107 protein-coding genes, 2 tRNA genes and 1 pseudogene (2 of these 110 only partly in view) are annotated in these 114,064 nt (G+C 57.1%); 61 read left to right on the forward strand and 49 right to left on the reverse strand.

Annotation, left to right across the window (positions count from 1 at the left end; translation table 11 throughout):
* Positions 1-392, forward strand: the 3' end of a protein-coding gene (locus NUW46_RS10175) for a substrate-binding periplasmic protein (RefSeq protein WP_418140011.1). It extends 448 nt beyond the left edge of the window; the window shows 392 of its 840 coding nt (coding positions 449-840); the start codon falls outside the window, past its left edge; its stop codon occupies positions 390-392.
* On the opposite strand, the gene NUW46_RS10180 is transcribed toward NUW46_RS10175, so the two are convergent.
* The 3 genes from NUW46_RS10180 to NUW46_RS10190 are packed head-to-tail and all read right to left on the reverse strand — an operon-like array spanning position 389 to position 2,153.
* Positions 389-1,015, reverse strand: a complete 627-nt coding sequence (locus tag NUW46_RS10180; RefSeq protein ID WP_418140012.1) for an ATP-dependent zinc protease — start codon at positions 1,013-1,015, stop codon at positions 389-391. The genes NUW46_RS10175 and NUW46_RS10180 overlap by 4 nt on opposite strands.
* Complete coding sequence (locus tag NUW46_RS10185; RefSeq protein WP_418140013.1) at positions 1,012-1,587, reverse strand: ACP phosphodiesterase; 576 nt, start codon at positions 1,585-1,587, stop codon at positions 1,012-1,014. The genes NUW46_RS10180 and NUW46_RS10185 overlap by 4 nt, the downstream gene beginning before the upstream one ends.
* A gap of 23 nt (positions 1,588-1,610) precedes the next feature.
* Complete coding sequence (locus NUW46_RS10190) at positions 1,611-2,153, reverse strand: porin family protein (protein ID WP_418140014.1); 543 nt, start codon at positions 2,151-2,153, stop codon at positions 1,611-1,613.
* Between the two features lie 251 nt (positions 2,154-2,404).
* On the opposite strand from NUW46_RS10190, the gene NUW46_RS10195 reads away from it, so the two are divergent.
* Positions 2,405-3,817: a TrkH family potassium uptake protein gene (locus tag NUW46_RS10195; RefSeq protein ID WP_222466088.1), complete on the forward strand. Its 1,413-nt coding sequence runs from the start codon at positions 2,405-2,407 to the stop codon at positions 3,815-3,817.
* Between the two features lie 3 nt (positions 3,818-3,820).
* Here the strand turns inward: NUW46_RS10195 and glgP (NUW46_RS10200) are convergent, their stop codons facing one another.
* The 5 genes from glgP (NUW46_RS10200) to glgC all read right to left on the reverse strand — a co-directional run bounded on the left by glgP (NUW46_RS10200) (position 3,821) and on the right by glgC (position 11,357).
* Positions 3,821-6,355, reverse strand: coding sequence for an alpha-glucan family phosphorylase (gene glgP / locus NUW46_RS10200; RefSeq protein ID WP_418140015.1), 2,535 nt, complete (start codon positions 6,353-6,355; stop codon positions 3,821-3,823).
* Between the two features lie 66 nt (positions 6,356-6,421).
* On the reverse strand, positions 6,422-6,784 hold the full coding sequence (locus NUW46_RS10205) for a PilZ domain-containing protein (RefSeq protein ID WP_136629485.1): 363 nt from the start codon (positions 6,782-6,784) through the stop codon (positions 6,422-6,424).
* Positions 6,785-6,884: 100 nt separating this feature from the next.
* The gene (malQ, locus tag NUW46_RS10210) at positions 6,885-8,378 is read right to left on the reverse strand and encodes a 4-alpha-glucanotransferase (protein ID WP_418140016.1); all 1,494 of its coding nucleotides are present in this window, start codon (positions 8,376-8,378) and stop codon (positions 6,885-6,887) included.
* Positions 8,375-10,102 carry a glycoside hydrolase gene (locus NUW46_RS10215; RefSeq protein WP_418140017.1) on the reverse strand — a complete coding sequence of 576 codons (1,728 nt, stop codon included), beginning with the start codon at positions 10,100-10,102 and terminating at the stop codon, positions 8,375-8,377. Before NUW46_RS10215 ends, malQ begins: the two co-directional genes overlap by 4 nt.
* Positions 10,092-11,357: a glucose-1-phosphate adenylyltransferase gene (gene glgC, locus NUW46_RS10220; RefSeq protein WP_418140018.1), complete on the reverse strand. Its 1,266-nt coding sequence runs from the start codon at positions 11,355-11,357 to the stop codon at positions 10,092-10,094. The genes NUW46_RS10215 and glgC overlap by 11 nt, the downstream gene beginning before the upstream one ends.
* Positions 11,358-11,560: 203 nt before the next feature.
* Here glgC and glgB point away from each other — a divergent pair, with 203 nt between their 5' ends.
* The 3 genes from glgB to glgP (NUW46_RS10235) are packed head-to-tail and all read left to right on the forward strand — an operon-like array spanning position 11,561 to position 17,495.
* Entirely contained in the window at positions 11,561-13,447 is a 1,887-nt protein-coding gene (gene glgB / locus NUW46_RS10225; RefSeq protein WP_418140019.1) for a 1,4-alpha-glucan branching protein GlgB, read from the forward strand.
* Entirely contained in the window at positions 13,444-14,907 is a 1,464-nt protein-coding gene (gene glgA / locus NUW46_RS10230) for a glycogen synthase GlgA (protein ID WP_418140020.1), read from the forward strand. The genes glgB and glgA overlap by 4 nt, the downstream gene beginning before the upstream one ends.
* A gap of 32 nt (positions 14,908-14,939) precedes the next feature.
* Positions 14,940-17,495, forward strand: a complete 2,556-nt coding sequence (gene glgP, locus NUW46_RS10235) for an alpha-glucan family phosphorylase (protein WP_418140021.1) — start codon at positions 14,940-14,942, stop codon at positions 17,493-17,495.
* Between the two features lie 19 nt (positions 17,496-17,514).
* On the opposite strand, the gene NUW46_RS10240 is transcribed toward glgP (NUW46_RS10235), so the two are convergent.
* Positions 17,515-18,174, reverse strand: a complete 660-nt coding sequence (locus NUW46_RS10240) for an alpha/beta hydrolase (RefSeq protein WP_418140022.1) — start codon at positions 18,172-18,174, stop codon at positions 17,515-17,517.
* Between the two features lie 33 nt (positions 18,175-18,207).
* Complete coding sequence (locus NUW46_RS10245; protein WP_069183632.1) at positions 18,208-19,404, reverse strand: 1-acyl-sn-glycerol-3-phosphate acyltransferase; 1,197 nt, start codon at positions 19,402-19,404, stop codon at positions 18,208-18,210.
* A 217-nt stretch (positions 19,405-19,621) separates the two neighbouring features.
* On the opposite strand from NUW46_RS10245, the gene recQ reads away from it, so the two are divergent.
* Positions 19,622-21,490: a DNA helicase RecQ gene (gene recQ, locus NUW46_RS10250; RefSeq protein WP_418140023.1), complete on the forward strand. Its 1,869-nt coding sequence runs from the start codon at positions 19,622-19,624 to the stop codon at positions 21,488-21,490.
* A 3-nt stretch (positions 21,491-21,493) separates the two neighbouring features.
* Here the strand turns inward: recQ and NUW46_RS10255 are convergent, their stop codons facing one another.
* Positions 21,494-22,048, reverse strand: a complete 555-nt coding sequence (locus NUW46_RS10255) for a PaaI family thioesterase (protein WP_418140024.1) — start codon at positions 22,046-22,048, stop codon at positions 21,494-21,496.
* A gap of 226 nt (positions 22,049-22,274) precedes the next feature.
* Between NUW46_RS10255 and NUW46_RS10260 the strand changes: the two genes are divergently transcribed.
* The gene (locus NUW46_RS10260) at positions 22,275-23,189 is read left to right on the forward strand and encodes a hypothetical protein (RefSeq protein WP_418140025.1); all 915 of its coding nucleotides are present in this window, start codon (positions 22,275-22,277) and stop codon (positions 23,187-23,189) included.
* A 9-nt stretch (positions 23,190-23,198) separates the two neighbouring features.
* On the opposite strand, the gene NUW46_RS10265 is transcribed toward NUW46_RS10260, so the two are convergent.
* Positions 23,199-25,085: a methyl-accepting chemotaxis protein gene (locus tag NUW46_RS10265; RefSeq protein WP_418140026.1), complete on the reverse strand. Its 1,887-nt coding sequence runs from the start codon at positions 25,083-25,085 to the stop codon at positions 23,199-23,201.
* Positions 25,086-25,233: 148 nt separating this feature from the next.
* Between NUW46_RS10265 and NUW46_RS10270 the strand changes: the two genes are divergently transcribed.
* The 4 genes from NUW46_RS10270 (at position 25,234) to selD (ending at position 30,311) form a co-directional block, all read left to right on the forward strand.
* The gene (locus NUW46_RS10270) at positions 25,234-26,754 is read left to right on the forward strand and encodes a bifunctional GNAT family N-acetyltransferase/carbon-nitrogen hydrolase family protein (RefSeq protein ID WP_069183627.1); all 1,521 of its coding nucleotides are present in this window, start codon (positions 25,234-25,236) and stop codon (positions 26,752-26,754) included.
* Positions 26,755-26,926: 172 nt separating this feature from the next.
* Complete coding sequence (locus NUW46_RS10275; protein ID WP_069183626.1) at positions 26,927-27,325, forward strand: hypothetical protein; 399 nt, start codon at positions 26,927-26,929, stop codon at positions 27,323-27,325.
* A 41-nt stretch (positions 27,326-27,366) separates the two neighbouring features.
* Entirely contained in the window at positions 27,367-28,035 is a 669-nt protein-coding gene (locus tag NUW46_RS10280; protein ID WP_305966854.1) for a helix-hairpin-helix domain-containing protein, read from the forward strand.
* The gene (gene selD, locus NUW46_RS10285; RefSeq protein WP_418140027.1) at positions 28,035-30,311 is read left to right on the forward strand and encodes a selenide, water dikinase SelD; all 2,277 of its coding nucleotides are present in this window, start codon (positions 28,035-28,037) and stop codon (positions 30,309-30,311) included. Before NUW46_RS10280 ends, selD begins: the two co-directional genes overlap by 1 nt.
* Here the strand turns inward: selD and senB are convergent.
* Positions 30,308-31,294, reverse strand: coding sequence for a selenoneine biosynthesis selenosugar synthase SenB (gene senB / locus NUW46_RS10290; RefSeq protein WP_418140028.1), 987 nt, complete (start codon positions 31,292-31,294; stop codon positions 30,308-30,310). The genes selD and senB overlap by 4 nt on opposite strands.
* Before the next feature lie 153 nt (positions 31,295-31,447).
* On the opposite strand from senB, the gene NUW46_RS10295 reads away from it, so the two are divergent.
* The 4 genes from NUW46_RS10295 to NUW46_RS10310 all read left to right on the forward strand — a co-directional run bounded on the left by NUW46_RS10295 (position 31,448) and on the right by NUW46_RS10310 (position 35,194).
* A complete protein-coding gene (locus NUW46_RS10295; RefSeq protein WP_418140029.1) occupies positions 31,448-32,314 on the forward strand; it encodes a putative selenate ABC transporter substrate-binding protein in 867 nt (288 codons plus the stop codon).
* On the forward strand, positions 32,314-32,964 hold the full coding sequence (locus NUW46_RS10300) for a phosphonate ABC transporter ATP-binding protein (protein ID WP_418140030.1): 651 nt from the start codon (positions 32,314-32,316) through the stop codon (positions 32,962-32,964). The genes NUW46_RS10295 and NUW46_RS10300 overlap by 1 nt, the downstream gene beginning before the upstream one ends.
* A gap of 13 nt (positions 32,965-32,977) precedes the next feature.
* A complete protein-coding gene (locus NUW46_RS10305) occupies positions 32,978-34,444 on the forward strand; it encodes a PhnE/PtxC family ABC transporter permease (protein WP_305966859.1) in 1,467 nt (488 codons plus the stop codon).
* Between the two features lie 222 nt (positions 34,445-34,666).
* Positions 34,667-35,194, forward strand: a complete 528-nt coding sequence (locus tag NUW46_RS10310; protein WP_418140031.1) for a hypothetical protein — start codon at positions 34,667-34,669, stop codon at positions 35,192-35,194.
* On the opposite strand, the gene NUW46_RS10315 is transcribed toward NUW46_RS10310, so the two are convergent.
* Both NUW46_RS10315 and NUW46_RS10320 read right to left on the reverse strand, forming a co-directional pair.
* Positions 35,187-35,498 (reverse strand): hypothetical protein, encoded by a 312-nt coding sequence (locus NUW46_RS10315; protein ID WP_153633463.1) that lies wholly within the window; start codon positions 35,496-35,498, stop codon positions 35,187-35,189. The two genes, NUW46_RS10310 and NUW46_RS10315, sit on opposite strands and share 8 nt — an antisense overlap.
* Before the next feature lie 84 nt (positions 35,499-35,582).
* Complete coding sequence (locus tag NUW46_RS10320) at positions 35,583-36,068, reverse strand: hypothetical protein (RefSeq protein WP_418140032.1); 486 nt, start codon at positions 36,066-36,068, stop codon at positions 35,583-35,585.
* 132 nt (positions 36,069-36,200) lie between these two features.
* On the opposite strand from NUW46_RS10320, the gene NUW46_RS10325 reads away from it, so the two are divergent.
* The 3 genes from NUW46_RS10325 to NUW46_RS10335 are packed head-to-tail and all read left to right on the forward strand — an operon-like array spanning position 36,201 to position 38,423.
* Positions 36,201-37,121: an ABC transporter ATP-binding protein gene (locus tag NUW46_RS10325; RefSeq protein WP_069183617.1), complete on the forward strand. Its 921-nt coding sequence runs from the start codon at positions 36,201-36,203 to the stop codon at positions 37,119-37,121.
* Positions 37,122-37,146: 25 nt separating this feature from the next.
* A complete protein-coding gene (locus NUW46_RS10330) occupies positions 37,147-37,908 on the forward strand; it encodes an ABC transporter permease (protein ID WP_136632317.1) in 762 nt (253 codons plus the stop codon).
* Positions 37,905-38,423, forward strand: a complete 519-nt coding sequence (locus tag NUW46_RS10335; protein WP_418140033.1) for a DUF192 domain-containing protein — start codon at positions 37,905-37,907, stop codon at positions 38,421-38,423. Before NUW46_RS10330 ends, NUW46_RS10335 begins: the two co-directional genes overlap by 4 nt.
* A gap of 25 nt (positions 38,424-38,448) precedes the next feature.
* On the opposite strand, the gene NUW46_RS10340 is transcribed toward NUW46_RS10335, so the two are convergent.
* Entirely contained in the window at positions 38,449-39,240 is a 792-nt protein-coding gene (locus NUW46_RS10340; RefSeq protein WP_418140034.1) for an enoyl-CoA hydratase, read from the reverse strand.
* A 187-nt stretch (positions 39,241-39,427) separates the two neighbouring features.
* Between NUW46_RS10340 and NUW46_RS10345 the strand changes: the two genes are divergently transcribed.
* The 3 genes from NUW46_RS10345 to NUW46_RS10355 are packed head-to-tail and all read left to right on the forward strand — an operon-like array spanning position 39,428 to position 41,345.
* A complete protein-coding gene (locus NUW46_RS10345) occupies positions 39,428-39,571 on the forward strand; it encodes a hypothetical protein (RefSeq protein ID WP_167352695.1) in 144 nt (47 codons plus the stop codon).
* Positions 39,572-39,609: 38 nt separating this feature from the next.
* Positions 39,610-40,488, forward strand: coding sequence for a DMT family transporter (locus NUW46_RS10350; RefSeq protein WP_418140035.1), 879 nt, complete (start codon positions 39,610-39,612; stop codon positions 40,486-40,488).
* 53 nt (positions 40,489-40,541) lie between these two features.
* Entirely contained in the window at positions 40,542-41,345 is an 804-nt protein-coding gene (locus tag NUW46_RS10355) for an enoyl-CoA hydratase-related protein (protein WP_418140036.1), read from the forward strand.
* Here the strand turns inward: NUW46_RS10355 and NUW46_RS10360 are convergent.
* Both NUW46_RS10360 and NUW46_RS10365 read right to left on the reverse strand, forming a co-directional pair.
* A tRNA-Leu gene (locus tag NUW46_RS10360) sits at positions 41,346-41,432 on the reverse strand.
* 76 nt (positions 41,433-41,508) lie between these two features.
* The gene (locus tag NUW46_RS10365) at positions 41,509-42,150 is read right to left on the reverse strand and encodes a class I SAM-dependent methyltransferase (protein WP_418140037.1); all 642 of its coding nucleotides are present in this window, start codon (positions 42,148-42,150) and stop codon (positions 41,509-41,511) included.
* Positions 42,151-42,333: 183 nt separating this feature from the next.
* On the opposite strand from NUW46_RS10365, the gene NUW46_RS10370 reads away from it, so the two are divergent.
* The 4 genes from NUW46_RS10370 to cydC are packed head-to-tail and all read left to right on the forward strand — an operon-like array spanning position 42,334 to position 48,102.
* On the forward strand, positions 42,334-43,776 hold the full coding sequence (locus tag NUW46_RS10370; RefSeq protein WP_418140038.1) for a cytochrome ubiquinol oxidase subunit I: 1,443 nt from the start codon (positions 42,334-42,336) through the stop codon (positions 43,774-43,776).
* A 2-nt stretch (positions 43,777-43,778) separates the two neighbouring features.
* The gene (gene cydB / locus NUW46_RS10375; protein WP_069183608.1) at positions 43,779-44,780 is read left to right on the forward strand and encodes a cytochrome d ubiquinol oxidase subunit II; all 1,002 of its coding nucleotides are present in this window, start codon (positions 43,779-43,781) and stop codon (positions 44,778-44,780) included.
* Positions 44,781-46,493: a thiol reductant ABC exporter subunit CydD gene (cydD, locus tag NUW46_RS10380; RefSeq protein WP_418140039.1), complete on the forward strand. Its 1,713-nt coding sequence runs from the start codon at positions 44,781-44,783 to the stop codon at positions 46,491-46,493.
* Positions 46,486-48,102: a thiol reductant ABC exporter subunit CydC gene (cydC, locus tag NUW46_RS10385; protein WP_418140040.1), complete on the forward strand. Its 1,617-nt coding sequence runs from the start codon at positions 46,486-46,488 to the stop codon at positions 48,100-48,102. The genes cydD and cydC overlap by 8 nt, the downstream gene beginning before the upstream one ends.
* On the opposite strand, the gene NUW46_RS10390 is transcribed toward cydC, so the two are convergent.
* Both NUW46_RS10390 and NUW46_RS10395 read right to left on the reverse strand, forming a co-directional pair.
* On the reverse strand, positions 48,099-49,340 hold the full coding sequence (locus tag NUW46_RS10390) for a saccharopine dehydrogenase family protein (RefSeq protein WP_418140041.1): 1,242 nt from the start codon (positions 49,338-49,340) through the stop codon (positions 48,099-48,101). The genes cydC and NUW46_RS10390 overlap by 4 nt on opposite strands.
* A gap of 65 nt (positions 49,341-49,405) precedes the next feature.
* Complete coding sequence (locus tag NUW46_RS10395) at positions 49,406-49,822, reverse strand: hypothetical protein (RefSeq protein WP_418140042.1); 417 nt, start codon at positions 49,820-49,822, stop codon at positions 49,406-49,408.
* A 207-nt stretch (positions 49,823-50,029) separates the two neighbouring features.
* On the opposite strand from NUW46_RS10395, the gene NUW46_RS10400 reads away from it, so the two are divergent.
* Together NUW46_RS10400 and NUW46_RS10405 are read left to right on the forward strand one after the other, a co-directional pair.
* A complete protein-coding gene (locus NUW46_RS10400; protein ID WP_141697202.1) occupies positions 50,030-50,359 on the forward strand; it encodes a hypothetical protein in 330 nt (109 codons plus the stop codon).
* Positions 50,360-50,396: 37 nt separating this feature from the next.
* Positions 50,397-50,870: a hypothetical protein gene (locus NUW46_RS10405; protein ID WP_209397301.1), complete on the forward strand. Its 474-nt coding sequence runs from the start codon at positions 50,397-50,399 to the stop codon at positions 50,868-50,870.
* 10 nt (positions 50,871-50,880) lie between these two features.
* Here the strand turns inward: NUW46_RS10405 and NUW46_RS10410 are convergent, their stop codons facing one another.
* The 3 genes from NUW46_RS10410 to NUW46_RS10420 form a co-directional block, all read right to left on the reverse strand.
* Positions 50,881-51,720 (reverse strand): putative RNA methyltransferase, encoded by an 840-nt coding sequence (locus tag NUW46_RS10410; RefSeq protein WP_222464521.1) that lies wholly within the window; start codon positions 51,718-51,720, stop codon positions 50,881-50,883.
* Between the two features lie 109 nt (positions 51,721-51,829).
* Positions 51,830-52,771, reverse strand: coding sequence for an electron transfer flavoprotein subunit alpha/FixB family protein (locus tag NUW46_RS10415; RefSeq protein ID WP_069183602.1), 942 nt, complete (start codon positions 52,769-52,771; stop codon positions 51,830-51,832).
* The gene (locus NUW46_RS10420; RefSeq protein ID WP_069183601.1) at positions 52,772-53,521 is read right to left on the reverse strand and encodes an electron transfer flavoprotein subunit beta/FixA family protein; all 750 of its coding nucleotides are present in this window, start codon (positions 53,519-53,521) and stop codon (positions 52,772-52,774) included.
* Between the two features lie 418 nt (positions 53,522-53,939).
* On the opposite strand from NUW46_RS10420, the gene NUW46_RS10425 reads away from it, so the two are divergent.
* Positions 53,940-55,592: an electron transfer flavoprotein-ubiquinone oxidoreductase gene (locus tag NUW46_RS10425; RefSeq protein WP_069183712.1), complete on the forward strand. Its 1,653-nt coding sequence runs from the start codon at positions 53,940-53,942 to the stop codon at positions 55,590-55,592.
* Between the two features lie 106 nt (positions 55,593-55,698).
* On the opposite strand, the gene NUW46_RS10430 is transcribed toward NUW46_RS10425, so the two are convergent.
* From NUW46_RS10430 to NUW46_RS10460, 7 genes are all read right to left on the reverse strand, one after another.
* Entirely contained in the window at positions 55,699-56,160 is a 462-nt protein-coding gene (locus NUW46_RS10430; protein WP_008171631.1) for an FKBP-type peptidyl-prolyl cis-trans isomerase, read from the reverse strand.
* A 199-nt stretch (positions 56,161-56,359) separates the two neighbouring features.
* Complete coding sequence (locus NUW46_RS10435) at positions 56,360-56,926, reverse strand: DUF1285 domain-containing protein (protein WP_418140043.1); 567 nt, start codon at positions 56,924-56,926, stop codon at positions 56,360-56,362.
* Positions 56,927-56,950: 24 nt separating this feature from the next.
* Positions 56,951-57,847: a radical SAM protein gene (locus NUW46_RS10440; protein ID WP_418140044.1), complete on the reverse strand. Its 897-nt coding sequence runs from the start codon at positions 57,845-57,847 to the stop codon at positions 56,951-56,953.
* Between the two features lie 45 nt (positions 57,848-57,892).
* A complete protein-coding gene (locus NUW46_RS10445; protein ID WP_069183597.1) occupies positions 57,893-58,342 on the reverse strand; it encodes a SixA phosphatase family protein in 450 nt (149 codons plus the stop codon).
* A 43-nt stretch (positions 58,343-58,385) separates the two neighbouring features.
* Positions 58,386-59,453 carry an NAD(P)H-dependent glycerol-3-phosphate dehydrogenase gene (locus tag NUW46_RS10450; protein WP_209397289.1) on the reverse strand — a complete coding sequence of 356 codons (1,068 nt, stop codon included), beginning with the start codon at positions 59,451-59,453 and terminating at the stop codon, positions 58,386-58,388.
* A 64-nt stretch (positions 59,454-59,517) separates the two neighbouring features.
* Positions 59,518-60,009, reverse strand: a complete 492-nt coding sequence (locus tag NUW46_RS10455) for an STAS domain-containing protein (RefSeq protein ID WP_064230439.1) — start codon at positions 60,007-60,009, stop codon at positions 59,518-59,520.
* A gap of 14 nt (positions 60,010-60,023) precedes the next feature.
* Entirely contained in the window at positions 60,024-61,232 is a 1,209-nt protein-coding gene (locus NUW46_RS10460; protein WP_069183595.1) for a PP2C family protein-serine/threonine phosphatase, read from the reverse strand.
* A gap of 114 nt (positions 61,233-61,346) precedes the next feature.
* Between NUW46_RS10460 and NUW46_RS10465 the strand changes: the two genes are divergently transcribed.
* Positions 61,347-62,831, forward strand: coding sequence for an HD domain-containing protein (locus tag NUW46_RS10465; protein ID WP_418140045.1), 1,485 nt, complete (start codon positions 61,347-61,349; stop codon positions 62,829-62,831).
* Here the strand turns inward: NUW46_RS10465 and NUW46_RS10470 are convergent.
* Positions 62,821-63,849 (reverse strand): NAD(P)/FAD-dependent oxidoreductase, encoded by a 1,029-nt coding sequence (locus NUW46_RS10470; protein ID WP_412535777.1) that lies wholly within the window; start codon positions 63,847-63,849, stop codon positions 62,821-62,823. The genes NUW46_RS10465 and NUW46_RS10470 overlap by 11 nt on opposite strands.
* Positions 63,850-63,965: 116 nt before the next feature.
* Between NUW46_RS10470 and NUW46_RS10475 the strand changes: the two genes are divergently transcribed.
* The 10 genes from NUW46_RS10475 to NUW46_RS10520 all read left to right on the forward strand — a co-directional run bounded on the left by NUW46_RS10475 (position 63,966) and on the right by NUW46_RS10520 (position 72,391).
* Entirely contained in the window at positions 63,966-64,922 is a 957-nt protein-coding gene (locus NUW46_RS10475) for an acyl-CoA desaturase (RefSeq protein WP_069183592.1), read from the forward strand.
* Entirely contained in the window at positions 64,919-65,386 is a 468-nt protein-coding gene (locus NUW46_RS10480) for a nuclear transport factor 2 family protein (protein WP_069183591.1), read from the forward strand. Before NUW46_RS10475 ends, NUW46_RS10480 begins: the two co-directional genes overlap by 4 nt.
* Positions 65,383-66,183 carry an SDR family NAD(P)-dependent oxidoreductase gene (locus tag NUW46_RS10485; protein WP_291908949.1) on the forward strand — a complete coding sequence of 267 codons (801 nt, stop codon included), beginning with the start codon at positions 65,383-65,385 and terminating at the stop codon, positions 66,181-66,183. The genes NUW46_RS10480 and NUW46_RS10485 overlap by 4 nt, the downstream gene beginning before the upstream one ends.
* Positions 66,180-67,445, forward strand: a complete 1,266-nt coding sequence (locus NUW46_RS10490) for an NAD(P)/FAD-dependent oxidoreductase (RefSeq protein ID WP_418140046.1) — start codon at positions 66,180-66,182, stop codon at positions 67,443-67,445. The genes NUW46_RS10485 and NUW46_RS10490 overlap by 4 nt, the downstream gene beginning before the upstream one ends.
* A gap of 2 nt (positions 67,446-67,447) precedes the next feature.
* Positions 67,448-68,332 carry a DUF1365 domain-containing protein gene (locus tag NUW46_RS10495; protein ID WP_418140047.1) on the forward strand — a complete coding sequence of 295 codons (885 nt, stop codon included), beginning with the start codon at positions 67,448-67,450 and terminating at the stop codon, positions 68,330-68,332.
* Positions 68,320-69,594 carry a class I SAM-dependent methyltransferase gene (locus NUW46_RS10500; protein WP_418140048.1) on the forward strand — a complete coding sequence of 425 codons (1,275 nt, stop codon included), beginning with the start codon at positions 68,320-68,322 and terminating at the stop codon, positions 69,592-69,594. Before NUW46_RS10495 ends, NUW46_RS10500 begins: the two co-directional genes overlap by 13 nt.
* On the forward strand, positions 69,591-70,112 hold the full coding sequence (locus NUW46_RS10505) for a DUF2878 domain-containing protein (protein WP_136632205.1): 522 nt from the start codon (positions 69,591-69,593) through the stop codon (positions 70,110-70,112). The genes NUW46_RS10500 and NUW46_RS10505 overlap by 4 nt, the downstream gene beginning before the upstream one ends.
* Positions 70,109-70,849: a hypothetical protein gene (locus tag NUW46_RS10510; protein ID WP_418140049.1), complete on the forward strand. Its 741-nt coding sequence runs from the start codon at positions 70,109-70,111 to the stop codon at positions 70,847-70,849. Before NUW46_RS10505 ends, NUW46_RS10510 begins: the two co-directional genes overlap by 4 nt.
* A gap of 81 nt (positions 70,850-70,930) precedes the next feature.
* Positions 70,931-71,743, forward strand: coding sequence for an exodeoxyribonuclease III (gene xthA, locus NUW46_RS10515; protein ID WP_418140050.1), 813 nt, complete (start codon positions 70,931-70,933; stop codon positions 71,741-71,743).
* An 18-nt stretch (positions 71,744-71,761) separates the two neighbouring features.
* On the forward strand, positions 71,762-72,391 hold the full coding sequence (locus NUW46_RS10520) for a TetR/AcrR family transcriptional regulator (RefSeq protein WP_136632202.1): 630 nt from the start codon (positions 71,762-71,764) through the stop codon (positions 72,389-72,391).
* A gap of 9 nt (positions 72,392-72,400) precedes the next feature.
* On the opposite strand, the gene NUW46_RS10525 is transcribed toward NUW46_RS10520, so the two are convergent.
* A complete protein-coding gene (locus NUW46_RS10525) occupies positions 72,401-72,817 on the reverse strand; it encodes a phasin family protein (protein WP_069183582.1) in 417 nt (138 codons plus the stop codon).
* A 347-nt stretch (positions 72,818-73,164) separates the two neighbouring features.
* Between NUW46_RS10525 and NUW46_RS10530 the strand changes: the two genes are divergently transcribed.
* The 4 genes from NUW46_RS10530 (at position 73,165) to hemH (ending at position 75,707) form a co-directional block, all read left to right on the forward strand.
* A complete protein-coding gene (locus NUW46_RS10530) occupies positions 73,165-73,602 on the forward strand; it encodes a YeeE/YedE family protein (RefSeq protein WP_069183581.1) in 438 nt (145 codons plus the stop codon).
* 4 nt (positions 73,603-73,606) lie between these two features.
* Positions 73,607-74,032 (forward strand): YeeE/YedE family protein, encoded by a 426-nt coding sequence (locus NUW46_RS10535; protein WP_153633487.1) that lies wholly within the window; start codon positions 73,607-73,609, stop codon positions 74,030-74,032.
* Positions 74,033-74,128: 96 nt separating this feature from the next.
* A complete protein-coding gene (locus NUW46_RS10540; protein WP_069183580.1) occupies positions 74,129-74,560 on the forward strand; it encodes a TIGR01244 family sulfur transferase in 432 nt (143 codons plus the stop codon).
* 37 nt (positions 74,561-74,597) lie between these two features.
* Positions 74,598-75,707 (forward strand): ferrochelatase, encoded by a 1,110-nt coding sequence (gene hemH, locus NUW46_RS10545; protein WP_069183579.1) that lies wholly within the window; start codon positions 74,598-74,600, stop codon positions 75,705-75,707.
* A 381-nt stretch (positions 75,708-76,088) separates the two neighbouring features.
* Here the strand turns inward: hemH and NUW46_RS10550 are convergent.
* Positions 76,089-76,179 (reverse strand) — tRNA-Ser (locus NUW46_RS10550).
* Positions 76,180-76,390: 211 nt separating this feature from the next.
* Between NUW46_RS10550 and NUW46_RS10555 the strand changes: the two genes are divergently transcribed.
* The 5 genes from NUW46_RS10555 to NUW46_RS10575 all read left to right on the forward strand — a co-directional run bounded on the left by NUW46_RS10555 (position 76,391) and on the right by NUW46_RS10575 (position 78,576).
* The gene (locus tag NUW46_RS10555) at positions 76,391-77,089 is read left to right on the forward strand and encodes a Bax inhibitor-1/YccA family protein (protein WP_069183578.1); all 699 of its coding nucleotides are present in this window, start codon (positions 76,391-76,393) and stop codon (positions 77,087-77,089) included.
* Between the two features lie 102 nt (positions 77,090-77,191).
* Positions 77,192-77,608, forward strand: coding sequence for a sulfurtransferase complex subunit TusD (gene tusD / locus NUW46_RS10560; protein WP_153633488.1), 417 nt, complete (start codon positions 77,192-77,194; stop codon positions 77,606-77,608).
* 2 nt (positions 77,609-77,610) lie between these two features.
* Positions 77,611-77,961 (forward strand): DsrE family protein, encoded by a 351-nt coding sequence (locus NUW46_RS10565; protein WP_418140051.1) that lies wholly within the window; start codon positions 77,611-77,613, stop codon positions 77,959-77,961.
* A gap of 3 nt (positions 77,962-77,964) precedes the next feature.
* Positions 77,965-78,246: a sulfurtransferase complex subunit TusB gene (gene tusB, locus NUW46_RS10570; RefSeq protein ID WP_418140052.1), complete on the forward strand. Its 282-nt coding sequence runs from the start codon at positions 77,965-77,967 to the stop codon at positions 78,244-78,246.
* Positions 78,247-78,249: 3 nt separating this feature from the next.
* Positions 78,250-78,576, forward strand: a complete 327-nt coding sequence (locus tag NUW46_RS10575) for a TusE/DsrC/DsvC family sulfur relay protein (protein WP_069183574.1) — start codon at positions 78,250-78,252, stop codon at positions 78,574-78,576.
* Positions 78,577-78,590: 14 nt separating this feature from the next.
* Here the strand turns inward: NUW46_RS10575 and NUW46_RS10580 are convergent, their stop codons facing one another.
* Both NUW46_RS10580 and nfuA read right to left on the reverse strand, forming a co-directional pair.
* On the reverse strand, positions 78,591-79,784 hold the full coding sequence (locus tag NUW46_RS10580; protein WP_418140053.1) for a DUF445 domain-containing protein: 1,194 nt from the start codon (positions 79,782-79,784) through the stop codon (positions 78,591-78,593).
* Positions 79,785-80,010: 226 nt separating this feature from the next.
* Entirely contained in the window at positions 80,011-80,598 is a 588-nt protein-coding gene (gene nfuA, locus NUW46_RS10585; protein WP_069183573.1) for a Fe-S biogenesis protein NfuA, read from the reverse strand.
* Between the two features lie 232 nt (positions 80,599-80,830).
* Here nfuA and metH point away from each other — a divergent pair, with 232 nt between their 5' ends.
* From metH to NUW46_RS10605, 4 genes are all read left to right on the forward strand, one after another.
* Positions 80,831-84,529 (forward strand): methionine synthase, encoded by a 3,699-nt coding sequence (gene metH, locus NUW46_RS10590; RefSeq protein ID WP_418140054.1) that lies wholly within the window; start codon positions 80,831-80,833, stop codon positions 84,527-84,529.
* Positions 84,530-84,562: 33 nt separating this feature from the next.
* Positions 84,563-84,799: a DUF2970 domain-containing protein gene (locus NUW46_RS10595; protein ID WP_069183571.1), complete on the forward strand. Its 237-nt coding sequence runs from the start codon at positions 84,563-84,565 to the stop codon at positions 84,797-84,799.
* Positions 84,800-85,160: 361 nt separating this feature from the next.
* Entirely contained in the window at positions 85,161-86,813 is a 1,653-nt protein-coding gene (locus NUW46_RS10600) for a nitrite/sulfite reductase (RefSeq protein WP_418140055.1), read from the forward strand.
* On the forward strand, positions 86,806-87,312 hold the full coding sequence (locus NUW46_RS10605; RefSeq protein WP_418140056.1) for a DUF934 domain-containing protein: 507 nt from the start codon (positions 86,806-86,808) through the stop codon (positions 87,310-87,312). Before NUW46_RS10600 ends, NUW46_RS10605 begins: the two co-directional genes overlap by 8 nt.
* 50 nt (positions 87,313-87,362) lie before the next feature.
* Here NUW46_RS10605 and NUW46_RS10610 read toward each other — a convergent pair whose 3' ends face one another.
* The gene (locus tag NUW46_RS10610) at positions 87,363-88,361 is read right to left on the reverse strand and encodes a YhdH/YhfP family quinone oxidoreductase (protein WP_418140057.1); all 999 of its coding nucleotides are present in this window, start codon (positions 88,359-88,361) and stop codon (positions 87,363-87,365) included.
* 23 nt (positions 88,362-88,384) lie between these two features.
* Positions 88,385-89,446, reverse strand: a complete 1,062-nt coding sequence (gene sohB, locus NUW46_RS10615; RefSeq protein ID WP_349343126.1) for a protease SohB — start codon at positions 89,444-89,446, stop codon at positions 88,385-88,387.
* Between the two features lie 231 nt (positions 89,447-89,677).
* On the opposite strand from sohB, the gene NUW46_RS10620 reads away from it, so the two are divergent.
* Complete coding sequence (locus NUW46_RS10620; protein ID WP_136629577.1) at positions 89,678-89,992, forward strand: SCP2 sterol-binding domain-containing protein; 315 nt, start codon at positions 89,678-89,680, stop codon at positions 89,990-89,992.
* A 65-nt stretch (positions 89,993-90,057) separates the two neighbouring features.
* On the opposite strand, the gene NUW46_RS10625 is transcribed toward NUW46_RS10620, so the two are convergent.
* The 5 genes from NUW46_RS10625 to NUW46_RS10645 form a co-directional block, all read right to left on the reverse strand.
* On the reverse strand, positions 90,058-90,705 hold the full coding sequence (locus tag NUW46_RS10625; protein WP_209397246.1) for a multidrug transporter: 648 nt from the start codon (positions 90,703-90,705) through the stop codon (positions 90,058-90,060).
* Positions 90,706-90,709: 4 nt separating this feature from the next.
* Entirely contained in the window at positions 90,710-92,416 is a 1,707-nt protein-coding gene (locus tag NUW46_RS10630; protein WP_412535788.1) for a chemotaxis protein, read from the reverse strand.
* Between the two features lie 218 nt (positions 92,417-92,634).
* Entirely contained in the window at positions 92,635-93,345 is a 711-nt protein-coding gene (gene dnaQ, locus NUW46_RS10635) for a DNA polymerase III subunit epsilon (RefSeq protein ID WP_136629574.1), read from the reverse strand.
* A 23-nt stretch (positions 93,346-93,368) separates the two neighbouring features.
* Positions 93,369-93,812 carry a ribonuclease HI gene (gene rnhA / locus NUW46_RS10640; protein ID WP_069183562.1) on the reverse strand — a complete coding sequence of 148 codons (444 nt, stop codon included), beginning with the start codon at positions 93,810-93,812 and terminating at the stop codon, positions 93,369-93,371.
* A 28-nt stretch (positions 93,813-93,840) separates the two neighbouring features.
* Positions 93,841-94,635 carry a methyltransferase domain-containing protein gene (locus tag NUW46_RS10645; protein WP_418140059.1) on the reverse strand — a complete coding sequence of 265 codons (795 nt, stop codon included), beginning with the start codon at positions 94,633-94,635 and terminating at the stop codon, positions 93,841-93,843.
* Positions 94,636-94,731: 96 nt separating this feature from the next.
* Here NUW46_RS10645 and gloB point away from each other — a divergent pair, with 96 nt between their 5' ends.
* The 7 genes and pseudogenes from gloB to NUW46_RS10680 all read left to right on the forward strand — a co-directional run bounded on the left by gloB (position 94,732) and on the right by NUW46_RS10680 (position 103,821).
* A complete protein-coding gene (gene gloB, locus NUW46_RS10650) occupies positions 94,732-95,526 on the forward strand; it encodes a hydroxyacylglutathione hydrolase (protein ID WP_305966916.1) in 795 nt (264 codons plus the stop codon).
* A gap of 168 nt (positions 95,527-95,694) precedes the next feature.
* A complete protein-coding gene (locus NUW46_RS10655; RefSeq protein WP_418140060.1) occupies positions 95,695-97,401 on the forward strand; it encodes a LysM peptidoglycan-binding domain-containing protein in 1,707 nt (568 codons plus the stop codon).
* Positions 97,402-97,413: 12 nt separating this feature from the next.
* Positions 97,414-99,238, forward strand: a pseudogene (locus NUW46_RS10660) (extracellular solute-binding protein).
* Positions 99,239-99,253: 15 nt separating this feature from the next.
* Positions 99,254-100,339: a microcin C ABC transporter permease YejB gene (locus NUW46_RS10665; RefSeq protein WP_418140061.1), complete on the forward strand. Its 1,086-nt coding sequence runs from the start codon at positions 99,254-99,256 to the stop codon at positions 100,337-100,339.
* Positions 100,336-101,364: an ABC transporter permease gene (locus NUW46_RS10670; protein ID WP_209397238.1), complete on the forward strand. Its 1,029-nt coding sequence runs from the start codon at positions 100,336-100,338 to the stop codon at positions 101,362-101,364. Before NUW46_RS10665 ends, NUW46_RS10670 begins: the two co-directional genes overlap by 4 nt.
* A 1-nt stretch (position 101,365) precedes the next feature.
* Positions 101,366-102,970 carry an ABC transporter ATP-binding protein gene (locus NUW46_RS10675; RefSeq protein ID WP_136629571.1) on the forward strand — a complete coding sequence of 535 codons (1,605 nt, stop codon included), beginning with the start codon at positions 101,366-101,368 and terminating at the stop codon, positions 102,968-102,970.
* A gap of 65 nt (positions 102,971-103,035) precedes the next feature.
* Complete coding sequence (locus NUW46_RS10680; protein WP_136629570.1) at positions 103,036-103,821, forward strand: enoyl-ACP reductase FabI; 786 nt, start codon at positions 103,036-103,038, stop codon at positions 103,819-103,821.
* Between the two features lie 68 nt (positions 103,822-103,889).
* Here the strand turns inward: NUW46_RS10680 and NUW46_RS10685 are convergent, their stop codons facing one another.
* Both NUW46_RS10685 and NUW46_RS10690 read right to left on the reverse strand, forming a co-directional pair.
* Positions 103,890-104,294, reverse strand: coding sequence for a PilZ domain-containing protein (locus NUW46_RS10685; protein ID WP_418140062.1), 405 nt, complete (start codon positions 104,292-104,294; stop codon positions 103,890-103,892).
* A gap of 25 nt (positions 104,295-104,319) precedes the next feature.
* Complete coding sequence (locus tag NUW46_RS10690; protein ID WP_418140063.1) at positions 104,320-106,143, reverse strand: DUF1631 family protein; 1,824 nt, start codon at positions 106,141-106,143, stop codon at positions 104,320-104,322.
* Between the two features lie 175 nt (positions 106,144-106,318).
* On the opposite strand from NUW46_RS10690, the gene NUW46_RS10695 reads away from it, so the two are divergent.
* On the forward strand, positions 106,319-107,395 hold the full coding sequence (locus tag NUW46_RS10695; protein WP_418140064.1) for a 3-deoxy-7-phosphoheptulonate synthase: 1,077 nt from the start codon (positions 106,319-106,321) through the stop codon (positions 107,393-107,395).
* A 27-nt stretch (positions 107,396-107,422) separates the two neighbouring features.
* Here the strand turns inward: NUW46_RS10695 and cobA are convergent, their stop codons facing one another.
* The 5 genes from cobA to NUW46_RS10720 form a co-directional block, all read right to left on the reverse strand.
* Complete coding sequence (gene cobA, locus NUW46_RS10700; protein WP_412535798.1) at positions 107,423-108,280, reverse strand: uroporphyrinogen-III C-methyltransferase; 858 nt, start codon at positions 108,278-108,280, stop codon at positions 107,423-107,425.
* Positions 108,277-109,551 carry a serine--tRNA ligase gene (serS, locus tag NUW46_RS10705; RefSeq protein ID WP_418140065.1) on the reverse strand — a complete coding sequence of 425 codons (1,275 nt, stop codon included), beginning with the start codon at positions 109,549-109,551 and terminating at the stop codon, positions 108,277-108,279. Before serS ends, cobA begins: the two co-directional genes overlap by 4 nt.
* A gap of 87 nt (positions 109,552-109,638) precedes the next feature.
* Complete coding sequence (locus NUW46_RS10710; protein WP_418140066.1) at positions 109,639-110,976, reverse strand: replication-associated recombination protein A; 1,338 nt, start codon at positions 110,974-110,976, stop codon at positions 109,639-109,641.
* The gene (lolA, locus tag NUW46_RS10715; protein WP_222464560.1) at positions 110,976-111,623 is read right to left on the reverse strand and encodes an outer membrane lipoprotein chaperone LolA; all 648 of its coding nucleotides are present in this window, start codon (positions 111,621-111,623) and stop codon (positions 110,976-110,978) included. The genes NUW46_RS10710 and lolA overlap by 1 nt, the downstream gene beginning before the upstream one ends.
* Before the next feature lie 12 nt (positions 111,624-111,635).
* Positions 111,636-114,064, reverse strand: partial view of a DNA translocase FtsK 4TM domain-containing protein gene (locus NUW46_RS10720; RefSeq protein WP_418140067.1) — the 3' portion only. 172 nt of this gene lie beyond the right edge of the window; the window shows 2,429 of its 2,601 coding nt (coding positions 173-2,601); its start codon lies off the right edge, out of view; the stop codon is at positions 111,636-111,638.

Genomic DNA, 114,064 nt, shown 5'->3' on the forward strand with positions numbered 1-114,064 from the left:
TCGAAAGTGGTCTTGTAAACGCCGATGTCACCACGTCAGATATCGCCAATTTCAGGAAGCTATTGCTCGAAAGAATCGATCTTTTCCCTATGGATCCGATCGTTGGTGAAGCAATGCTTGCCGAACAGCTTGGTCCTGAGGCCAGAGAGAGCCTGGAGTTCCATCCAAGGCCACTAAGAAGCGCCCTCTACCATCTTCCGTTTTCCCGTGAAGATCCGGAGGCGGGTCGCCTGAAACGGGCCTTTGATCGGGGGTTGGCAAAACTACGAGAAAGCGGCCGCTATCAGGAGATTATTGAAAAAGCCCTGAAGGCTCACAGTTCCCCGGCGGCCGCTGAAATACTGGAAGACAAACTGGTGAACTGGGATGAGGATCCCAGTACTTGCGATTAGGCGTCCGGATCGACTTCCTCGACCACACTCTCGGCATGCCTCGTTGCCAGCTCTTCCAACGTCATGTATTCACATTCTTTTTCGGCCATAAACGCGTCCGCCGAGTCGATGAGAATGTTGTCATCGCGCATGAATCGCCGGCCTAACAGCGCCGGATAGGAGAATTTGCCGCGGTCTGTCAGTGAAAACTGCGTGGTATGGGTGGTTCCGGCAATGCAGAAGTCCATCATGACCACGTAGCGCTTCTGGGACGGCGCGCCTTTGCGCTTGATCAGTACGGTTCGTTCCACCGGCCTTTCAAATTCGAGGATCACGTCTTCGTGGTCCAGTTCGCCTTCAGTGGGCTGATCTTCGTGGTCACCAAGCGGGATCTGAAAGCTCACCCATTCGGCGCCATCCTTTTCGAAGGGTTCGACGTTCACAGCGTGCAATGATGAGGTTTTTGCGCCGGTATCCAGCCGTGCCTTGAGACGAAGGCTGGTGTCCTGCATGACTACCCACTCCACGTAGCCAAGCGTTTCCGGTGGACGCTGGTCATTTTTGGCCTCCGATTCGGCGGAAAGCGCCATCGTTGATGGCAAAACCAAGGCTGCGGCCAACAACGCCCTGTTGAGAACCCTCATTCAATACCTCCTGCAAATTGCTGTAAATCCGGGAAAAAAGACAGAAACCTGAATTCCAGTTCGTCGTGGTTTGCGCGGACCTCCGTAATAATGCCGGCGAACTCGTTTCTGAAGCGTATGCGTCCCGCAACCCGGTCCAGAGCGTGTCCAATGTTTTCAAGGTCCTTGTAGGCTCCAAACCAGTCATTCCAGACCATGCTTCGGGTAACCCGGGCCATCTTGTCCGGCATCAGATGCTCTTTTTGCTGCAACTCATTGTAAATACGGCGAATAAACGCCTCTCGCTCAATGTCACTGAATTGGTCCCAGTGCTTGAGAAGAAAATGGTCGTAGAGAATATCGAGTGCAACCCCGGCAAATCGGCGTCTCTGACGTGAGAACACCTGCTTGCTCGCAAGTACATCCGGATGCTGATCGGTAAAACTATCCACCGCCCGATGATGGCGAACGCCGTGTTTTACCGAGTCCGGAAGTGCCGAGAGATCGACACCCCGGGTAAAGTCACCGAGGATGCTCCCCACCCTTGCTTCAGGCGAGTCCGGCGCCAGAAATACATGAGCCAGATGGTTCAAACAGTCTCCCCGGTGGTCTGGTCTCAGAAGTTGAATTGAATGCCGACACCCAGACCATCGATTTCAGCATCACTGTCTTCATAGTAACGCATGTACTCGAGGTTGCCGGACAGGTTCGGCGCAAATTCCATATTCATACCGATGCCGTAAGACACATCCGTTTCATCCTCGGTGGCCGTACCCAGGAACGAAGAGGCTTCGAGTTCAACCCGGGTGAAGCCGAGTATGGCGTAGGGCGTAATCGGCGATTCGTTGGCCAGATTGAACGCGGCGTAGCCGCCGAAGAAATTGTCCAGTGAATAGTCGACGCCACCGACGCGCTCATCATCCACTCCGAAACCGCCACGGGCTTCGATCCCCAGGTAAGGCGTCGCCATTACGCCCACCTTCGCAGAAAGAGTGCCGACATCAGCATCGGCGTTACCGCTTTCCAGATTCACGAAGGTGTAATTAAGGCCTGTATACAGTGCACCAACGCCCGACTTGTAAATATCCTGGGCGGAAGCCGTGCCGGCAGCCGCCAGACCGGTCGCAAAAATAACGGCAATTGAACGTACGTGTTTCATACTGGTATCCCCTTAACCGAATCATTCGGTGTACATCGCTGAAGTTGCACCAGCCTCACGGATTTTTCCATCAGAAAGATCCGCATTTACGCGTTATTTACACCGATTTAATTCGCCGGTAATTTCAGTATCCGCGCGGTGTTACCTTGCGGAAGCCGGAACCCACAGGTATTCTGACGCCGTCTCCCGGTATCAGCTGGCTCGAGCATCCATTGAGAAATCTCTACCCCGTCATTTTTATTGTCAGCGTCATGTTTGTGCTTTTGAGCATTTTCATGACTTTGCCTGTCATTTTACTTGCGGGCTCCGAGACGCCGAATGCCATGGCGTTTGCGGAATCGGCCGCTATTGTCTGCGGCCTGGGCATCCTCGGGATGGCTGCCACCTATAGCAAGCCTCGGGATCTCAAACCCCGCTACATGTTTGTGCTCACGGTTTCGTCCTGGTTCATCATCGCACTGTTTTCATCCCTTCCTTTCTACCTGAGCGACCTTGGAATTTCCGCGGCGGACGCTTTCTTCGAGGGCACCTCCGGGATTACCACCACCGGGGCAACGGTTCTCAGTGGCCTGGACAACATGGATCGGGATCTGCTGATCTGGCGTTCCATTCTGCAATGGATCGGCGGCATCGGGATTATCGGCATGTTCGTTGCGGTGCTTCCGTTTCTTCGCGTCGGTGGCATGCGGCTGTTTGCCACGGAGTCCTCGGAGTGGACCGACAAGGCATTGCCGAGAATGAAAACTCTTAGCCGCGGTCTGCTGGTGGTTTACCTTGTTTTCTCGATCATCGCAGTGGTCACCTACTACTTCTCAGGCATGACGCTGTTCGATGCCTTTAACCATGGCCTGACCAGTATTGCCACCGGCGGATTCTCCACGTCGGATATGTCCATGGGTAAGTTCAATGATCTGATTCTCATGGAAGCGACGCTGTTCATGATTATCGGCAGCCTGCCCTTCTTCCTTTTTGTGCGCGAAATGCATGGTCAACATGGCGTGCTTTTCAGAGATCAGCAGGTTCGGCTCTTCCTGGCGATCCTGTTCTTCGTACCGCTGTTGTTGACCCTCTACCGCTGGATGGTGTCTCCGGTACCTTTTGATCCCATCCACAATTATGCGTCGACTCTCTTCAATGTGACTTCGGTGGTAACAACCACGGGCTACGCGTCCGAGGATTATTCAGCCTGGGGCCCGCTGGCATTCGTGTTGTTTTTCTTCCTGATGTTCGTGGGTGGCTGTTCAGGATCCACCGCCGGCGGTATGAAGATTTTCCGGTTCCAGCTGTCCCTTATTATTCTTCGTGAACAGCTGATGCGGCTTCTGCACCCTCGAGCGGTGCTTACCCGGAACTACAATGGGCGGGCAGTGAGCGATGAGATCATCTCGTCCATGATTGCCTACACGTTTATATTCCTGCTCTGTCTGCTGTTGATTACGATTGCCCTGGCCGCAATGCAGCTGGACTTCGTGACCGCACTGTCAGGCGCCCTCACCTCGCTGACTAACGTTGGCCCCGGTCTTGGTGACATCATTGGTCCGGCCGGGAACTTTGGACCACTGCCCGACGCGGCGAAATGGGTCCTGTCTGTGGGAATGTTGATGGGACGCCTGGAAATCCTGAGTGTTGTAATCGTCCTTTCGCCGGCGTTCTGGCGAAGCTGACGCTTACTTGAGCCAGAGTATCGCCGGATTTTCCAGCGGCAGGTTCAGGCGCTCATCACGCACTCGGAGCCTCGGTGTGTAATGTCCTTGCGGCCTTGAGGGCACTGTGCACTCGTAAAGATAGGTGTGTGCAGAACCGCCCAGGGGATGCTTCATTTCCATCGGCACCACCGTTCTGGGCCCATGCTCTGATTCTTCCGCCACCAGTTCCACAGCAATCCGCTGCTCGTCGATTCCATCCAGGTAGACTTCCACTTTGCAGAACAAGCCGTCTGGGGTTTCAATGGCATTGAAACTGTTGAACCTCAATCGAGGCCAGTGCTGCGTGATTGCGTTGCATTCCGCCAACAGTTCCTTCGAGGTTTCCATCGTCCGGTTTCTGCCTTTTTCGGCCATGGGCAGGTAAAACTGCTCCACGTACTCTCGCACCATGCGATTGGCAGAATACGCGGCTGTCAGCTGGTCCATGCTGGCACGCATTCGCTTCAGCCATTGCCGGGGAATGCCCTCTTCGTCCTCATTGTAGAAGTCGGGAACGACCTCTTTTTCAAGCAGATCAAACAGTTCACTCGCGTCTGAAAGGTCGTGGTCGTGATTGTTGGAGCCACTGAGCTCCCTGAACGTAGCGCCGGGTCGAATGGCCCAGCCCACATCCCGGTTCCAGGCCTCCGCCCACCAGCCGTCGCACTGGGACAGGTTCAGGCCACCGTTCACCAGTACTTTCATGCCACTGGTGCCGCAGGCTTCCCAGGGGTGTCTCGGGCAGTTGAGCCAGACATCGACTCCCTGAACCAACTGATTGGCCACACCCAGGTCGTAGTCTTCTATGAACACGACCTTGCCCTCCACATCCGGTCGACGTGAGAATGCTTTCCACCGGCGGATGATGTCCTTCCCGACAAGGTCATAGGGATGAGCTTTGCCGGCAAGAACGATCTGGAGTGGGCGGTCCCGGCTTGCCAATAGCTTTAGCAGTCGATCCTGATCCTTAAGCAGGAGGTCCGGTCGTTTGTATTCGGTAAAACGCCGGGCAAAGCCCACGGTCAGGGTTTCATGGTCCAACAACAGCCCGCAGGCAGCAGCGTGGTCGAAGCCAGGATTCTGCTCGCAGTGCTGGCTTGAAAGCCGTCTGCGAAGGTAGCCGACCAGCCGTGTCCGCTGCAAGCGCCTCATCTCCCACAACGCCTCATCGGTGATGTCGGTCATTGGGCAGGATTTCTGGAGTGCTCTGCGCCATCTGTCCTTGCCGCAGGCCTGTGTCCAGATGGCATCGGATTCCGGTGAATCCCAGCTGTGCGTGTGAATGCCATTGGTTACATAGTCCGCGGGAATATCCTCGGCCGGCCAGCGCGGAAAAAACGGCTGAAAAATGGTCTGGGTGACTTTCTGGTGGATGCGGCTGACGCCATTAAACCGTCCGCTCATGTTCAACGCCAGCAGGGCCATGTTGAGCTTTTGGCTGCCAGGCTGATCTTGCGAATCCTGGTTTTCGCTGCCCAAATCCATCAACTGGTCGATATTGAGGTCGCGCCCCTCCAGCCAGGGAGCCAGGTACAATCGGAGCAGCGATCGGGAAAAATGATCAAAGCCAGAGGCCACCGAGGTGTGCGTGGTGAACAGATTGGTTGCCCTGGTCGCGGTATGGGCGAGCTGGAAATCGGCGTTGTATTGATCCTGCCAGCTGAAGGCCCGTTCAATCAGTGCCAACGCGCAATGTCCCTCGTTCAGATGGCACAGCGCAGGCTTTCGGCCCAGCTGTTTGATCAGGCGCCAGCCACCAATGCCAAGCACCATTTCCTGTTGCAGGCGTTTTTCCGGGTCGCCGGTGTATAGCTCACTGGTAATCCCCCGGTCGCCGGGTTCATTGCGCGGGTCGTTGCTGTCTAGCAATAGCAACTCGCAGCGTCCAACCTGGGCCTTCCAGGCGCGTAGGCGAACGTTTCGCCCCGGGAAAGGCACAACCACCCTCACCCACTGGCCTTCGTCATCTCTTAAGGGGGAAACCGGCAGCATCGTTGGGTCGTTGTAGGGATAGAATTCCAGTTGCTCTCCATCGGTGCTGATGGCCTGGCGGAAATAGCCCTGCTGGAAAAGCAACCCGACAGCCATCACGGGCACACCAAGATCGCTCGAGGCTTTTAGGAAATCCCCCGCCAGGACACCCAGTCCGCCACTGTACAGGGGCAGAGATTCGCTCAGCCCATATTCCATGCAGAAATAGGCGATGCCCTCACCAAGATCCCCGGAGCATTCCGACGTATACCAGGTATCAGCCTGAATAAACTCACTATGTGCTGATATCTGGTCACGGTAGCGTTTCTGGAAGTCAGGATCGGCGGCCAGTTCTTCAAGCCGGTCGCCGGAGACACTGTTCAGCACCAGCCAGGCGTTCCGGGTGGTATCCCAGATTTCCTCATCAAGGGCGCGCCAAAGCTCATCAGTGCCATGGTGCCAGGTCCATCGTAAATCGAGGGCCAGCTGAAACAGACCGGCCAAGGAGTCCGGCAAGGATCGCGTGGTATAAGCTGCCAGCGTCAAAGTAGGACTCCGCTCAGGTTGGCCGGTATATTAGAGGGAGCTCCATGAGAGATCTCCCCCATCAATTCAGAAGGCTTGCTGACGACGAACCGGAAAATAATTGACGGGCATATGGTGCTTTTTTAGCCATTGCACCAGAGAGGAGATGGTGAAGCTGTCGTTCTCAACTCCCTCAAAGTCGACACCCAGCCCCCGGTCGGATTTGCGGACTACGTGTGCCTTGAGGCGACGAAACCGCTTTTCCTGCTGGTCTGGGAAACGAAACTCAAGCTCTACCGTCTGGTTTAACTGCACGTCCGTGTAATCGGTCGCGATGAAGAGCCCTCGTTTGGACGCATCCCGAATCTGTCCGGTGGCCACCGGCATCCCTCGTTTGTATACCAACAGGCCAAGCTTTCCCTGAACGCGTTTACTGAGTCTGTGTTCCATGTTTCCCCCCGGTGACTCATCAAGAACGGCAATTGTTGATACTGTTCGTGCTTTATAGCGAAGGTTGGGAGACGCCTCTTTGACTCTGATCAAAAAATGCTCAGTCAGCGGGTAAGCGTCCATGTCGCTTTACAGCTTCAGCAATGCGTATTGACAGATCTTCTTCTGGAAAATTCCAGTCCAGTTGCCAAACCCAATTATTGGTAATCGTTCCCGGCGTATTGAATCGCGCCTCGGTTCCCAGCCCCAGAAAGTCCTGCATTGGTACCACCGCGATCGAGCATACGGATCTGAGAGCCGCCTCAATCACCGGCCATGGCATGCCCTCGCAGGTGGTTCCCAGATAATCGTTCACGTTGCGTCTGGTGTGCTCGTCGAGACTCTGATACCAACCGAGTGTCGTATCGTTATCGTGGGTACCTGTGTAAACCAGATCCCGATGATGGTGGTTATGCAGCAGGTGGGGATTACTGGGACTGCCATCGAAACCGAACTGCATCACCGTCATCCCCGGCAACCTGAACCGCTGCCTGAGCTCTTCCACGTCGTCGCTGATGATGCCGAGGTTTTCGGCCACGAGCGGCAAGTCCGGAAATCGGTTGAAGCAGGCTTGCAGAAAATGATCGGCCGGACCTGGCACCCAATATCCGTTTCTCGGCGCTGGCGACTCGGCAGGAATCTCCCAGTACGCCTGAAGACCCCGAAAGTGATCAATCCGGATCAGATCGAAAAGCTGACGCTGACTTTCCAGTCGTTCCAGCCACCACCGATAACCGTCTTCCGCCATAATCTGCCAATCGTAGAGAGGGTTTCCCCAGTGCTGTCCATCGGCGGAAAAGTAATCCGGCGGGACGCCAGCAACAACCGTGGGTTCACCCCTGGCGTCAAGTTTGAACAGGTGTCGATTGGCCCAGACGTCCGCGCTGTCATGTGCGACGAAAATGGGAATATCACCGAATAACAAAATGCCCCTGTCGCGCGCATAGTCCCTCAGGGCTTGCCATTGATGATTAAACAGGTATTGCTCGAATTGTATGCGGGCCAGCCGAGCCTGATTCTGGTCAATAAAGCTCTTCAGTGCGCTAGGGTCCCGGTCTCTCAGGGGCACCGGCCACTGCAACCAGCCCGGCGACTCCTGAACCTCACGGATTGAGCAGAACAGGCAGAAATCATCCAGCCAGTAATCGTTCCTGGCCCGGAAATGCTCGAACCCGGGTTGATCAAGACCGTTCCGGCCTTGCGCCTTGCCATCGAAAAAACGCTGGGCGGCAATGCCCAGAAGCTGTTGCCGGGACTCGCCAATCGGCTGTGCAATTTCTGAATCCACCAGCAGGCCGACCTGCAGCAGCTCCGCCAAGTCGATGAAATTCGGATTGCCCGCGTGGGCGCTGAGGGACTGATAGGGGGAAAGATCGGAATGTGTTGGGCCGATTGGCAGAGTCTGCCAGACCGTGATATTGCTGGCGGCCAGGAAATCCACGAAACGGCGCGCACCTGCTCCCAAGACGCCGAGGCTGCCCGGCAGACACGTAGGATGCAACAGCACCCCCGCTCTCCTTACACTGAACAGGTCGTTGGTATTCGTTTGCGTCATGCCTGTTTTTCCGCGTCATGGCCCGGACGCATGGTTCCGCCCCGGGCTGGTTCTCCGCTGCCTTGGCTTAGCTGCTGGAATACCGAGGGCGGCGCCGGGTACCCGATCATTTCATAGAGGTTGACCAGGTGGCGGCGGTAGAGATGTTCAAAGTCGCTGACGATCTGAGCCGGGTTGTAGTCGCCAAACCACCAGAACCAGTCGGAGCCTTCACAGATCGCCAATTGTTGCATGGCAGCCTCTTTTTGTTCTGAATTGAGGCTGCCGTTATCCATCACACGGTCAAAGTGGACTTTTGCCTCGCAGAGCAGATCCCAGGCGCGGTTCTTGTCCGGATCACCAATCCAGGTAGAGAAGGTGCCGTAAATCCAGCTCCCGGCAACCAGATGTGGCAGATTGATGGGCTCGGTGACGGGGTTGGCTACCAAATCGCTGTAGGTGGTCAATTGCAGCTTGGGGTGGTTCGCCAGAACCCGATAAAGCTCATCCAGAAAATGAAAGCCGTTTTCCGGGTAATATTCCCAGGCGTTTTCACCATCCATGATCACCGAAATCACCGGCCGTGTTTTGCCTTTGCCCTGGCCGGCGATGTTTTCCATGTGATGAACCAGGTCGCCGACGGCATCCCTGGCATGCCAGTCCGCGTAGGTAAACCCGATAAGATCAGACAGGCCGTCGTCCCGAAAGAACACGAACGTGCCCGATTCACCAAAGGTATACGGCCGATGAATACCGTAATCGGGCAGTTCCGGGTTGGTTTCCCGGGCTCGGTTCAGGCTGTTGTGCACCACCGAATCCCCACTGGCCGTCCAACGGAATTGATGGTCTTCCAGCAAGGCCAGTGTGGCGGCGCTGAGGCCACCCTCTGAGGCCCAGCAGCCGGATGGTTCAAGGCCGAAGAATCGCTGGAAGACGGTTTTCGCCTCCTGGAGCTGCCAGCCGGCCCGCGCCTCACCACCCGGGTAGTCACTGTGCACCGGCAAAGTGATGTCTGGCATGGCCTCCCGGGCGGAAGCCAGGTCGATGAGCAGAGGGAGCATGGCATGGGTGTAGGGGCTCACGGAGAGTTCAACCTGGCCCTTCTGGGCGAGATGGCGGTATCTCGGGCCTATTCCGGATAACACATCAAAGATCACGTCCAGCAAAGCTCGCCGGTCGTCCATCGAGAAATTATGGCCTTTTTCCTGAAGGCTCTGGATGCAATGGCTTTTCCTGCGAATCGTCTCCCCCATCCAGCCGAGGTGATACCAGACCAGCAGATCCGAGAGAAATCTGCGCGAAATATACCTCTGAAGCTCCGGTTTTCGGCGGTAGACGTCAGCCAGTTCCGCAAGACGTGCGAACGCGGGGTAGCGATTGATTATCCGCTCGCGGTTCGCCCGAAGGGACTTTTCCATCAGGCCAAGAAAAGCCGGGGTACCGGTTTCGGGCAACTCCTCGGCGACAAGGGCAGCCAGCAGAGGATCACCGATCTCACCTGCTCCATGCCGCCAACGCTCGATCTGGATCAGATAGGTCTCGATCTGCTCAAGCAGAACGGGCGCGAAATTGACCACAGCCCTGGCCTCAGGATTGCCTTCCAGGTGGGCAGCCATGTCGCTGTAATCCTTGATGGTATGCAGGTATACCCAGGGAAACAGGAATTGATTGGTTCGCATGTCCTGATAGGACGGCTGGTGCATGTGCCAGCAAAGTACTACCGGCGTTTTTGTGTCAGAGGCCATGGGGATAATCCTGCCCGAGCATCTCGGGCGTGATCAGCACAATACCTTTTGGAGAAACATGGAACCGCTTCCGGTCTTCCTCGGCATCAAACCCAATCCGGGTGCCCTCCGGAATCCGGCAGCCACGATCAATGAGGCAGTTTCGAAGGCGGCAATGGCGCCCTATCTGCACATCCGGGTAGATCACTGAATCTGATATTTCACTAAAGGAATGCACCATAACCTGCGAAAAAAGCAGGGAATGTTTCACCAGTGACCCGGAGACAATGCACCCGCCCGCCACCATGGAATCCACTGCCATTCCGCGCCGGTTGTCGTCGTCGAACACGAACTTGGCCGGTGGCAGTTGCTCCTGATAGGTCCATATCGGCCAGTGAGAATCGTAGAGGTTCAGTTCCGGGCTGATGCTGATGAGCTCAAGGTTCGCCTGCCATAGGGCATCAACAGTACCCACGTCGCGCCAGTAGGCAGGTTTGTTCTCGACCGGGTTCCGAAATGGAAATGCCACCACCCGCAAACGTTTGATCACCGATGGAATAATATCCTTGCCGAAATCGTGGGAGGAATCGCCATCCATCTGGTGATCACGCATCAGTTCATCAAACAACACCTGGGTGCTGAACACATAGATGCCCATGGAGGCGAGCGCCTTGCCGGGTTGGCCGGGCATCGGCTTTGGCTGCTCCGGCTTCTCGATAAATTCAGTGACTCTGAGCTCATCATCCACCGACATAACGCCGAATGCGGAGGCTTCATCGAGTGGCACCTCGATACAGCCCACGGTGATATCGGCATCGTTTTCAACGTGATGGGCCAGCATGGTGCCGTAGTCCATCTTATAGACATGGTCACCTGCCAGGATCAGCACGTACTCCGGCTGATGGCTGCGGATGATGTCGAGGTTCTGGAGCACAGCATCCGCTGTTCCCTCATACCAGGAGGTTTCGATCCGTTGTTGTGCTGGCAGGAGCTCGACGAATTCATCCAGTTCCCCGCGGAGAAACCCCCAGCCCCGCTGGATGTGGCGAATCAGGGAATGGGATTTGTACTGGGTGATTACACCAACCTGGCCAATGCCCGAGTTGATGCAGTTCGAGAGGGGAAAATCAATGATCCGGAACTTGCCGCCAAACGGAACCGCCGGTTTGGCCCGCCATTTGGTGAGATCATGGAGGCGGGAGCCCCGCCCTCCGGCAAGTACCAGTGCAAGAGTCTGACGAGTGAGACGACTGACGAAACGCTTGGCCGTTTGCATAGCTGCTTCCCTGAAGAAAACCTTCCCTCGGACCGATCGTTCAACCGCTAGGGTTTGCCACGTTTTTGACGCCTTAAACTATATTAGAACACTAGCACGGAATTATGACGTAAACTTGTTTTGGGTCATTTTTTAAACAGGCCCTTTCGCGTCCAATGAACGGACGCCCAATGCGCTTTACCCGGTCAGGAACAGCACGGTCTATGGACAGTCCAACGCTCAGCGAATTTGACCTCCACCTCTTCGGCGAAGGCCGTCACTGGCACATTTACAATGTCCTTGGGGCCCACGTTTGCCGGAGCAAGGGAGTGGAAGGCGTGCGGTTTGCGGTCTGGGCACCCCACGCCAAAGCCGTCAGCGTTGTCGGGGATTTCAATCACTGGGCCTCCGGCGCCAACCTCATGGCCTCCAACGGGGACACCGGTGTCTGGTCCTGCTTTGTTCCCGGTATCGGTACCGGCGCTCTCTACAAGTACTCCATCACGACAGAAAGAGGCGACCAGCTTCTAAAAACCGATCCCTACGGGCAGGCCTTCGAATTAAGGCCCTCCACCGCCGCTGTTGTGACCGAACGCGGCCGTTTCGGCTGGGGCGACGGCGACTGGCTTGCCCGCCGTGGCCGCTGGAACTGGCAGCAGTCCCCCATTTCCATTTACGAGGTGCATGCTGCCTCCTGGCGACATCACGGTTCCGGTCGCTGGCTGACATACAGGGAACTGGCCGACCAGCTGGTTCCCTATGTCCTGGAACTGGGCTTTACCCACATTGAGCTTTTGCCGGTAACGGAACACCCGCTGGATGAATCCTGGGGTTACCAGACCACCGGTTATTACGCCCCGACCAGTCGTTTCGGCAGCCCGGACGATTTCCGCTACCTGGTAGACCAGTGCCATCGGCACAACATCGGCGTGATCCTGGACTGGGTGCCAGGGCATTTTCCCACCGATGAGCACGCCCTGGCCCGGTTTGATGGCAGCGCGCTCTACGAGCATGAAGATCCCCGCAAGGGGCGTCATCAGGACTGGGGTACCCTTATCTACAATTACGGGCGCCACGAGGTTCGGAACTTCCTGATCGGGAGCGCCCTCTTTTGGCTGGACGCCTTCCATATTGATGGTTTGCGGGTAGATGCAGTGGCGTCGATGCTCTATCTCAATTATTCCCGCAAGGAAGGCGAATGGCTGCCCAATGTCCACGGCGGACACGAAAACCTTGAAGCCATCGAGTTTCTCCGCGAGTTGAACCGCGTTTGCCAGAGCCGCTTTCCGGGAACGTTGATCTTTGCGGAGGAATCCACGTCCTGGCCCCGTGTTACACGGCCGCCCGAAATCGGTGGTCTGGGGTTCAATCTGAAATGGAATATGGGCTGGATGCACGACACCCTCGATTATCTGGCCCAGGACCCGGTATACCGCCAGTACCACCACGACAAACTGACTTTTGGGCTGTTGTATGCGTTCTCGGAGAACTTTCTCTTGCCGCTGTCCCACGATGAGGTTGTTCATGGCAAAGCCAGCCTGATCAACAAGATGTCCGGCGACGACTGGCAGCAGCGGGCAACCTTAAGGCTGCTCTTCACCTATATGTTCTGCTATCCCGGCGCAAAGCTTCTCTTTATGGGCGGGGAGTTTGGTCAGCGCCGTGAGTGGAGCGAATCCCGGGAGCTGGACTGGTCTCTGCTGGCGCATCCGGAGCATCAGGGAATCAAGAAACTGGTCCAGGACCTTAACGGCGTTTACCGTCGGGAAGTTTCGCTAAACGGCGCCTGCTTCACGCCGGATGGATTCGAGTGGATCGATTGCCATGATTCCCCACAATCCGTTATCAGTTTCCAGCGCACGGCTGGAGGCGAAACCTCGGTAATTGTGGTCAATTTCACCCCTGTGCCCCGGCACCATTACCGGATCGGGTTGCCCCAGGGTGGCAACTGGCGGGAAATCTTCAATTCCGATTCGGAATACTACGGCGGCAGCAATCTCGGCAACCCTTACACCATGCCAGCGGATCAACAGCCGTGGATGAACCGTGACTGGTCACTGGAACTCACGCTGCCGCCGATGGGCGCGATAATCCTGAGGCCAGCGTTATGATCCGGGTTCTTTTTGCCACCAGTGAAGTCTATCCACTGGTGAAGACCGGCGGTCTTGCCGATGTTTCTGCCAGCTTGCCCGAAGCGCTCTGTCGTCTTGAATACGATGTTCAGATTCTCCTGCCTGGTTACCCGGACGCGATAAAGGCCGCCAGAAAAGCCGGTTCCCGCAGAAAGGCCCGATTCCAGCTTGGCCAATACAATGTGAGCCTGTGGCAGACTCGGCTGCCAGGCACCGCGGTTACTCTCTGGTTGGTTGACTGCCCGCCCCTTTTCGATCGCCCCGGCAACCCCTACAAAAACGAGGAAGGGAGAGACTGGTGGGACAACGCCCACCGGTTTGAGCTGTTTGGCAAAGTGGGGGCCATGATCGCCATGGGCGAAGCCGGTCTGAACTGGAGGCCCGATCTGGTGCACTGCAATGACTGGCAAACCGGGCTGATACCGGTATTCCTGGAAGCCTATCAGGAGCGGCCGGGCACCGTGTTTACCATTCATAACCTTGCCTACCAGGGGCTCTTCTCAAACGAGACGTTCCGCGCCCTCGGTCTGCCCGACACCCTCTGGAGGTTTGAACAACTGGAGTTCTATGGCCAGCTTTCGTTTATCAAGGGCGGCCTGGTATTCAGTGATCGGATCACCACCGTCAGCCCCACCTATGCACGTGAGATTCAGACTCCGGAATTCGGCAATGGCCTCGATGGTCTGCTCCGGCACCGGCAACACGCCTTGACCGGCATTCTCAACGGCATCGACACCCGGGTCTGGGACCCGGAGGAAGATCAAGAGCTGGCCTTCCACTACGGACGCGACCATCTGAAGAACAAAGCACAGTGTCGGGCAGCGCTGCAACACGAGCTTGGGCTGGAAGTGAACGGCGCGCCGCTTCTTGGTTTCATTGGCCGACTGGTGGAGCAAAAAGGGGTGGACTGGATAGTGTCCGTGATGCCGGATTTGCTGGAACAGGGCTGCCAGTTTGTGATTCTCGGTTCGGGAGAGGACCGTTACGAGGAGCCGCTGAAACAACTGGCCCGTCAATGGCCCGGGCAGTTCTCCCTCACCCTGGGCTACAACGAAGGGCTGTCCCATCGCATCACGGCGGGCTGTGATCTCTTCCTGATGCCGTCCAGGTTCGAACCCTGCGGGTTAAACCAGATGTACAGCCTTCGGTACGGGACAATTCCGGTGGTGCACGGTGTCGGAGGGCTGGCCGATACGGTGCAGGATCCGCAGCAGGTGGGAATCGACAAGGCCAACGGATTCGTGTTTGCCGGTGCCAGTGCCGCATCGCTGCTGGCTGCGGTACACCGGGCACTGCAGGTGTTTGAAAAGCGCAAGCAATGGCGGCGGTTGCAGGAAAACGGCATGGCCATCGATTATTCGTGGAAGCAGCGCGCTCGCACCTATGGTGACCTGTATCAGGGCATTCTCAAAGAACGTGATCAACAACAGCTGGATTAGTGCGAGCGTTTGCCCGCCTGGAGGCAACCAACATGCATAAAGCAACGGAATTTCGACTCGAAGCCCATCCCTTGATTCCAGAACCCCTTGAGCGACTGGAAGAACTTGCCAACGATCTGTTCTACAGCTGGGACCATGGCGTCCGTAGCCTGTTCGCCCGGATCGACCTGCGGCTGTGGCAGAAAGTGGAGCACAATCCCAAGCTGTTCCTGCGCCGGGTTGCCCAGGACCGATTGGACGAAGCATCGGAAGACCGAGCGTTTCTGGCTGAGTATCGCCGGGTTCTGAGCAGTTACGATGCCTACCTCGAAGCCGGCCCCGGCCCGGAAGTCACCGAAAAACTGGATCCGGAGCAGGCTCTGGTGGCCTACTTCTGCGCCGAGTTCGGTTTCCATGAGAGTTTTCCGATCTATTCCGGCGGCCTTGGTATCCTGGCCGGGGACCACTGCAAGGCCGCCAGTGATCTTGCCCTGCCGTTCGTGGCTGTGGGCCTTCTGTACCAGCAGGGCTACTTCATTCAGAGTATCGACGCCCACGGCCAACAGATCGCACGTTACCAGTCCCATTCAAGCGATGAGCTGCCGATAACACCCGTGGAAATGGATGGCCAGGTTCTGAAGGTATCGGTTCCCTTCCCTGGTCGTGATGTGGTCGCAAGGGTCTGGGAGGCTCGGGTTGGTCATATCCGGCTGTACCTGCTGGACAGCAACACCGAGGAAAATAACCCAGAGGATCAGGACCTCACACTCCAGTTGTATGGTGGTGACGAGTCCACCCGCATCAGCCAGGAAATGCTCCTTGGCATCGGTGGAACCCGGGTTCTGGAAGCATTGAATCTGAAGCCGACGGTCTGGCACATCAACGAAGGGCATGCCGCGTTCCAGATCCTCGAACGCTGCCGAAGCACCATGTTGAGTTCGCAACTCGGCTTTCAAGCGGCCCTGGAAGCAGTTGCCGGTGCCACCCTCTTCACCACCCATACGCCTGTACCCGCCGGCCACGATATTTTCCCCAGGGCTCTGGTGCATCATGCCCTTGGCCGCTACCTGGAGGAGTCCGGGCTGGATTTCGAGCAGGTGTTCGCCCTCGGTTCAAAAGATGGCGGCGACAGCTTCAACATGACCAGCCTGGGGCTCCGTGGCTCCCGCTATCACAACGGCGTCAGCCGCATTCACGGAGGCGTCGCGTCGTTGATGGAGGGCGATGTCTGGCCCCAGGTACCACCAGCCGAGAACCCTATTGGTTACATCACCAATGGCGTGCATGTACCCACCTTCCTCGCGCCGGAATGGTCCAGCCTGTTTGATATACAGGCGCCCACCTGGAAAAGCGAGCTAAGGAATCCGGATTTCTGGGAATTTATCGACCAGATACCGGATTATCACTACTGGAGCGTGCATAAAGCGCTTAAACAGCAAATGGGCGAGTATATTGTCCAGCGCCTGAAGCGCCAGCATAAGCGCAATGGCACCGGCCACTCCGTGACAGACCGGATGACCCGGCAGATTATGTCCTCGGAAAAGGACACGCTGGTCATCGGGTTTGCCAGACGCTTCGCCACCTACAAGCGCGCGACGCTGGTTTTTTCCGATCTGGAACGGCTTGAGCGGATTCTCACCAATCCGGACAGGCCGGTAGTGCTGGTCTTTGCTGGCAAGGCTCACCCGAAAGACAAGCCTGGCCAGCAACTGATCAAGGTTATCCACGATCTGTCCATGCATCCCTCCCTGATGGGGCACCTTATTCTGCTGGAGGATTATGATCAGGCCATGGCTCGCCGGCTTCTCAGTGGTGTGGATGTCTGGCTGAACACTCCGGAATACCCGAAGGAAGCCAGTGGCACATCCGGTGAAAAAGCCGCCCTGAACGGCGCCCTCAATCTCAGCGTGCTCGATGGCTGGTGGGGGGAAGGCTACAACGGCAAGAATGGCTGGGGCATTCCGCCACGAGATACCGAACTGGATCCGGAGTTCCGGAACGAGGAGGAAGCCAGGGACCTGATCGATCTGATCGAGTTGGAGGTGGTGCCGCTGTATTACGATCGGGCATCCCAGGGGTTTTCGAAGGGCTGGGTCAAGCGCTCCAAAGCGTCGATGAAGTCCATAACCCCCAGGTTCAATGCCCAGAGGATGGTGATGGACTACGTCAATAACTATTACCACCCCGCCTCCAGTCAGGGCGCGCTCCTGATGGCCGAAGGCGGCCGGGTTGCGATTGAACTCGCAAACTGGAAAGCAAGGGTGCGACAGGCTTGGAACGGGGTTGAACTGCGGGTAGTGGGCTGCGTTAAATCCTCATGCCCCCACGATGGCGCCGTGGAACTGCGGGTTGAGGCGGCGCTTAACGGCCTGACCGCGGAGGATGTCCGGGTGCAATGCCTGGTCAGCCCCGAGTGCACCGGCACCGATGGCAGCCCAGGGCCAAACAGCTTCCTTCTGGAAAAAGAGGGTGAAGAGGACGGCCGAACCCTATTTGCCACTCATGTGCAGCCACCCTACCCTGGCTTGCAGACCCTGAGGCTGAGGATGTATCCATACCATGAGTCGCTGACTCACCCGCTGGAAATGGGCGCCATGCTCTGGGTCTGACCCGGAGCATGGCTGAGCCTTAAAGCAGGTGTCGGCGAATGAACCGGCCAATATCCTGTATTTCCTCCAGGCACACGCTGTGTTCCATGGGAAAGGTCTGGTACGACGGGTCGTAGCCCATTTCTTTCAGTGTTTCGACACTGCGAACGCCCAGAGACTCCGGCACCATCGGATCGAATGTTCCGTGATACACACTGATCGGCACATCGGCATTTGCCTCTGAACACTGAACCGTCTTGGCGGTGGCGAAGTAGGTGGAGAGCGCCAGAATACCACCAATACGTTCCGGGTAGCTGAGCCCCAGTTCGTAGGCAACCGCCCCACCCTGGGAGAAGCCGGCAATGATGATACGGTCTGCCGGAACACCTTTCTCCTTTTCGCGCTCCACCAGTCTGGCGACGGCATCGGCAGAGGCCCTCAGCTGTTCGGTATCTACTACCCGGTCAATGTCCATTGCCTTGATGTCGTACCATGCCGGCATGGACATCCCACCGTTAATCGTCACAGGCAGGTTCGGCGCATGGGGAAAGATGAACCGCACCGCGGCATCTTCCGGAAGGCCCAGTTCAGGCACGACCGGCTCGAAGTCGTGGCCACTGGCACCCAGGCCATGAAGCCAGATCACGGCCGCGGTCGGGTTTTCTCCGGTTTCAATCTCGATGTACTGAAGATCCTGCACGGTATACCTCTTTTCTGAAAATTGGGTGCCGATTTACTCGGAATGGCCGGATTTTTCGGCATTGGCCTCAAGCGCTGTGACTACCGGATTGGCATACATATCCAGTAGATAGGGCCGGATAGCCGGATCGCAGGCTTCCAGGCGCCGCTCCATCTCCGCCTCGGCCGCTTCCATCTCCGCCGGTGACCAGGTTTCGGCGGTGACCACCGCATCGCTGACGGTATCAGGCGTGTCGTGAGCCTGGGGATGAAGGCCGCGTTGCTGGTAGGCCACCAGGTTCGAGGCATGCAGGTGGTAGTTGGCATGCATCTCGCGATCTATACGCTGGGCCAGATCCTTGGGGTTATCCGGTGAATCATGAATGGGCGCGCCGAAGTGCACATGCACGTGCCCCTTGAATCCGGTCAAACCTTTCATGATCTGCTCGGTGTCCTCGCCCTCACGCTTGATGTATTTGCCGGTTCTGGCGCGGGTTTCCAGTTCCTGAGCCTTGTCGGCATCGCATGGGTCGTACTCATAGGCGATGGAAACCGGCACGATGTGCAGCCGGCTCATGGCCTCGCCAAAATCCAACCCGCTCTTCTTACGGCTCATGTAGAACATCTTGATGATGGCCGGATCGGTGAAATCAAGGCCGTCCTTCGCCCTGCCTTCCCGTTGGGCAATCCAGATACTGTGATTGGTATCAATGCTGTGGTTGATGAAGCCGGAGAGCGTTATGTAGGCATCGCGCATCTCCCGCGGGCTGGTCATGCTACGACGTACCACAAAGCTCTTGTTCAGCCGCATCATTTCGGCGAACACCCGGTTTGCCAGCAGATTGTCGCCTATGGCAATTCGGGTGGTATGGAAGCCGTTCTGGAACAGCAGGTAGTTCACCACCATGGGGTCAAACACGATGTCCCGGTGGTTTGAAATGAACAGATAGGCGCCGTGTTTATCGAGTTTATCCAGGCCGCTGGTTGTCACTCGCGTGGTGGTGCTGTCGACCAGTTCACCGACGTAGCCGGAAAGCCCGGCCTGGAGATCATCAACACGCGTATAGCGACCAAAATGGCTGGTGAGCCATCGGCGGGTAAACACACGCAACATGGCCGGTGCCCAGCGTGCCAGTGTCGGAGACTTGAAGCGACCGACCATATCCAGAAATTCCCGGTCGTTGACCAGGCGGTTAATAGCAGCGCCGGTTTCTTCGTCCGAATACGGACGGATGGCATCAAATTCCTGCATGGAAGCCCTGTTATTATCAGTGTCTGTCACAGTATGGCGTGAAACGGTGGTTCAAAAACGCGGTATTGTAGCGTTTCTTACACTGCTTTGCCTCCATCTGGCACATGGGTTTGCTGGCCAACCCTCAGGGTTAATCTGGTATCATTGCCCACCGTGCCGACCCCGGCTTTCCACCCGTCTCAATAAAGCGGCTTCACGTCGACGAACCGGTTACCCTATGTATCTTGATCAGGACTTCGAACAGCTTTCCACCGAGCGGCCCACCACCTCGGGAAGGGATCCGGAACAGGTGCTGCACGAAGTCTTCGGCTACGAATCGTTCCGGCCGCTGCAGGGTGACATCATCCGGGAAGTGTCGGAAGGCCGCGACGCCCTGGTGCTTATGCCAACGGGCGGGGGTAAATCCCTGTGTTACCAGGTGCCGGCACTGGTTCGCTCTGGCACGGCGATTGTGATATCCCCGCTAATCGCCCTGATGCAGGATCAGGTGGCAGCGCTCAAGGAGCTCGGGGTAAGAGCTGCGTTCCTCAACTCAACCATGGATTTCGAGCAGGCCCGAGCCACCGAGTACGCGCTGATGACCGGTGAGCTGGACCTGCTGTACTGCGCGCCGGAGAGGCTGATTCAACCTCGCACGATTGAACTGCTTCATGATGCCTCGATCTCGTTGTTCGCCATAGATGAAGCCCACTGTGTGTCCCAATGGGGCCACGACTTCCGGTCAGATTACCTGCAGCTCAGCATGCTGGCCGAGCAGTTTCCCGGCGTACCCCGCATTGCGCTGACCGCAACAGCCGATGAGCGGACCCGGAAAGAGATCGCGGAACGTCTGTCGCTGACCGGGGCAAGACACTTCGTCAGTGGCTTCGATCGCCCGAACATTCAATACCGTATAGCGCCAAAAACAAACGCAAACAAACAGTTATTGGACTTTATTAAAGCCGAGCATGAGGGCGACTGCGGCATTGTGTACTGCCTGTCCCGCAACAAGGTGGACGCTACCGCGAAAACCCTCGCCCAGAAAGGCTACACCGCTCTGCCCTACCATGCCGGCCTGTCCTCGGAACAACGCGCCCATCACCAGGAGCGCTTCCTGCGCGAAGATGGCGTGATCATTGTTGCCACTATTGCGTTCGGCATGGGAATCGATAAACCCGACGTGCGCTTCGTCGCTCATCTGGATCTCCCTAAGAGCCTTGAAGCCTACTACCAGGAAACCGGCCGCGCCGGACGGGACGGCAAGCCTTCGACGGCCTGGATGGTGTATGGCCTGCAGGATGTGATCAAACTGCGGCAAATGTTGGAAAGTTCCCAGGGCAACGACCATTTCAAACGGGTGGAGCGCCAGAAGCTCGACGCCATGCTCGGTCTCTGCGAGGTCACCAGTTGCCGTCGTCAGGTTTTACTGCGGTATTTCGGGGACGAACTGGAGCGGCCCTGCGGCAATTGCGACACCTGCCTGAATCCTCCGGAAACCTGGGATGGAACAGTGGCCGTCCAGAAAGCGCTGTCCTGTGTGTTCCGCACCGGGCAACGCTTCGGTGTGAGCTACCTGATCGACGTGCTTCGTGGCTCAGAGAACGAGCGGATTCTGCAGGCCGGCCATCATCAGGTTTCCACCTACGGCATTGGCACAGAGCTCAGCGCCAACGAATGGAAATCTGTCTTCCGCCAACTGGTCGCCAACGGCTATTTGCGGGCAGATCCGGAGGGCTATGGCGCACTTCAGCTTACAGAAGAATGCCGCCCGCTGCTGAAAGGTCGGCAAACCATTGAGCTGCGTAAGGATCCGGTGGTCAAGAAGGCAGCAGGCCGGGCCTCCGGTGGCCGCTCAAGCGCTCCGGTTAAAGACCAGATAACGGATCAGGCCGGCTGGGACGCCCTGCGGGCCTGCCGCAAGGAGTTGGCTGACAAACAGGGCGTGCCTCCTTACGTCATTTTTCATGACACGACCCTGTTCGGAATGCTTGAGCGCAAGCCCCGCACCCTTGAAGAGCTGGCCGAAGTCAGCGGCGTGGGGGCTGCCAAGCTTGAAAAATACGGCGAGATCTTTCTGGAAGCCATTGCCGGCCTTGATCCGGTCTGATCCTCAAGCCTCTGCTTTAAAGCCTTTCTTACGTACCCGGTAATGAGCGATGGAGGTAGCCACATGGTTGCCCTCCTCGTCTTTCAGTGTCCCTTCCAGGGTGAACTTGGCCCGGCCGGTTTCGTCGGCGTCTGCAAGGATGCCCGCGACGGTTTCCGACGGCAGCGTAAACTCCACGGTGACATCACTATTGGCCGGTTGCAGGAATTGCAGGGTCATTTCCTTGAGGATCGGGGTGTACGCAGGGCCCAGGTCAAACAGCGTCAGGACGCCACCGGGAATTTCAGCCACCAGAAAATAGGCGCCGGCATACAGGCTTCCAAAGTGGTTCTTGTTGCCTTTGAGCCGGATTTTTGCCCGCACATAGCCCGGCCTTACTTCTTCAACACTGAAGTTGTTCCGCGGCGCAAAGGGTATGGACAGGCCTATGATCTTGTTTACCGCCGCATAACCGCCGGTTTTCTTTAGCCAGGCCAGTGGGCTGACCAGGGTAGCCTTTGGGTCTGTGCTGGCGACCCACTGGCCAGTGGCGCCGATAAGGTTGTCGATAATTGCCATTCACTTGCTCCGATTTCTTGGTCGAAGCCGATGATTACAATGGTCTCTGGCAGCCGCAAGAATCTTTTACAATTTTTTTGGACATCGTCCGATTTATTTTTGAATTTATGTTCTAAAGTGAGGGTGGCTGCCTGAATTACGGCTGCTTTTTTGCCGGTTTTTCCAGTATTAAGAAAGGATTTCTGATTTGGAATGTTCTCTGCCCGCATTCAGGAACTTGTTCCGGTTGCCCAAACTGGCCATCTTCCTCGCTCTGCTCGGTCTGTGCCTTGAAGTGGCCCCCATCGCAGCCTCAACCTCAACGTCCGGCATTACTGGGGCAGCCAGTCGTGATTATGTTCTCTGGTATAGGAATTATGACAGCCCGGCTATTCGTGCGCTCGTCGAGCTTGCATTAGAGAAAACGCCGGAATATGGCGACTCCCGGGTTATTCGCAGTGAAGAACTGAGTCAGGGGCGCGTGCTCCGCGAACTGGCAGATGGCCAGTCTCGCCTGGTTGATATCGCCAATGTAGCCACCTCGGCCGAGCGGGAAGAGTTTCTGACTGCGATCCCCTTCCCGGTTGATGGTGGCCTTCTCGGCTTTCGCGTCTGCGTGGTGTTGCCGCAATCTCTGCCCAAGTTCGCCGACATAAAGAGTCTGGATGATTTCCGAGCCAGCCAGATCTGGATCGGTCAAGGCTCGCACTGGCCAGACACACCGGTACTAGAGGCAAATGGCATTCCGGTGGTGACACACTCGCGATACGAAATACTGTTCGGGATGCTCCGTAACGAACGCTTTGATTGTTTCGCCCGCGGCGTCAGCGAAGTCCTGTACGACCTGGAAATGGAGCAGGATCCCAACCTGGTGATCGAGCCCAATCTCCTGATCGCCTACCCCATGCCGTCCTATCTGTTCGTTGGCCCAGACGACCAGGAGACCGCTCATCGCCTGCAGCTGGGCATTGAGCGCGCCATCCATGATGGGAGTTTCAGCGAGTTCCTGAAGCGCTACTACTCCCGTGCCGTCAAGGAGCTCAACCTGAGCCAACGCCGGGTAATTGCCCTGGATAACCCGTTCCTGAGTGAGGAATCCCGATACATAGGGCGCAGCACCCTTGAGAATCTGCGCCGGCGTCTCGAGGTCCTCAGCCGCTAGGTTTTCCTGCTATACCCGGAACCGGGAGACGTTCTGGTTCAGGGCCTTGCCAATGCTCTCTATCTGCCCGCTGTAAACGTCATTTTCCGTGGCTGCGGCGGCCGCTTCCTGACCCTGATCCGCGATTCTTGTAATCGATGAATTCAGCTCCTCGGTCACCGACGTCTGTTCTTCGGAGGCCGTGGCAATCTGCGACGTCATCTGGCTGATGGAAGTGATAGCCTCGGCAATCCGGTTCAGCGCCTCCATGGCATCCTGGGCTTTTTCCATGCTGACACTGGAAACCGCAGTTGACGCTTTCATTACATCAACCGCATCGTTAGCGCCTTTCTGCAGACGCTCGATCATGTAGTTGATTTCCTCGGTGCTGGATTGGGTGCGTTGGGCAAGGTTGCGCACCTCGTCGGCCACCACCGCAAAGCCCCGCCCTGCTTCACCGGCCCGTGCAGCTTCAATGGCAGCATTCAGCGCAAGCAGGTTGGTTTGTTCGGCAATGCCCTGAATCACTTCCAGGACCGTCGTGATTGAAGCGACATCCTTGCCGAGTGTGTCGATGACTTCAGCCGCCGCGTTGACCTCCCTCGAGAGCTTCTGCACCGCATCCCGGGAGGCGGCGACGGTCTCAAGCGATGCCCGGCTGTCGCCGTCGGCAGTATTGGCGGCGTCGGCTGTCTGTTGGGCGTTCTGTGCGATTTCGCCTGCGGCCGCCGACATTTCGTTGATGGCGGTTGCCACCATGTCGATCTCGACCTGCTGGCTCTCCACGCTTGAACGGCTGGTGCTGGCTGTGTCTCTCAGGGAACTGACATTCTGGCCCAGCTCCGCACTGCCCTGCTGTACGTCCCGGACTACGTTCTGGATATTCTCGACAAACCGGTTGAAGCTTCTGGCCAGCTCTCCAAATTCATCTTTCGCACTGTCGTCCAGGCGCTGTGTAAGGTCCGCATCGCCGCTACCGATGTCTCCCATGGCCTTGTTCAGACGACGAACTGGCGCCATGAGCACCTTGATGCCCAGATGCAGGATTACCAGTGAAACGATCAGGCCAATGACCGCCATGATCAGACCGGTCATGCGGGCACTCTGAACCGGCGCGTTGATCTTGTCTGCATTCACAAAAGTGCCCAGATACCACTCCACGCCGCGGGCATCGCTGATTGGATGGAAGCTGGCCTCCCAGTTCCCCTCCTCATTGGAGTATTCGTGGGCAGCCCCGCCGAGGTCCGGGCTGCCGCCAGTCAGAGCACTGATGTTCTTGCCCACAAGCGCCTGCTGAGGGTGGAACAGAACGGTTCCACGTTCGTTGATCAGGGCGGCGTAGCCGGTATCCGCCAGGGTTACAGTCGAGAGGGTTTCCGCGATTGCGCCCAGACCGATATCTGCGCCGGCCACGCCTTCGTACTCACCGCGCTTCACAGGCGCAAGCGTGGAGATAATCATGTCGCTGGTGCTGGCGTCCTGGTACGGTTCGGTAAATGAAGCGCTTCCAAGGCTCATGGCCTTCTTGTACCAGGGACGTTCGCGGGGGTCGTAATCAGACGGCAGGGTTGCATTGGCTTCCGGCGATTTCATCAGCATGTAGCCGTCGGTGCGGCCCACATACACATCGCGAAACCCTCCACCGGTCGTAATGGCCTGGAGCACAACACGCGCCTCTTCATCATTCTTGACGCTTTCCAACGCTTTGGCAGTGGCTTCGGTCATCACCAGCCGGGTATTGAGCCATTCGGCAATGCTTGAGGTACTTTGCTGCACTGTGTCGTCAATCAGCGCGTCTACATAGGTTTTCGTGGTGTTCTGCAGCCGTAAATCGCCAGAGAGGGTGAAAGCCCCCATAACCAACAGCAACAGAATACCGAAAGCAGTCAGGAGCTTTTGCCCGAATGTCAGCTGCACGGTCAAATCCTCGGCAATGAAAATTGATATTCGTTAATTTGTCTTTCGGCCTGCGGTGCGAAGTCTTTAGCGGCTTCTGTTAAACTTTCCAAGTATTGACGCAAATGCCGAGCTTGTCCTACTCCATAACGAACGGGAGCCGAACTGAATGGCCCATGAAGAACTGCACCTCAACCTCCGGAACCTGAAGCTTGAAGATTACGAACAGCTTCAAAAGCTTATGGACCGCGTTTACGACGACATCGGAGGCGCCTGGCCCAAGGACACGATCAAGGCGCTGGTGGAACAGTTTCCGGACGGCCAGATCTGCATTGAGGAAAGTGGCCAGCTGGTGGCAGTTGCGCTGACGGTTTCCGTAAAATACGACCGATTCAGCAACCCCCATACCTACGATGACCTGATCCTTCGCAACGAGAAGATCTGGCACAACGCCAATGGCGATTCGCTTTACGGTCTGGATGTTTTTATTCACCCGGATTACCGGGGTTACCGGCTCGGGCGTCGTCTCTATGAGGCCCGGAAAGAACTCTGCCGCTCCATGAACCTCAGGGGCATCCTGGCTGGCGGCCGCATACCCAACTACTTCAAGTATGCCGAGCAGTATTCCCCCGAGGAGTACATACAGCGCGTGGATCGCAAGGAAATCTACGATCCGATCCTGAGCTTCCAGCTTTCCAATGATTTCCAGGTCACCCGGCTGATGCATAAATACCTGCCAGAGGATGAGAAATCGATGGGCTACGCCACCCTGTTGGAGTGGCGCAACATCCTTTACACCCCGCCTTCTCCGGTCCTCAGCGTCAAGAAGACACAGGTGAGGCTTGGTGCCGTTCAGTGGCAGATGCGGGAATTCACCTCCGTTGAAGAAGTTCTAAAGCAGGTGGAATACTTCGTGGATGCGTTGTCTGATTACAAGAGTGACTTCGCGATCTTCCCGGAATTCTTCAACGCGCCGCTGATGGGGCTTACGGACCAGATGGACCAGACCCGCGCCATTCGCTTCCTCGCCGGGTTTACGCAGCAGTTCAAAGAAGAAATGTCCGAAATGGCGGTGAGCTACAACATCAACATCATCACGGGCTCCATGCCGTTGATCGAAAATGACCGGGTGTACAACGTTTCCTACCTCTGCCACCGGGATGGCCGAGTCGACGAGCAGCGCAAGGTTCACATTACACCCCATGAACGGCGCGACTGGGTTATTGAAGGTGGCAACCAGTTCGAGGTCTTCGAAACCGACGCCGGCCGGGTCGCCATCATGATCTGCTACGACATCGAATTCCCGGAGCTGGGGCGAATTGCTGCCAGCCAGGAAGTCGATATCATCATGGTGCCCTTCTGGACCGACACCAAGAATGGCTACTTGCGGGTTCGCCAGTGTGCACAGGCGCGGGCGATCGAAAACGAGTGTTATGTCGTAATCACCGGCAGCGTGGGCAACTTGCCGAAAGTCGAGAACCTGGACGTCCAGTACGCGCAGTCCTCCGTATTCTCGCCATCGGATTTCGCCTTCCCCCACGATGCGGTGATGGCCGAAACCACGCCCAATACGGAGATGATCATGTTCTCCGATATGGACCTGGAAAAGTTGAAGCTGGTCCGCAACGAGGGGTCTGTCACTAACCTGAAAGATCGCCGCGTTGATATGTACGAGCTGAAAACAAAGTAAACTGGCCTGATCTGCCGTAAAAGATTGTTAAAAAACTGCCTTAGCGGTGGAGCGTATGGCACTGATGGCGTTGCAAAACCAAAGTCCAGTGTCTATTGTTTAATCAATATCCAGCCTGTCTCCCCATGAGACAGGTTGCTGTGGATACGGACATCACCAGAGAAGCTGATTCATGAACGAAGCATTGCCGGATCTTGTCGCCCGATTTCGAATCAGACAGGGCCTTTTTCGAAAGGAGCTTGTCGAGGCAGCCCTCTACGAACTGGACGGCTATGGATGCGTGATGAAAACCGACAAGGTGTTCAACCCCGGTGATACCGTGGTGCTGGATCTCGTGATGGACATGCCGTTTGACAAGATCCGTGCGGAAGGCCTGTCCGGGCTGGTCACCGAACGCAGAAAACACTGCAGCAATTTCTTCTATTCCATCGATTTTGTGGAACTCGACTCCAACGGTGGCTCGTCCCTGGCGGAGAAGCTTCGCAGAATTCGGGAAGTGGTATCCAAAAAGCAGTCACTCAAGTCACGTCGTTCCCCAGGCTCCATTTCCGGTTTCCGGCAAATGGCCTGATTCTGATTTTTCGTTGAAACCTGTCCGTAAGGAGACAATCCATGGCGAAGAAAGCCAAACAGAACGTTGATAAGATCGTGAAGAAGGTCAACAAGGAGTTCGAAAAGACCTCCGCCCAGATCGAAGGTCTGGTGAACGATGCACTGAAGCAGTTCGACAGTCTGCAGAATCAGGTTCAGGAGCCGGTGCGCAAACTGCTCAAGGAAATTGACGAACTTCGCGACCGTGAGATGAAGCGTTTCCACGAAGAGTTTGAACGCCGCCTTGACGAATTCCACGAACTTCAGAGCAGTATTCTTGAACGTCTGGGTGTTGCCTCCAAGGAGGCGGGCAAGGAAGTGAAGAAACTCACCGACGAAGTGAGCAAAGAAGCCGGCTCCGCCGCTAAAAAAGCAGCCCCGAAAAAAGCCGCCAAACCGGCCGCCAAAGCAAAAGCCGCTACCAGCAAGCCTGCTGCCAAAAAGCCGGCTGCCAAGAAACCTGCCGCCAGGAAAGCGCCGGCTGCCAAAGCGGCCAAGCCGGTGGACAAGAGCGACCTGACACTGGTCAAAGGCATTGGTCCTGCCACTGCCAAGAAGATGAAGGACGCTGGAATCACTTCCATCGACCAGATCGCCAATCCTTCTGCAGCAGACCAGGAAAAGCTGAAGGCTTTCTCCAACGTCAAGGGATACAGCCAATTTACAGCTGAAGCCAAGAAAATCAGCTAATGCGAACGCCTGACCAGCCTGTATTACGGGACATTGTCCTGATTGGCGGCGGGCACAGCCACGTCGGGGTACTCAAACGGTTCGCCATGAACCCGGTCCCCGGCGTGCGCCTGACCCTCATCTGCCGCGACACCCATACCCCCTATTCCGGCATGTTGCCTGGCTATGTGGCCGGCCACTACAGCTACGATGATGTCCATATAGATCTGAGCCGCCTGGCAGAATACGCCTGTGCGCGCTTTTATCGTGCCGAAGCCGTGGGCATCGACCGGGAACGCAAGCGGGTTATCTGTCGGGGGCGCCCGGACGTACCCTACGACATTCTTTCCATCAACATTGGTTCCTCGCCGCGGGTCAACGAAGTGGAAGGCGCCTCCGACCATGCCGTGCCGGTGAAGCCGATTACCGGTTTCAACAACCGCTGGCTTGCACTGCTCTCCCGGATCGAGAACCACGAAGGCCCCCTGACGGTGGCGGTTGTCGGAGCGGGTGCCGGTGGCGTCGAACTCACCCTGGCAATGCAGTTCCGGCTCAAGAACGAATTGAAACAGCGTGGCAAAGACCCTGGGCAGCTCCATTTCCACCTGTTTGACGCAGCAAACGAAATCCTGCCCACGCACAATCCGAAGGTTCGCGAGGTTTTCCGCAGGACGCTGGCGGAACGCGGTGTAAAGGTGCACCTGGGGTCCCCGGTAAGCAAGGTTCAGGAAGGGTTATTGATCACCGAATCCGGTGAAACCCTGCAAACCGACGAAGTGCTCTGGGTAACGCGAGCTGGCGGACCTGAGTGGTTGAAGGATACCGGCCTTGCCCTGGATGACGGGCTGTTCCTCCGTGTGCGGGATACCTTGCAGGTGGAAAACGACGACAGCATTTTCGCTGCCGGCGACATCGCCAATGTACTGAACCATCCCCGTGAGAAAGCGGGTGTGTTCGCGGTGAGGCAAGGTCCCCCACTGGCTGACAACCTCAAGCGCCTGGCGACTGGCAAGGATCCAAAGGATTTCTACCCCCAGAAAAAATGGCTGGCGCTGATCAGCACCGGCGATAAATACGCGGTTGCTTCCCGTGGGGATACCCAGTTCGACGGCGCCTGGGTGTGGCGATGGAAGGACTGGATCGATCGCCGGTTCATGAAAAAGTTCAACGATCTCCCTCCCATGGAGGAAGAATCCAAATTGCCGGATACCGCGGCGGCCCAGAATGCTGAGGACGCTTCCCAGGCAATCTCAGCCGTTGCCATGCGCTGCGGGGGTTGTGGTGCCAAGGTGGGCAGCACCGTGCTTTCGCGGGCCCTGGGGGAACTCAAGCCCATCGAGAGAGACGATATCCTCATCGGCCTTCACGCCCCGGACGATGCAGCCGTCCTGAAGGTACCGCCGGGCAAAGCCGTGGTTCACACCGTGGATTTCTTCCGCGCATTTATCGACGATCCCTACATCTTCGGGAAAGTCGCCGCGAATCATAGCCTGGGTGACGTGTTTGCCATGGGCGCCGAGGCACAAAGTGCTACGGCTGTTGCTACCGTGCCCTACGGCATTGAATCCAAGGTCGAGGACGTGGTCTACCAGATGATGTCCGGTGCCGTGGAAGTGTTGAACGAAGCTGGTTGTGCCCTTGTTGGCGGGCATACCGGTGAAGGCAAGGAACTGGCCCTGGGCTTTGCGGTAAACGGCCTGATCGACCCAGAAGAGGTTATGAGCAAGGGCGGATTGAAAGCCGGAGACGCTCTTATCCTCACCAAGCCCATCGGCACGGGTACCCTTTTCGCTGCGCACGCGAAGCTGGCTGCGAAAGGCAGATGGATCGACTCTGCCCTCGCCTCCATGGTGCAGTCCAACAAGGCCGCTGCAGACTGTCTCCGTAAGTTTGGCTCCAAAGCGTGCACGGACGTGACCGGATTCGGCCTGCTTGGGCATCTGGTTGAAATGACCAAACCTTCGGGCGTCGATGCCGAGCTGGACCTCTCGGCCATACCTATCCTTCCGGGCGCCGAGGAGACTGCAGCCGCCGGGATCCTCAGCTCCCTGCAACCGGCCAATATCCGTTTGCGCCGGGGGATCCGGGAACAGGAAAAGTGGGTTAACCACGCAAGGTATCCGCTGATCTTTGATCCGCAAACCGCGGGAGGGCTGCTGGCAAGTGTTGCGGCAGACAAGGCCGAGGAATGCGTGCGGGAGCTGAAAGCTCTGGGCTACCCACATACTGCAATCATCGGCCGCATCACCGCTCAGGATGAATCGGGGCCCATTGAGCCCATTTCCCTGCGGGATTAACGCCTCTCTGAGCAGCGCTGCATCGCCAGTTGTAGCGCCTGCTCCAGGGATGCCTGCTCCTTTTCTGGAAGAAAACGCTCTGCCAGCTTTCCAACCTGTTGCGCCAAAGAAGCCAGAAACCCGGGATCGGTCTCGGCGCGATTCAGCAGCTCGGCCAGTGCCTCTTCGTTGCCAACCGGGAAATATCCACCATAGTCCCGCCCCAACAAACCGACGTTGCCCGGAATATCGGATGCCAAAAGCGGTAAGCCAGCCCGACAGGCCTCGGATACCACGTTTGCTCCGCCTTCCATGATGGAGCTGATCACCATCACCTGGCTGTTTGCCATCAACTGCCGGGTATCGGCCTGATCCAACTCCCCGAGCCAACGGAAGCGAGGGTTCTCGGCCATTTCCCGTTCTGCTTTGCGTTGCCACTCGTCGTTGTGAGCCTTGCCGGCGCAGACAACCTCGATCCGCGAGTCCCCTGGCAGCAGCCGCGCAGCATAGGCCGCCCGGAGAGAGTCCTTTTCGTCCCGCAAATGGCCGATCACACACACACCGAACCGCTCGCTCCCGGAATCTATTTTCGGTTCTGGAAAGGACTCTGGACCCTCGGCCGACTGGCACAGTGTTACCAGTTTCTCCGCCAGACCGGCCGGTATGTCGTCGACTACCAGACTGTGCAGCCCGATGAGCGAATCCGCCACGTTCATGGAATAGAGGGTTCGTTCAGGATACTCGTGCTGGTGGTGATAGATATCCGTACCGGTCAACGCCACTATGAGTGGCTTTTCGGGCCAGGTTTCACGGAACCGCCGGATGGCGTCAGCGCTGCGCCAGGCATGCAACGCTATCAGGGCATCACAGGGCTCACCGTCGTATTCAGTAACCACACGCACGGAATGACCGGCATTTGCCAGCAGAGTTTTCCAGCGCTCAGCCGTTGCCCGGTTCCCTGCTTTCGATCCCGGCTTCGCCGGTGTAACCAAGATTAAACGCATTCTAATCGCCTGAATTGGTCGGCCGTCTTGAGCCATTTAAAAACGTATGCCGTATAGCTGTTCAGAGTTTACGTGAATACAGGTATCCTTCTTTAACAGGAGCCGCTCGTTCAGACTCCCTACTCTAAATATCCGTTTCAACAAGGAAAAACCATGACCCACAATCTTATACGGAAATTGCTGATTATTGGTCTCTGTTCTCTGTTCTCTGCAGCCGCATCGGCCCAGACGTTTATTTTCACGGCCATCCCCGATGAAGACGAAACCAAGCTCGTCGAGCGTTTCCGCGGCATTGCGGACTACCTGTCCGAGGAACTGGATGCGGATGTAAAGTACATCCCCGTCAAGTCCTATGCAGCCGCCGTATCTGCATTCCGGAACAATCAGGTGCAACTGGCATGGTTCGGCGGCCTGTCCGGCGTTCAGGCCAGATCCCTGGTACCCGGTTCGCAAGCGATTGCGCAGGGTACCGAAGACCAGGCCTTCTACGTTTATTTCATTGCTCACGAGAGCACCGGTCTGGATCGCGCAGACAGTTTGCCGGAAGATGTGCGTGGCAAGACATTTACCTTTGGATCGAAAGGCTCGACTTCCGGGCGATTGATTCCCGAGTACCACATCCGCGAAACCTTTGGAGAAGCTCCTGAAGACGTATTCTCCCGCGTGGGCTACAGCGGCAACCACACCCGCACCCTCCGCCTGGTGGAGTCCGGCACTTATGAAGTGGGCGCAATGAACTTCGCGGTTTGGGAAAAAGAACTGGAAAACGGCAACATCAATACCGACGCGGTGAAGGTGATCTGGAAAACGCCAAGTTTCCCCAACTATCAGTGGAGCATCCGTGGCGACGTGGATGAAAATTACGGCGAAGGCTTTACCGATCGCGTCCGCGAGGCCCTGCTCTCCCTGGATGACCCTGAGTTGCTTGAAAGCTTCCCGCGCTCTGCGTTTGTCCCCGCTTCAAACGATGATTACGAGCCGATTCGCAAGGTTGCAAAAGAAATCGGAATCATTGATTGATGGCAGGCTTTGATCTCTCGGGCCTGACGGCCTCTTTTGGGGGTGAGCGGGTTATCGGCCCGCTCACCCTTACTGTTAAGGAGGGAGATCAGGTCGCCCTGGTCGGGAAGAGTGGTGCCGGAAAATCCACTCTGATCCGGCTCATTCACCAGAGGGTGGATCGGGAATCGTCTCTCGTACCACAAGAGCTTGGCCTGGTTAACGCCCTACCGGTATTCCACAACGTGTTCATGGGGCAGCTGGACAAGCACGCCACCTGGTACAACACCGTTACCCTGATCCGGCCCTTCAAACAGGATAGAAAGCAGATTGCAGAACTGCTGGACGCGCTGAGAATGTCAGAGAAACTCTGGATCCCGACAGCGTCCCTTTCCGGCGGACAGCGCCAACGGGTAGCCATTGCCAGAGCCCTTTATCGCAACGCTCCCGTGTTACTGGCAGACGAACCGATCTCCGCACTGGATGGGCCAATGGCGCATCACGTCATGAAACTGCTGAAAGACCGCTTCAAAACGAGCGTTATTGCGCTGCACGACGTGGACATGGCCATGAAGTACTGTAACCGCATTGTTGGCATCCAGGATGGCCAGGTCGCCCTGGATGAGCCTACAGAACGATTGACGGCTGCAGACATCATGTCGCTGTACTAGGACCTGTCACGCGATGCTCTCCTACCCGACGGTACGCACCAGCCTGATTTTTCTTGCGATTGCGCTCGTGGGGTTGCTGTTTGCCGACATCGCGATAACCGCCAACAATCCCTGGCGAGACCTCGGCAATTTTTTCCTGGGCGTACTGACCCCCAATTTCTTCAGTAGCGAGGGGCTGCTTACCGCCCTGTTACGAACCGTGGCCTTCGCGTTCGTGGGGGTGACGGTTGGCGCTATATGCGGCTTTCTGCTGGCACTGGTGTATCGCTTTCTCCCGGTGCGTATATTCTGTGCATTCATCCGCGCCATTCACGAGCTGTTCTGGGCCCTGATTTTTCTCCAGTTTTTCGGCTTCCACCCGCTGACGGGCGTACTGGCAATCGCAATTCCCTATTCCGGTATTTTTGCCAAGGTTTACTCCGAGATTCTTGAAGAGGCAGATCCGGAACCAGGCCGGTTATTGCCTCCGGGCACCGGCACCATTGCGGCGTTCCTCTACACCAAGATCCCGGATTGCTGGGTTCAGTTACGGACCTACACCGCCTACCGTCTCGAGTGTGGTCTTCGCTCAAGCGCTATCCTCGGTTTTGTTGGCCTGCCGACGCTGGGGTTTTATCTGGAAACCTCATTCTCGCAAGGCATGTACTCCGATGCCGGCGCGATGCTGATCCTGTTCTATGTGCTTATTGCCACCATTCCCCTCTGGGTGAAACCCAAGCTGTTGCCCGTGTATATCCTCGGCGCTCCGTTCTTCCTCGGCGATGGCTTGCCCATTGTCTGGGGCAACGTTGAGCGGTTCTTCACCCAGGACATTGTGCCCAGCCCACTGAGGGATGGTGAGGGCCTTGCTGGCCTGCTGCCGTGGCTCAATGAATTGATGATTGAACAGGCCCTGCCCGGTATCTGGAATACCGTGATTCTCACGCAGATTGCGCTCGTGGCCACCGGCATCCTCGCATTACTTGCGTTCCCGCTGATATCGAACCATTTTGGTGGCCCAATACGCCGGACCTCCGGGCATGTTTTCCTGGTGATTGCGCGATCAACACCGGAATACATCCTGGCCTACATTCTCCTGCAGCTCTGGGGGCCCTCCATGCTGCCGGCCGTAGTTGCATTGGCGCTGCACAACGGCGGAATCATCGGCCATCTCATTGGCCGGCAAACCAACACAATCCGGTTGAGATCCGACGCTCCCCACGGCTTCAATCGTTATGGCTGGGAGCTGGTGCCTCGAATCTACCGCGCATTCCTGGCCTTCCTGTTTTACCGCTGGGAAATCATCATGCGTGAGACCGCCATCCTGGGCATTCTTGGTATCTATACCCTGGGTTTCTACGTCGATAGCGCCATTCAAAGCATCCGTTTTGACCAGGCAATGGTGCTCATACTGATCACCGCCATGCTCAACATTGGCGTAGACATCCTTGGCCGCTTCATTCGCCGCAAGCTGGCCCTGCAAACCATGCCTACCTGCTAGCGCCAGCCACTGCGATCCCCGTCACAGTTCCGTCATTTCAGTCAATCCTCGCCAGGGTAATGGGGACGGGTTGGCGGTATTGCCAGGATACATTCCGTTACACTCCGATAACCTCTTGCAACATTCAGAGTTCTGGTGATGATGGTAAACGGATTGATTCTCTTGGTTCAGCTTGGGCTGCTTGCACTGCTTGTTCTTCTGGCTGTTAGGATGATCGCGCTGATGCGAGCTGAGCCTCTGGCTATCGGCCATCAGGAAAACTGTGCAGGCAATCATCCCGCAGGAATCCATCAGTCTGAACCAGCCTCACGAACTTCAGAATGGCCGGTTGCAGTACGCAGACCGGTTGTCGACGCTGCCCCGGACCGCGCTGAGCTGATTACCCAGCTGCATATTCTGGCAGGCCTTCAGGAAAGGGATTGCCGAGTGAACGGCCTGGATCTATCAATGGCGCCAAATGCGGTTAAGACGTACGCAGCCGTCTGGCTCTATGGCGCCGGTTGTGCCCTCAGCGATAAAACCAATCGGCACTCTTCCGCTCTGGCAGCCACCGTTGCCCAGATTGCCAGTCGAAAAACCGGAATTCGTCAGTCAGAGATTGTTGAGGCGATCGATACCTTGACGGCTAGTACGGTTTACCTGGCGTGTTTCAGGGCGGGGTTGGAAGGAGCGGAATTCTGGCGGTTCAACCACTATGTACCGCCGACTTCGAGCCTTTACGAGGCCGTTACCGCGAACGCGTTTATTTAGCAGCCTGCCCGGGGGCAGTCTCAAGTACCCAGTCGGTGCCCAGTGCCACAGGTTCTGCGTGATCCTGTTCGTCAGCACGGGTGCCGGTGATCTCGGGCCGGCTGAATCCACCATCGTCCGTATTGGCCATGCTGTCCACGTCGACAGAACGAACCACATAGGCCACGCCGTCGGACAATACTTTCGCCCGGTGAGTTAATCCGAAGACAAACCGGCAGTAATCCAGCTTTAGCTGAATCAGATCCTGCTCCGCTTTGCGGATTTTTCTCAGCAGTACCTTCTGAACGCTATCTCCGTAATCCATCACGTTGTCCCTAGTAGTGGCGGTATTGTGATTTTACACAATCCGGGCCCGTTGTCAGCCGACTGGCTTCCGGTTGCCCGTGTCTCAGTGTGGCTCGGCCTGAAATACCAGCTCTGCCGGAATACCCTCGATAGGCTGTTGCCCCTGCTGCAGATCAATCCGCCAGGTCATGGTAGCGTCGACGGTACAGAATGGCGCCGTAAAACGCGCGGAGTATTCGTTTCCCGCCCGGTAACCCAGTGGTACGGGATACTCGCCCATGTACATGGATTCTCCCCGAAGAACGGCGAGAAAACGCTCCGGCCGTTCTGGTGTGACTACCGTGAGTTGGTACTCCATGCCCTGGGTACCCTCACCCAGTTCGCTCAGGCTGATTTGCCACTCCCCCGAACCGTCTGACCAACTGCAAGGGCCCTCCTGAAGCAAATCACAACGGGCAAGGGGCGCGGCACTCCCTTTGGCAGTAGCACTTTCCAGATCCCCATTGGCATCCTTAAGCAAGCCCGGACCAAACATTGCCACGGCAACAAGCCCCAGAATCAATCCTGCCACTGCTATTACGCGTAACATAACGGCACCCCGAACAAACCTGCCGGGCATTATGGGGATTTCTCCCGCCAAGGCAAAGGTTTCTAAACTGGCGCCAGTCATGAGAAAATACCGCGCCTTCAATTCGACCCATTTTGACCACAGGACACGCCCGTGCAGCCGGATATTTCCGTTAAGCACCTGAGCAAGGTATATGGTGACGGTTTCCAGGCCCTGAAGAACATCAACCTGGACATCCGCCGTGGCGAAATCTTCGCCCTGCTCGGCCCCAATGGCGCCGGCAAGACCACGCTGATCAGCATCATCTGCGGCATTGTTAACCTCTCCTCAGGCGAGGTGAAAGCCGCCGGCTACGACATTGTCAAAGACTACCGCAAGGCCCGCGAGACCATCGGCCTTGTGCCCCAGGAACTGAACACCGATTCGTTCGAAACCGTGTGGGATGCCGTTTCCTTCAGCCGCGGTCTGTTTGGCAAGGCGCCGAAGCCGTCCCACATCGAGAAGGTGCTCAAAGACCTCTCGCTCTGGGACAAACGCAACAACCGCATCATGTCGCTGTCCGGCGGCATGAAACGCCGGGTGATGATTGCCAAGGCACTCTCCCATGAACCGCAGATCCTGTTCCTTGATGAGCCGACGGCCGGTGTGGATGTGGAGCTGCGGAGGGACATGTGGGATATGGTCCGCAAACTCCGGGAAAGTGGTGTGACCATTATCCTCACCACCCATTACATCGAAGAGGCCGAGGAGATGGCCGACCGGATCGGCGTGATCCGGCAGGGTGAAATCATTCTGGTTGAGGACAAGACCCAGCTGATGACCAAGCTGGGCAAAAAGGAGCTGCGCCTGCACCTGGCGCACAAGCTCGACAAGGTACCGGGCGAACTGACCCTGGAACCGGTGGAGCTGTCCGAGGACGGCTACCAGCTGATCTACACCTTTGACTCCCAGCAGGAACAGGCCGGCGTTGCCCGGCTGCTTCGGACACTCGGGGATCTGGGCATTGAATACCGGGATCTGCAAACCCGGGAAAGCTCCCTTGAAGAGATTTTTGTCGGCCTGGTGCACGAGTAAGCCCGCCGGCCCAACGGAGAAAGGCATGAACCTTTACGGTATCCGCGCAATCTACAAATTCGAAATGGCCCGCATGCGCCGAACGGTTATGCAGAGCGTGCTCTCGCCGGTGATTTCCACCTGCCTGTATTTCGTGGTCTTTGGCTCCGCGATCGGCTCGCGCATGGGTGATATCGACAACATCGCCTATGGGGCCTACATCATTCCAGGGCTGGTGATGCTGTCCCTGCTGATGCAGAGCATCTCCAACGCCTCGTTTGGCATCTACATGCCCAAGTTCTCCGGCACCATCTACGAAGTGCTCTCAGCACCGGTGTCCTACGTGGAAGTGGTCCTGGGATACGTTGGCGCCGCTGCCACCAAATCCGTGATCCTCGGGCTGATCATACTTGCTACGGCGAAGTTCTTTGTGGATTACGACGTACTGCACCCGTTCTGGATGTTCTCGTTCCTGGTGCTGACCTCCATCACCTTCAGCCTGTTCGGGTTCATCATCGGGATCTGGGCGGATGGCTTCGAAAAACTCCAGATTGTCCCGATGATGATCATCACCCCGCTGGTGTTCCTCGGCGGCACCTTCTATTCCATCGATATGCTGCCGGAGGTCTGGCAAACGGTTAGCCTGTTCAATCCGGTGGTTTACCTGATCAGCGGCTTCCGCTGGGCATTCTACGGCGTGTCCGACGTTCATGTCGGCATCAGCGTGGGCATGACCCTGGTGTTTCTCACCGCGTGCATGGTGGGCATCTGGTGGATCTTCAAAACCGGGTACCGGTTACGCTCGTGACAGCTACACCGCAACGCCTTCGAGGCCTGAAAGGCTGGGTCGTACTGGCGGTCAGCTCGCTGATTTACGGGTGCTCTTCAGGCATCGCAGCGCCGCAGGAAGGTCTTCCGGTTGTCGACGCGTGCTTTGTGTCCGCAGCGGGCACAGTGCCGGTAAAACTGGAAGTGGCCAGTAGCTCTGAACAGCGCCGGAAGGGTTTGATGGGCCGTACTTCTCTGGCTCCCGACGCCGGTATGCTGTTCGAGTACAGCGAGCCCAGGGAAGCGAGCCACGGCTTCTGGATGTACAAAACCCTGATTCCCCTGGACATTGCCTACCTGAACGAGGATGGCGTGATCGGCAGTATTCGGCAGATGGTGCCCTGCGCCTCGGCCAGTGGTGCTGGCTGCCCCACCTACCCCGCCGGCGTGCCCTTTATCCAGGCCGTTGAAATGAACGCCGGTTTTTTCCAGAAACATGAAATCCGGACCGGCGTCCGGCTATTCCTTGGAAACGGTAATTGCCCGACGCAGTAGGCCGGGCTGATACTCTCAGGCGATTCTAGCTGTCCTGCCACTCCGGCTTACGTTTCTCCAGGAACGCGCAGATACCTTCCTGGGCATCGTTGGCCATCATGTTGTCGGCCATTACTTTCGATGTGTACTCGTAAGCATCTTCAAGCGGCATTTCCAGCTGCCTATAGAAGGCTTGCTTGCCAATTTTCAGGGTGTGGCCGGATTTGTCGGCAATGGTGCGGGCCAGCTTGTAGACCATCTCGTCAAGGTGCTGCTCATCAACAATCTGATTAACCAGCCCGATGCGTTCCGCCTTCACGGCGCCGATCATTTCACCGGTCAGCAGCATTTCCATGGCGTGCTTGCGGGACACGTTCCGGGACAGAGCCACCATTGGCGTGGAACAGAACAGCCCGATGTTCACGCCCGGCGTTGCGAACCGCGCCGTATCCGCCGCTACCGCCAGATCACAGCTGGCCACCAGCTGGCAGCCCGCGGCCGTGGCAACACCCGCTACCCGGGCAATCACCGGCCGGGGCAGATTAACGATCTGCTGCATTACCTTGCTGCACTGGTTGAACAGCGCCAGCTGGAATTCATGGCTATCAAACTGCTCCCGCACTTCCCGGAGGTCGTGGCCGGCACAGAACACATTGCCATGGGCCGCAAGCACCACAACCCGGGTTTCCGTATCGGAGGCAATAATCTCCAGCTCTTCAGACAGCGCCTCCAGCATGGCCATAGACAGGCTGTTCTTCTTCTCCGGCTGGTTCAGCGTGAGCGTGGTAATGCCATTTTCGCTGTACTTGTGAACCAGTTCTGCGGTTTGTTCAGTCATGAGGACACTCCATTTTTAACGGTGCTGCACCAGGCAACCTGCAAACTTACCCTGAGTATTGCTGACTGTGTCTATACTGTCGAAGCGACTTTTGTAGGATGCTCAGTTTTCGGGGCTTTGCGGTTGTTATAGCCCTCTCCCGCCCATAGGCTATTTGTATGAGCCAGAACGCAGAGAGGAAGAACGCATGTCGAAATCGATAATCCTCAAAGCCATCTTTGCCATCGCGGTTATTGGCGGTGCCATCTTCATTATCATCGAGGACGAACCGGCAACACCAACCGGCGATATCAACAGCATCCAGCCGCTGCCAGAGCAGGATAACCCCTGAACTGAACAACACACCTCACCAGAACAGGCGAACACACATTGCAGACAACCCGAATCAAAGGACTGACCATCGCCGCCCTTGGCGTGCTGTTTATCGTGCCGGATGCGCTGCTTGTGAAAATCACCTCCGTGGACCCGGTGGTGTTCCTGTTCTGGCGGGGTTTATTGCTGGCCCTCAGTTTCTTTGTGATCAGCTGGGCCCGTTACCGTTCCCGTCTGGTGCCTGAAATCCGCAGATGCGGCCGCAAAGGGCTTTTCTGCGCCGGTGCCTTCGCCATTAGCACGCTCGGATTTGTGGTGGGCATGAAAAACACGGCTGCCGGCAACGTGCTCGTGATTTTAAATACCGCACCGGTGATCGCCGCCGTCATTGCCTGGGCAGTGTGGAAAGAAACCCTGCCCCTGCGAACCTGGGTCGTCATCCTGGTATGTGTGACCGGCGCGACCTTCATGGCCGTTGGCGAATTCGGCAAGGGCGACCCGCTGGGGTTGTTGATGGCCGTGGTTGCCGCCACGGCCCTGGCCTCCAACCTTAACGTGGCCCGCTCTAAGCCCGACAGTGACATGAGCGTGATGCTCATGTTCGGAGCCCTGGTGTTGGCCGCTGTGGCCGCTCTGTTTGGCGGGGCCCAGATGCCCTCAGGCCGGGACTTCTTCTTCATTGCCCTGCTCTGCCTTGTATTCCTGCCGACTGCCTGCATCCTGATCCAGATTGGCCCGCGCTACATTCCCGCGGCAGAGGTCAGCCTGATGCTGCTTTTGGAAACCGTGTTCGGGTCCTTCCTGGTGTGGCTGTTCCTGGGCGAGGTACCGCCAAACCTCAGTCTGGTGGGCGGGGTCATCGTATTCTCAGCTCTGGCTGTGCACGGCTGGACGGAAGTCAGCCGCTACCGAAAGGCGCGGCTATTAGTTGATTAATCCGGTTCCCGCGCGCGAAGATACGCGCTGATCAAAAACAAGGAACCGCATTCATGACCAACGTACCCAAGCTCACCGATGCACTGCTCACCATGGAAAACCGGGTAGCCACCCTTACCCTGAACCGTCACGACCTGCGCAATGCGCTGACAGGCTCACACCTGATCGACGATATCGTGACCACCGCAGAATGGGTGAACCAGTGCGACGATGTGTCGGTACTGGTGATCACCGGGGCGGGCTCTGCCTTCAGTGCTGGTGGCAACATCCGGGACATGGCCAACCGAAGCGGCGATTTTGCCGGCGACGTGGCCGAATGCGCCGATCGCTACCGCAAAGGCATCCAGCGCATTCCCCTGGCCCTGCAGAACGTTGAAGTGCCCATTATTGCCGCCGTGAACGGCCCAGCCATTGGTGCCGGCTTCGATCTGGCCAACATGGCGGATATCCGCATTGCCTCGGAAAGTGCCAAGTTCGGCGAAACCTTCCTCAACCTCGGCATCATCCCCGGCGACGGCGGCGCCTGGTTCATGCAGCGCCTGATCGGCTATCAGCGCGCCTTCGAGCTCACCCTCACCGGCCGCGTGATAGACGCCGCCGAAGCCAAAGACCTGGGTATTGTTCTGGAGGTGGTGCCAGCAGACGAATTGATGAATGCCGCAAACGCCATGGCAAGCCGCATGGCCAGCCAGCCGCCGAAAGCCACACGCCTGACCAAACGCCTGATGAAAATGGCGCCGAGGATGGAACTGAAGGATTTTCTGGATGTGTGTGCCAACTTCCAGGGCATGTGCCACAACGAGCCAGAGCACCTGGAAGCGGTGAATAAAATGCTGGAGGCGATGTCGAAGAAATAGTGGTGCTCCGGGCCGGAATCGAACCGGCACGACCTTGCGGTCGAGAGATTTTAAGTCTCTTGTGTCTACCAATTTCACCACCGGAGCATTCGGGGGGAGGTTTTGACGGGCAGAATTGTATAAGTCTGCGTGGGGTAACGCAATTCGGATTCCGCCCTCGCCTTCAGGCGGCGGTGCTGGCTGCTGGGGGCTTGGTTGCCCTGCCCTTGTAGATGTATCCGGCGATTTTCGGTGCCTTGGGGATGTAGAGGTTTTCAAGCTCCTGGATTTCAAAGCCGGCGTGTCGGATCAGGTCAGCGATGTGGCGGTTCAGATGGCAACCGCCGGCCAGCTTTTTCCATCCGGGGGTGATGCGGTGTTGCCATTTTCGGGTGCCGTCGTCGGGGGATTCGCCGTGTTCCAGGAACAGGAGTTCGCCGCCAGGTTTGAGTACCCGCCACATTTGCCGGAGGGCTGCATGCCAGTCCGGGATCGTGCACAGGGTGAAGGTCAGAAGAACGGTATCGACAGAGTGGTCTTCCAGGGGAATTTTTTCGCCTGGCAGGTCCAGCCACTCTACCTTGACGGGGGATCTTGCCAGATTCGATTGGGCCTTGCGTCGCATGCCTTCTGAGGGTTCCAGGCCATACACCATGTCGACATTGTCGGCATTGTAAAATTCCATGTTGATGGCCGAGCCCATGCCCACTTCCAGCACCACGCCTTTTGCATGGGGTACTACCTGGCTACGAAGCTTCATCACCTGGCCCATGGAGCATGCGCGGTCTATGATGTGGGGGAGAATCCTGTCTTCGTAAAAGCTCATCGGCAACACCATAATTGTTTTAAATCAAGGGTGCGGCAAAACGCCCTATCGAATTTGCTACCATGTTTAGTAGCATAGTAAGTATCTGCCGGTAATAACAATATAACAAACAGAGCTAAGGCAGCGGCTGAACGGGTTCGCTGGGCCCGTTTGTTATGATGTGACCGTTACCGGAGGGTTCCCATGGAACTTGATCCTCTCATTCTATCGCGAATCCAGTTCGCGTTCGTGGTGTCATTTCACGCCATCTTTCCGGTGTTTACCATCGGCCTTGCCTCCTACATTGCGGTACTCGAAGGCCTCGCCTTCAAAACCGAGAATCCAGTGTGGGTGAAGCTCTCTGCCTTCTGGACCAAGGTGTTTGCCGTGGTGTTCGGTATGGGGGTGGTGTCGGGCATCGTGATGTCGTTCCAGTTCGGAACCAACTGGAGCAATTTTGCGCAGGCCTCAGCCAATTTCCTCGGCCCTATCCTGAGTTATGAGGTGGTTACGGCGTTCTTCCTGGAGGCGGCGTTCCTCGGGGTGCTGCTCTTTGGTCGGGATAAGGTGCCGGCAGGCGTTCACCTGTTTGCCGCCATCATGGTTGCGACGGGTACCTTTATTTCTTCCTTCTGGATTCTCTCGGCCAACAGCTGGATGCAGACCCCGGCAGGCACCGAGCTCCGCGACGGCGTGTTCTATGTGACTTCCTGGAGCGAGGCGATCTTTAACCCGTCCTTCCCTTACCGCTTTGGCCATATGGCGCTGGCGTCCTTCCTGACCGGCGGCTTCGTGGTGGCCGGCGTGAGCGCCTGGTATCTCCTGCGGGGTCGCGAGGTTGAGGCCAACAAGAAAGCGCTGTCCATGTGCCTGTGGCTGTTGCTGTTCATTGCGCCTGCTCAGGCGGTGCTGGGTGATTTCCACGGCCTGAACACTCTGGAGCACCAGCCCACCAAGGTTGCGGCCATGGAAGGTAACTGGGAAACCTCCCGTAATGTGCCGTTGCTGCTGTTCGCCATTCCCGATCAGGAAAACCAGCGGAACCTGTACGAGATCGGTATTCCCAGCCTGGCCAGCTTCATTCTGACCCATGAATGGGACGGAGAGGTGCCGGGTGTGAGCGCAGTGCCGGTTGAAGAACAGCCTCCGGTGGCGATTGTGTTCTGGTCCTTCCGGATCATGGTAGGTATTGGCCTGCTGATGATCGCCTTCGCGGTAACCGGTCTGGTTCTGCGTGCCGGCGGCAGGTACTGGCGCACCAACTGGTTCCTGCAGGGGATGCGTTTCATGAGCATTGCGCCCTTCTTTGCGGTGCTCACCGGCTGGTTCGTCACCGAAGTGGGCCGCGCGCCCTGGCTCGTGTATGGCCAGATGACCCAGGCCGAGGCACTGACCCCGTCACTGACCGGCGGCATGGCGTTGTTCACGCTCATCGGCTATATCGTTGTGTACGCTCTGGTGTTTTCTGCCGGTGTCTACTACCTCATGCGTGTGTTGTATGTCGGTCTTGAAGACCGTGATGAGGACGAACACGAGGCAGATCGACCCAAGCGTCCGTTCTCCGCTGCACATGTGCCTTTCGAAATCGAACACGATACTGACGATAGTGTTGGTACTGCCAAGCCGGTCAACCAGGGAGGTCACTGATTATGGAACTGTTTGATCTGCCTCTTATCTGGGCATTCATTATCGGCTTCGGCATTATCATGTATGTGTTGATGGACGGGTTCGACCTGGGCGTGGGTATTCTCTTCCCCTTTGCACCGAACGAGGAAGCCCGCGACACCATGATGAACTCGGTGGCCCCGGTGTGGGACGGCAACGAAACCTGGCTGGTGCTCGGTGGCGCCGGTCTTCTGGCCGCCTTCCCCATGGTGTATTCCATCTTCCTGCCGGCACTCTATATCGGTGTATTCCTGCTATTGGCCGGGCTGATCTTCCGTGGCGTGGCCTTTGAGTTCCGGTTCAAGGCCCGTACGTCACGTTATCTCTGGAACTGGGCGTTTGCCGGCGGCTCCACCGTTGCATCGTTTGCCCAGGGCGCCGTGGTCGGGGCCTATATCCAGGGCTTTGAAACCGCCAATGGCGTCTATGTTGGCGGCGCGCTGGACTGGCTGACGCCGTTCACTGTGCTCACGGGTCTGGGTATGCTGGCCGGCTATGCCCTGCTGGGTTCCACCTGGCTGATCATGAAAACCGAGGGGAATCTGCAGCAGTGGGCCTACAAGATCACCCTGCCCTTGCTTCTCGCGGTGTTGGTGGTCTTTGGCATCATCGGTGTCTGGACGCCCTTCGTGGATGAAATGGTGCGTGAGCGCTGGTTCTCCAACCTGAGCATTATCTGGGTCCTGCCGGTTCTGACACTGCTTTGCGCTATCCAGATTTACCGTTCGGTTCGTGATCGCAAAGACGGCATGCCGTTCGTGGCTACCATGGGCCTGTTCATCACCACCTATCTGGGCCTGGTGGTCAGCCGCTGGCCATATGTGGTCCCGCCGGAATACACGCTTTGGGAGGCAGCCTCCGCCTATGAATCCCAGCTGTTCCTGCTGTTGGGCCTGCTGTTCGTGATTCCGATTGTGCTGGTCTACACCGCCTGGACCTATTGGGTCTTCCGCGGCAAGGTACGCGCCGGCGAGGGATATCACTAAGTGGCGGAGCCATCGGCCAATGGGGGCGGAGAGAATACCTCCGCCGCCGATCAGAAAGCCGTCAAAGGATGGCTTTCTGATCTGGCCCGTGGCAGTCGCCTGTGTATCCGGAGTACCGTGGCTGCCGGCACCGTTGCCGGCATTGCCACCATTATTCAGATGGTTTTGCTTGCCCGGATTATCCATCTGGGCATCATTGACGAGGTTCCGGTTGCGGACCTCACTCCTCTTTTTCTGGGTCTGATTATCGCCCTCGTTGTGCGCGCACTTGGCCAGGGCTACCAGACCCGCTTCGCCGCTCGATGCAGCGAACAGGTTCGCCGTGACGCCCGCCGGCAACTTCACAAGCACTGGCAAGCTACCGGCCCAGTTGAACTGGGCCAGTCTTCGGCTGGCGCACTTGCCCGCGAATGGATAGACCACGTGGAAGCGCTGCACGGCTACTTCGCCCGTTTTCTGCCGCAGATGACCCTGTCAATGATTGTACCGCTGCTGATCCTCGCCCTGGTGTTCTGGCTGGATTGGCTGGCCGGCATCTTCCTGCTGTTGTCCGCGCCGCTGATTCCCTTGTTCATGGCGCTGGTGGGTATGGGTGCGGAGAAACTGAACCAGCAGCATTTTGAAACCATCAGCCGACTATCCGGCCAGTTCCTGGACAAGGTACGCGGCCTGACTACGCTGCAGCTCTTCGGGCAGACCGAGGGGGCAGCCGAGCTGATTCGCAAGCGCTCGGATCATTACCGACGCATCACCATGAAAACGCTCCGGGTCGCGTTTCTGTCGTCGGCGATTCTGGAGTTCTTTGCCTCGGTGGCCATCGCCGTTATCGCCATCTACATCGGGTTTGGTCTGCTGGGCTACATCACCTACGGCCCTTCCGAAGATCTGACCCTGTTTTCCGGGCTGCTGATTCTTTTACTGGCCCCGGAGTTTTTCCAGCCGCTGCGCACCCTTTCCCAGCATTATCATGATCGTGCCGCAGCGATGGGTGCTGGTACCGAAATTCTTGAGCGGCTGGCATCCCCGGTGAACCTTCAGAGCGCGAGTGAAACCGTGTCTGTGGAGGGCGCGGAAGACCGGATCGAGCTGCGTTCCGTCAGCAAGAGCTTCCGGTCGGGTCAGAAGGTGCTGGGTGATCTCACGCTGACCATCCGCAAAGGCGAAGTGGTTGCCCTGACAGGCCCCTCCGGCGGCGGGAAGTCCACCCTGCTACACCTGCTGGCCGGCTTTATCGCACCGGATGCCGGTCAGATCCACCTGTTCGGCGAGACGCCGGGCAGCTTCCGGTTTGGCTGGCTGGGCCAGAAAGGGTTTCTGGTTCACGGCACCTGGGCCGACAACCTCAGACTGACCACTCCGGATGCCTCCGATATCGCCATCGAGACGGCCCTGCGTAATGTGGGCCTCGGTTCCCTGCTCGACAGTCGCCAGCAGGGTATTTACAGCCCGGTATCCGAGGAGGGCCAGGGGCTTTCCGGCGGCCAGGCAAGAAGGCTGAGTCTGGCGCGTATTTTCCTGGCGGATTACGACCTGATTCTGCTCGATGAACCCACTGCCGGACTGGACAGCGACAGTGAAGTGTTTGTGCTGGAGGCCCTGCATAAACTGGCGGTGGCCGGCAAAACCCTGATTTTCTCCACCCACCACCAGGCCCTGCTGACTCTTGCCAATTGTGTATTGCTGGTCTCCGACGGGGAGGTGCGCGATGCGTGAACTGAAGCCCTGGCTGGACCTGATCTTCAAACGCCCGGGGCGCCTGGTTGTGGGCGGTTTCCTGATTTTGGCTACCCTGCTCTCCGGCATAGGTCTGTTGGCGGTATCCGGATGGTTCATTACTGAAACTGCGCTGGTGGGCCTGCTGTTGGCCGCCGGCGTGGCGGCGACCATAAACCTCTATGTACCCGGCGGCGCGATCCGGTTTTTCGCCGTTTCCCGCACGGTATTCCGGTATCTGGAGCGAGTCTACAACCACGATACCGTTCTGAGGTTGCTCACAGACATCCGTGTCGCTTTGTTCAAACGTTTGTCCCGCGCCAGTCGCGTTCGCCGTGGCGAGCTGAGCGGCGCCCAGTGGCTATCCAGGCTCACCACCGATGTGGATGCCCTGGACACCCTCTACCTGCGCCTGATCGCACCCACCGCCCTTGCGGGCCTGGTTACTCTGCTGGTGGTGGTTCTGGCTGCCGTGCTCTTCGATATCGGCACGGCATTGCTGGTGGGACTGTTGCTGGTCATTGCCCTGGTAATCGCCACTGCAGGGGTTTATCTGAGAACCTGGCGCCTGGCGGCCCGGCAAAGCGACCGGCAGGAAGACCTTCGAACGGCGGTGATCGAGCACATCGAGGGTTTCCCGGAGCTAACCGCGGCCGGACGTACCGGAAAACATGCGGCCTGGCTCATGCGCCAGGCTCATCAGGTAACTGCCGAGCAAGCCAGGGCCGATACCCGGGTAGGCTGGCATCTGGCTGGCTCCCATCTTTTCGTCAACCTTACCGCGGTTGTGGCCCTTTGGGCAGGCTTTGCCCTGTTCCAGTCAGGTTCGGTGTCCGGTCCGGTGTTGGTGTTACTGCCCATTGCCCTGCTCGGCCTGGCCGAGGTCTACGCCATGCTGCCGGATGCCTTTGGCAAGCTCGGGGCAACTGTCGCGTCTGCGGCGCGGTTGAACCGGGATTGCCGGGAGGATGACCAGAACGCCGCGCCCAGCGCCTCAGAACTGCCGCCGGGAAAAGCCCTTCTGGCGGAAGATATTGCCGTAAAACATGAGGGTTACGCGCCTTTATTTACGCACTTCAACCTTGGGATTGAGGATGGAGAGCACATCGGCATTCTCGGGCATTCGGGCAGCGGCAAATCCTCCCTGGCGGATGTGCTCGCCGGCCTGCTGCCCACCGCCCAGGGCAATCTGGCGAGGAGGGAGTGCGTTTACCTCACCCAGAAAACCGTGTTGTTTGAGGATACCCTCCGGGCCAATCTGCTGTTGGGCTCGCCCGAGGCCTCGGACACCGAACTCTGGAGCATCCTGGAGCAGATGGAGTTGGCTGAACGTTTTGCCACCGAACCGGACCGCCTAGATACCTGGCTCGGCAGTGCCGGCAGCCGACTCTCCGGCGGTGAAGCAAGGCGTGTGGCCCTGGCGCGTGTGCTATTGAACCCCGCCCCGCTGGTAATACTGGATGAGCCGTTTACCGGCCTGGATGCCGATACCCGGGCACGCATTTCAAAACGGATGGAAACGCTTCTGGAAGGAAAAACCGTGGTTAGCCTGGCACACGGGTCGGATGCCCTCCCGGACACCGACCGTGTGATTTACCTCAGCGGTTAACGGGTCTCGAGTACCTCGAAAGTCAGGCCCGCCTTGCTGGTGAGACGGTCCATCAGCTTGCCATCGAGCAGCGAAGACGGCGTCCAGAACCCGCCGGGCTGATCCGCCGGAATATCGAACGCCAGACACATCCCTGCTTCACCCAACATCTTGCCGGTGGAACCGTAGCCCGGGTCCTGATCGCCGGTCACCTTGGTGATAATGGTTTTGCCATCTTCCGTGCGGCCAACAAAACGAAGGTCATAGAACCCGGCCTTCTGGGCTTCCGGGCTGGGGCCTTCGCCCGGCTTAGGCACGAACTTCTCAACCAGCCAGCGGGTCGGTTTGACGGCAGAGGCCATCAGGAATGCCCCCAGACCGCCGGTGACGGCATACGCTGCCAGACGGCCCTTGGTACCACGACCGGTCATCATGGCTTCGTCGTAGGTGAACTCCTTGCCATAACGCGCGTTCTGCAGGGCGTTGGAACGATGAACCACGCGTGTGTTGATCGCTGCCATCACAAAAGGCGCGAGCCAGGCGTTGAAGGTCTTGTCGTACTCTGCACCTTTCAGGCTCGGCTGACGGGTCTTGGAGCGATGATCTGGCGGGCAGATTGAAAACGGATTGGCCATTTGTTTCCGCAGTTTCGGATCGGCCGCGGCTTCCTTTACCGCGTTCATCAGGGAGGCAACGGTCCCACCCGAGAATTCGCCTTTGGCGGTTTTCACCCGCATGCGAACATCCCGGCATGGCGCACCGAAGGTCTGCTCTGCCTGGTTCTGAAGGAACCACACGCCCATGTCGGAGGGAATCGAATCGAAGCCGCAGCAATGCACGATGCGGGCACCGGAGGACTTGGCTTCTTCCTCGTAGCGCTCCACCATCTTGCGGATCCACTGCACTTCGCCAGTCAGGTCGCAATAATCCGTGCCACTGCGCACGCACGCCTGCACCAGAGGCTCACCGTAAAGCGCGTAGGGGCCAACGGTGGAAATAATGACTCGGGCTTGCTCGCACATGGCCTTCAGGGCGGCCTCGTCGGACGCATCCGCCAGGATCACTGGCAGGTCTTTGGCTTTGGAGCCAAGCTCACCCTTCAGGGTGTTGAGCTTGCTCTCGGAGCGACCGGCAATTGCCCATTTCACCGACTGGCCCACTCCGTAGGTTTCGAGCAAGTAACGGGTGAGAATCTGGCCAACGAAACTGGTGGCTCCGAAAACCACAAGGTCATAGGCCGTTTCTGAGGATTTGGTCATTGCTCTTCCTTAGTCAAAATTATCTGGAAAGTTGATAGAGAATTAACAGAGCACTGGTTCAGGGTTCAACGAACGGCTGCGGTTGCCTTGGTGCCCATCAGGCGCATGAATACGGCCACACCCAGGCCCCAGAACCCGTTGAGGATAAGCCCGCCAACCCAGGTCTGAGCAGAGACATCGAGCCCTTTAAGAGGAAACACCACCAGCATGGCAACGGCTGTGGGACCAACTGCCCCTACAATGACATGCCCCAGCCACAACTTCATCCCCGCAAGGCGACCGAGTATCAGCCACAGCAACATGCCCCAGAGGCCACCAAAGAACGCCAGTGATACAACCTGCGGAACGCCCAGCGGTGGTACCGGTGACATGTTGAACGGCGCTGCGGGCACAACACCGCCCAGCCAGAACAGTGCGTACAGGCCCTGATGGAATACCAGGGTCGCGAGAAAACCACTTGCAAACGCCTTGAACCAAACCATGAACAATCCTCTGTTGGTGTGAATAGTTGGCCTTAACTCGTTGATTCTGCGTAGCTCATCCTACAACTGCAACCGATATTAGCAGTTTTGAGCGCTCGTTCTACTTTCCCCGCCGCGCTATTGGATCCGTCGTCACGGCCAATCGTTTGTCATACTTCATGGGGCACACTGCAACACAGTGCACGACACGATTTCCGGAGGTTCGAATTGATCACCTTTTTGATGGTACTGAGCATCTTGCTTGTGCTGTTCAGCGCTTTCGTCTGCTGGCAGGTTCTTGAACAGCGCAAAGTGATCGCACAGATGATGGAGAATGACGACATCGCAGATTCCGAGCAGCAGCCGGAAATGGTTATTACGCTACGGGTACTGGATCCGATTGCCCTGGCCAAACGGGAATCACGCTCTGCCCGCGTGCTTGCGGACAAACTCCCCGTGATGGTCCGCAAAATGGTGTACCAGGAAGTGCTAAAAGAGCTCGAAAACGAAATGGCAGAGCGTGAAATCGAGGTCGACATGCAGCTTGAGTATCGATGATTCGGGTAGTCACTCTGGTTGATGGAAGCGCATTAACATGATCACCACCGCGATCGTATCTTTTCTCCTGCTACTGGCCTTCATGGGCTTCGGCATCGCCTATTGGCAGCTCCTGCTGTGCCGCCGTGAAGCCCGGATTCTCAATTCTCATCGGGTGGCGGCACACAGCGCCCTACAGAAAAGCAGAATGGATCTTCTGGAAGTACGGAACCGTGCCCGCCTGCTGGAAGATTCCGTCTCAGGCGGTGCCAGCGCAGTGGAGAAAGTTCACAAGGCGATTTCCAACACCACGTTCGGGCTGATTGATCTTTTCTCGAAAGATGAAGAGTTCCGGCAGACGGCCCGAAAAGCGCGAGCCACCCATGACCAGACCAGTCAGCAGATCTACCGAACGGTACGCACCACCAACAAGGCACTGCACATCCTTGCCGATACCCTGATCATCGGCAAGGCCGAAAAGCGGCTGGCGTCCCGCAAGCGTGACAAGGGCCAAGGTTCCGACGATCAATAGCTTTCGAGGGTCAGCTCTTTTCCCAGGATTTGAGCACCACGTCGACGGTCACCTCCAGTGAGTCAAGCGCCGCTGCCTTCTCAAGTCCCTCGGCGCTGGCCCGATACAGATGCGGTGTCATGGCCAGAAGATCGGCAATACTTTCCTGATCCGGGAGTGTCACGGAGAAACGCACGACGGTAGAGTCCAGTTGTCGGAAGCCCTCCGGTGCTGCGCTGTCGGTCTTTCCAGGCGATTTCAGCTCGGGATAGATGATTTCTCGCAGCTCCCGAAGATGATCGGCACCGGCATCCACCTGGATCACCTGCCCACCGGGCTTAAGCACACGGGCAAATTCGCCATAGACCGGAAAACCAAACAGGCAAAGCACCAGATCCAGTGATTCCGGCAGAACCGGCAGGTTTGCATTGCTGCCCACTACCCATCGGGTCTGTTTATCCTGTTTTGCCGCTGCGAGGACCGCCCATTTCGAAATATCGACACCAATCATCGCAAGGTCTTTATCGCCAGCCTTGCCTGCCAGGTGCCGTAGGTAATAGCCTTCTCCGGAACCTGCGTCCAGCACCGACCCCTTCCCCTCATCGGGCAGCGACTGCAGCGCCCGATCGCTAACCGACTCGGCGATCCTTGCGTAGAAGCCGGCATTCAGGAACCGTTGTCTGGCCGCCACCATCGCCTTGCTGTCGCCCGGGTCCAGGGTACGTTTCTTCTGGACCGGCAACAGGTGCACGTAGCCCTGCCGGGCGACATCAAAACTGTGCCCGTTCTCGCACCGCCAGGACGTTCCGCTGGCGGTGAGCGCGCACCCGTCCAACGGGCAGGCTAAAGCATCAAAGGGTGTGGTGGTCATGGTGTTTGAATCCGGTTCAACAGTCGGGCCGGGTATCATGGCAGGTATTGGAGTTTCACCCAACGCAAAAAGGCACCCGAAGGTGCCTTTTTGGATGAAGAACCGAAGGTTACAGAACTTTCTTCAGCTCTTCTTCAAGCTGCGGAACCGCTTCAAACAGGTCCGCTACCAGGCCGTAATCGGCAACCTGGAAGATCGGCGCTTCTTCATCCTTGTTGATCGCAACGATCACCTTGGAATCAGACATACCGGCCAGGTGCTGAATGGCACCGGAAATGCCCACGGCGATATAGAGCTGCGGAGCAACAATCTTACCGGTCTGGCCAACCTGCATGTCGTTCGGTACGAAGCCGGCGTCAACAGCAGCACGGGATGCGCCAACAGCGGCACCCATCAGATCGGCAACCTGCTCAAGCATCTTGAAGTTGTCGCCGTTTTGCATGCCGCGACCACCGGAAACCACGATACCGGCGCTTGCCAGATCAGGACGGTCAGACTTGGCCAGCTCTTCGCTAACGAACTGGGACAGGCCAGCGTCTTTTACAACGTCCAGCTGTTCAACGGCAGCGGAGCCACCTTCAGCAGCAACCGGGTCGAACGCGGTCGGACGAACAGTAACGACTTTGATGCTGTCACTGGATTTTACAGTGGCAATGGCATTACCAGCGTAGATCGGGCGAACGAAGGTATCTTCGGACTCCACGCGCATGATGTCGGAAACCTGGGCAACGTCCAGCAGTGCAGCAACGCGCGGCATGAAGTCTTTGCCCACGGTGCCAGCGGCGGCCAGGATGTGGCTGTAGCCCTTGCCAACTTCGGCAACCAGCTCACCCAGGTTCTCGCCCAGGAAGTGACCATAAGCAGCGTTGTCGGCAACCAGTACCTTGTTAACGCCTTCGGCCTTGGCAGCTGCTTCAGCAACGGCACCACAGTTCTCACCGGCAACCAGTACGTCGATGTCTCCGCCGATGGCCTTGGCAGCCGCTACAACATTCAGGGTAGCCTGTTTCAGGCTGCTGTTGTCATGTTCAGCAATTACAAGGATGCTCATTTAGATCACCTTCGCTTCGTTCTTCAGTTTATCGACCAGCTCGGCAACGTCGGCCACTTTCACACCCGCCTGACGGGAAGCAGGCGCTTCAACCTTCAGGGTGGAAAGGCGCGGAGCGATGTCGACACCCAGATCGGCCGGGCTCATGTTGTCCAGCGGCTTCTTCTTGGCCTTCATGATGTTCGGCAGAGAAGCATAGCGCGGCTCGTTCAGACGCAGGTCGGTGGTGACAACCGCAGGCAGATTCAGGGAAACGGTCATCAGACCACCGTCTACCTCACGGGTTACGTTAACCTTGTCACCCTCAACAACCACTTCAGAAGCGAAAGTGCCCTGACCCATGCCGGTCAGCGCGGCCAGCATCTGGCCAGTCTGGTTGTTATCGGAATCGATGGACTGCTTGCCAAGAATGACCAGCTTCGGCTCTTCTTTCTCAACAACAGCCTTCAGCAGCTTGGCCGCTTCGAGAGACTGAACCTCCTCGTCGGTTTCGACGTGGATGCCACGGTCTGCACCCAGCGCCAGCGCAGTACGGATCTGCTCCTGAGAGGCTTTCGGACCGATGGATACCACCACGATTTCACTGGCAACACCCTTCTCCTTCAGGCGAACGGCTTCTTCTACCGCGATTTCGCAGAACGGGTTCATTGCCATCTTGACGTTGGCGAGGTCAACACCGGTGTTGTCCGGCTTGACGCGCACCTTTACGTTGTAGTCGATTACTCGTTTTACAGCGACCAGAACCTTCATAGATTCCTCGTTCTTCTACGATGGGTTTATGACTTGCAGTCCTCGCGCAGAGCCTGCCAACATTCAATGCGCATTAATGATGGAGGCAACACTCGGCAGAATCAATAGCCTCAAACGACGCGCCAGGACTGAACTTTCAGCCAATTCCCCGGTATTGACCGGGAACGGCAATGAGACGATACTAGATTTCGACTCAAAACACACGATGTTTCAGTGTGCTCTTACAATGCCAAAGGTCAGAGTGAATTTCAAACAAACGTTTGTTTGATTCTTCAAATACGGTATCCTTTTGGTTATGCAAGTCGGGACAAACGGCTTGGGGCGGTCGTCTATACGCAGTTTTACCGGTATGATGGCGGCCCAGAATAATTGGCCTGCGGGCACATAATTACCATTAAAGATGTTTGAGGAGACCAACGTGGAACGCGAATCGATGGAATTTGATGTTCTGATCGTCGGCGGCGGCCCGGCGGGCCTGTCTGCAGCGTGCCGTGTCATGCAGTTGGCACAGGAATCCGGCGAGGAACTCACCGTATGTGTGGTAGAGAAAGGTTCTGAGATCGGCGCGCACATTCTGGCCGGTACCGTATTCGAGCCCACTGCCCTCAACGAACTCTTCCCGGACTGGAAAGAGAAAGGCGCTCCGCTGAACACGCCCGTTACCCGTGACGACATTTTTCTGCTGAAGAACCAGGATAGCGCCACCAAGATCCCCAATGCCTTTGTGCCCAAGAACATGCACAACCATGGCAACTACATCATCAGCCTGGGCAACCTGTGCCGCTGGCTGGCCGAACAGGCCGAGCAGCTTGGCGTTGAGGTCTATCCGGGCTTTGCGGCCGCCGAGACCATCGTTGAGGATGGCCAGGTAAAAGGTATTATCACCGGCGATATGGGCGTGGCCCGCGACGGTTCCGAGAAAGACGGCTACATGCCGGGCATGGAACTGCGCGCCAAGTACACCCTCTTCACCGAAGGCTGCCGTGGCCACCTGGGCAAGCGCCTGATCAACGACTTCAAGCTGGATGAAGGCAAGGATCCCCAGCACTACGGCATCGGCATCAAGGAGCTGTGGGACATCGATCCGGCCAAACACGAGCCAGGCCTGGTCGTCCATACCACCGGTTGGCCGCTCAACGAGACCGGCTCCACCGGCGGTTCTTTCCTGTATCACCTGGAGAACGGCCAGGTTTACGTGGGCCTGATTACCGATCTGTCCTACAGCAACCCGCATCTGAGCCCATTCGAAGAGTTCCAGCGCCTGAAGCTGCACCCGGAGATCAAGAAGCACCTGGAAGGTGGCAAGCGGGTGTCCTACGGTGCGCGCGCCATCGCCAAGGGCGGCTACAATGCCCTGCCGAAAATGAGCTTCCCGGGCGGCCTGCTGCTAGGTTGCGACGCCGGCACCCTGAACAGCTCCAAGATCAAGGGCTCCCACACCGCCATGAAGTCCGGCCTGTTGGGCGCCGAAGCGGTGTTCGAGGCACTTAAGGAAGGCAAGAGCGGTGAGGAAATCACCAGCTTCCAGAAGCGCTTCGAGGATAGCTGGCTGTACAAGGAACTCTACGCCGAGCGTAACTTCGGCCCGGCCATGCACAAGTTCGGCAACGTGGTGGGCGGCGCCATTGCCTTCTTCGAGCAGAACATCCTGCGTGGCAGCTTGCCGATCACCTTCCACGATACCACTCCGGACTACGCCACCCTGAAGCCGGCGTCCGAGTGCAAGAAGGTGACTTATCCCAAGCCGGATAACACGCTGACCTTTGACCGCCTGTCCTCGGTGTTTATCTCCAACACCAACCACGAGGAAGACCAGCCGGTACACCTGAAGCTGACGGATCCGGAGCTGCCGATTCGTGACAACCTGCCGAAATACGACGAGCCTGCGCAGCGTTACTGCCCGGCCGGCGTGTACGAAGTAGTGGAGAAAGACGACGGCAGCGGCAAGCGTTTCCAGATCAACGCCCAGAACTGTGTTCACTGCAAGACCTGCGATATCAAGGATCCTGCCCAGAACATCAACTGGGTGACTCCGGAAGGGGGCGGTGGCCCGAACTATCCGAACATGTAAGTTCGGTTCCCCGTAAAAAAAAGCGGCCCTTTCGGGCCGTTTTTTATTTTCGGACATAAAAAAACGGCTCCCTGAGGAGCCGTTTTTCGTTGCGCTTCTGAAAAGCTTAGTGAGCGTGACCGTGCTCTTGCTCTTCGTCAGTCGCGTCGCGAGCTTCTACCACTTCTACGTCGAAGTGCAGAGTCTGCCCGGCGAGCGGATGGTTGGCGTCGATGGTGACGGTTTCGTCGCCAACTTCAACCACGCGAACAACCTGGGGGCCGCCCGGGGTCTGCGCCTGGAACTGCATGCCCGGCTCGATGGTGTCGACGCCTTCAAATGCAGAACGTGGAACCGGCTGGATCAGTTCTTCGTTTACTTCGCCGTAGCCTTCTGCAGGTTCTACAGAAACCTTAACCTGATCGCCTGCGTTCTTTTCGTTCAGTGCACTTTCCAGTCCACCGATAATGTTCTGTGCACCTTCCAGGTAAGACAGAGGCTCGCGACCTTCTACACGGGAGGAATCAAGCTGCTCTCCCTGATCGTTGGTGAGCGTGTAATGGATGGTGACAACACGAGGTTGGGCCATGTGATCTCCTTGCGTGTCCGCAATGACTGTTTAATTGATTTAGGCAATCGAAAGTGATCGTGAACAGCCAGACTGAACAGAGGGACTAACGACCACCGGGCCTCGTTAGAGAGCCAGGCTCATAACAAGTATGAAAACACAGTTTAACAACTGAGTTGATGCGTTTTCTACCGTAATTCTGGGGCCGCGGTACGGGTTTTCAACCACCCTGCCCGATTTTATAGAAAATTCCGTGGCTAAATACGCCGAGGGTTGGATGACCACCCTCGTTTCGCTCCACCACATGCTCGGCCAGATCGTAATAGGCAGCCGTGACCAGGCGCGCGTCGATCCCATGGCGAACCTTCACAACCGGGCGTGGCTCGTCGGAGCCCGGATAGGTCCCCACTTCCAGCGGGTGGTCCTGGCCAATCTCCAGGGTTTCGCCCACATTGGTGGTCAGTGAGATGACCTGCCGGTCGCCCTCTCCGGTTACCTGGAGCGAGTGCGCCAGAAGCGGCGCATCCTCAACCTGGATTCGCCACTTCTCGACCGGGGTCACCAGGTAGTACTCGCCATCTTCTTCCTTGCGGAGAATGGTGGAGAAGAGACGCACAATGGCTTCCCGCGCTAATGGCTCACCCTTGAATATCCACTGGCCATCACGGGTGATGCGCAGGTCCATATCGCCCGAGAGCTCGGGGTTCCACTTATCCAGGGGCGGGTTTCCGGCATTCTTCACGGTTTCCTCCACCTGTTTTGCAAGATTATCCGGATTCATGCTCATAACCGTGGCTCCCGGTCCGGTAAATTACAACCCGCGCATCCATTCCGCACGCAGCGGCGCCGCACCGGGATTGGTGATAGCCAGGTTCACCTGGTCCAGCATCTTCTGTTTGTCCCTGCCCAGCGTCCCCTTGAGAACGAGATAGTTGGAGGCGTGGTCACTTCGGAAGATGGTTTTATCCAGTTCCAGATGCTCCAGGAACAGGCGGATTTCCTCGAACAGCCCTTGCTGTGACAGTGGAACGAAATCCTCACCGAACCCTTCCCTGAAACGCTCCTCCCCCTGTGGGAAGCTCACCACCAGGGTCGACAGGTAGTCCGGCTGGGTCTCATTACAGAGGGTGGCGGTGTTGATCGCATGCTGACGGGAGAGACTTTCACCGCCCAGCCCATTCAGCACCATCACAGAACTGGTAAGGCCCGCTTCGCGAATCTTGACCAGCGCCGTGCGGGTAGATTCCCAGGTTTCGCCTTTGTTGACGCGGCGCAGAACCTCGTCATCGCCGGATTCCATCCCGACGTAGAGAATCTGGAGGCCGGCTTCTTTCAGCTGTGCCAGCTCTTCCACGGTTTTTTTGGCAAGATTACGAGGCAGGCAGTAGCTGGAAACCCGCTGGAGGTCGGGGAAAGCCTCCCGTAGCTGCCCGAGAATCTCTAGTAGGCGACGGGTCGGCAACACCATGGCGTCCCCATCCGCCAGGAAGACACGGCGCACACCACCCAAGCTGCGAGCTGCATTCTGGATATCCTTAAGCACGTCGTCGGGCTTGCGGGCCCGGAATTTCTTCTGGGGCTGGGTGTACATCTCACAGAAGGTGCATTTGTTCCAGGAACAGCCGTTGGTAACCGGAAGGATCAATGACTTGGCTTCACTGGGAGGCCGGAATACCGGCTCTACGTAGTCAATCGGAAAGCTGTACATAATCAGGCTCGGATTTGAGAATTCAGAAATCGGATAAACCGAGTATCAGGGCAGAAACTGCGCTTTCAAGTCTGCACAGCCCGGGCCAACCACCGGCATATCGAGCATCACCGCCTGGGAAGTCATGAACGGAATGCCCCGGCGGTGGGCATCTACCAGGAGGGTGGCAAGACTACCGACCAGCGGCATGTGGGAGACAATCATCAATGGCGACTCGTGCTGTTCGATCAATGCATCGAGGCACGCGCCGGGATCGTCGTCCGGGGTGATAAACAGCTTTTCTTCAACGGGACAATTCAGGATCTCGGAAACAATTGCCGCCGTTTGCCGGGCCCGGACGTAAGGGCTGCTCCATATCAGTTTGGGGCGCCAGGGCGACTCGGCGATGCGGGCAGCCACTTCGGCCGCGCCCAGGCGGCCGGATTCTGTCAGTTCACGCTCCTGATCCAGCGTGTGCCAGCCGGCTTCGCCGTGACGCATGATGAGCAGTTGCAAGGGCTCTCTCCTTTCAGACCGTCTCCGGCCTTTGCAAACCGTTTTACTGGCTGATGGTACGCGGCAAGATGAACTCTACGTCGGAATTCTGGACCGACATCATCAGGCTGTTGATCACCGCCTTGATGGATGCGTTCTCATAGAGAATCTCGTAAAGACCACGGACCAGCGGCATATAGATACCGATCGCCTCGGCCTTTTCCTTAACCAGTTTCAGGGTATAAATACCTTCGGCTACCTGCCCGAGCTCTGCCACTGCATCATCCAGCTTCTGGCCCTGGCCTACTGCATAGCCCACTCGGAAATTTCGGCTCTTGGATGAGGTACAGGTGACAATCAGGTCACCAACGCCCGCCAGCCCCATGAAGGTCATCGGGTTGGCACCGAGGCTGACGGCGAACCGGCTCATTTCCGCAAGCCCCCGCGTAATCAGCATGGCCTTGGCGTTCTCCCCCATCTCCAGGGCAGAGGCGAGGCCAGCAACGATTGCATAGATATTTTTCAGTGCTCCGGCGAGTTCTACGCCATACACATCCACATTGGCGTATACGCGGAAGTATTCACAGCCCAACAGATCCTGAACGGAACGGCGCACGTCCGGATCCTTGGCGGCGATAACGGTAGCAGTCAGATCTCGATTGACGATTTCTCCTGCCAGATTGGGACCACTGAGCACGCCTGTGCGGCAACGGGGAATCTCCTCCTGGAGAATCTCGCTCATCAACTTGAAGCCGTGCTCTTCAATGCCTTTGGTCAGACTGATCACAATCTGGTCATCGCGGAATTTTTCACAGTTTTCGCGAATGACGGCCCGAAAGGCCTTGCTGGGAATGGCGACGAAGACAATTTCGGCCTTGCTGACCGCATCCGCAAGGTCCGTGGTGGGCTGAATATCTCCGGACAGTTCAACGCCGGGCATATAGCGGCTGTTCACCCGGGTGGTACGAATTTCCTCGGCCTGGTCCTGGCCGCGCATCCAGAAGTGCACGCGGTGGCCGTTTTCACCCAGTACCTTGGTCATGGCGGTGCCGAAGCTGCCACCGCCGAGAACCGCTACGTCGTGCACCGGTCCGGTTGCCCCGGTGTCTTGAGGCGTCGATTGTTCAGACATAGTTCTTCCGTTTTGTCAGATCAGGTGTGAAACCGGCAGCGCCTCACATCGAGGCAAGGAGGCATTAACCGGGCTCTTCACATTCCAGAGCGCGCACCAGATTCTTGAATTCTTCCCTGTTTCGGTTGTTCAGGCCCATCAGTACCTTGTGGGCATCGAGCACCTTGTCCCGAACCTGCTGTTCGCTGGCTCTGAGTACAGGTATCTCTTCAAGCTCTTCAATACGGGACGCGGGTTCTCGAACGATGATGAATATCTTGTCGAACCCCATGGAAGTGATAATGCGGGTAATGTCAGGGTTGGTCGAAATCAGTGTGGGCAGGAAGTGGCTTTGTTTCTGGGCCGCCATGGCTATTTTGGCAAGCAGTCCGAGCGTGGTGCTGTCGATGATCTCGGTTTCGGTCAGGTCGATTACCACAGTCTTGAACTGTGGGTCCTGGGTAATGGACTCAACCAGATTGTCCAGCGTCGAACACAGGTTCAGCCGGATTTCCCCGATAAACTTCAGGACATAAATGCCCTGTTTTTCAGCTTGCAGGATCTTGTAACCAGCCATGTCTCACACTGCCACTAATTCGACGGGGTGTTATCTGATGTCCCAATGGTATCAGTAACCGATACGATAGCGATATCGTCCGGCAGCTCTGTGATCTGGTCGAGATTCAGAGCATCGCTCAGAGAGGCGATAGTGTGACGACCTCCCGATACGAGTTCAAGTAGTGTCCGTTCCTTTTCATCCAGACCTTTTTCCCGGATAACTTCCAGAATTCCATCCGAAAACAGGGTCAGATGAAACGGTTTGTTCAGGGGGACTTCGTACACCTCCCACTCAGGGGTTTCAAACAACCCGACCGGTAGCCCGCTCCCCTCCAGGAAAGCCGTCTTCCCTCCCTCGAAGGACAGGATGGGCATCGGGAAATGTGCGCCCACTGCGTAGTTCAATTTACGCTCACTCAGGGAAATGATGCCAACGAATACGGTTACGTGTTTGCCGAGACCGGTATCCAACAATTCCGAGTTGATTCGTTCCAGGAAGCGGTCCGGGTGCAGGATATCTTCACTGGAGCCCCGGCGGAGGTTGCGCTGGAGGCGGTTGGTCAGGTTTTTCAGCAATACCGTCACGAAAGCTGAGCTGGCGCCATGGCCGGAGACATCAGCAATGTAGACCAGTACCTTGTCGTCGGAAATGCGGAAATAATCCAGAAAATCGCCGCTCAGATAGAGCGACGGCTTGATCATGTGGTCCACGTGTAGGCCGCTCATGACCTGCTCGTGCTCGGGCAGCATTCGTAGCTGGACTTTCCGTCCGGCACGCTGGTCTGCCCGTAACTCGGCAATGCCGTCCCGGAGATCCCGGTTGGCCTCTTCCAGTTCCTGTCGGTACAGCTGATTCAGCCGATTGACCCGAACCCGGTCAAACAGTTTCCCGAGGACATCATCCAGGGCACCTTTGTCGTCGTTGCAGGGTTTCAGGACAAAATCGGCCGCCCCGGCCCGGAGCGCATTGACCACATCGGCACTGGATTCACTGGAGGAACAGGCCACGATCGGGGTGAAGGTTTCGGCTTCTTCCAGGCGGCTGGCAAGGTCCCGGATGGCCTCCGGAGACAGATCTGCAAAGATGACATCGGGAATGTTATCGTCAAACAGGGCCTTGGCGCCGGCGAGATCCGGATACCCCGTTACGTAGAACCCCCGCGCTTCGAGGTATCGGGCGAGATCCGTACGGGCCTTTTCATCGGCGTCTATTATAAGTATGCGCTCGGTGCGCGAGGTCATGGCGACTGCCCTAAACTACCAGCGATAAACGATAAATTGGCTTGAATAAGCCTATTCTGGCACGCCCCTGTGATATAACAAGGCCAAGTTCATGAAATCGGAGGATTCCAGCTGATGCGACGTGCCGTAAACGATCTACTCGGAGCCTATGACAAGCTGATCATGGATCCGGTTCATGGAGGCATTCCACTCTACCGGCACGAAATCCAGGTGATCGACCATCCGCTGTTCCAGCGGCTTCGAAACATCTGCCAGAACGACATCCTCAGCCTGGTCTTCCCCGGAGCAACCCATTCCCGGTTTCTGCACAGCATCGGCGTGATGCACGTGGGCACCCGTATGTTCCGCTCGATGATTGACGCATATCTGCGGGAACGCCAGCTGAGTGAACAAACGGATCTGAGCCTGAGCCAGCTCGACGCCATCGACTACCTGGCAAAAACCATCCGTCTGGGCTGTCTGCTGCACGACAGTGGCCACTCCAGTTTCTCGCATCAGTTCACCCAGGCTCGACGCATTCGGGAGTTGATGTCCCGGCCGGGACGATTCCGGGATCTCTGGCACGGCGTGGATTATTCCACGTACCACCCGAAAGAGCCCGATGAACTCGAACACGAACACTACTCCGTGCGAGTCGCCCACGATGTACTAACGGCCGTGGATCTGGAGAGTGCAGGCTTATACGCCCGGGATGTCATCGGCATCATGGAAACGACCGAAGTAAGGCCCAGCGAAACATTCTGCCGCCACGCTCGAACGTTCTGGGCCTTTATCGCGGGAGAGGATGCGGCCGCCGGTTCTCCCCTGAGCGAAGACATTCCGGGCCTGGTAATGGATCTGCTGTCATCCATTGTATCGGGCGAAATCGATGCCGACCGCGCTGATTACATGTTGCGGGATGGCTTCCACTCGTCGGTGACCATCGGCGGCTTCAATCTGGACCACCTGCTGAGCAACCTGCGCTTTGGCTGGGATGTTTCTGAACCCTGGCTGGGGCTGGCCATTACCCAGAAGGGGCTGGGGGCGCTGGAAGACTTTGTCTACAGTCGCCACCAGATGTACCGGAAGGTGTATGCCCACAAGACCGCACTCGGCTTTGACTGGCTGCTTCGGGAAGCAATCAACGAAGTGCTCGATGACCCGGACAACTTTGAATGGGTGGATACCTGCCTGAGCGACATGGCCTATTTTGCAGAGCTGACCGACAACTTTTTCTGGGAGGCCTTCCGGAAAGTGGCCCGCAAACACCCCAAGAGCTTTTCCTTCTGCATCGTAAACCGGGTGAAGCTGAACCACCTGGATACCCGTGAAGACCTGTCCGCCAGGGGCATTGAGCGGCACAGCGCCTGGCTGGCGGGCGAGCTTTCGCTCAACCCGGCCCAGGTGGTGACCTGCTCCATGCGGGCACGCTTCTCGAATATTCAGGACAATTTCAACGGCATCAAGGTGCTGGTGCGCGAGCCCATTCACCGTGGCCGTTCACTGAAGAAGATCACCGATGTGAGCGCCTTCTTCAGCAAATTCAGCGACGGCACCATCACCCATTTCTACACTCGCCCGGATGTTACAACGGGTAGCCAGGAGGCTCTCACTGAGTAACAGCCCCAGTGGTCAGTTCGGCAACGAGGCCGCTGGCGCTGTCAAAGGCGCCTTCAACCCGCCCGCCACTGAGCCAGTCGCCGGCAAGCCCCAGCCCGTAATCCGGAAACCATAAGTGCCCAGGCTGGTCGCCACCCTCGGAGCGGGCATAGAGCCAGCGGTGCGTGACCCATTCGTCTGGCGGGGTTTCAAAGCCGGTCAATTCCCGGAATGCGGCCAGGAGTTTGTCGGCTACTTGTTCGGCAGGCGCATCCACATGCTCTTCGGTCCAGGCCGGACTGGCGTGCAAAACCCACCACTGCCCTTTGTCTTCCCGACCGGGTTTGCTGGAATTGTTAGCCACCCAGAACAATGCCGGATGCTGGCAGCGCATGCCCTCATGGTGCGGCCAGGGCGACTCGGGGAAATGAGCAGCGACAGCCCAGCATGGCAAAACCCGACTCACCGGATCATCAAGTTGCGAAGCAAGCTCTTCCAGACCGCTGTCGGCGAGAAGATCCCGGGCCTGTGCCGGCGGAGCGGTAATGATCACCTGGTCAAAGTCGCCAAGTTGAGTGCCAGAGGTATCCAGGAGGCGCCAGGACTGGTCGTTTCGGGCCAACTTGCCCACCCGGGTTTCAGTAACAACGGTGGCGTGGGCCGATAGGGCGCGGGTAATGGCCGTCATGCGTGGGGTTCCAACGAATCGCGTTTCGTCCGGAAATGGCTCCCAATTGCCTGCTTCGGTCTGGAAACCAAACCGCCCTTCCCACGGTCCGAAACTTTCCGGGCCGGCGAAGTTGCGGAGAAACGGCAGGAAATCCGGATTCCGGGAGGTGAAGTACTGCGCCCCGACATCTGCCGAACCGCCGGTTACCCGTTTTGCCGCGAGCCTGCCACCGGGCCCCCGGCTTTTCTCGAAGACCGTAACGTCATGGCCCAGGCTTCGTAACTGGATCGCCGCTGTCAGCCCGGCAAGGCCTGAACCAACGATAGCGATACGGCGTATAAGTGGTGAATCAAAGGTTTGATTAAACATGGTTTATCGTGCATCCAATTCCGGTAGTCAGATCGTACAACATCCCATGAAACGGCTTCGGCCACAGGGCTGAGCGTGCGATCAAGGTTCCATACAAGAGAAAGGGCAATCAGGGTATGACCCGAATGCAGCATTGGTTTACAAACATTCTGAGGTGGTTCGATTCCGAGGCGGGTTCGGATCACATCGACACGACATCCAGGTCATTCAATTTTTTGCGGGTTATCCCGTTCATAGCGCTTCATCTGGCATGTTTGCTGGCGTTTTACACGGGGGCAAGCGCATTCGCCATCGGGTTTGCGTTTGCGTTTTTCCTGGTGCGGATGTTCGCGATTACAGGATTCTATCACCGGTACTTTGCCCACAAAACGTTCAAGACCAGTCGCCCTGCCCAGTTCGTCTTCGCTGTTCTGGGCGCCAGCGCTGCCCAGCGTGGCCCCCTGTGGTGGGCAGCGCATCACCGACACCATCATCAGCACTCCGATGACGAACTGGACCTTCATTCGCCTCACCAAGGCGGTTTCTGGTGGTCACACATGGGCTGGTTCACCTGTGACGCCGGGTTTGCAACGGACGAACGCCGCGTTCGCGACTGGCTCAAGTTTCCAGAGCTCAAACTGATCAACCGGTTCGATGCGCTGGTTCCTGCCCTAGCAGCCGTCGGCATCTATGCCCTGGGCGAAGCTCTGGCAGCCTGGGCTCCGGGCCTGGGCACCAATGGGCTGCAGTTGTTGGTGTGGGGTTTCTTTATCTCGACCGTGGTGTTGTTCCACGCCACTGTGTCGATCAATTCCCTCTCCCACGTCTGGGGCAAACGCCGGTTCGAGACATCCGACGACAGCAGAAACAATTTCTGGCTGGCTCTGATTACCCTCGGGGAAGGATGGCACAACAACCATCACCGCTGGCCACAGTCTGTCCGGCAGGGCTTTCGGTGGTATGAAATCGATATCACATGGTATGGACTGTGGCTGATGTCGAAGCTGGGAATCATCTGGGAGCTTAATCCGATTCCCAAGCATATTCAGGAGGAGACACGCGAACTGGATAAAGCGAGGAGGAGCAACAAATGACAACCGCCTCAAAGATCGAAGTCGGTAAGCGGAACTCGGCGCTTCCGGCGGCGCTCGGCCATTTCAGGGCGCTCTTCAACGAACTCGATAAAGGCAATCTGAACAAACTTTCAGAGGTCTACAGCGAGGATATCCGCTTTCAGGACCCGCTGGAGACAGTACAAGGGCTTGATGAGCTCACCCGCTATTTCGCCGGTGCCTATGCAAACGTTATTTCCTGCCGCTTCGATTTTGGCGAAGCGATTGTACAGGGAGAATTTGCCGCCGTGCCCTGGGTGATGCACCTGCGCCACAAGCGGATTCGCAAGGGGCGGGAGGTCCAGGTTCGGGGCATAAGCCATCTGGAGATACGTGATGGCATGGTGTGCTACCACCGTGACTACTTTGACGCAGGGGAAATGCTCTACGAAAACCTGCCGGTAGTTGGCAGGGTCATTCGCTGGATCAAGGATCAGGCAGGATGAGTGATCGACTTCAGGAAACCTCGAATATCTGGATAACGGGTGCCAGTTCCGGCATTGGTGAGTCCGTTACCCGCGCACTTGCACGCGGCGGTCATCGGCTCGTTATTACCGGGCGACGCAAGGGAGCGCTCGAAGAACTGGCATCCGTGGCGCCCGACAGGATTATCCCGGCTGCAGCGGACACCACCAGCAAGGAGGATCTTCAAGCCATTGCGGGGTCGCTTGAGAACCACGGCGACCTGAACATGGTGATTCTCAACGCCGGTACATGTGAGTATCTGGAGATAGCACACTATGACAGTGATGTTATCGAGAAGAACATCCACACCAACGTGATTGGCACGGCCAGGTGCCTGGAGATTGCTCTGCCCGCTCTGCGCCGCAGCCGGGCAAAGGGGCAACCGGCCACCCTGGTAATTGTCAGTTCGTCTGCCTGGTGGTTCCCGTTTGGCCGGGCCGAAGGTTACGGCGCTTCCAAGGCTGCGCTGACCTACTTTGCCCAATCCCTCAGGGCGGATCTCGCGGCCGAGGGTATTGATGTGGTCGTAGTCTCTCCTGGCTTTGTAAAAACCCCTCTGACCGACCGCAATGATTTCCCGATGCCCTTCCTGGTCTCGGCCGAGGACGCGGCAGAACGGATTGTAAGCGGGCTGGCACGTGGTAAAAACGAAATCGCTTTCCCGAAGCGATTTACCTGGATGCTCAAAGTGCTTGGTGCCCTTCCCCGGCCCCTGATTGACCGGATGTCGGCCTCCATGGCCCGTAAAAGTAACGCCGAACAGGAAAACAATGGATGAGTAGTGAACGTCAGCGAATTGCTGTCATTGGGGCCGGCGTTTCCGGCCTCACGGCTGCCTGGCTTTTGGCCGAGAAACATGAAGTAAAGATTTTTGAGGCCGGCGACTACGCTGGCGGTCACACCAACACCGAAGAGGTAGAGGCCGGTGGTCGTACCTGGCCGGTAAACACCGGGTTCATCGTGTTCAACGACTGGACCTACCCCAATTTCATCAAGCTGATGGAGCGGCTTGGGGTGGCATCTGAGGTCAGCGACATGAGCTTCAGTGTGGATTGCAGCAGCACCGGCCTGCAATACAACGGCACCAGCCTCAACACCCTGTTCGCCCAGCGGAAGAACCTGTTCAACCTGCCGTTCCTGAAGATGGTTCGGGAGATTCTTCGGTTTAACAAGGAAACGCGGGCTGACCTGGAAGAGGGCAATATCAACAACGAAGAAACCCTGGGCGAATACCTGAACCGGAATGGCTATTCCCGTTACTTCCGGAACTACTACATCGTGCCCATGGGAGCGGCCATCTGGTCAGCGCCGGAAATCGTACTGGAACAGTTTCCAATCCGCTTCTTCCTGCAGTTTTTCAACAATCACGGCATGCTTTCGGTGGATGACCGCCCCACCTGGCGGGTGATTTCAGGCGGCTCCGCCCAGTACGTAAAGAAAATGATGTACAGGCTCGGTGATGGCATGCATCTGAACAGCCCTGTTGACAGGGTTGTCCGGAATGAAGGCGGCGTTACGCTTACTGTGAAAGGCGAGGAACACCACTTTGACCAGGTGATCTTTGGCTGTCACAGCGACCAGGCGTTAGCGATGCTCGCCGACGCAACCGACAAGGAACGCGACATTCTGGGCGCCATGGCCTACCAGAATAATGATGTGGTACTCCACACCGACAGCAGTGTGTTACCGGATAATCGCCGGGCGTGGGCGGCCTGGAACTATTTCATCCCGACCCATAGTACCGAACCGGTCTCGGTTACCTACAACATGAATATCCTGCAGAATTTCCACGATGCCCCGGAAACTTTCTGTGTGACCCTGAACCGCAGCCGTGATATTGATCCCGACAAGGTTATTAAACGCTTCGAGTATGCCCACCCGGTATTCACACTGGACGCGGTGGCCGCCCAGGAACGCTATGACGAAATCGGCAATCAGAATCGGACCCATTTCTGCGGTGCATACTGGTTCAACGGGTTCCACGAAGACGGTGTTCGCAGTGCGCTGCGGGTAACCGAAGCCTTCGGGGTGGAGCTTTGATCATGAACAGCCAGTGGCTGGAGGGTACTGTCCGGCACAGACGGAAGTACCCGGTGCAACACGAATTCAGCTACAGCACGGGCATGCTGGCCCTGGATACCGACGAGTGGGACACGGTTTCAGGGGTCAGTCCTCTGTTCTCCCTGGAACGCTTTAACTGGATTTCCCTGAAACGCAGGGATTACTTCCGACCGGAGACCGGGGAACTCTCGGTTGCGGTTCGCGATCACGTTGAGGAAGCCACGGGCTGGCGCCCCGACGGCGAAGTGGAGCTGATCACCCATCCCCGGTATTTCGGTTATGTGTTCAACCCGGTCAGTTTCTACTTCTGCTACCGGCCCGGGGAGCTCCCATCTGATGGCGTGGTTCCAAAAGTCATCGTTGCCCAGATTACCAATACCCCCTGGCACGATCGCCATGTCTATTGCCTGGAAACCACGGGGGCAGAACCCAACCAGGCCGGTTGGCGCACCGAGCAGTTCGGCTTTAGCAAGCGTTTTCACGTCTCGCCATTCAATGGCATGAACCAGCACTACGAATGGACATTCAGTTTCCGCGGCCCGGATCTCAGAATTCACATGAATGTTCTTGAGGACGGCCGAAAACATTTTGATGCCACCCTGGTAGTCCAACGCACCCCTCTCAATCGTAAAGATGTGCACAGAAGTCTTCGAAAGTTTCCGCTTGAAGCGTTCAAGGTTGTTGCCGGCATTTACTGGCACGCGCTGCGCCTCATGCTGAAGGGGGCGCCGTTCTACAGCCACCCGGACAAGCTTCCCGAAGACGACAGCGCCTACTGCCGTGGGCACGATGATTCCGGACTGGATGTCACCAGCTCCGAGGCCAATGACAAGATTCGTGGAAGGGTAAGCTCATGGAGAACCTGAATACCTCGGTTGAAAACACCTCATCCGATTCCGGCAGCCTGCCGGTTCTAAGCCGGTTTGCAAGGACTCTGGTGATTCAGCAGCTTCGTTTACTGGGCGAAGGCAAATTGACGGTGAGGGAATCCGGTTTTGAAGACCTCGTATTCGGAGATGACAACAGCCATTACCAACCCGCCGAATTGATCGTACATGATCATAGTACCTGGCGTGATCTTCTCACCGGCGGAAGTGTCGGAGCTGCGGAGGCCTATGTGGGCGGTGACTGGTCCACGCCCGATCTGGTTGCCCTGCTCCGTTTCTTTACCCGTAACGTTGACCGAATGAACGAGTTTGAAGACCGGTTCAGCTGGGTTACCAAACCGGCCCTGAAAGGGTTGCATTGGCTAAACCGGAACACCAAGGAAGGCTCGCGGAAGAACATCAGCGCCCATTACGATCTGGGTAACGATCTGTTCGAGGCGTTCCTGGACCCAACCATGATGTATTCCTCAGCCATATACCCAAGTGCCGAATCCACGCTCGAAGAAGCGGCTGTGCACAAGCTGGATACCATTTGCCGGAAACTCGATCTCCAGCCTGGCGACAAAGTGATTGAAATCGGCACCGGCTGGGGCGGCTTTGCGATCCACGCCGCCAAACATTACGGCTGCCACGTGACTACCACGACCATTTCCAGGGAACAGCTGGAGTTGGCGAAGGCGCGGGTTCAGAAGGAAGGCCTGGAAGACCGTATTACCCTTCTGTTTGACGATTACCGGGATCTTGAAGGCCAGTTCGACAAGCTGGTATCCATCGAGATGATCGAAGCCGTCGGCCCGCAGTTCCTGGATAGCTACTTCTCCCAGATCAACGCGCTGTTAAAGCCCGATGGGCTGGCACTTGTGCAGGCCATCAACATGCCGGAGCAGAGGTACCACAGGGCCCTGAAAAACGTCGATTTTATTCAGCGCTTCATCTTCCCGGGCAGCTTTATTCCCTCTTTCGGCGCGATCCTGGAGTCCGTCCGCAATGAGAGCAAACTGGTGCTGACCCATGCCGAAGACATCGGATTTCACTATGCCCGAACGCTTCACGACTGGTGTGAACGCTTCATGGCTCAGCGTGACAAGCTGGATTCCATGGGCTACGACGAGGCCTTCCGTCGCCTGTGGCACTTCTACTTTGCCTATTGCGAGGCGGGCTTCAGTGAACGTGCCATTGGCGTGGCGCAGCTGGTTTTCGCCAAGCCCGGCAACAAACGTGAGAACATCCTGAGCGTATGATCGCCTCTGAAACTGCCCGTAACATCCTGAACTTTCTGCTGTTCCAGGCAGGCTGGTTTGCCTGCGTGTTTTATCCGGGCCTGATCGGAGCTGGCGTGGTGGTGGTTTTTCTGGTGCTGCACTTTGTGCTTGTCAGCCAGAACCGAATGACAGAGCTGCAGTTCATCGGCCTGGGAACCGTGGTTGGCTCCGTTCTGGACGGCATCTGGTTCCGGACCGGAATTCTGGACGACGGAACCGGACAGGTGATGCTGACGCCACCGTGGTTGGTGGCCATCTGGGCCATTTTCATGACCACTCTGAGCCATTCTCTGGACTGGATCAGCAAGAAGGCGTGGTTGCCGTTCGTTCTTGCACCCTTCGCTGGCCCGTTCGCCTACTGGTCCGCCAGCCAGCTCGGCGCCGTGCAGCTGCCGGAGTTGATGCCCTCACTGATCGCACTCGCATTTGGCTGGCTAGTGGTTTTTCCATTGCTTTTGTACGCCCGCAAAACGCTTTATCCGGAGCTGGTGCAATGAGAACCAGGCCTTTGGTCGTTCCCTTTGCCTTGATGACTGCAGCGTTGCCGGCGGTGGCACAGGATTTTCGCTTCACCGGTACCGCGACCACCGACGGCGGTAACGTCATCTACGAGGAAAGGCATGCCGTTGATGGAACCTGTGAGGAAGGAATCTTCCGGCCCCGACAGCATGAAGTGGCCTATCACAAGCCTGGCTCGGAAGCGTCGTTCGCGCGTAAGTCCCTGGAATATGGGGCGTCAGTTCTGCGACCGACCGTGGATTTCTTGCAGCCCACGTTCGACGAAAAGATGGAGATCACCTATCCCGAACCCGATACTCTGATGATCAACTGGCAGACGCCTGGGGGCGATTCGGAGCAATTCCAGGTGGGGTACTCGTCCAATACCGTTGTCGATGCGGGGTTCGACAACTTTGTCCGCCAGAACTGGCAAAGCGTACTGGCCGGTGATCCGGTAGAATTCCGTTTCCTCGGGCCTACCCGGGGCGAGCACTATGGCTTTGTGCTGGAACGTGTCGAGAACGAACAAATAGACGCCGACCATGTAGTCCAGATACGTCCGACAGGCATGGTGCTGAGGTTCCTGGTGGATCCTATCGTGCTGGGTTACAACAACGCCGGTGCCCTTTCCGATTATCTTGGCCTGACCAATATCCGGAAAAACCAGGACGAGAACTACACCGCACATATTCGCTATTCCGTGCAAACCAGCCCGGATTGTGAACTGACCCCCTGAAACTGTCGCCCCTGCCAAGGCAGACCCAGGGGGTCAGTGTGTTAAACTCCGCCGGGAACCAACGCCGGAGAGTTTTTCGTAATGATGTTCGTCTCTTTCAACGTCAACAGTATCCGTACCCGCCTGCATCAGCTTGAGGCCGTCATCGACGCCCTGGCTCCGGATTTTATCGGTCTTCAGGAAACCAAGGTCCAGGACGACGACTTTCCCGTCGAAGCAATCCGCGAACTCGGCTACCACGTCCACTTTCATGGCCAGAAGACCCACTACGGCGTTGCGCTGCTCTCAAAGGCTGAGCCGGACGAGATTTTCAAAGGCTACCCCTGGGACGGCGAGGACTCCCAGCGCAGATTGATCACCGGCCAGTTCACCGTAAATGGTGAAAAACTGACAGTAATTAACGGCTACTTTCCCCAGGGCGAGAGCCGCGACCACCCGGTGAAGTTCCCTGCCAAGGAAAAATTCTACGCCGATCTGATGCGCTACCTGGACGAGCTCAAGCAAGCCGGAGGGCATGTCGTGGTCATGGGCGATATGAACATCTCTCCAACCGACAAGGACATTGGCATTGGCGCAGACAACGCCAAGCGCTGGCTGCGCACCGGCAAATGTTCCTTTCTGCCCGAGGAGCGGGAATGGCTGGGCCAGGTTGAGTCGCGCGGCTACACCGATGTATTCCGCCACCTGCATCCGGACGAGGAGGACACATTCAGCTGGTTCGATTACCGCAGCAAGGGATTTGAACGGGATCCCAAGCGCGGTCTCAGGATTGATCTGATCATGGCCAGCGACAGTCTGCTGCCCAAAGCCCGCCAGGCAGGCGTTTCCTACGACATTCGAGCCATGGAACGGCCGTCCGACCATTGTCCGGTCTGGGCGAGCTTCGAACTCTAGGGGCTGGCCGGGCGCGACATGAAAAAAATCAAAACCCGCGACCGTATTCTTCAGACCAGCCTGGCGCTGTTTAACAGTATTGGCGAGCCCAATGTCACAACACTGCTGATCTCAGATGAGCTGGATATCAGCCCGGGCAACCTTTACTACCACTTCAAAAGCAAGGGCGACATTGTCGAGGAGCTGTTCGACCAGTTCGAGCACGACATGGTGGATCTTCTGGCGGTTCCGGAAGACGCCGACATCAGCCTCGATCAACAGGGGTTTTTCCTGCACCTACTGTTTGAGACCGTCGCCCGCTACCGGTTTCTCTACCAGGATCTGGTGAACGTTCTGTCCCGCTACGATCAACTGCAGGTTCGTTTCAAGCGCATCCAGAAGAAGAAAATCGTCGCGTTCAGAACCATTTGCGACAGCTTCCGGCGCCAGGAAATCATGGCAATAGACGCTGAAGAACTTGAGTCTTTGTGTGAGCAGTTAACGCTAACTGCCTGTTACTGGAGTGCTTTTGACACCCTATCCCACTTGGATGACAGGGAATCAGTCGATCCGGGGCGTGGGGTCTACCAGATGATGCACCTGATCCTTCCCTACCTCGAACCCGGCCACCGCGAAGAAGCCCGACTGATGAGCCGGGACTATCTCTGAGGGGCGCGATTATTCCTCTTCATCGTCACCGGCACGATTGCGCAGGCGGGCAAGCTCTGATTCAAGGGCTTCAATCCTCCGTTCCAGGGATTCGATCTCTTCCCTGCGGTGGATCCCCAGGCGCCTCAGTGCCCCGGAAACCCGTTCATCAAACATGTGCTCAAGCCGGTCCCAGGTACCGGTGGCACGTTCACGAACCCCTTCGACCCGGTCTTCCACGGACTTGATCTGTTTCTCGACCACGCCCCGGGTTTTGTTCTCCAGTTGCTCACCTTCCTGAACAAGACGATCGAAGAATCGGCCGGTGTCCTCTTCGGCTTTGGTATAAGCACCCAGCCCCGCCAACCAGATCTGGCGGGCGGAATCCTTGATTTTTGCCGCCAGTTGCGGATCATTCTCCGGCTTATTGTCGTTCTCGTCAGACATGTAACAACCTCGGGGGTACGGATATTTCTTTCGATGGCCTATTGTATTACAGGTTTGGCCGGATTTCAGTCGGCCTGAGAGCCGCACAGTGAAAGGCCGCAGTATAAAGACGTATTCGATATGAAAAAATGTTTTCAAACGAAAGTCACTCTCGCTTGAAGTGTTCAAAATATAGTCAATACTTCCCAATACCGGCGTCCCTGCTGATGCCGGTTTGTCTGGAAGTCTTTCATGGATACTACTCGCACGCCTCTGCCCGGCATCCTTTGCCGGGCTTTTTTTTGGTATTATTGCCCCAAGATATATGCTTATTCCAAAACAGCCACTTCTCACACTCGGAGTAACAGATGATTGAAATCGCCTGGAGTAACTTCACCCCCTGGTCCGCGCTTCTGGGGGGCATTCTGGTGGGCATCGCCGCTGCCAGCTTTCTGCTTCTGAACGGTCGTATTGCCGGCATCAGCGGAATTCTCGGTGGGCTTCTTGCGCCGGCAAAGGGCGATATCGCCTGGCGCCTCGCGTTTCTGTTGGGGCTGATCGGTGCTCCGGCTGTCTGGGTACTGGCTACTGAACTTCCCCCCATTGAAATCGAAGCCGGCTATCCGGCTCTGATTATTGCCGGACTGCTTGTCGGTATCGGCACGCGATACGGTTCCGGCTGCACCAGTGGTCACGGAGTTTGCGGGCTGTCGCGGCTTTCACTTCGCTCGTTGGCCGCCACCCTCAGCTTCATGGCAGCCGGATTTGTCACTGTTTATGTCATTCGTCATCTTCTGGGAGTCTGACGCCATGAAATTTTCACTTGCCTCCCTGTTTGCCGGCCTGGTTTTTGGTCTGGGCCTTATCGTGTCCGGTATGGCAAATCCCGAGAAGGTGCTCGGCTTCCTGGATATTGCCGGCGCCTGGGATCCTTCACTCGCCTTTGTGATGGGCGGAGCCATCATGGTGGGCGTGGTCGCGTTTGCCGTTGCCCGTAAACGCACCCTCTCCTTTCTCGGCTTCCACATGAAGATGCCCACCAGCAACCATATCGACAAACGGCTGATCCTGGGCGGTCTGATGTTCGGCATCGGCTGGGGCATAGCCGGTTTTTGTCCCGGCCCCGGGCTGGTCGCGCTCGGTGCCGGCGAAATCAAGGCGGCGGTGTTTGTGGCCGCCATGGTCGCGGGTATGGGCATCTTCGAGGTGATTGAGCGCAGCCGCGCGAAAGCATAAGTAGTTTCTGTTAATTTTCCTGCCGCCATTCTGACACAGCCCGGAGGCTATGCGATCATGGCGGCAGCCCCATTACTCGATCCGGAGAGGACATCCATGGATATCAGAAAGATTGATGACAACATTTCAGTTGCACCCCAGATTTCCGTCGAAGATGTGGCAGAGGCCGCCAGGCTGGGTTTCAAGACCCTGGTAGCAAACCGCCCTGATCACGAGGAACCCGGCCAACCCGCAATGGCAGACATTGAAGCGGCCGCGCGGGAACAGGGCCTTGAGTGGGTCTATATGCCGGTGGAGTCAGGCAACATCACCGATGACGATGTAAACCGATTTGCGCCAATGATCCGGGACGCGGAAAAGCCCGTACTGGCCTTTTGCCGCTCCGGAACCCGCTGCACCGTGTTGTGGGCACTGAGCTCGGCCAGAAATACATCAGCCAATGAAATCTTTACCAAGGCACGCAACGCGGGCTACGACATCTCAGGCCTTGCGCCGAGGATGGCACAGCAGGCCGCCGATAACAGCTGATAATCCAACCGTTTCATCTACGTTCAGGATCCACCGCATGCAATACAAAGGTTCAGAGAATTTCAGCCACAACCAGCCCGACCGATTGGGCGTGCTGGTCACCAACCTGGGCACCCCGGACGCCCCGACCACCTCGGCACTCCGGCGTTACCTGGCTGAATTTCTCTCGGACCCGCGAGTGGTGGAACTGCCCAGGCCACTGTGGTGGCTGATCCTGCACGGGGTTATCCTCCGCATTCGGCCCAAGCGCAGTGCGGAGGCCTATTCCAGTGTGTGGCAACCAGAAGGCTCTCCACTGCTGTTGCACACCGCAAAGCAGGCTGAGGGCATCCGGGAGGCCCTGAAACGCAAGTATGGGCCCAACGTGGTCGTCGGGTTTGCCATGCGGTACGGCAATCCGTCGATTGCACGGGTTCTGGATGAGATGCAGGAACAGGGAGTGCGGAAGCTGCTGGTTCTGCCGCTGTACCCCCAGTACTCGGCCTCGACCTCTGCATCCACTTTCGACGCCATCGCCAGGGATTTCACCAAGAGGCGCTGGCTGCCGGATTTCCGGTTTATTTCTCACTACCCGGATTACCCGCCGTACATTGAAGCCATGGCCCGCCACATCGAGGCACACTGGTCGAACCACGGGCGGAACCAGAAGCTGGTGTTCTCCTATCACGGGGTGCCACTGAAATACCTGACCAAAGGCGACCCCTACCACTGCGAATGCCACAAAACCTCACGGTTGCTGGCGGAACGCCTTGGCCTGAGCAAGGAAGACTACATGACCACCTTCCAGTCCAGATTTGGCAAGGAAGAGTGGCTCAAGCCCTACACGGATGAAACCCTGAAATCTCTGCCGGGCAAGGGCGTGAAATCCATCGACGTGTTCTGCCCCGGCTTCTCATCGGACTGCCTGGAGACCATTGAGGAAATCGACGAGGAAAACCGCGAGTACTTCATGGAAGCCGGCGGTGAAGGCTTCAGCTATATCACGGCACTGAACGCCACGCCCGGCCACATCGAAGCTCTGGTGAAACTGATCGAGGATAATCTGGAAGGCTGGCAGGTGCCGAAGAACGAACCTGATGCACTGGCTGCACGGCAACAAAGAGCCGATGAGCAAAAAGAAATGACCTATCCGGGCCGGGATCTTTGAGCCGGCCCAGGCTTACAACCGGGGCAGTATCAGCTGCTCCGTTCCTCCCCCGTCTCCCGCTCATTCGCTGAAAGATCCGGTACAGACTGGCAGAACGTGCATTCCTCAGTATCAACCGCAGCACCGCCTGCCTCCACGTAACGCACCCTGTGACTGGCCTTACCCCGATTTGCGGAGACAGAGAACTTCCGATCGCGGCGTTCCATTGAGCGGTCGCGTGATGGGTGATTCTTCTGGAAGTTAGTCATGTTTCGCCCTCATACGTTCGATAACTGGATAGTGAGGGTGACCTGGCGCCAAACCAAGTAGGGATAAACACGACGATCCGTGGGGAATTGGTGCTAAAGAGTTCTTCGGGGAGACAAGGGATAGAAGGAAAAATGGCGGTGGGCCAGGGATTCGAACCCCGGGAAGGCTACTAACCTTCGGCGGTTTTCAAGACCGCTGCATTCAGCCACTCTGCCAGCCCACCGGTTTTTCCATTCGCCGCCATTGCGACAGCGGTGTGCATGATACCGGAATTGCCTGTGCTGTCAACGCTCTGCATAAAACCCGCCGTATTTTTCAACATTAACGGTTTTTAATGGAATCCGGGGGCCGGTTTCCTGTCGTAAATGATTGAAAGTTGCGTATCTGACACTATTATGGGACACAGTATCCAGTCGTTATAAACGGAGATGACAATGGAAGACAGACGATTCGGCGTTCAGAACTCTCAGGGAGCCTATTCGACTCCCCAGACCGAGCGCGCGACCACTGGTATCAGCGATGACGCGATGAAGGTGTTGCGCAACACCTACATGCTCCTGGGCATGACCCTCGCCTTCTCGGCGCTCACCGCATTCCTGAACATGAACGGAACCCATCCGGGCTTCCTGATCACCATTGTGGGATACATTGGCCTGCTGTTCGCAACCTATAAGTTGAAGAACAGCCCGTGGGGCATCGTGACCACGTTCGCGCTGACCGGCTTCATGGGTTACACCCTGGGCCCGATCATCGGCGCATTCGTAGCCGCCGGCGCTTCCCAGATTGTTGCCCAGGCTCTGACACTGACGGCTGTCGCCTTTGTTGGCCTGTCTGCCACGGCAATCATTACCAAAAAAGACTTCAGCTTCATGTCGAGCTTCCTGACCGCTGGTGCCTTCGTATTGATCGGCGCCATGCTGCTGGCCTTCCTGATGGAGAGCTCTGCTCTGCATCTGGCAGTGTCTGCTGGCTTCACTATTTTCGCCTCCATCATGATCCTGTTTGAAACCAGCCAGATCATTAAAGGTGGAGAGCGCAACTACGTGATTGCCACCGTTGGACTGTATGTATCCATCTACAACCTGTTCGTCAGCCTGCTGCACTTGCTGTCTGCGTTCAGCGGCGAAGATTGATGCCAGACTGATTAAGCTGGCTCGAAACCCCGGCAGTTGCCGGGGTTTTTGCTTTCGGTAAACTGAAAGCCCTGAACGACAGATCAGGAACACACAGGAAATATGGCCGAAACTGCTTCTGAAAGCTTCACCCTGGTAATTACCGGCGCGCCCTACTCTTCCCAGGCTCCCCAGACCGCCCTTGGGTTTGCTCAGGCTGCCGTTAACGCCGGGCATCGCATCGACCGGGTTTTTCTCTACGGGGATGGCGTGCATCTTGCGTCAGCACTGTGCGCACCGCCATCGGACGAAACCCACTGGCCCGAGGCGTGGTCGCAGTTTCTCACCGAGCACAGCATTCCCGGTGTTGCCTGCATTGCCTCTGCGCTGCGTCGTGGGCTGGTAAACGAAACCGAGCAGAAACGCTACGAGTTGCCCGCATCCAATCTGCGCGCCCCGTTTGAAATTGCAGGGCTCGGCGAATGGGTCGAAGGACGGATAAAGTCCACCCGAACTCTCTACTTTCACGCTGGAGACTGACCGTGAGCACTCTGATCATGATTGACCAGGCTCCTTACGGCACCTGGAGCGGGCGGGAAGCACTGGATTTGGCGTTTTCGCTGGCAGCTTTTGACCAAGCGGCGTCACTCCTATTCACCGGAGCTGGCGTCAACTGGTTAAAAAAGGGCCAGGAAGCCGAAGGCATTGGCCAGAAGTCAGTGGACAAGAATCTCGCGGCTGCGCCTATTTTCGGTATAGAAGCCATCCTGGCGGATCGCGCCGCATGCCGCACCTACGGACTGGATGAGAACTCGCTCATTGAGGGCGTAACTCTGGTAGATGCAGACGCCGCCCTACTTGCCGCCTATGACCACACCGCTTTCGCAGGTTGATCCATGACTGCCATCCAGACATTGCACATTCTGAACAAGTCTCCGGACCACCCGCGTGCAACCCGCTGCCTTGAGATGGTCGCTGAGGAGGATTGCCTCTTGCTGATCGGCGGGGGCGTTCTACTTCTTGCAACGGATAATCTGCCTGGGATCAGCAGGGTATGTGCACTCACGCAGGACCTCGATGCCCGGGGACTGGCCAATCTGGCAGGTAACGTCAGCGCTGTGGATTACGCGAAGATGGTTTCGCTGTCAGTTCAAGCACAACGGGTAATCAGTTGGTAAGCCATGACCAATACCACAATGCCGGAACGAAATAACGAAGGTTTTCTTGAAGACGCCCGAGACTGGACGGAAGATGTCGCGGCTACCATAGCCGCTGAGGACGGAATGGAGTTGACCGAAAAACATTGGGAAATCATAGAGTTTTTGCGGTCTTTTTATAAGGAACATGAAATATCGCCACCCTCGAACCGCCTGTTCGTGAAAGCGGTCAAAGAGGCCTTGGGCGAGGACAGGGGCAACAGCATTTATCTGATGCAACTGTTTCCCGGAACCCCAGCCAAGACCGCCTGCCGGATAGCCGGGCTTCCCCGCCCCACCAATTGCCTGTAGCGCCGCGCAGCAGCTCACATACCGACAAAGGATAGGAACTGAAGCAGCCCTGCCAGGGCACCGAAAATACCGCCCACGAGCATCAGTTGGAGTTCCTCTTCCCTGAACGCCGGGCGAAGAATGTCCTGGAATTCATCCGGTTTCAGTGCCTTCATCTGCCCCGACAACACTTCCGCCACCACCGGCGCCCTCTCCCGGTTAAACGCGGGGTCGCTAAAGACATCTCCGGTGGCCAGAACCGCCTTCTGGTTCATCACCCGTTGCAGTTCGGTGTAACCCGTCATGCCCATGGTCACCTGCGCTGTCAGTTTCATGATGACGGAATTGTCCAGCAGGGGGCGAAGATGTTTCTGGATAATCGCCCGGGTCCTGTCGCCCTGACTGCCATTGATCATGGCATCGGCAACTTTCTCAACCGTGATCAGTTCTTCGGCCACCAACTTTGCCCAGACATCGCTGATCTCTGGTTGCCTGCGCAGAAACAGTCCCTGGATTTTCCAGAACAGAAACCGGCGCGGCCTGAGCGGGGAGAAGATCAGGTTGATCGCAATCCAGTTGGTTACGAATCCGATCACAAAGCCCCCGAGGGGCAACAGCCAGGGCTCTGGATAACGGGTCCACAAAGGCACCAGGACTGCCCCAAGGACGCCGCCGATAATCGCTCCACGGTTGATCACGGACTGGAGCTCCACCGCCCCGGCTTGCTGGAAGATCCGGTTCATCATATCCGGATGCTTTTCCAACTCTCGGCTGAGGAGAGCCTTTAAGTCCACCAACTCATCCAGATCGTCGCCGAAGTCCTCAACCAGATCCTTTACCCGGGACGGCAACTGCTCCCGCGCCCACTGGTAAATCCGGTTTCTGACAAACAAAGGCAGATTGTCCCAGAGAACAGGTTGGATTTCGTACATGACCTCATCGATGTACTCGTCCATTCGCGGGGTGACTTGCGAAATTACCTGCTCAACGATGCGCTGGGGTTCGAGCTTCTGATAGACGGCGTTGAGGTCGCCGAACTGCTGGAGGGTCCTGTCGATGCAGATGTGCGCCATCTTTTCCGCCTTGCGGGGAATAACCCCCTGCCAGCCCACCAGGCCCACGCCGATGAATTGAACCGGGTAAAAGGACATCTGGATGGCAAGCCAGTTGGTCAGCCAACCAACAACGGCCGCCATGAGTGGCACAGACAGAAGCGCAACGTCGTACAAGTTTGACCCCGGTGTAAGAGTGTAATCCGTTCAAGCCGGTGATAATGCTGTTAACAGGCAGCCAGGATGGTACATGCCTGATGTTTCCGTGTATGTGACGAATGATGAAGTAATTGAAATGTCACAACATTGGCCGTGTAGCCAGGGGGATGAGGGTACTGCGGCAGTCTTGAGTGGGCGCCGCGCCCGGAGGGCGCGGTCCACAGGAAAGAAAAGACCTTGGCGCTTACTGGTAGTAGGCGTTTTCAGTGTAAGAGTGGTCGGTCACATCCCTTACGGCAGTGATTTCCGGAACACGCTCCCGAAGAGTGGTCTCTACGCCCTGTTTAAGGGTCAGACTAACTGCAGAGCAACCCTGGCAGCCGCCACCAAAACGCAACACCGCCACTGATTCGTCAACGATCTCTACCAGAGACACCTCGCCGCCATGGGCTGCCAGGTTGGGATTGATTTCGGAAGCCAGAATGTAATTCACCCGGTCCGGAAGCGGCGCATCGTCATCAATCTTCGGCACCTTTGCGTTCGGTGCCTTGATGGTGAGCTGGCCACCCATCTGGTCTTTGGAGTAATCCACGTACGCTTCTTCAAGGAACGGAACGGAATTGTGGTCCAGATAAAGGATGAACTTGTCCAGATCCACCTGCTCGTCCGTCGGTACAACTTCGTTGGGTGGGCAGTAGGCCAGACAGGTCTCGGCGTTCTTGGTGCCGGGCTGGGTAACGAATATACGCACACCCATGCCTTCCACATCCTGTTTTTCGATAAGTTGTGCAAGATAGTCCCGTGCGGGATCTGTCACAGTAACCTGAGCCATGTTTTCAACCCGTTTGAAAGTTTGAGTTCATTTTAAGGGAGTTCGCGGGAACATGAAAGACCAAGTAAAATAGTCGGGCTTTACGAAGGTAATCAATTTCCCGTATTGGCAGGTATTTGCAGAAGGCAGTTGATAATCGTCATTCGTACTAAGACGGGCTCAGGCATTTTTGCTATGATCCCGCGCCATTGACATTAATACTGCGTTATTAACGACATCCGGAAGTACTTCTATGACCGATCGCACCACCCGTCTCGACCAGCTCCATAAGGCCCTGCAGGAACGCATTGTGATCCTTGATGGCGGCATGGGCACCATGATCCAGAATCTCAAGCTGGACGAGAAGGCGTTCCGTGGTGATCGGTTTGCCGACTATGATCGGGAAGTCCAGGGTAACAATGATCTTCTGAACCTGACCCAGCCTGCCCTGCTCCGCAATATTCATGCGGATTACCTGGATGCCGGCGCAGATATTATCGAAACCAACACCTTTAACTCCACCCAACTGTCCCAGGCAGATTACGGACTGGAGGCAATTGCCAAGGAACTGAACGTGGCCGCTGCCAGGCTGGCCCGTGAGATTGCAGACGAATACACCGCCAAAAATCCGGACAAGCCCCGTTTTGTGGCTGGCGCCGTCGGGCCCACATCGCGCACCGCGTCCATTTCACCGGACGTGAACAACCCGGGCTACCGGAACGTCGATTTTCAGACCCTGGTCGACAACTATTATGAAGCTGTCGAAGGACTGGCCGAGGGTGGTTGCGACCTCATCCTGATCGAAACCATATTCGACACCCTGAACGCCAAGGCGGCGATCTACGCCACGCAGCAATACTTTGAGGACAGTGGCATCACCCTGCCGATCATGATTTCCGGCACCATCACCGATGCCTCCGGTCGGACCCTTTCCGGCCAGACCACCGAAGCCTTCTGGAACTCGGTAGCACACGCCAAACCTATTTCAGTAGGCCTTAACTGTGCGCTGGGTGCAGACGCTTTACGTCCGTACGTGGAGGAGCTATCTGACAAGGCTGAAACCTACGTCAGCGCGCACCCGAACGCCGGTCTTCCCAACGAGTTTGGCAAATACGACCAGACCCCCGAGGAAATGGCCGAGATTATCGAAGGCTTTGCCCGTGATGGCTTCCTGAACATCATCGGCGGCTGCTGCGGTTCGCGACCGGACCACATTGAAGCGATTGCCCAGGCGGTGGCCAAATACCCACCCCGGAAGATTCCCGAACGCCCGAAGGCGTTACGCCTGTCTGGCCTCGAGCCGTTTACCGGGGACGACAATGTTCTGTTCATTAACGTGGGGGAGCGAACCAACGTCACCGGGTCCAAGCGTTTCCTGCGTCTGATCAAGGAAGAACAGTACGAAGAAGCTCTCAGCGTTGCCCGGGACCAGGTTGAGAACGGTGCACAGATCATCGATATCAATATGGATGAGGGCATGCTGGAGTCCAAGGAGGTGATGGTTACCTTCCTGAACCTGGTTGCCTCCGAGCCCGATATCTCGCGGGTACCGATCATGATCGACTCCTCGAAGTGGGATGTGATCGAAGCAGGCCTGCGCTGCATCCAGGGCAAAGCCGTAGTGAATTCCATCAGTCTCAAGGAAGGCGAAGAGGAGTTCGTAAAACGGGCCAGGGACTGCATGCGCTATGGAGCCGCTGTGGTGGTGATGGCCTTTGACGAACAGGGCCAGGCCGACACCTACGAGCGCAAGACAGAAATCTGCAAACGCTCTTATGATGTACTGACCGGTATTGGCTTCAACCCGGCGGATATCATCTTCGACCCCAACATCTTCGCCATTGCCACCGGCATCGAAGAGCACAACAACTACGCGGTGGACTTCATCAACGCCACCCGCTGGATCCGGGAAAACCTGCCCCACGCTTCGATTTCCGGCGGCGTGAGCAACGTTTCTTTCTCGTTCCGGGGCAATGACGTGGTCCGGGAAGCCATCCACTCGGTGTTCCTGTATCACGCCATCAAGGCCGGCATGAACATGGGTATCGTGAACCCCGGCCAGCTGGTGATCTACGATGAAATTGATCCGGAGCTCAAGGAGCTGGTGGAAGACGTTGTCCTGAACCGGCGCGATGATGCCACCGACCGCCTGCTCGAGATTGCCGAACGCTTCAAAGGTAAAGGCGGCAAAACCCAGGAAGAAGACCTCGCCTGGCGTGAATGGCCTGTCGAAAAGCGCCTCGAACACGCCCTGGTGAAAGGAATCACAACCTATATCGTTGAAGACACCGAAGCCTGTCGCTTAAACGCCAGCCACCCCATCGAGGTAATCGAAGGGCCGCTGATGGACGGCATGAACGTGGTCGGTGATCTCTTCGGCGACGGCAAGATGTTCCTGCCCCAGGTGGTCAAGAGCGCCCGGGTGATGAAGCAGGCCGTCGCGCACCTGATTCCCTACATTGAGGCAGAAAAAACCGAAGACCAGAAAGCCAAGGGCAAGATCCTCATGGCCACGGTCAAAGGCGATGTCCATGACATTGGCAAGAACATCGTGGGCGTTGTGCTCCAGTGCAACAACTACGAGGTGATTGACCTTGGCGTGATGGTGCCCTGCGACAAAATCCTTGCCGCCGCCAAAGAGCATGATGTCGACCTTATTGGCCTGAGCGGCCTGATCACGCCATCCCTGGACGAGATGGTCCACGTGGCCCGTGAGTTGCAACGGCTGGATTTCAATATCCCATTGATGATCGGCGGTGCGACAACATCGAAGGCTCACACAGCGGTGAAAATCGAGCCCCAGTACAAAAATGACATTGCCCTGTACGTGTCGGATGCATCCCGCTGCGTGAACGTGGCATCCCAGCTTCTCAGCAAGACTGCGAAGCCGGAATTTGTCGAAGCGGCCCGCACCGAATACGACGAGATTCGTGAACGCCGGAAAAACCGCGGCGACCGGACCAAGCTGGTGTCTTTGAAAGAAGCCCGCGACCGCGCCCCGGAAATCTCCTTCGAAGGCTACCAGCCTCCCAAGCCGGCATTCACCGGTATCCGGGTATTCGAGGAATATGACCTCACTGAGCTGGTGGATTACATCGACTGGACACCGTTCTTCCTGTCCTGGGACATTTCCGGCAAGTACCCGGCCATCTTTGATGATCCGAAACGCGGCGAGGCGGCTCGTCATCTGTTCGACGATGCTCAGAAGATTCTTCACCGGATGATTGACGAAAAACGGGTCCAGGCCCGTGGCGTTATTGGTTTCTGGCCAGCCAACCGTCGGGGAGACGATATCGTGCTGTACACAGACGAGTCGTGCAGCGAGGAGCTGACCACCCTGCACCACCTCCGTCAGCAGGATGAAAAGGCACCCGGCAAACCCATGATGGCACTGTCTGATTTCGTAGCGCCTGAGGGCTCCGGTACTTTGGACTACGTCGGCGGTTTCGCGGTGACCACAGGCATTGGCGCGGAAGAGTTCTCACTGGAATTCAAAGACGCCAACGATGATTACAACGCCATTATGGTGAAGGCGTTGGCCGACCGACTGGCGGAAGCGTTCGCGGAACGCATGCACGAACGGGTCCGACAGGAGTTCTGGGGCTACGCGGCCGATGAAAAGCTGGCCAATGAAGACCTGATCAAGGAAAGGTACCGCGGGATACGGCCTGCACCGGGCTATCCGGCGTGCCCGGACCACACCGAAAAGGCAACCCTGTTCAACCTGCTTGAAGCCAGTGACACGGCAGGTATTGAACTGACTGAGCATTTCGCCATGTTCCCGACTGCGGCCGTATCCGGCTGGTACTTTGCACATCCGGAATCCAAGTACTTTGCAGTAGGCAAAATTGGCGTTGACCAGGTTGAGGACTATGCTGAACGCAAAGGCATTTCCAAGGCCGAAGCAGAGCGCTGGCTAGCGCCAAGCCTGGCGTACGATCCGGCAGAATAAACTTCGGCCAACGCACAGACCAGGGGCGGATGTATGACGGAGTCTTCAAAGGCAGAAAGAAAGGATCAAGAGAAGCAGCGCGGGCCCGGCGTTTTGAAAGTCATGCAAAGCATTCTGGCCGGCGCTTTCGGGGTACAGTCCGACAAGCGCCGGGAAGAGGACTTCTCAAGCCATAGCCCCTGGCCCTATATCATCGCCGGCATTCTGTTCACAGCCAGCTTTGTGGTTGGCCTGATCGTTATCGTGAATCTGGTCCTGGCGAGCCAGTAAGATTACTGGCCAGCCACCCAGACGACGGCGAACGCAACGGCAAGCACCACCAGCAGAACGGCGGCAACGGCATCGGCCTGACTATCTGAGCGTACGGTCTTTTTCATGTCTGTTCCTCTTTCCGAGTTGGGTCTCGTGTTTTTCTTGTTTTCCCACAGCCCGGCACATCGGCCCGGCTGACTTTATTAAGTTAAGCAGTTAATTGATATTCGTCCAGTCCATTGTTCCGCTTGCTTATCGCCTGAATCGATAAACATATTTTGAAATAATCATTTTAAGAATAAAAACCCGCTGTTATCCTTCCCCCCAGATATAAGGCCGTCGGCCTCGATATGTCGCTTTCAAGCAGGATCTTCCTACTATGTACGTATACGATGAACACGATCGGCAAATGGCTGCCGAGAGGGTTGCCCAGTTCCGTGACCAGACCGAAAGGGCTCTGGCCGGTGAGTTGGCAGAAGACGAGTTTCTTCCCCTTCGCCTGCAGAACGGCCTGTACGTTCAGCGTCTTGCCCCCATGCTCAGGATCTGTGTTCCCTACGGCATGATGCGTTCTGACCAGCTTCGTAGACTTGCCCGGATTACCCGGGACTACGATAAAGGCTATGCGCACTTCACCACCCGCCAGAACGTTCAGCTTAACTGGCCGGCGCTGGAAGACGTTCCGGATATTCTTGCGGAACTCGCCGAGGTGGAAATGCATGCCAACCAGACCAGCGGCAACTGCATTCGTAACACCACCACAGACCAGTTCTCCGGTGTTCAGTCCGATGAAATCGCGGATCCGCGTCCCTATTGCGAAATCATTCGCCAGTGGTCCACTTTTCACCCGGAATTCGCCTTCCTGCCGCGAAAGTTCAAGGTTGCCGTAAATGCCTCCGAGAATACCGATCGCGCCGCCATTCAGGTGCACGATATCGGCTTGCAGATGGTGCGTAATGAGGCTGGCGAACTCGGCTTCCGTGTTCATGTTGGTGGCGGCCTGGGTCGGACACCCATGGTTGGCCCGGTTATCCGTGAGTTCCTTCCGGAACTGGACTTGCTGACCTACCTGGAAGCCGTGCTGCGCGTCTACAACCGGTATGGCCGGCGGGACAACAAGTTCAAGGCCCGGATCAAGATTCTCGTGAAGGCGCTCACTCCCGAAGGCTTCGCCGAGAAGGTGGAAGCCGAGTGGCAGCACATCAAGGATTCCCCTACCCGGCTGATACCGGAGGCGATTCAACGCATTCAGGCTTACTTTACCGAGCCGGATTACGCCGCGCTGGATAATGCCACAGACCTGCTGGCCAGCCAGCGCTTTGAGAATCGGGGCTTCGATCAGTGGCTGACCCACAATGTGGACACCCACAAAAAGCCGGGCTACGCCATTGTCACCCTGACCATGAAAAAGACCGGTACACCTCCGGGAGATGTCAGCGACAAACAACTGGAGCAGATTGCCGATCTGGCGGACGAATTCAGTTTTGGCGAAGTCCGGGTAACTCACCAGCAGAATGTGGTGCTGGCAGATGTGCGCCAGGATCGCCTTTTAGAGTTGTGGCAGGCCATTACTCCGATGGGTTTCGGCACCGCGAACCTGAACACCCTGACGGACGTCATCTGCTGCCCCGGCGGCGACTACTGCGCGCTGGCTAATGCCAAGTCCATCCCTGTGGCCGAAGCCATCCAGCGGCAGTTCGATGATCTGGACTACCTGTACGACCTGGGCAACATTGATCTGAACATCTCCGGCTGCATGAATGCCTGCGGCCACCACCATGTCGGCAATATCGGTGTTCTTGGCGTCGACAAGAAGGGTGAAGAGTTCTACCAGATCAGCCTTGGCGGTTCGTCCCACCACGACGCCTCGATTGGCAAGATCCTGGGGCCGTCCTTCGCCCGGGACGAGATGCCCAAGGTGATTTCCAAAATCATTGATGTCTACGTTGATAAGCGCACGGAAGAAGAGACCTTCCTGGATACTTATCGTCGTGTAGGAATTGATCCTTTCAAGGAGCGGGTATATGCCTAACGTTATTTCTCCGGACGGCACCATCCGTCAGGACAACTGGGTTGTGGTCCCCCGCCCGGCTGAGGGTGAATCACTGGACATTCCGGCTGACCAGCCGGCATTGATCCCGGCGGATCTGTGGCTGGCCGGTTACGAGCACTTCACCGGAAGAGAGGATATCGGCGTGTGGTTTGACAGCCACGACGAACCGGAGATTCTGGATGGCCACGTCAATGAGCTGCCGGTAATTGCCGTGAACTTCCCGAAGTTCAGTGATGGCCGGGGTTACAGCATTGGCCGGTTGCTGCGGGAGCGCTTTGGTTACGTGAACGAGCTGCGTGCCATTGGCGACGTGCTGCTGGATCAGCTGCAGTTCATGAAGCGCTGCGGATTTGACGCCTATGTGCTTCGAGCTGACAAGGACATCACCAAGGCCGCACGGTGCCTGAACTTCTTCAGCCAGGGTTATCAGGCCGCTACCGACACCGACATGCCTCTCTTCCGCCGTCGGGCCTCCTGATTTAGACCGGAAGAATGAAGAGAGGGGTTCGCCCCTCTCTTCACTCCCAATTACTTGGCGTGATCCAGAACAATCTTCCCGGACGACTCACCTTTTAGAAACGCCTTCAATGCGCCATCCAGATCCTTCCGGCCAATATCTCTGGCTGAAGCTTCCGTTTTAGGACACGCCCACTCCCCTGCGAATTTCTTCCAAACGGCTTCTTTCTCCGCCAGCGGAATCTCTACCGAATCCACACCCAGCAGATTCACGCCACGCAGGATAAACGGCAGCACGGTGGTCTGAAGGCCCGGGCCAGCAACCAGGCCACAGCAGGAAACGGAGCCGCCAGGCTGGATCTGTTTGAGCAGTTCGGCCAGCGGGCCGCCACCCACCGTGTCCACCGCGTTGGCAAACGCGGGTTTAACGAGAGGTTTCTTTTCTTCTGCCAGGGTCTCACGACCCACCACTTCGCTGGCACCCAGGGCCTTGAGATCATCCGCGTGCTCGGCCTTACCACTGATGGCGACAACGTCGAACCCGAGTTTGGCAAGCAGCTCAACGGCAACGGTGCCGACGGCACCGGAGGCACCTGAAACAGCAACCTTACCCTGCTCCGGTTTGGCACCCATAGTCAGAAGCTTCTGGACACAGAGGCCGGCGGTGAGACCGGCGGTGCCATAGATCATAGCGGTGCGGGCGTTCCAACCTGCAGGCATGGGGACGCACCAGGCGGCAGGAACGCGGATGAATTCGCCAAAGCCACCGTCGGTGTTCATGCCCAGGTCATAGCCCGTTACGATAACGGGACTGCCGGTAGACGGCGTTCCCGTAGCTGACTCAACAACCTCACCGGCGGCGTCTATACCCGGGGTATGGGGGAAAGAACGGGTAACCCCCTTGTTGCCGGACGCGGACAGCGCATCCTTGTAGTTAAGCGAGGAGTGGCTGACCCGGATCAGGACCTCGCCATCGGGAAGATCACCGGTGCTCAGGGTTTTCTCGGCGCCGACATACTCTCCGTTCTGCTCTTCGACACGCCAGGCTTTGAATTCGGTATTGGTTGTCATCGTTGTTCCCCGTTTTCAGTGGTCTACTGGAACTTCTGGTTGCGGAAGGCGCCCAGTACTTTCCAGACCGTGTGTTCAAGCGCTGCACTGGTTGCCAATCCGAGCTTTTCCGGAAGGCTCCGTTTGCGCTGGTATGCCACTGAGACTACGTCTGCGCGGTCGCAGGCTTCAATGAGATATTCGTCGGAGGTTTTGATCTCATCGATCAGCTTTACCTCCAGGGCCCGCTTGCCAAACCAGATATCGCCATTGGCAACTGCAGCGATATCCAGGTCCGGCCGTCGTTCACTGACATACTCCTTGAACAGTCCGTGGGTGTCTTCAAGGTCTTCGAGAAATTTCTGACGGCCTTTATCGGTGTTTTCACCAAAGATCGTCATGGTGCGCTTGTGCTCGCCGGCGGTCAGCACTTCAAAATCGACATCGTTTTTCTTCAGGAAACGGTGAAAGTTCGGGAGCTGGGCAACCACGCCAATGGAGCCAAGTATGGCAAACGGGGAGGCCACAATCCGGTCGGCCACACAGGCCATCATGTAGCCACCGCTGGCCGCGACCTTGTCAACGCAGGCGGTGAGGCGTACACCCTTGCTTCGAATACGATCCAGCTGGGCGGCAGCCAGACCATACGAATGAACCAGTCCGCCACCGCTTTCCAGGCGGATAACAACTTCGTCCTTTTCCGGATCGGCGATGCTCAGTACGGCGGTAATGGCGCGGCGAAGCGGATCGGTGTCGCTTGCCTTGATATCGCCATCGAAATCGAGAACGTAAACTCGGCCGCGACTGTCCTCATGCTCGTCGCTATCTTTCTTGGCCTTGGCCGCCTTTTTTTCGGCCTTCTGTTCTTTCTTCCGGGCCTTCTGGAAGAGCTTGCGTTGTTGATCCGACATCAGCCGGGATTGAATCGTTTCACGCAGTTTCTCGTATTTCTCATTGAGCTTCCGGATCTTGAGCTCTCCCTCGCCCTCATGATCACCCCGATCCTTTTGGGCGGCGGACATGACGACAGAGATCACCACCAGAGCCGCCACCACGAAGGTAACGATCTTGGCCAAAAACAAACCGTATTCTGTCAGGAACTCCAAAGTGCTTCTCCAACTGAATGTACAAAGGCAAGAGTGTAACTTACCGAATTTATGGTGATAAGGAGAGCAAAAAAATTAAAACAAGCGTTCGATCGATCTTGACAGACCGGACCACTAACCATAAAGTCGGATTGCGAGGTCGGCTCTACCCGGGCAACCGATCAGGCTCGTGCAGCCAGGGACATCAAGCCGTCGTGATCATGACTAGACAACCATCAAAAGGGTAAAACAATGTCTGTAGCTCAGGTATTTGAACAACTCGAACAGAATTTCAACGCAGACGCAGCTCAAGGCCTGGACCTGGTATTCCAGTTCGACATCGAAGACGACAAAACCTATCACCTGGTCATCAATGACGGCACCTGCAAGATGCACGAAGGCGCCCATGACGACCCTTCCGTCACCCTGATCATGAATTCCGAAACCCTGCACGGCATCGTTTCCGGCGAGACCGACGGCATGCAGGCATTCATGGCAGGCCAGCTGCGCGCCGAAGGCGACATGATGCTGGCAACCAAGCTGGGCGAACTGTTCAAGATGGGCTGATTGTCCCCGGCAAGTGTTGTAAAAAAACCTGCGTTTCGACGCAGGTTTTTTTGTACCCCGGGATTCTACTGGTTCCAGAACTGGACGGCTGCCCTCGCCTGATCGTTCACCGGAACGGCCACCAGTCCCGAGGCGGAAAGTTTAACCTCGAAAACAGCCTCATCCCGCATTGGCATGAAAGTCATGCTGCCGTCCACCGCCTCCAGAAACGGCAAGTTGTACTGCTGATCCCACTGCCATAGATCCGGCCAGATGTCCTCGGAAAGCCCTACGGCTGTTCTTGGCGCAGACCGCTCCTGCTCAAGAGACGTGTAACGCCCGCTCAATCGTTCCAGCCGATAGCCGGGAGCAATATCCAGCCATCGGAACGGGCCGGTAAACCGAATAATCCTGGCATCGATCTGCCACTGGTCGCCCTGAAGTGTCCGTATGGCGGCTATGTCATTCTGGCCCTGGAGAGAAACCTCCCAGATTTGCTCGGCCTGTCGTTGGGTAGAAATGGTTGCCACGGTCTGCATGCCGACCAGCGATTGGTAGCTGGTGAGGTTTACCGCAATAACAAGGACGTAAAGCCCGGCAAGGATAACGCCGAATACCACCGTACCCTTCAGCCAGGTCAACAGCCATCCGGGGTGTCTGAAAAACAGCAGGCCCGCGATAACCATCACCGCGCCTGCAGCGGCAAGGACAATGGTCGCGAGCGTATGGGACATGGAACTACAAACCTACATCGTCCAGCGACGATTCTGCCAACTTCAACAGGTCAACATTACGGTCCTCACTCTTGCCGATGTTCTCGATGTAGTACTCGAGTGACGTCAGCGCGTCGGCAAGGGCTTCAAGCACCTGAGCTGCGGGGGCTTCCTTGGCATCCAGCAAACGCTCCTGGATAGAGGCTGCCACACGCTCAAGAACGCCTGCCGCCCCGGGGTCGTTAACCATCTGCAGGCCGCCCCAGATACTGTGCAGGGTTGCCGGCAGATTCGCCAGATGGAGTTTGTCGTAGTCGGATTCGATAAAGGCAGTAATCGCTCGTTTGGCCAGAGTCAGCGCACCACGGGCTTCATCGGCAACCACATACAACGCTTCCCGAAGGTAGACAGACTCCTCACGCTTGCGCCCGCCACTGGCCAGGGCATCGGTTTCCGACGTGATACCACGGGTGACAATCTGCATTACGGCATCTTCAATGCCCAGAACGGAATCCGCCAGCCGGTAAAGCTCATCATCACCAGGCAGCCGGGACTCTTCTTCCCAGCTCCGGAGTTTGCCCGCCTCTTCCCGTGAAACGCTGGCCAGCTTGTTCAGGTCGAGCATAACCAGGGTGTTTGCCAGACGCTCTAGGGCATCAGCAATCGAAGACAACTCGGCCAGATCCGGCTCTATGCCACGCTCGATGATGTCCAGCTTGTCTTTCAACTGGTTCAATTCATCCTGCAGCGCTTCTGACAGGGACTTGAGAACGTCGCTGCCGGGGCCATATAACCTGCGGGCATGGGCCTCGAGCATGGAGTCGGGAAAATCGGCTGGCGCGAGATGATAGGCGGACAGCACCTGGGTGACTTCAGGGTTGGCAGAGCCACTGCGATACAGCAGATAGACCAGGTCGCGGATCAGGGAATCCGGGGCGTCTTTGCCGGTGGCGACTTTGCCCACGTAAACCACTTCCCGGGCGTATTTTTCGATCCGCATGAACATGCGCTTGCGGGCCTTGGTGAACACCATCGCCCGATCAAGCATGGTGTCCGCAACAATCCCGACAAGACACCACATCTGCCCCATGGGCGCACCCTGGCACAGGCGTGCAAGACCACGAGACGCTCGCCCGATCAGCTTTTTATTCACCACGTCGTTTCGATCTCGGAGAATGCCCAGAAGTGCAACCTGGAAAGTCAGCCGCATGCGGCGAGCCATAATTTCGTAATCGGCCTCATTGCCGTCAAAGGCCTGCAGCGTCATGCCGGCACAGAAATCCGGGCGCTCCTTGACATCGACATCAAAAAAACAGGATTCGGGGTAGGGTTTCTCCCGCCGGGCTTCCCGGAGATCATTGATAACAGGAAGCAGCAGTTCGGGATGATCTTCCCTTTGCTGGTGGTAATACTCCACATAGCGGCGGAGAATAAATAGCGCGCTGTTGAGTGTGGTCAGGAGGATGTTTTTGTCGTCGTTGGCACCAACGGGTACGTCGTTGGCCATGGTGACCGCTTCCTGGCACAGCAAAGTGCCGCCCCGAAGCTCCACCAGGATAAAAATGCCCCGCAACTGATTGATGAAATCAACACAGTTCTGGAGATCCTCACCCCTTTCGCGGTTTTCCTGAAAGCGTTCAAGGCTGGATTCTGCCTGCTTGATGGTCTGTTCGATTTCGCTTTTGACCAGATCAAACGACTGCGATTTCGTCGCGAGAGACGACTGAACCATAAACGCTTCCCGTTAATATTGCGGAGACTACCGCATCCTCTTTGGTGGTCTCTGGTCCGGCTGCAGCGGACCAGGCCTTTTTGTTCTGGGCCGGTTAACCCCTTATCCGGCCAAAGACAGTTCGCAAAAAACTGGCGAACTTATCATTACTTATAACATAAAACTCAAGTACCTCAAGAAAGGCGGAATGTAACATTTAGTACAGGCCGACCCAGTTCTCATTCTGCGCTCTGGAGTTTACCCCAGACGGTTTCACCGGCCTGTTTCTCGAGCAGCGACATGAACTCGTCATGGGCTTCATTTTCAGCACTAGAGGCCCGAACAACGGAAAGCGGCTTTCTGTCAGCCGGAAGCCGCCTGATTCCGCCGTTGCCGCCACCACTTTCGGAGCCGGCATCCAGTGACAGCGCGGTCTGGCCGCCGGTGAGCAGCAGGTAAACGTCGGCCAGGATTTCCGCATCCAGCAAAGCGCCGTGAAGGTCACGGTTACTGTTGTCCACGCCATAGCGTTTACAGAGCGCATCCAGATTGTTCTTCTGCCCGGGGTGGCGAGCCCTTGCGATAGCGAGAGAATCCACAATCGAACAGTGATCAGCCGTCTTACGCACCGGTTTCACCCGGGCGAATTCCGAATCCATGAAGCCAACGTCGAAGGCGGCGTTATGGATAACCAGTTCCGCTCCCTTGATGAACTCGAAGAATTCGTCGGCAATCTCGGCAAATCGGGGTTTATCGGCCAGGAACTCATTGGTAATGCCGTGAACCGTGATGGCCTCGGCCTCAACCTCTCGGTCGGGATTGATATAAACGTGGTAGTTGCGACCGGTGAGCTGGCGCTCCATAAGTTCAACGCAGCCGATCTCGATGATTCGATGGCCTTCTGCGGGATCAATACCCGTGGTCTCTGTATCCAGTACGATCTGTCTCATTGCCTGTACCTGGTTATCTGCAGTTATGCGTTGGAAAGCTCTTCGACACCGCGATTGGCGAGTTCATCCGCCAGCTCATTGTCGGGCACGCCGGAATGCCCCTTGACCCAGTGCCAGTTAATCTTGTGCCGGGCGACTTCGGAATCCAGCTCCCGCCAGAGATCCTCGTTCTTGACGGGTTTTTTCGCAGAGGTTTTCCAGCCATTGCGTTTCCAGCCCGCCATCCATTCAGTAATACCCTTGCGCACGTATTGTGAGTCTGTGAATAACTCCACTTCACACGGGCGCTTCAGGGCCTCAAGGCCCCGAATGGCCGCCATGAGCTCCATACGATTGTTGGTGGTTCTGGCTTCGCCGCCGTGCAGGGTTTTGCGGTTATCGCCATAGCGCAGAACCACTCCCCAGCCGCCCGGGCCCGGATTGCCCTTGCAGGCGCCATCAGTGTAAAGGGTTACCTTGCCGGCCATTCAGTCTCCTGGTTCGATAATCAATGGATCACTTACGCTTGCTTGGGGACGAACCGCTCCGGCTGCAGCCCCGGGAGGCGCCAACGGTGCCAGTCCCCGGCAAGGCAATGACCTTGCTTTGTCGCCAGACAGGGCGTCTTGGCAGCCGTGCATGCACGCGTTTTTTGGCAAGGATACAGTAATAGGCGCCCACTGGCAGGAGTCGATTTCCCGACAGGCGATCATCGATACGGGACCGTGGCTTTCGTCCGGCGCGTTGGAGAGGCGCTCGGAAGAACCTCGTGACGGACGCCTCGACATTGAAGCCCAGCAGGTGAAGCCAGTCTTCCATCCGACCGCGAAACAGGAAACGACCGCCCCATGGGCCTTCGCTACTCCTGGTGATCAGTTTCCGTGCTCCCCAGAGGCTGAGCGGATTGAATCCAAACAAAGCCATGGTCCCTTCTCCGCGAAGCACACGCGCTGCCTCCCGAATCACCTGATGCGGATAGGGTGAAAAATCCGCAGCGTGGTGCAGCACCACCAGATCCATGGAGTCACCTGGAAAGGCCAACTCGTCAGCATCGCAAATGGCGACTCCCTCGGGGATGTGGGGATACCATCGCGGCGTTGTCATGATCTTCTGGGAGAAATCCGTTCCGGTAGCCAGTGGCAGGCGGTGGCTGATGCTTACCTGCAATTGTCTGGCGCCAGTGAGGCGCTGGAGTTCGGCGTCCACAAACCGCCTCTGGTCTGCCAGAAGTGCCCGCCCCAGCGGGGTCTGGAACCAGCGCTCAAAGCTTTCATGTCTGGCGGAATAATCAACTGCGTCGGATTCACTCACCAAAGCGGCACTCCCGGAAGCCGGAACCTGTGGTTGGGGCCTTGTATTTAATGCTCTATCATATCAGTCACATTCGATAAGCACATGTGGGGCCCTATGTTGACCATTTCTGCCATACCCGCGTTCAGTGACAACTATATCTGGTGCCTTTCGGACACCAACAGCGATAAAGCGTTGATTGTGGACCCGGGGCAGGCTCAACCGGTTCTGGACCACCTGGCCGAGAACAACCTGACACTGGACACCATCCTTGTGACCCATCACCACCCGGACCACGTTGGCGGCGTCAAAGAGCTGGTTTCCCGTTTTCCGGATTGCCGTGTCACCGGCCCCGCGGATTCCCCTTATAAGGGTAGTACCAACCTGGTTCACCCGGGCGACGAGGTGATCTGGGGAGACATCACTTTCCAGGTGCTGGGCGTACCCGGTCATACCCTGGACCACATAGCCTATTTCACGGATGTAGAGGTTCAGGGCCGGCCGGTTCTGTTCTGCGGCGATACCCTGTTCGTCTGTGGTTGCGGTCGCCTGTTCGAGGGTTCTCCTGAACAGATGCGCCAATCGCTCCAGACCCTGAGAGCCCTGCCGGGTAAAACCGCGGTTTATTGCGCCCACGAATACACCCTAGCCAATCTCCGTTTCGCCAGAAGCTGGCTCCCTGAAGACGAGGGACTTCGGGATTTCGAGCAGCAGTGCCAGGCCGCTCGTAATGAGGGAAGGCCCACCGTCCCCTCGGTACTGGATGACGAGAAACGGCTGAATCCATTTCTCCGCTGGGATGATCCGGCTGTCGTGGATTCGGCCCGAGCCTATTGTGCGAGCCACGGTTTGCCGGCGGATTCCGAAAACGCCATCTTTGCGGCCATACGCCACGGCAAGGATAACTTCTGACGGCCTGCGCTACGCACTTAACAAATCCTCTCAGAGCCGTAACGAGAGGTTTCTTGACCCTTTAAAAAGAGGTCCCATAGAATCGTTTCAACTTTGTTACCGTAAATTATTCAATACGCCGGGTTTTCAGTTGCTGAGTCCGGCCTCAACCTGAAACCGGATGTCTTTATGTCGGTCAGTCGATTGTCGTTGATGTTTTTCGCCGGAGCCTTGGCCAGCGGCTGCAGTAGCCTGATCAATCAGGGCGAGGAAAGCCCCCTGAACACTCAGGAAGTTGCCGTTGCCGCTGGCGACGAGGGGCTGAAGAAAGCCGTTGAAACCGGAGAGAACGGCGACGTCACTCGCAACGAGCCCCTTGACGAAGCCATTGCGCCCGAACTCAAGGACGCTGCCAGGGATGCCCGGGAGAAGCTCGACAATCCGGTACAGAAAACAACAGAAATAGAAGTAGAAGCGGTCGAGCAGGACCTGTGGGCCAGGCTTCGCTCCGGATTCGTACTGGATCATGATATCGACAATGAGCGCGTCCGGGACCAGTTAAACTGGTATGCCCGCCATCCCGGTTACATCGACCGGGTGGTGGAGCGTGGTAGCCGCTACCTGCACTACATTGTCAATGAGACTGAAAAGCGCGGCCTGCCGGCCGAGTATGCCCTGCTCCCCATTGTTGAGAGCGCGTTCGATCCCTTTGCCTATTCCCATGGCCGGGCCGCCGGTCTCTGGCAGTTTATTCCATCGACAGGAAAGTACTTCGGTCTTACCCAGAGCTGGTGGCACGATGAGCGTCGGGACGTTATTGCCGCCACCGACGCCGCCCTGACCTACCTTGACCGTCTGGCGAACCGGTTTGACGGCGACCATACCCTGGCCCTGGCCGCCTACAACAGCGGCGGTGGCACGGTTTCCAGCGCCATGCGCCGGAATCGTAACAGCAACAAGCCGACCGACTTCTGGTCATTGCAGCTGCCGCGGGAAACCCGCCATTACGTTCCCAAGCTGATTGCGCTGGCGAAAATATTCGACAATCCCGAGGCCTATGGCATAGAGCTGCCATCGCTGAAAGACGAGCCCTACTTCGAGATTGTTGAAACGGGCTCCCAGCTGGATCTCGCCCAGGCTGCTGAATTGGCCGGTGTCGATGTGGATGAAATCTACCTGCTCAACCCCTCCTACAACCGTTGGGCAACCTCCCCGGACGGCCCTCACCGGCTGCTTGTTCCGGTTCAGAACGCCGAGAAATTCCGCACGGCATTGGCGCAGATTCCCGCAGATCAACGGGTCTCCTGGCGCAACTACAAGGTCAAATCCGGCGACAGCCTGAATTCAATTTCCCGCAAATTCTCGACGACGCCGTCTGTATTGCAGCAGGTGAACAACCTGGACGGCGATCTGATCCGCATTGGCCAGCGCCTTATGATCCCATCTGCGTCCAAGGGTAGTGACGCCTACGCCCTGAGCGCCTCCCAGCGCCTCGAGCGCAAACAGGAGCGTAAGCGAGACGGAAATAAGGTGCGCTACACCGTTCGCAAAGGCGATACCTTCTGGGACATTGCCCGGGAGCACCGGGTTTCTGTGCGTGAAGTAGCTGCCTGGAATGGTATGGCTCCCGGTGACCCGCTGATCCCGGGCAAGGAACTGGTCATCTGGTCCAAAACCAATCAGCCCACGATGGTGGCAACCAATAGTACTCGCGGCAAAGCCATGGTGCGTAAAGTCGGCTATCGGGTACGCAAAGGCGATTCTCTGGCCCGGATTGCCAGCCGTTTTTCCGTGAATGTGCGGGACATCGCAAGCTGGAACGACCTGAATACGGCCCGTTATCTGCAACCCGGGCAAAGTCTGGTACTCTACGTTGATATCCGAAACAGTCCCTGACGTGCGAGACTTATGACAAGAACACGGAAAGCCTCATCCCTTACGTCGTTTTTTTCAGCCCTGGCTCTGATTGCCACACCGTTCATTTCTCCATTTTCCGCCGCCCAAGAGGCAATGCCAGCACATGGCATTGCCATGCACGGCGACACCAAATACCCCGCCGGTTTCACTCATTTTGACTACGTGAATCCGGACGCCCCCCAAAGGCGGTACGCTGAAGATGGCCGTGGTGGCCAACGGTTTCGACTCCTTCAATCCGTTCGATATCCGGGGCGTGGCTGCAGCAGGTATCAGCACCTATCTCTACGATACCCTGCTGGAATCCTCGGATGATGAACCCTTTTCTGCCTACGGCCTGATTGCCGAATCCCTGGAAACCCCTGAAGACCGGAGCTACGTGGTTTTCAATATCCGGGAACAGGCGAAATTCCAGGATGGCGAAGCCATTACCGCAGAAGATGTGAAATTTTCGTTCGAAACCCTGACAACCAAGGGGCACCCCTTCTTCCGAAACTACTACGCCGACGTCAGTTCGGTGACGGTAGAGGGCCCTCGCCGGGTACGTTTTGATTTCAGCGATACCAGCAACCGGGAGCTGCCACTGATTCTGGGCCAGATGCCGATCTTGCCGGCGCACTACTGGGCCGATCGTGAGTTTGGCAAGAACGGGCTCAATCCGCCGGTGGGCAGTGGCCCCTACCGGATTGGCGACTTCGAGGCAGGCCGGTCCATAACCTATGAGCGGATAAAGGACTACTGGGCCAAAGACATCGGGGTCCGGAAGGGCCGGTTCAACTTCGACCAGATCACCTACGATTACTACACCGATGACACCGTAGCCCTTGAAGCCTTCAAAGCGGGCAGTTTCGATTTCCGTCTGGAGTCTTCCGCCAAGAACTGGGCAACGGCCTACACTGGTGAACGGTTTGAAAATGGCACCATTATCAAGGAAGCTATTGAACACCACCGCCCCTCGGGTATGCAGGGTTTCGCCTTCAATACCCGCCGTAAGGTGTTTTCCGACCCACTTGTGCGAGAAGCCCTGGCCTATGGCTTTGATTTCCAGTGGGCCAACAAGAACCTGTTCTTTGACCAGTACACCCGCACGGACAGCTATTTCGAGAATAGCGACCTGGCTTCCTCTGGGCTGCCAGAAGGTCGGGAACTTGAGATACTGGAGCCCTACCGGGATCAGCTCCCCGAAGAGGTCTTCACAGAAGAGTATCAGCCGCCCACAACAGAGGGTCAGCAGGGATTGCGAGAAAATCTCAGGACAGCCATGGAGCTGCTGAAGTCAGCGGGCTATGAGATCCGGGACGGCAAAATGGTACACGGAGAGTCCGGCGAACCACTGGCGTTCGAAATACTGCTGTTCCAGAAGAGTTTCGAGCGGGTGGTGTTACCCTTCAAGAACAACCTCGGCCGGCTTGGCATTGATATCACTGTCCGCCTGGTAGACAGCAACCAGTATATCCAGCGTTTGCGGGAATTCGATTTTGACATGATCACCCAGGTGTTCGGCCAGTCGGATTCACCGGGTAACGAGCAGCGGGAATACTGGCATTCTTCTACCGTGGACGCCAAAGGCTCACGGAACTACATGGGCGTGAGCGATCCGGTGATCGACGAGCTCGTAAGCATGGTGATTCAGGCGCCCGACCGCGAGGAGCTGGTGCACCGGGTTCGTGCGCTGGACCGGGTTCTGCTGCACCACCACTACGTGATTCCCCACTGGCACCTGAGAAGCGATCGCGTCGCCTACTGGGACCATCTGCAACGTCCGGCCGAGACGCCCAAGAACGGCATCGACCTGGACAACTGGTGGGCGAAGCCCTGAGGAAAACGCCGCTAAATGGGCATCTATATACTCAGGCGTCTGGCGCTGATCATTCCCACGCTGATTGGGATCATGCTGCTCAACTTTGTTATCGTGCAGGCCGCTCCGGGCGGACCGGTTGAGCAGTTAATTGCGGAAATGGAAGGCCATGGAGGCAGCGCCCTTGCCCGGGCCTCTGGCGGCGGCACCGGTGGCGAGGTGGCCGATTCTTCCGGCGACACCCGTGGTTCCCGGGGCATACCGGACGAACTCCTGAAGGAAATCGAAGTCATGTATGGCTTCGACAAGCCGGCCCACGAACGCTTCTTCAAGATGCTCGGCGATTACGCCACCTTCAACTTCGGCGATTCCTTTTTTCGCGAGAAAAGCGTCATTGAGCTGATTCTGGACAAGATGCCCGTATCCATCTCACTGGGCCTCTGGTCGACGCTGATTATCTATTTCATATCCATTCCCCTGGGCATCCGCAAAGCGGTCACTGACGGCTCCCGGTTCGATGTCTGGACCAGTTCGGCCATTGTGGTGGGCTATGCGATCCCCGGCTTCCTGTTTGCCATACTCCTCATCGTGCTGTTCGCCGGCGGCAGTTACTTTGACTGGTTCCCGCTTCGCGGCCTTACTTCGTCCAATTTCGACGAGCTTACCTGGTACCAGAAAGTCGGGGATTACTTCTGGCACCTGGCGTTGCCAGTGACTGCAAACGTGATTGGCGGTTTTGCCACCCTCACCCTGCTCACCAAGAACTCGTTCCTGGATGAAATCGGAAAACAGTACGTGGTGACCGCCCGCGCAAAAGGGCTGGACCAGAAAGAAGTGCTCTACGGGCATGTGTTCCGCAACGCCATGCTGATCGTGATTGCCAGTTTGCCGGGTGTTCTGGTCGCGCTCTTCTTTACTGGCTCACTGCTTATCGAGGTCATCTTCTCCCTCGACGGGCTCGGATTGCTGGGTTTTGAGGCCGCCCTGAATCGTGACTACCCGGTGATCTTCGGCACCCTGTACATCTTTACCCTGATGGGGCTCATCCTGAAGCTGATCAGCGACATCACCTATGTCCTGGTCGACCCCCGGATCGATTTTGAAAGCCGGGAGGGCGCGTGAGTTTCCGTTCCCTCACTCCAATCCAGCAGAGACGCCTGCGTAACTTCCGGAAAAACCGGCGGGGTTTCTGGTCGTTGTGGATCTTTCTGGCTCTGTTCGGCCTGTCACTGGCGGCCGAGCTGATTGCCAACGATTCTCCGCTGATCGTCTCCTACAAGGGTGACCTGTATTTTCCGGTTATCCAGTCGGTACCAGAAGAGACCTTTGGCGGTTTTCTGCCCACGGAGGCGGATTATCGAGACCCCTTTATCTCAGACGAAATCAGTGCCAATGGCTGGATGGTCTGGCCACCCATCCGGTTCAGCTACAACACCATCAATTACGATCTTGAGGTGCCCTCACCGGCGCCACCCAGTGCCGAGAACTGGCTCGGCACCGACGACCAGGGCCGGGATGTTGCCGCCCGGGTGATCTACGGTTTCCGCATCTCGGTTCTGTTTGGTCTTACCCTGACCATTGCCAGCTGCATTGTTGGCGTTGTTGTCGGTGCTATCCAGGGCTTTTACGGCGGAAAGATCGATCTGCTGGGACAGCGGTTTATCGAGATCTGGTCTGGGTTGCCGGTTCTGTATCTGCTGATCATTCTGTCCAGTATTGTGCAGCCAAACTTCTGGTGGCTGCTGGGCATCATGCTGCTGTTCAGCTGGATGGGGCTGGTGGACGTGGTCCGGGCGGAATTCCTCCGGGCCCGCAACTTCGAGTACGTCAAAGCCGCCCGAGCGCTTGGGCTGGACAACCGCAAAATCATGTTCCGGCATATCCTGCCAAACGCCATGGTGGCCACCCTCACCTTCCTCCCGTTCATTCTCACCGGCGCGATTACTGGGCTGACCTCCCTGGATTTCCTTGGCTTCGGCCTGCCCTCTGGTTCGCCCTCGCTGGGTGAACTGATCGCCCAGGGCAAGGCCAATCTGCATGCCCCCTGGCTGGGCATTTCTGCTTTTGTCTCGTTGTCGCTGATGCTCACCTTGCTGGTGTTTGTTGGCGAAGCCGTGCGCGATGCCTTTGATCCCAGGAAGAGCTGATATGAACCAACTGCTTCAGATCTCAGATCTCTCCATCTGTTTCGATCAGGGGCCCGCAGCGGTCGAATCGCTATCGCTGGCTATTCGGGAAGGAGAAACCCTGGCGCTAGTAGGCGAAAGCGGCTCCGGAAAATCCATTTCCGCGCTTTCGATCCTTCGGCTTCTTGATGCACGCCACGCCAGCTACCCCAGCGGGCAAATCCGGTACCGGGGCGAGGACCTGCTGGCTGCTACAGAAAAGCGAATGCGCCAGATTCGTGGCCGGGAGATCGGCATGATCTTCCAGGAACCGATGACATCCCTGAATCCGTTGCACACCGTGGAAAAGCAGATTGGCGAAACCCTAGAGCTGCACAAGGGGATGCGTGGGCCCCAGGCCAGGCAGCGATGCCTGGAACTGCTGAACCTTGTGGGGATACAGAATCCGGAGTCCAAGCTGTGTGCTTACCCTCATCAGTTGTCGGGCGGACAGAAGCAGCGTGTGATGATCGCCATGGCCCTGGCCAACGAGCCGGACCTACTGATCGCGGATGAGCCCACCACCGCGCTGGATGTGACAGTCCAGAAGCAGGTTCTGGAACTGCTCCGAGATCTGCAGAAGAAACTGGGAATGGCCATCCTGCTGATCACCCACGATCTGACCATCGTACGACGCTACGCAGACCGGGTGGCGGTTATGGAGCGCGGAAAACTCGTGGAAGAAGCTGATACCAACACCCTTTTCGCCAGCCCACAGCATGCCTACACCCGAAAGCTGCTGGATGCCGAACCTCCGGAAGCGCCCCTGCCCCCTGGAAACCACGCAGAGCCGTTGCTGGCCGTCGAAAACCTGGACGTGCGCTTCCCGATCCGCAAAAGCCTTCTGGGCAAGGTAAAGGAATCCTTTCACGCCGTACAAGGTGCGGATTTCCAGCTCGGTCGAGGAGAAACCCTTGGTATTGTCGGGGAGAGCGGCAGCGGCAAAACCACCATAGGCCATGCCTTGCTGAAGCTTACCGCAAGCACTGGAAGTATCCGCCTTGCCGGCGAAGAACTGGCATTTCTCAACCAGAAGGAATTCCGGCCCTGGCGGCGGCGTGTCCAGATCGTCTTCCAGGACCCGTTCGGTAGCCTGAGCCCGAGAATGTCCATCGCAGAAATCGTCCGTGAGGGGCTGGAAATTCACGATGCGGAAAACGCCGCCGAACACGATAGGAAAGTTATACGTGCGCTGACCGATGTCGGCCTGGATCCCGAGGCGCGTCACCGGTACCCACATGAATTCTCCGGCGGCCAGCGGCAGCGCATTGCCATTGCGCGGGCACTGGTACTGCAGCCCGACCTGATCATTCTGGATGAACCCACCTCTGCCCTGGACCGCACGGTGCAGAAGCAGGTCATTGAACTGTTGAGGGATATCCAGACCCGTTATGGTCTAAGCTATATCTTTATCAGCCATGACCTGGCCGTTGTACGCGCCCTGAGCCACAAACTCCTGGTTCTACAACACGGCCGGATCGTGGAATACGGTAATGCGGATGAGATCTTCCATTCACCTCGCGCGGACTATACCCGTGAGTTGCTGAGTGCCGCGTTCTTTTACCAGAACACAACTACGACTATTTGAGCGTTACCCCGGCCAGAGCACTCAGGGATAATGCACCCAAATCAGGAACACAGGGAGAACGACCCATGGGAATCCTCAGTGGCAAAAAAGCACTGATCGTTGGCGTAGCCAGCAAACTGTCCATTGCTTACGGCATCGCCGAGGCATTTGCCCGCGAAGGCGCTGAACTGGCTTTCACCTACCAGAACGAAAAGCTCCAGCCACGTGTTGAGAAATTCGCCGAGCAATGGGGCAGCAAGCTGACCTTCCCCTGCGATGTCGCCAGCGATGAAGAGATTGAAAATGTCTTCAAGGAACTGGGCAAGCACTGGGACAATATCGACATTATCGTTCATGCCGTTGGCTATGCCCCGGGTCACGAGCTGGACGGCAACTATGTTGACGTGACCACCCGTGACGGCTTCCGCATTGCCCACGACATCAGCTCCTACAGCTTCGTGGCCCTGGCCAAGGGTGCCCGCAGCATGATGCACGAGGGTAGCTCGCTCATTACCCTGAGTTACCTGGGCGCCGAGCGGGTTCTGCAGAATTACAACGTCATGGGCCTGGCCAAGGCATCCCTGGAAGCCAACGTTCGTTACATGGCTGCCAGCCTGGGCCGTGATGGCATTCGCGTGAACGGCATTTCCGCCGGCCCGATCAAGACCCTGGCTGCCTCAGGTATCAAGAGCTTCCGCAAGATGCTGGCTGAAAACGCCAAACGCGCACCGCTGCGCCGCAACGTCACCATCGACGAAGTGGGCAACGCCGCCGCGTTCCTGGGCTCCGATATGGCCTCCGGTATTACCGGCGAGATCATGTACGTGGACGCTGGCTTCAACATCACCGGAATGGCGGAACTGGAAGAGTAAGTTTCCGTACCCGAATAGAAAGAGCCGGCTTTATGCCGGCTCTTTTCGTTAGACGGGGTGGTGTTTCGTCAACCCTGGTCCATCGCGGACGCCACAGCCTCTACCCATTCAACGTAGGCGGTTTCATCGGATTCAATGATCCGCACGCCCACCAGAAACCCCGACTCATTCGGCCTGCACCAGACCACCTCGACCATCAAGGTGAAAGGCTCGTTATGGTTACCGAGTGATACGCTTGCTGGTAACAGGGCGCCCAGGGACAGGGGCTCCCCGGAAGACAAACATAGGCCGCTCGCAGAAATATCCCGAATACCGCAGACAAGCTCCCTGGCCTCGGGCGTTTCCTCTTCCGGTATGCCGGATTCAAGTTCGAGAACTGCACGGGCTCTCGCGGTCAGGCGGTAATCGGCACGGTTGTCCTTTTCAAAGGGAGGATCATTCCGGGTTCCAAAGGTGTAATCGTTGTCTGCCATTGTTATTTTTCCTGCTTCGGCAATATCAGTTTCGGCCCACACGGATTCGGCCAACCACCCTGCTGAGGGTGTCATCAAATTCTGCGGAGGTTCCCAGAACCCGGATCCGACCTTCGACAATACCCTCTACAAGGGCGTCCTCAAGAAATTCACGACGATTGAGGCCCAGGCGGTCGACAAACACCAGCTTTCTGGACGCATTGATGCGTACGGCCAGCTTCAGGCGGGCCGGCTCATCCGAAGTTTCATCCGGTTCAACCACGATCCAACCGCCCAGCTTGATGGCGTCTACCTGTTTTTCAGCCAACAGGGTGCGCTCCTTCCGGATCCGCGCCTCCTCGGCCTTTTCATCGGCGATGCGCTGCTCTTCGGCCGCCTGACGCTGGCGCTCCAGCTCTGCTTCGCGCTCCGCTTCCTCCGCCCTGCGGCGAGCTTCTGCGGCTTCTTTCTCCCGACGCAGCTCCTCGGCCCTGAGCCTTGCGGCCTCTGCAGCCTGTTCCCGCTGCCGGCGCTGTTTATCGCAAACACCCGCGAGTAGTTCGACGGTCTCCGCCAATACGGTTCCAAATGGCGTCAGTTTCGGCAGGGGGCGGATCTGTTCTTTTTCCAGAGCGGCCTGGAAATCAGTCCAGGTCTGCAGGCCCAGTTTTACACCAGCACCGTTAGTCCAAAGGATTTCTGCCGATTCGGTCAGAAAGGCATAGAAATACCGGCGCTGCTCCCCTCCCCCTTCGCCTTCGACAAACCACTGCCCCTCGAACGGTTTAAAGGCTTGCTCAGTAGGTACCTCAAAGCTCAGCCAACTGCTATCCCACTGAAACCCACCTGCTGCGGGTAACGCATCGACCAGCTCTGGCGTTTCTCCTCTGAGTCGCGAGACCATCACGCCTTCGATTCCTGCCAGGGAGTCCGCCGGAAGCGCCTGGTTATACACCCGTTTCCAGACATCAAGAAGTCGGTCGCCGATCTGTTCGCCAACGTGATAGAGGCGATTTCTGTCTTTGTCAGAAAGCGAAGGATCACCGATCCAGACCAGCCACTCGAGAAGCTTGCTGCCATGCCGAAAAGTCTCACCTTCCAGACCGGCGTCCCAGACGGACTGCTTGAGCAGGCCCTGCCAGTAATCGAGGATAAACCGCACGATCGGCATGGGAAGCCTGCGACCCTGAAGAGCCCGGCCAACAAGAGCGCGGGCAGTCTGGTCGGCCTTGCGCTGTTTGGCAGCACCATGCTCCGTCTCCAGCAGGCGTTGGCGGAGCTTTCCGGCCTGGGCGTCCCTTCGGGCCGACTCTTCCTGCCATTGGTGACAGAAGGCTTCCACAGGGTCCGTGCTGCCGGATTCAAAGCTGGCCGACACCGCAATAACCAGCGAATCAAGCTGGTCCAGAAGCACCCTTGATGAACGCCCGCCAGAGTCGCTCCAGCCCCGCCACTCCTGCAAACTGTCCAGCCAGGAAAGCACGGGCCCGCTGAAGGCTTTCTTGCCCTCAAGATCCATGCGCCAGGCAAGATAAAACCGCAGTCTCGCTACGCGTCGCGCGAGACTTGGGTGCAAACCACTGGTTTTCAGGAAGACATCCATGATGCGGTCCGCAACATAAGCCGCGTTCACCTGACGCGCTGACCACTCGAGATGGACGGACCGGATGAGGTGGGTAACGCGCTCGTCGCGTTGCTCGGACCAGCATGAAATCAGAAGCGGACGCCAGTCGCTGACAGACTCTGGTTCGAGCTTGCCCGCCGGATACGGGAGGTCAGGAACACGTATGCCGGCCAGGACATCGTCTATCTTGCCTGAAACCGTTGCAACGGAAGGCACATCCTTCGGTCTCTGCCTGTTTTGCGACATCCGTTCCCCATACCTAAGAAGCGTTGAAAAGGCCCTGTAAATAACGCAGTATAACCAACTCGCCGGGGTTTACCGCAACCGTGCACCGGCGCTATTCGCGTTAATCTGCAACCCTGTTGGCATATTCCATGGTCCACCAGGGCTGCAACGATCAGAATCGGGGAAGCAGAACAACATGTCGGGCAACAAACTAGAGAATCTGAATGTGGCGAGCCAGGAAGCACTGATCACTCCTGAAGCGCTGAAGAAGGAGATGCCACTCTCCGACAAGGCCGCAGAAACCGTCTCAAAGGGCCGCCAGGCTATCTATGACATCATGGACGGCAAAGACCACCGGCTATTCGTGGTGGTGGGCCCCTGCTCCATTCACGATGTAGAAGCGGCCCGGGATTACGCTGCCCGCCTGAAGAAACTTGCCGATGAAGTCAGCGATACGCTGCTGATCGTTATGCGTGTCTATTTTGAGAAGCCTCGTACAACCGTTGGCTGGAAAGGTCTGATCAACGACCCGCACCTGAACGACACCTTTGATATTGAGCAGGGTCTTCACATCGGTCGTCGCCTGCTGCTGGATATCAACGAGTTGGGCCTCCCCGCAGCCACCGAAGCACTGGATCCGATTTCCCCGCAATACCTGCAGGACACCATTGCCTGGTCGGCCATCGGCGCCCGTACTACTGAATCACAGACCCACCGGGAAATGAGCAGCGGCCTGTCCATGGCAATCGGTTTCAAGAATGGCACTGATGGCAGCCTTGATGTTGCCGTGAACGCCATGAAGTCGGTTTCCCATCCCCACAGTTTCCTGGGTATTGATCAGCAGGGCCAGGTGACGATTATCCGCACCAAGGGCAACAATTACGGGCACGTTGTTCTTCGGGGCGGCGGTGGCAAACCCAACTACGACTCGGTAAGCGTCGCCCTCTGCGAGCAGGCGCTGGATAAGGCAGGCTTGCGCAAATCGATGATGATTGACTGCAGCCACGCCAACTCAAGCAAGGATCCGGCTATCCAGCCGCTGGTCATGCAGGACGTAACCCACCAGATTCTGGAAGGCAATACCTCCATCCAGAGCCTTATGGTAGAGAGCAACATTAACTGGGGTAACCAGTCCATTCCCGAGAATCTGGCCGATCTGAAATACGGCGTGTCGGTGACCGACGCCTGTATCGACTGGCCAACCACGGAGAAGGCGATCCGGGACATGCGCGACAAACTCAAGGATGTATTGCCCAAGCGCAAGATTGGCTGAGCAAAGCATGATGAGAAAACGGGGAGCTCAGCTCCCCGTTTTCATAACCCCACCTACCCAGTCGAGCCTTTCTCTCAGCGCCACTACGTGGCCGATAATCACCAGCGTTGGCGGCTGGACGGCTTCAGCCTCTACCCGTTCAACGATATTGCACAGACTCCCTGTCACCACGCGCTGATCCCTCGTTGTGCCCTTCGAGACCAACGCCACGGGCATATCCTGCGACATACCATGGGCGACCAGCTGCCGGCAAATGATGGGCAGGCCCACCAGCCCCATGTAGAACACCAGGGTCTGGTTGTTCTGGACAAAGTCCTTCCAGGGTAGATCACAGGTATCGTTCTTGAGATGGCCGGTCACGAACCGAACCGACTGGGCGTAATCCCGGTGGGTCAGAGGAATGCCAGCGTAGGCGGCGCAGCCGGAAGCGGCGGTGATACCCGGCACTACCTGGAACCGGACACCGGCGTCGGCAAGGGTTTCAATCTCTTCACCACCCCGACCAAAAATAAACGGGTCTCCGCCCTTGAGACGAACGACTTTTCGTCCCTGCCTGGCCAGATCCACCAGTCGCTGATTGATCTGATCCTGGGGCAAGGTGTGGTTGGCGCGCTGCTTGCCAACATGAATCATCTCGGCAGTTTCCGGGATCATGGCCAGGATTTCCGGCGACACGAGACGATCGTAAAGTACTACTTCCGCGGCGGTGATCAGCCGCCAGGCTTTGAGTGTCAGCAGTTCAGGGTCCCCGGGGCCGGCCCCGACAAGAGCCACCTCACCCGCTGAGCTGTTGGGGTTCGAGGTCACCGGGTTTACCCTGTACCTTACTGGTGCAGGGGTTGCACCAACGCCCTTCCCTGGTGCGCTATCTGGCTGATCACTCATTGGATTTTTTCAACGCCTCCCATGTACGGCCTGAGAACCTCCGGAACCACAATGCTGCCGTCTGCCTGCTGGTAGTTCTCCATGACCGCAATCAGTGCACGGCCAACGGCAAGACCCGATCCGTTCAGGGTGTGGACAGGCTCGGGCTTTCCGGTTTCCGGGTTACGCCAACGGGCATGCATGCGGCGTGCCTGGAAATCCCGGGTATTGGAACAGGAGGAAATCTCACGGAATTTGTCCTGCCCTGGCAACCAGACCTCCAGGTCGTAGGTCTTGGCCGCGGAAAAGCCCATGTCGCCACCGCAGAGCGCAACCACACGGTAAGGCAACTCCAGCAACTGAAGCACTTTTTCGGCGTGACCAGTCAGGGCTTCCAGCGCGGCATCTGAATCCTCCGGACGAACCACCTGCACGAGCTCTACCTTGTCAAACTGATGCTGACGGATCATGCCCCGGGTATCCCGGCCGTAAGAGCCTGCTTCACTTCGGAAGCACGGAGTGTGGCAGACCATCTGCAACGGGAGCTCAGCGGCATCCAGGATGGAGTCCGATACCAGATTGGTGGCAGGCACTTCTGCGGTGGGAATCAGGTACAGCGGATGCTCGCCCTCAGTCTTGAACAGGTCTTCCTCAAACTTGGGCAACTGGCCGGTTCCGTACAGGCTGTCTGCGTTCACCAGGTAAGGTACGTAAGTCTCCAGATAGCCATGCTCGCGGGTATGTAGATCCAACATGAACTGGGCCAGCGCCCGATGAAGCCTTGCCACGGGGCCTCGCATGACGGCGAAGCGAGAATGGGCCAACCGGGTGGCGGTCTCGAAATCCAGGCCTTTCAGCACCTCGCCAAGGGCAACGTGGTCTTTGGGCTCGAAATCGAAGGCCTTTGGGGTGCCCCAAGTGCGAATCTCTACGTTATCGTCTTCACTGTCACCCACCGGTACATCTTCATCCGGAAGATTCGGGATACCGGCCAGAAACGCGTTGAGCTCTTCCTGAAGGGCGCGGAGCTCGTCTTCGGCTTCAGACCTCTGCTTCTTGAGGTCTTCCACCTCGTCCAGCAGCGGCTGGATATCCTCGCCGGCCGCTTTGGCCTTCCCGATCGACTTGGACCGCTTGTTCTGCTCGCTCTGAAGGGTTTCCGTACTTACCTGGAGTGCACGACGGCGCTCCTCAAGCTGCTCGAAGGTGGCGGTATCGAATTCGAAATTCTTGATGGCCAGCCGACGGGCGATCTCTTCTGTCTGGGTGCGGACACGTTTGGGATCGAGCATGATTATCCTGAATCTTCCGGTTAGCGATGGTTTGAATGACTGGCCATTATACCTGCACTGGCGCTCGTGGCTACCGCAGCAAAAGGCTCAGTTGTAGCGTTTTCGGGGGCTTTCGGCGTTGCGGGTATCCAGACGCTGGCGTTTCTCGGCCAGTTTGATCTCAAGCCCTCGATTAACGGGCTCATAGTAGCGGCGTTGATGAATGGCCTCGGGCAGGTAGGACTCCCCGGCGGCGAAGGCCTCGGGCTCATCATGGGCGTACCTGTAGGTATCGCCGTGGCCCATGCTTTTCATCAGTTTGGTCGGGGCATTGCGGAGGTGAACTGGCACCTCATAGTCCGGGTCTTTGCGGATATCCGCCATACACTGATTAAAGGCGTTATAAACCGCATTACTTTTGGGAGCCAGAGCCAGATAGGTCACCGCCTGGGCCAGAGCCAGTTCCCCTTCCGGTGATCCCAGCCGCTCCAGGGCATCCCACGCGTCCATGCTAAGCTGCAGGGCACGAGGGTCAGCGTTACCAATGTCTTCGCTGGCAATGCGCACCAGACGCCGTGCAACATAGAGCGGATCACAGCCGCCATCGAGCATCCGGCACAGCCAGTACAGCGAACCGTCCGGATCGGAACCGCGAACGGATTTATGCAGTGCAGAGATCTGGTCGTAAAACACATCTCCGCCCTTGTCGAACCGACGCAGGCTTGTCTGCATTACCTGTTCGAGCTGATCAGCCGTAACCCGGTCCATTCCGGAGCCGTCCGGCTCGGCCAGATCGGCCGCCACCTCCAGGATATTCAGGGCGCGGCGGGCATCGCCGGCGGACGCTGCCGCCATCAGGGTCAGCACGTCCTCATCAACCAGCAGTCGGCCTGCGAAGCCCTCGTCAGCTGCCAGCGCACGTCGTAACAATTGAAGAATGTCCTCTTCTTCAAGATTCTTGAGCACGTAGACCCGGGTACGGGACAGCAGGGCGCTGTTAAGCTCGAAAGAAGGGTTTTCGGTGGTCGCACCCACGAAGATAAAGGTACCGTCTTCAATGTGGGGGAGAAACGCGTCCTGCTGGCTCTTGTTGAATCGATGCACCTCATCGACAAACAGCAGCGTGTCCCGCCCCTGGGACTGTTTTCGATTGCGCGCCCGCTCTACTACAGCCCGAATCTCTTTCACACCGCTCAAAACGGCAGACACCGTCTCGAAGCTAAGATCGCTGACGTTCGCCAGAAGCTGGGCAAAAGTGGTCTTACCGACTCCGGGAGGTCCCCAGAGAATCATGGAATGAAGCTGGCCCTGCTCTACCGCACGTCGAAGAGGTTTTCCGGGCCCGACCAGGTGTGCCTGGCCCACGTAGTCATCCAGTGTTGAAGGCCGCATTCTTGCGGCCAAAGGCCGGAAACCGGCGGATTCCGCGAACAGGCTATCCTGCATCAGGCCCCATCCCGGATAATATCCACACCCTCCGGGTAGTCGAGGGTGAAGGCTCCGGCTTCCACCGGTTCGTTGAGCCTGATGTGGTCAAAACTCAGAACACTCAACTGGGCGAGGGAATCCTGCATGCGCATCTCCTGAAGCTCACCCTTGAAGAAGGTCAACCGGAGTGACGTGAAAAGGGAATCAGGACTCCTTGGTTCCAGGGTGAATTCGCGCGTGTTGTCACCGATCTGGCGCCCTGAGACCTTGTAGGTTTCCTCCAGGTTATCCACTTCACCGCTGAGCAGCAGTGCCGGGGTAGATTGCACCCGGTCATCGAGCTTATGAATCGTAACCTGCTCCAGATCAGGATCGTAGACCTCCACGGTTTCGCCATCGCTCACAATAAACTGCGAGAGGGGCGCGCTGGTTTCCCAGTAAAACAGTCCCGGGCGTTTTGCTTTCAACGAACCACGGGTTTCCTGGACCTTGTTGCCATTCTCGTTGACAACAATCTGAATGAAATCCGCCTGATAGGATTCATAGCTCTTCAGTAACGAAGCCAGCTCGTCGGCTCCCTCTTGGCCCTCACTGGCCGTCGCAGGGCTGAAGAAAAACACCGTCGCTACCATTACTAACAGGTATTTCAGAAAAGACTGTGCCATGGCTCGTTACTCCTAATCTCTGGGTGGCGGCGGCGCCAGAACTTCACGGGCGCCGTTATGGCCTGCGGCGCTTACCACGCCGGATGCTTCCATGGCATCAACCAGGTTTGCCGCCCGGTTGTACCCGATCTTGAATTTTCGCTGCACCGAGGAAATTGAAACGCGGCGCCCTTCAGTCACAAACGCAACCGCCTCGTCGTAGAGCGCATCGCCTTCGCTTTCTCCACCGCCTTCTGACAGGTTGGGTACCCCGGGCAGACTCTCGCCTTCAGCTCCGTTGAGGACATCGTCCACGTAGACCGGTTCGCCACGGGCTTTCCAGGCACTGACAACACGGTGCACCTCATCGTCGTCCACAAAGGCCCCATGCACCCGAACCGGCAGGCCCGACCCCGGTGGCAGGTAGAGCATGTCGCCATGCCCCAGGAGCTGCTCGGCGCCGCCCTGATCCAGTACCGTCCGCGAATCGATCTTGGACGACACCTGGAAAGACATCCGGGTGGGAATGTTGGCCTTGATCAGGCCGGTTATCACATCAACCGACGGCCTCTGGGTAGCGAGGATCAGGTGAATACCTGCCGCCCTTGCCTTCTGTGCAATGCGGGCAATCAGCTCTTCAACCTTTTTGCCAACGATCATCATCATGTCGGCAAACTCGTCGATCACGACCACGATGAATGGCAGGGTGTCCAGCTCGGGACGTTCCTGTTCATCATTGGCGAGATACTCGTCCGGCTTCCAGAAAGGATCCAGAAGCGGTTCACCGGCGGCCACGGCGTCTTTGATCTTCCGGTTGTAACCGGCCAGATTCCGGACACCGAGGCTGGCCATTAACTTGTACCGGCGCTCCATTTCAGCGACACACCAGCGCAGGGCGTTGGCCGCCTCTTTCATGTCGGTGACCACCGGCGCCAGCAAATGTGGAATGCCATCGTAGATGCTCAATTCGAGCATTTTCGGATCCACCATGATGAAGCGGACATCTTCCGGCCCCGCTTTCAGCAGCATGCTGAGCAGCATGGCATTGACGCCAACGGACTTACCGGAACCGGTGGTACCCGCCACGAGGAGGTGCGGCATTTTGGCGAGGTTGGCCACCATCGGGTTACCACCGATGTCATTACCCAGCGCCAGGGTCAGAGGGGAGCTGGATTCCTGGAACACCCGGGCACCAAGCACTTCGCTCAGGCGGACCATTTCTCGTTCTTCATTCGGAATCTCGATACCAACAACAGACTTGCCGGGGATCACCTCGACAACCCGAACACTCAGTACCGCCAGGGAACGGGCCAGATCTTTGGCGAGATTGGAAATCTTGCTGACCTTCACACCCGGGGCCGGCTTGATCTCGAACCGGGTGATGACCGGGCCCGGATTGACTTCGACCACTTCCACGGATACCCCGAAATCACCGAGCTTTTCTTCCAGCAACCGGGACATGTGCTCCAGCGATTCTTCCGAGTAGCCTTTTTCCTTATGCTCCTCCGGCGGGTCCAGCAGGGAAATCGGCGGGATCGGGCTTTCTATGTCTTCCAGCAACGAAGGCTGCTTGTTCCCCTTGTCTTTCGACTGTGACGGCTGTTCGTCTTTCTTGAAAGGCGAGATCTTCACCGAGCGCCCCGTAGGCTGAGGGGATTCCTCAGGTTTGGCAGGCTTACCTTTAGCCACAGGCGCTTCGTCCCGTGAGCTGAAACTTTCAAGCCGTGCCGGTTCCGGATCAACTTCGGCCGAGAGGCCATCCAGTCCCGGTTCCTTTCGAACGGTTTCGGGCTTTGAAGCAACCTTCAGCGCCTTGGGCTTCTTCGGACCGAAGCCGGGGATCCGGTGCCACCAGCGAGGCTTGTCGGGATCTGGGCTTTTCAATGCGCTATCGACAGCTGGCACACGATCCTTGACCACTGGAGGCTCTGCTCTTGGCTCGACCTTGGCCTCTGGTTTTTCCGATTGTTTCGGTTTTTCCGGCTTCGGCTTGCCCTTGAACAGACTGCTGATCGCCAGCCCTGTCCGAAGAGTCAGACCACCGACCTGATCCATCAGCCAGAACCACGACAACCCGGTTGTAACGGTCAGTGCGAACAGAAAGATGGCGATCAGCAAAAGGGTTGTTGCCGGCAGATTGAAAAACCGAACCATGGCATCAGCCACAGCCGTACCAAGCACCCCGCCCGAGGAAGCCCCGAGACCAAACACGGAATAGAGCGACAACAGGCTGGTTGCCGAGAGAAGGATCAACAGGAAGCCACCGAACCGCATCATGAACAGCGGCCAGTGCAGGTCCAGGGAATCGTTGCGCCGCCGGATAAGCATCAGCGCGTAGCCGGCGATCATCACCGGAAACAGATAGGCGACGTGGCCGAAGAAATCCATGAAAAGGCTGGCGAGCCAGGCGCCGGTACGTCCGGCATAGTTCTGGACGCTGGTGTCATGACCAATGCTGGCCC

Source organism: Marinobacter sp. MA, assembly GCF_048298425.1.
GTDB lineage: Bacteria > Pseudomonadota > Gammaproteobacteria > Pseudomonadales > Oleiphilaceae > Marinobacter > Marinobacter salsuginis.

What these genes read in the sequence shown, in the direction of transcription:
- NUW46_RS10180 (WP_418140012.1), bottom strand. Translation starts at nt 1,015, where the DNA reads ATGAGGGTTCTCAACAGGGCGTTGTTGGCCGCAGCCTTGGTTTTGCCA.
- NUW46_RS10190 (WP_418140014.1), bottom strand. Translation starts at nt 2,153, where the DNA reads ATGAAACACGTACGTTCAATTGCCGTTATTTTTGCGACCGGTCTGGCG.
- NUW46_RS10195 (WP_222466088.1), top strand. Translation starts at nt 2,405, where the DNA reads ATGTTTGTGCTTTTGAGCATTTTCATGACTTTGCCTGTCATTTTACTT.
- NUW46_RS10205 (WP_136629485.1), bottom strand. Translation starts at nt 6,784, where the DNA reads ATGGAACACAGACTCAGTAAACGCGTTCAGGGAAAGCTTGGCCTGTTG.
- malQ (WP_418140016.1), bottom strand. Translation starts at nt 8,378, where the DNA reads ATGACGCAAACGAATACCAACGACCTGTTCAGTGTAAGGAGAGCGGGG.
- NUW46_RS10215 (WP_418140017.1), bottom strand. Translation starts at nt 10,102, where the DNA reads ATGGCCTCTGACACAAAAACGCCGGTAGTACTTTGCTGGCACATGCAC.
- glgC (WP_418140018.1), bottom strand. Translation starts at nt 11,357, where the DNA reads ATGCAAACGGCCAAGCGTTTCGTCAGTCGTCTCACTCGTCAGACTCTT.
- glgB (WP_418140019.1), top strand. Translation starts at nt 11,561, where the DNA reads ATGGACAGTCCAACGCTCAGCGAATTTGACCTCCACCTCTTCGGCGAA.
- glgA (WP_418140020.1), top strand. Translation starts at nt 13,444, where the DNA reads ATGATCCGGGTTCTTTTTGCCACCAGTGAAGTCTATCCACTGGTGAAG.
- glgP (WP_418140021.1), top strand. Translation starts at nt 14,940, where the DNA reads ATGCATAAAGCAACGGAATTTCGACTCGAAGCCCATCCCTTGATTCCA.
- NUW46_RS10245 (WP_069183632.1), bottom strand. Translation starts at nt 19,404, where the DNA reads ATGCAGGAATTTGATGCCATCCGTCCGTATTCGGACGAAGAAACCGGC.
- recQ (WP_418140023.1), top strand. Translation starts at nt 19,622, where the DNA reads ATGTATCTTGATCAGGACTTCGAACAGCTTTCCACCGAGCGGCCCACC.
- NUW46_RS10255 (WP_418140024.1), bottom strand. Translation starts at nt 22,048, where the DNA reads ATGGCAATTATCGACAACCTTATCGGCGCCACTGGCCAGTGGGTCGCC.
- NUW46_RS10270 (WP_069183627.1), top strand. Translation starts at nt 25,234, where the DNA reads ATGGCCCATGAAGAACTGCACCTCAACCTCCGGAACCTGAAGCTTGAA.
- NUW46_RS10275 (WP_069183626.1), top strand. Translation starts at nt 26,927, where the DNA reads ATGAACGAAGCATTGCCGGATCTTGTCGCCCGATTTCGAATCAGACAG.
- NUW46_RS10280 (WP_305966854.1), top strand. Translation starts at nt 27,367, where the DNA reads ATGGCGAAGAAAGCCAAACAGAACGTTGATAAGATCGTGAAGAAGGTC.
- selD (WP_418140027.1), top strand. Translation starts at nt 28,035, where the DNA reads ATGCGAACGCCTGACCAGCCTGTATTACGGGACATTGTCCTGATTGGC.
- senB (WP_418140028.1), bottom strand. Translation starts at nt 31,294, where the DNA reads ATGCGTTTAATCTTGGTTACACCGGCGAAGCCGGGATCGAAAGCAGGG.
- NUW46_RS10295 (WP_418140029.1), top strand. Translation starts at nt 31,448, where the DNA reads ATGACCCACAATCTTATACGGAAATTGCTGATTATTGGTCTCTGTTCT.
- NUW46_RS10300 (WP_418140030.1), top strand. Translation starts at nt 32,314, where the DNA reads ATGGCAGGCTTTGATCTCTCGGGCCTGACGGCCTCTTTTGGGGGTGAG.
- NUW46_RS10305 (WP_305966859.1), top strand. Translation starts at nt 32,978, where the DNA reads ATGCTCTCCTACCCGACGGTACGCACCAGCCTGATTTTTCTTGCGATT.
- NUW46_RS10310 (WP_418140031.1), top strand. Translation starts at nt 34,667, where the DNA reads ATGCGAGCTGAGCCTCTGGCTATCGGCCATCAGGAAAACTGTGCAGGC.
- NUW46_RS10315 (WP_153633463.1), bottom strand. Translation starts at nt 35,498, where the DNA reads ATGGATTACGGAGATAGCGTTCAGAAGGTACTGCTGAGAAAAATCCGC.
- NUW46_RS10320 (WP_418140032.1), bottom strand. Translation starts at nt 36,068, where the DNA reads ATGTTACGCGTAATAGCAGTGGCAGGATTGATTCTGGGGCTTGTTGCC.
- NUW46_RS10330 (WP_136632317.1), top strand. Translation starts at nt 37,147, where the DNA reads ATGAACCTTTACGGTATCCGCGCAATCTACAAATTCGAAATGGCCCGC.
- NUW46_RS10340 (WP_418140034.1), bottom strand. Translation starts at nt 39,240, where the DNA reads ATGACTGAACAAACCGCAGAACTGGTTCACAAGTACAGCGAAAATGGC.
- NUW46_RS10345 (WP_167352695.1), top strand. Translation starts at nt 39,428, where the DNA reads ATGTCGAAATCGATAATCCTCAAAGCCATCTTTGCCATCGCGGTTATT.
- NUW46_RS10355 (WP_418140036.1), top strand. Translation starts at nt 40,542, where the DNA reads ATGACCAACGTACCCAAGCTCACCGATGCACTGCTCACCATGGAAAAC.
- NUW46_RS10365 (WP_418140037.1), bottom strand. Translation starts at nt 42,150, where the DNA reads ATGAGCTTTTACGAAGACAGGATTCTCCCCCACATCATAGACCGCGCA.
- NUW46_RS10370 (WP_418140038.1), top strand. Translation starts at nt 42,334, where the DNA reads ATGGAACTTGATCCTCTCATTCTATCGCGAATCCAGTTCGCGTTCGTG.
- cydB (WP_069183608.1), top strand. Translation starts at nt 43,779, where the DNA reads ATGGAACTGTTTGATCTGCCTCTTATCTGGGCATTCATTATCGGCTTC.
- cydC (WP_418140040.1), top strand. Translation starts at nt 46,486, where the DNA reads ATGCGTGAACTGAAGCCCTGGCTGGACCTGATCTTCAAACGCCCGGGG.
- NUW46_RS10390 (WP_418140041.1), bottom strand. Translation starts at nt 49,340, where the DNA reads ATGACCAAATCCTCAGAAACGGCCTATGACCTTGTGGTTTTCGGAGCC.
- NUW46_RS10395 (WP_418140042.1), bottom strand. Translation starts at nt 49,822, where the DNA reads ATGGTTTGGTTCAAGGCGTTTGCAAGTGGTTTTCTCGCGACCCTGGTA.
- NUW46_RS10405 (WP_209397301.1), top strand. Translation starts at nt 50,397, where the DNA reads ATGATCACCACCGCGATCGTATCTTTTCTCCTGCTACTGGCCTTCATG.
- NUW46_RS10410 (WP_222464521.1), bottom strand. Translation starts at nt 51,720, where the DNA reads ATGACCACCACACCCTTTGATGCTTTAGCCTGCCCGTTGGACGGGTGC.
- NUW46_RS10415 (WP_069183602.1), bottom strand. Translation starts at nt 52,771, where the DNA reads ATGAGCATCCTTGTAATTGCTGAACATGACAACAGCAGCCTGAAACAG.
- NUW46_RS10420 (WP_069183601.1), bottom strand. Translation starts at nt 53,521, where the DNA reads ATGAAGGTTCTGGTCGCTGTAAAACGAGTAATCGACTACAACGTAAAG.
- NUW46_RS10430 (WP_008171631.1), bottom strand. Translation starts at nt 56,160, where the DNA reads ATGGCCCAACCTCGTGTTGTCACCATCCATTACACGCTCACCAACGAT.
- NUW46_RS10435 (WP_418140043.1), bottom strand. Translation starts at nt 56,926, where the DNA reads ATGAGCATGAATCCGGATAATCTTGCAAAACAGGTGGAGGAAACCGTG.
- NUW46_RS10440 (WP_418140044.1), bottom strand. Translation starts at nt 57,847, where the DNA reads ATGTACAGCTTTCCGATTGACTACGTAGAGCCGGTATTCCGGCCTCCC.
- NUW46_RS10450 (WP_209397289.1), bottom strand. Translation starts at nt 59,453, where the DNA reads ATGTCTGAACAATCGACGCCTCAAGACACCGGGGCAACCGGACCGGTG.
- NUW46_RS10455 (WP_064230439.1), bottom strand. Translation starts at nt 60,009, where the DNA reads ATGGCTGGTTACAAGATCCTGCAAGCTGAAAAACAGGGCATTTATGTC.
- NUW46_RS10460 (WP_069183595.1), bottom strand. Translation starts at nt 61,232, where the DNA reads ATGACCTCGCGCACCGAGCGCATACTTATAATAGACGCCGATGAAAAG.
- NUW46_RS10465 (WP_418140045.1), top strand. Translation starts at nt 61,347, where the DNA reads ATGCGACGTGCCGTAAACGATCTACTCGGAGCCTATGACAAGCTGATC.
- NUW46_RS10470 (WP_412535777.1), bottom strand. Translation starts at nt 63,849, where the DNA reads ATGTTTAATCAAACCTTTGATTCACCACTTATACGCCGTATCGCTATC.
- NUW46_RS10475 (WP_069183592.1), top strand. Translation starts at nt 63,966, where the DNA reads ATGACCCGAATGCAGCATTGGTTTACAAACATTCTGAGGTGGTTCGAT.
- NUW46_RS10480 (WP_069183591.1), top strand. Translation starts at nt 64,919, where the DNA reads ATGACAACCGCCTCAAAGATCGAAGTCGGTAAGCGGAACTCGGCGCTT.
- NUW46_RS10485 (WP_291908949.1), top strand. Translation starts at nt 65,383, where the DNA reads ATGAGTGATCGACTTCAGGAAACCTCGAATATCTGGATAACGGGTGCC.
- NUW46_RS10490 (WP_418140046.1), top strand. Translation starts at nt 66,180, where the DNA reads ATGAGTAGTGAACGTCAGCGAATTGCTGTCATTGGGGCCGGCGTTTCC.
- NUW46_RS10495 (WP_418140047.1), top strand. Translation starts at nt 67,448, where the DNA reads ATGAACAGCCAGTGGCTGGAGGGTACTGTCCGGCACAGACGGAAGTAC.
- NUW46_RS10500 (WP_418140048.1), top strand. Translation starts at nt 68,320, where the DNA reads ATGGAGAACCTGAATACCTCGGTTGAAAACACCTCATCCGATTCCGGC.
- NUW46_RS10505 (WP_136632205.1), top strand. Translation starts at nt 69,591, where the DNA reads ATGATCGCCTCTGAAACTGCCCGTAACATCCTGAACTTTCTGCTGTTC.
- NUW46_RS10510 (WP_418140049.1), top strand. Translation starts at nt 70,109, where the DNA reads ATGAGAACCAGGCCTTTGGTCGTTCCCTTTGCCTTGATGACTGCAGCG.
- xthA (WP_418140050.1), top strand. Translation starts at nt 70,931, where the DNA reads ATGATGTTCGTCTCTTTCAACGTCAACAGTATCCGTACCCGCCTGCAT.
- NUW46_RS10520 (WP_136632202.1), top strand. Translation starts at nt 71,762, where the DNA reads ATGAAAAAAATCAAAACCCGCGACCGTATTCTTCAGACCAGCCTGGCG.
- NUW46_RS10525 (WP_069183582.1), bottom strand. Translation starts at nt 72,817, where the DNA reads ATGTCTGACGAGAACGACAATAAGCCGGAGAATGATCCGCAACTGGCG.
- NUW46_RS10530 (WP_069183581.1), top strand. Translation starts at nt 73,165, where the DNA reads ATGATTGAAATCGCCTGGAGTAACTTCACCCCCTGGTCCGCGCTTCTG.
- NUW46_RS10535 (WP_153633487.1), top strand. Translation starts at nt 73,607, where the DNA reads ATGAAATTTTCACTTGCCTCCCTGTTTGCCGGCCTGGTTTTTGGTCTG.
- NUW46_RS10540 (WP_069183580.1), top strand. Translation starts at nt 74,129, where the DNA reads ATGGATATCAGAAAGATTGATGACAACATTTCAGTTGCACCCCAGATT.
- hemH (WP_069183579.1), top strand. Translation starts at nt 74,598, where the DNA reads ATGCAATACAAAGGTTCAGAGAATTTCAGCCACAACCAGCCCGACCGA.
- NUW46_RS10555 (WP_069183578.1), top strand. Translation starts at nt 76,391, where the DNA reads ATGGAAGACAGACGATTCGGCGTTCAGAACTCTCAGGGAGCCTATTCG.
- tusD (WP_153633488.1), top strand. Translation starts at nt 77,192, where the DNA reads ATGGCCGAAACTGCTTCTGAAAGCTTCACCCTGGTAATTACCGGCGCG.
- tusB (WP_418140052.1), top strand. Translation starts at nt 77,965, where the DNA reads ATGACTGCCATCCAGACATTGCACATTCTGAACAAGTCTCCGGACCAC.
- NUW46_RS10575 (WP_069183574.1), top strand. Translation starts at nt 78,250, where the DNA reads ATGACCAATACCACAATGCCGGAACGAAATAACGAAGGTTTTCTTGAA.
- nfuA (WP_069183573.1), bottom strand. Translation starts at nt 80,598, where the DNA reads ATGGCTCAGGTTACTGTGACAGATCCCGCACGGGACTATCTTGCACAA.
- metH (WP_418140054.1), top strand. Translation starts at nt 80,831, where the DNA reads ATGACCGATCGCACCACCCGTCTCGACCAGCTCCATAAGGCCCTGCAG.
- NUW46_RS10595 (WP_069183571.1), top strand. Translation starts at nt 84,563, where the DNA reads ATGACGGAGTCTTCAAAGGCAGAAAGAAAGGATCAAGAGAAGCAGCGC.
- NUW46_RS10600 (WP_418140055.1), top strand. Translation starts at nt 85,161, where the DNA reads ATGTACGTATACGATGAACACGATCGGCAAATGGCTGCCGAGAGGGTT.
- NUW46_RS10605 (WP_418140056.1), top strand. Translation starts at nt 86,806, where the DNA reads ATGCCTAACGTTATTTCTCCGGACGGCACCATCCGTCAGGACAACTGG.
- NUW46_RS10610 (WP_418140057.1), bottom strand. Translation starts at nt 88,361, where the DNA reads ATGACAACCAATACCGAATTCAAAGCCTGGCGTGTCGAAGAGCAGAAC.
- NUW46_RS10620 (WP_136629577.1), top strand. Translation starts at nt 89,678, where the DNA reads ATGTCTGTAGCTCAGGTATTTGAACAACTCGAACAGAATTTCAACGCA.
- NUW46_RS10625 (WP_209397246.1), bottom strand. Translation starts at nt 90,705, where the DNA reads ATGTCCCATACGCTCGCGACCATTGTCCTTGCCGCTGCAGGCGCGGTG.
- NUW46_RS10630 (WP_412535788.1), bottom strand. Translation starts at nt 92,416, where the DNA reads ATGGTTCAGTCGTCTCTCGCGACGAAATCGCAGTCGTTTGATCTGGTC.
- dnaQ (WP_136629574.1), bottom strand. Translation starts at nt 93,345, where the DNA reads ATGAGACAGATCGTACTGGATACAGAGACCACGGGTATTGATCCCGCA.
- rnhA (WP_069183562.1), bottom strand. Translation starts at nt 93,812, where the DNA reads ATGGCCGGCAAGGTAACCCTTTACACTGATGGCGCCTGCAAGGGCAAT.
- gloB (WP_305966916.1), top strand. Translation starts at nt 94,732, where the DNA reads ATGTTGACCATTTCTGCCATACCCGCGTTCAGTGACAACTATATCTGG.
- NUW46_RS10655 (WP_418140060.1), top strand. Translation starts at nt 95,695, where the DNA reads ATGTCGGTCAGTCGATTGTCGTTGATGTTTTTCGCCGGAGCCTTGGCC.
- NUW46_RS10665 (WP_418140061.1), top strand. Translation starts at nt 99,254, where the DNA reads ATGGGCATCTATATACTCAGGCGTCTGGCGCTGATCATTCCCACGCTG.
- NUW46_RS10675 (WP_136629571.1), top strand. Translation starts at nt 101,366, where the DNA reads ATGAACCAACTGCTTCAGATCTCAGATCTCTCCATCTGTTTCGATCAG.
- NUW46_RS10680 (WP_136629570.1), top strand. Translation starts at nt 103,036, where the DNA reads ATGGGAATCCTCAGTGGCAAAAAAGCACTGATCGTTGGCGTAGCCAGC.
- NUW46_RS10685 (WP_418140062.1), bottom strand. Translation starts at nt 104,294, where the DNA reads ATGGCAGACAACGATTACACCTTTGGAACCCGGAATGATCCTCCCTTT.
- NUW46_RS10690 (WP_418140063.1), bottom strand. Translation starts at nt 106,143, where the DNA reads ATGTCGCAAAACAGGCAGAGACCGAAGGATGTGCCTTCCGTTGCAACG.
- NUW46_RS10695 (WP_418140064.1), top strand. Translation starts at nt 106,319, where the DNA reads ATGTCGGGCAACAAACTAGAGAATCTGAATGTGGCGAGCCAGGAAGCA.
- cobA (WP_412535798.1), bottom strand. Translation starts at nt 108,280, where the DNA reads ATGAGTGATCAGCCAGATAGCGCACCAGGGAAGGGCGTTGGTGCAACC.
- serS (WP_418140065.1), bottom strand. Translation starts at nt 109,551, where the DNA reads ATGCTCGATCCCAAACGTGTCCGCACCCAGACAGAAGAGATCGCCCGT.
- NUW46_RS10710 (WP_418140066.1), bottom strand. Translation starts at nt 110,976, where the DNA reads ATGCAGGATAGCCTGTTCGCGGAATCCGCCGGTTTCCGGCCTTTGGCC.
- lolA (WP_222464560.1), bottom strand. Translation starts at nt 111,623, where the DNA reads ATGGCACAGTCTTTTCTGAAATACCTGTTAGTAATGGTAGCGACGGTG.